This window comes from Actinomadura sp. NBRC 104412, assembly GCF_030269515.1.
Lineage (GTDB): Bacteria > Actinomycetota > Actinomycetes > Streptosporangiales > Streptosporangiaceae > Spirillospora.
Genome location: NZ_BSTM01000009.1, coordinates 113,827 through 228,757, shown reverse-complemented (window position 1 = coordinate 228,757; position 114,931 = coordinate 113,827). Strand labels below are relative to the sequence as shown.

Annotated in this window: 101 protein-coding genes and 2 pseudogenes (2 of these 103 running past the window's edge); 65 read left to right on the top strand and 38 right to left on the bottom strand. The window is 72.3% G+C overall.

The features are described from left to right. Positions 1 to 334: the 3' portion of a nickel-type superoxide dismutase maturation protease gene (sodX, locus tag QSK21_RS14460; RefSeq protein WP_285696212.1), read on the top strand. The gene continues 8 nt to the left of window position 1, outside the view; only the last 334 of its 342 coding nucleotides appear in the window; its start codon lies beyond the left edge, outside the window; its stop codon occupies positions 332 to 334. On the opposite strand, the gene QSK21_RS14455 is transcribed toward sodX, so the two are convergent. Together QSK21_RS14455 and QSK21_RS14450 are read right to left on the bottom strand one after the other, a co-directional pair. Next, the gene (locus tag QSK21_RS14455; protein WP_285696211.1) at positions 274 to 873 is read right to left on the bottom strand and encodes a CGNR zinc finger domain-containing protein; all 600 of its coding nucleotides are present in this window, start codon (positions 871 to 873) and stop codon (positions 274 to 276) included. The genes sodX and QSK21_RS14455 overlap by 61 nt on opposite strands. 296 nt (positions 874 to 1,169) lie before the next feature. After that, positions 1,170 to 2,375: an NAD(P)-dependent malic enzyme gene (locus QSK21_RS14450; protein WP_502871562.1), complete on the bottom strand. Its 1,206-nt coding sequence runs from the start codon at positions 2,373 to 2,375 to the stop codon at positions 1,170 to 1,172. Between the two features lie 363 nt (positions 2,376 to 2,738). Between QSK21_RS14450 and QSK21_RS14445 the strand changes: the two genes are divergently transcribed. The 4 genes from QSK21_RS14445 to QSK21_RS14430 all read left to right on the top strand — a co-directional run bounded on the left by QSK21_RS14445 (position 2,739) and on the right by QSK21_RS14430 (position 6,529). Then, positions 2,739 to 3,644, top strand: a complete 906-nt coding sequence (locus QSK21_RS14445; protein ID WP_285696209.1) for an ABC transporter substrate-binding protein — start codon at positions 2,739 to 2,741, stop codon at positions 3,642 to 3,644. Positions 3,645 to 3,648: 4 nt separating this feature from the next. Continuing rightward, entirely contained in the window at positions 3,649 to 4,647 is a 999-nt protein-coding gene (locus QSK21_RS14440) for an amino acid ABC transporter permease (protein ID WP_285696208.1), read from the top strand. Positions 4,648 to 4,745: 98 nt separating this feature from the next. Then, on the top strand, positions 4,746 to 5,498 hold the full coding sequence (locus QSK21_RS14435) for an amino acid ABC transporter ATP-binding protein (RefSeq protein WP_285696271.1): 753 nt from the start codon (positions 4,746 to 4,748) through the stop codon (positions 5,496 to 5,498). Between the two features lie 62 nt (positions 5,499 to 5,560). Continuing rightward, positions 5,561 to 6,529: a zinc-binding dehydrogenase gene (locus tag QSK21_RS14430; RefSeq protein ID WP_285696207.1), complete on the top strand. Its 969-nt coding sequence runs from the start codon at positions 5,561 to 5,563 to the stop codon at positions 6,527 to 6,529. A 224-nt stretch (positions 6,530 to 6,753) separates the two neighbouring features. Here QSK21_RS14430 and QSK21_RS14425 read toward each other — a convergent pair whose 3' ends face one another. The 6 genes from QSK21_RS14425 to QSK21_RS14400 form a co-directional block, all read right to left on the bottom strand. Then, entirely contained in the window at positions 6,754 to 7,230 is a 477-nt protein-coding gene (locus tag QSK21_RS14425) for a hypothetical protein (protein ID WP_285696206.1), read from the bottom strand. Positions 7,231 to 7,383: 153 nt separating this feature from the next. After that, entirely contained in the window at positions 7,384 to 8,106 is a 723-nt protein-coding gene (locus QSK21_RS14420; protein ID WP_285696205.1) for a PadR family transcriptional regulator, read from the bottom strand. A gap of 1 nt (position 8,107) precedes the next feature. Beyond that, the gene (locus QSK21_RS14415; protein WP_285696204.1) at positions 8,108 to 8,932 is read right to left on the bottom strand and encodes a DUF4097 family beta strand repeat-containing protein; all 825 of its coding nucleotides are present in this window, start codon (positions 8,930 to 8,932) and stop codon (positions 8,108 to 8,110) included. A 70-nt stretch (positions 8,933 to 9,002) separates the two neighbouring features. After that, entirely contained in the window at positions 9,003 to 9,179 is a 177-nt protein-coding gene (locus tag QSK21_RS14410) for a DUF6104 family protein (RefSeq protein ID WP_285696202.1), read from the bottom strand. A 72-nt stretch (positions 9,180 to 9,251) separates the two neighbouring features. Next, a complete protein-coding gene (locus tag QSK21_RS14405) occupies positions 9,252 to 13,004 on the bottom strand; it encodes a multifunctional oxoglutarate decarboxylase/oxoglutarate dehydrogenase thiamine pyrophosphate-binding subunit/dihydrolipoyllysine-residue succinyltransferase subunit (protein WP_502871561.1) in 3,753 nt (1,250 codons plus the stop codon). Positions 13,005 to 13,220: 216 nt separating this feature from the next. Further along, a complete protein-coding gene (locus QSK21_RS14400; RefSeq protein ID WP_285696199.1) occupies positions 13,221 to 13,892 on the bottom strand; it encodes an AIM24 family protein in 672 nt (223 codons plus the stop codon). Between the two features lie 180 nt (positions 13,893 to 14,072). On the opposite strand from QSK21_RS14400, the gene QSK21_RS14395 reads away from it, so the two are divergent. Next, positions 14,073 to 15,302 carry a serine/threonine-protein kinase gene (locus QSK21_RS14395; protein ID WP_285696197.1) on the top strand — a complete coding sequence of 410 codons (1,230 nt, stop codon included), beginning with the start codon at positions 14,073 to 14,075 and terminating at the stop codon, positions 15,300 to 15,302. On the opposite strand, the gene QSK21_RS14390 is transcribed toward QSK21_RS14395, so the two are convergent. Together QSK21_RS14390 and QSK21_RS14385 are read right to left on the bottom strand one after the other, a co-directional pair. Then, positions 15,292 to 16,218 carry a glutathione S-transferase family protein gene (locus QSK21_RS14390; protein WP_285696196.1) on the bottom strand — a complete coding sequence of 309 codons (927 nt, stop codon included), beginning with the start codon at positions 16,216 to 16,218 and terminating at the stop codon, positions 15,292 to 15,294. The genes QSK21_RS14395 and QSK21_RS14390 overlap by 11 nt on opposite strands. A gap of 61 nt (positions 16,219 to 16,279) precedes the next feature. Beyond that, a complete protein-coding gene (locus QSK21_RS14385; protein WP_285696195.1) occupies positions 16,280 to 17,362 on the bottom strand; it encodes an NAD(P)H-dependent amine dehydrogenase family protein in 1,083 nt (360 codons plus the stop codon). 250 nt (positions 17,363 to 17,612) lie between these two features. On the opposite strand from QSK21_RS14385, the gene QSK21_RS14380 reads away from it, so the two are divergent. Continuing rightward, the gene (locus QSK21_RS14380) at positions 17,613 to 18,515 is read left to right on the top strand and encodes an SDR family oxidoreductase (RefSeq protein ID WP_285696194.1); all 903 of its coding nucleotides are present in this window, start codon (positions 17,613 to 17,615) and stop codon (positions 18,513 to 18,515) included. 18 nt (positions 18,516 to 18,533) lie between these two features. Further along, positions 18,534 to 19,328, top strand: a complete 795-nt coding sequence (locus QSK21_RS14375; RefSeq protein WP_285696192.1) for an enoyl-CoA hydratase/isomerase family protein — start codon at positions 18,534 to 18,536, stop codon at positions 19,326 to 19,328. Between the two features lie 224 nt (positions 19,329 to 19,552). On the opposite strand, the gene QSK21_RS14370 is transcribed toward QSK21_RS14375, so the two are convergent. Further along, on the bottom strand, positions 19,553 to 20,395 hold the full coding sequence (locus QSK21_RS14370) for a sirohydrochlorin chelatase (RefSeq protein WP_285696191.1): 843 nt from the start codon (positions 20,393 to 20,395) through the stop codon (positions 19,553 to 19,555). A gap of 219 nt (positions 20,396 to 20,614) precedes the next feature. Here QSK21_RS14370 and QSK21_RS14365 point away from each other — a divergent pair, with 219 nt between their 5' ends. The 15 genes from QSK21_RS14365 to QSK21_RS14295 all read left to right on the top strand — a co-directional run bounded on the left by QSK21_RS14365 (position 20,615) and on the right by QSK21_RS14295 (position 40,352). After that, positions 20,615 to 23,035, top strand: a complete 2,421-nt coding sequence (locus QSK21_RS14365) for a sensor histidine kinase (protein WP_285696189.1) — start codon at positions 20,615 to 20,617, stop codon at positions 23,033 to 23,035. Further along, positions 23,013 to 23,429, top strand: a complete 417-nt coding sequence (locus QSK21_RS14360) for a roadblock/LC7 domain-containing protein (protein ID WP_285696270.1) — start codon at positions 23,013 to 23,015, stop codon at positions 23,427 to 23,429. The genes QSK21_RS14365 and QSK21_RS14360 overlap by 23 nt, the downstream gene beginning before the upstream one ends. 56 nt (positions 23,430 to 23,485) lie before the next feature. Next, the gene (locus QSK21_RS14355) at positions 23,486 to 24,124 is read left to right on the top strand and encodes a GTP-binding protein (protein ID WP_285696188.1); all 639 of its coding nucleotides are present in this window, start codon (positions 23,486 to 23,488) and stop codon (positions 24,122 to 24,124) included. A 154-nt stretch (positions 24,125 to 24,278) separates the two neighbouring features. Then, the gene (locus QSK21_RS14350; protein ID WP_285696187.1) at positions 24,279 to 26,894 is read left to right on the top strand and encodes a sensor histidine kinase; all 2,616 of its coding nucleotides are present in this window, start codon (positions 24,279 to 24,281) and stop codon (positions 26,892 to 26,894) included. Then, positions 26,891 to 27,337: a roadblock/LC7 domain-containing protein gene (locus QSK21_RS14345; RefSeq protein ID WP_285696185.1), complete on the top strand. Its 447-nt coding sequence runs from the start codon at positions 26,891 to 26,893 to the stop codon at positions 27,335 to 27,337. Before QSK21_RS14350 ends, QSK21_RS14345 begins: the two co-directional genes overlap by 4 nt. Position 27,338: 1 nt before the next feature. Next, entirely contained in the window at positions 27,339 to 27,758 is a 420-nt protein-coding gene (locus QSK21_RS14340) for a DUF742 domain-containing protein (protein WP_285696184.1), read from the top strand. Beyond that, positions 27,739 to 28,347: a GTP-binding protein gene (locus QSK21_RS14335; protein ID WP_285696183.1), complete on the top strand. Its 609-nt coding sequence runs from the start codon at positions 27,739 to 27,741 to the stop codon at positions 28,345 to 28,347. The genes QSK21_RS14340 and QSK21_RS14335 overlap by 20 nt, the downstream gene beginning before the upstream one ends. 197 nt (positions 28,348 to 28,544) lie before the next feature. Further along, on the top strand, positions 28,545 to 29,732 hold the full coding sequence (locus QSK21_RS14330; protein ID WP_285696182.1) for an ROK family transcriptional regulator: 1,188 nt from the start codon (positions 28,545 to 28,547) through the stop codon (positions 29,730 to 29,732). A gap of 27 nt (positions 29,733 to 29,759) precedes the next feature. After that, positions 29,760 to 31,301 carry a sugar ABC transporter ATP-binding protein gene (locus QSK21_RS14325; protein WP_285696181.1) on the top strand — a complete coding sequence of 514 codons (1,542 nt, stop codon included), beginning with the start codon at positions 29,760 to 29,762 and terminating at the stop codon, positions 31,299 to 31,301. Then, a complete protein-coding gene (locus tag QSK21_RS14320) occupies positions 31,298 to 32,365 on the top strand; it encodes an ABC transporter permease (RefSeq protein WP_285696180.1) in 1,068 nt (355 codons plus the stop codon). The genes QSK21_RS14325 and QSK21_RS14320 overlap by 4 nt, the downstream gene beginning before the upstream one ends. Positions 32,366 to 32,480: 115 nt before the next feature. Continuing rightward, positions 32,481 to 33,542: an ABC transporter substrate-binding protein gene (locus tag QSK21_RS14315; protein WP_285696178.1), complete on the top strand. Its 1,062-nt coding sequence runs from the start codon at positions 32,481 to 32,483 to the stop codon at positions 33,540 to 33,542. A gap of 102 nt (positions 33,543 to 33,644) precedes the next feature. After that, positions 33,645 to 34,844, top strand: coding sequence for a Gfo/Idh/MocA family protein (locus tag QSK21_RS14310; protein ID WP_285696177.1), 1,200 nt, complete (start codon positions 33,645 to 33,647; stop codon positions 34,842 to 34,844). Beyond that, on the top strand, positions 34,844 to 35,851 hold the full coding sequence (locus QSK21_RS14305; RefSeq protein ID WP_285696176.1) for a sugar phosphate isomerase/epimerase family protein: 1,008 nt from the start codon (positions 34,844 to 34,846) through the stop codon (positions 35,849 to 35,851). Before QSK21_RS14310 ends, QSK21_RS14305 begins: the two co-directional genes overlap by 1 nt. Before the next feature lie 807 nt (positions 35,852 to 36,658). After that, the gene (locus QSK21_RS14300; RefSeq protein ID WP_285696175.1) at positions 36,659 to 37,300 is read left to right on the top strand and encodes a DUF1707 SHOCT-like domain-containing protein; all 642 of its coding nucleotides are present in this window, start codon (positions 36,659 to 36,661) and stop codon (positions 37,298 to 37,300) included. A gap of 130 nt (positions 37,301 to 37,430) precedes the next feature. Beyond that, positions 37,431 to 40,352 carry a hypothetical protein gene (locus QSK21_RS14295; protein ID WP_285696174.1) on the top strand — a complete coding sequence of 974 codons (2,922 nt, stop codon included), beginning with the start codon at positions 37,431 to 37,433 and terminating at the stop codon, positions 40,350 to 40,352. A gap of 220 nt (positions 40,353 to 40,572) precedes the next feature. On the opposite strand, the gene QSK21_RS14290 is transcribed toward QSK21_RS14295, so the two are convergent. From QSK21_RS14290 to QSK21_RS14280, 3 genes are all read right to left on the bottom strand, one after another. Further along, entirely contained in the window at positions 40,573 to 40,758 is a 186-nt protein-coding gene (locus tag QSK21_RS14290) for a hypothetical protein (RefSeq protein WP_285696173.1), read from the bottom strand. 242 nt (positions 40,759 to 41,000) lie between these two features. Beyond that, positions 41,001 to 43,010 (bottom strand): DUF8508 domain-containing protein, encoded by a 2,010-nt coding sequence (locus QSK21_RS14285; protein WP_285696172.1) that lies wholly within the window; start codon positions 43,008 to 43,010, stop codon positions 41,001 to 41,003. Positions 43,011 to 43,171: 161 nt separating this feature from the next. After that, positions 43,172 to 43,363, bottom strand: coding sequence for a ferredoxin (locus QSK21_RS14280; protein ID WP_285696171.1), 192 nt, complete (start codon positions 43,361 to 43,363; stop codon positions 43,172 to 43,174). A 330-nt stretch (positions 43,364 to 43,693) separates the two neighbouring features. Here QSK21_RS14280 and QSK21_RS14275 point away from each other — a divergent pair, with 330 nt between their 5' ends. After that, the gene (locus tag QSK21_RS14275) at positions 43,694 to 44,341 is read left to right on the top strand and encodes a class I SAM-dependent methyltransferase (protein WP_285696269.1); all 648 of its coding nucleotides are present in this window, start codon (positions 43,694 to 43,696) and stop codon (positions 44,339 to 44,341) included. On the opposite strand, the gene QSK21_RS14270 is transcribed toward QSK21_RS14275, so the two are convergent. From QSK21_RS14270 to QSK21_RS14235, 8 genes are all read right to left on the bottom strand, one after another. Next, entirely contained in the window at positions 44,338 to 45,444 is a 1,107-nt protein-coding gene (locus tag QSK21_RS14270; protein WP_285696170.1) for a glycoside hydrolase family protein, read from the bottom strand. The two genes, QSK21_RS14275 and QSK21_RS14270, sit on opposite strands and share 4 nt — an antisense overlap. After that, a complete protein-coding gene (locus QSK21_RS14265) occupies positions 45,434 to 46,198 on the bottom strand; it encodes a class I SAM-dependent methyltransferase (RefSeq protein WP_285696268.1) in 765 nt (254 codons plus the stop codon). The genes QSK21_RS14270 and QSK21_RS14265 overlap by 11 nt, the downstream gene beginning before the upstream one ends. Before the next feature lie 55 nt (positions 46,199 to 46,253). Further along, complete coding sequence (locus tag QSK21_RS14260) at positions 46,254 to 47,525, bottom strand: glycosyltransferase family 4 protein (RefSeq protein WP_285696169.1); 1,272 nt, start codon at positions 47,523 to 47,525, stop codon at positions 46,254 to 46,256. A gap of 76 nt (positions 47,526 to 47,601) precedes the next feature. Beyond that, complete coding sequence (locus QSK21_RS14255; protein ID WP_285696168.1) at positions 47,602 to 48,858, bottom strand: cytochrome P450; 1,257 nt, start codon at positions 48,856 to 48,858, stop codon at positions 47,602 to 47,604. A 44-nt stretch (positions 48,859 to 48,902) separates the two neighbouring features. Further along, complete coding sequence (locus QSK21_RS14250; RefSeq protein ID WP_285696166.1) at positions 48,903 to 50,168, bottom strand: cytochrome P450; 1,266 nt, start codon at positions 50,166 to 50,168, stop codon at positions 48,903 to 48,905. A gap of 160 nt (positions 50,169 to 50,328) precedes the next feature. Continuing rightward, complete coding sequence (locus tag QSK21_RS14245) at positions 50,329 to 51,276, bottom strand: MBL fold metallo-hydrolase (RefSeq protein WP_285696164.1); 948 nt, start codon at positions 51,274 to 51,276, stop codon at positions 50,329 to 50,331. Between the two features lie 139 nt (positions 51,277 to 51,415). Further along, complete coding sequence (locus tag QSK21_RS14240) at positions 51,416 to 52,576, bottom strand: steroid 3-ketoacyl-CoA thiolase (protein ID WP_285696163.1); 1,161 nt, start codon at positions 52,574 to 52,576, stop codon at positions 51,416 to 51,418. A 45-nt stretch (positions 52,577 to 52,621) separates the two neighbouring features. Continuing rightward, entirely contained in the window at positions 52,622 to 53,839 is a 1,218-nt protein-coding gene (locus tag QSK21_RS14235) for a cytochrome P450 (RefSeq protein WP_285696162.1), read from the bottom strand. Positions 53,840 to 54,063: 224 nt separating this feature from the next. Between QSK21_RS14235 and QSK21_RS14230 the strand changes: the two genes are divergently transcribed. From QSK21_RS14230 to QSK21_RS14210, 5 genes are read left to right on the top strand one after another with little or no spacing between them, the layout of a single operon-like run. Then, positions 54,064 to 55,065: a 3-oxoacyl-ACP synthase III family protein gene (locus QSK21_RS14230; RefSeq protein ID WP_285696161.1), complete on the top strand. Its 1,002-nt coding sequence runs from the start codon at positions 54,064 to 54,066 to the stop codon at positions 55,063 to 55,065. After that, positions 55,065 to 55,835, top strand: a complete 771-nt coding sequence (locus QSK21_RS14225) for a glycosyltransferase family 2 protein (protein ID WP_285696160.1) — start codon at positions 55,065 to 55,067, stop codon at positions 55,833 to 55,835. Before QSK21_RS14230 ends, QSK21_RS14225 begins: the two co-directional genes overlap by 1 nt. Beyond that, positions 55,832 to 56,986 carry a cytochrome P450 gene (locus QSK21_RS14220; protein ID WP_285696159.1) on the top strand — a complete coding sequence of 385 codons (1,155 nt, stop codon included), beginning with the start codon at positions 55,832 to 55,834 and terminating at the stop codon, positions 56,984 to 56,986. The genes QSK21_RS14225 and QSK21_RS14220 overlap by 4 nt, the downstream gene beginning before the upstream one ends. Next, entirely contained in the window at positions 56,983 to 58,506 is a 1,524-nt protein-coding gene (locus tag QSK21_RS14215; RefSeq protein WP_285696158.1) for a class I adenylate-forming enzyme family protein, read from the top strand. The genes QSK21_RS14220 and QSK21_RS14215 overlap by 4 nt, the downstream gene beginning before the upstream one ends. Further along, positions 58,503 to 59,474, top strand: coding sequence for an NAD-dependent epimerase/dehydratase family protein (locus QSK21_RS14210; RefSeq protein ID WP_285696157.1), 972 nt, complete (start codon positions 58,503 to 58,505; stop codon positions 59,472 to 59,474). Before QSK21_RS14215 ends, QSK21_RS14210 begins: the two co-directional genes overlap by 4 nt. A gap of 169 nt (positions 59,475 to 59,643) precedes the next feature. On the opposite strand, the gene QSK21_RS14205 is transcribed toward QSK21_RS14210, so the two are convergent. Beyond that, positions 59,644 to 60,873 (bottom strand): lipase family protein, encoded by a 1,230-nt coding sequence (locus QSK21_RS14205; RefSeq protein WP_285696156.1) that lies wholly within the window; start codon positions 60,871 to 60,873, stop codon positions 59,644 to 59,646. A 146-nt stretch (positions 60,874 to 61,019) separates the two neighbouring features. Then, positions 61,020 to 62,516 (bottom strand): PucR family transcriptional regulator, encoded by a 1,497-nt coding sequence (locus QSK21_RS14200; RefSeq protein WP_285696155.1) that lies wholly within the window; start codon positions 62,514 to 62,516, stop codon positions 61,020 to 61,022. A 125-nt stretch (positions 62,517 to 62,641) separates the two neighbouring features. Here QSK21_RS14200 and uraD point away from each other — a divergent pair, with 125 nt between their 5' ends. The 8 genes from uraD to alc are packed head-to-tail and all read left to right on the top strand — an operon-like array spanning position 62,642 to position 71,474. Next, a complete protein-coding gene (uraD, locus tag QSK21_RS14195) occupies positions 62,642 to 63,151 on the top strand; it encodes a 2-oxo-4-hydroxy-4-carboxy-5-ureidoimidazoline decarboxylase (protein WP_285696154.1) in 510 nt (169 codons plus the stop codon). A gap of 5 nt (positions 63,152 to 63,156) precedes the next feature. Next, positions 63,157 to 64,029, top strand: a complete 873-nt coding sequence (gene pucL, locus QSK21_RS14190; protein ID WP_285696152.1) for a factor-independent urate hydroxylase — start codon at positions 63,157 to 63,159, stop codon at positions 64,027 to 64,029. 13 nt (positions 64,030 to 64,042) lie between these two features. Next, a complete protein-coding gene (locus tag QSK21_RS14185; protein WP_285696151.1) occupies positions 64,043 to 64,912 on the top strand; it encodes an FAD binding domain-containing protein in 870 nt (289 codons plus the stop codon). Beyond that, positions 64,912 to 65,391: a (2Fe-2S)-binding protein gene (locus QSK21_RS14180; RefSeq protein ID WP_285696267.1), complete on the top strand. Its 480-nt coding sequence runs from the start codon at positions 64,912 to 64,914 to the stop codon at positions 65,389 to 65,391. The genes QSK21_RS14185 and QSK21_RS14180 overlap by 1 nt, the downstream gene beginning before the upstream one ends. After that, a complete protein-coding gene (locus tag QSK21_RS14175) occupies positions 65,388 to 66,731 on the top strand; it encodes an 8-oxoguanine deaminase (protein ID WP_285696150.1) in 1,344 nt (447 codons plus the stop codon). The genes QSK21_RS14180 and QSK21_RS14175 overlap by 4 nt, the downstream gene beginning before the upstream one ends. After that, positions 66,728 to 69,112, top strand: coding sequence for a xanthine dehydrogenase family protein molybdopterin-binding subunit (locus QSK21_RS14170; protein ID WP_285696149.1), 2,385 nt, complete (start codon positions 66,728 to 66,730; stop codon positions 69,110 to 69,112). The genes QSK21_RS14175 and QSK21_RS14170 overlap by 4 nt, the downstream gene beginning before the upstream one ends. Next, a complete protein-coding gene (gene allB / locus QSK21_RS14165; RefSeq protein ID WP_285696147.1) occupies positions 69,109 to 70,440 on the top strand; it encodes an allantoinase AllB in 1,332 nt (443 codons plus the stop codon). The genes QSK21_RS14170 and allB overlap by 4 nt, the downstream gene beginning before the upstream one ends. Beyond that, on the top strand, positions 70,437 to 71,474 hold the full coding sequence (gene alc, locus QSK21_RS14160; protein WP_285696145.1) for an allantoicase: 1,038 nt from the start codon (positions 70,437 to 70,439) through the stop codon (positions 71,472 to 71,474). Before allB ends, alc begins: the two co-directional genes overlap by 4 nt. Positions 71,475 to 71,531: 57 nt before the next feature. Here the strand turns inward: alc and QSK21_RS14155 are convergent, their stop codons facing one another. Then, positions 71,532 to 71,768: a DUF397 domain-containing protein gene (locus tag QSK21_RS14155; RefSeq protein WP_285696144.1), complete on the bottom strand. Its 237-nt coding sequence runs from the start codon at positions 71,766 to 71,768 to the stop codon at positions 71,532 to 71,534. A 191-nt stretch (positions 71,769 to 71,959) separates the two neighbouring features. Then, the gene (locus QSK21_RS14150) at positions 71,960 to 72,556 is read right to left on the bottom strand and encodes a TetR family transcriptional regulator (RefSeq protein WP_285696143.1); all 597 of its coding nucleotides are present in this window, start codon (positions 72,554 to 72,556) and stop codon (positions 71,960 to 71,962) included. Between the two features lie 252 nt (positions 72,557 to 72,808). Between QSK21_RS14150 and QSK21_RS14145 the strand changes: the two genes are divergently transcribed. The 6 genes from QSK21_RS14145 to QSK21_RS14120 all read left to right on the top strand — a co-directional run bounded on the left by QSK21_RS14145 (position 72,809) and on the right by QSK21_RS14120 (position 79,818). Further along, positions 72,809 to 74,428, top strand: coding sequence for an AMP-binding protein (locus QSK21_RS14145; RefSeq protein ID WP_285696142.1), 1,620 nt, complete (start codon positions 72,809 to 72,811; stop codon positions 74,426 to 74,428). Continuing rightward, a complete protein-coding gene (locus tag QSK21_RS14140) occupies positions 74,429 to 75,526 on the top strand; it encodes an acyl-CoA dehydrogenase family protein (protein WP_285696141.1) in 1,098 nt (365 codons plus the stop codon). A 1-nt stretch (position 75,527) separates the two neighbouring features. After that, positions 75,528 to 76,700: an acyl-CoA dehydrogenase family protein gene (locus QSK21_RS14135; protein ID WP_285696140.1), complete on the top strand. Its 1,173-nt coding sequence runs from the start codon at positions 75,528 to 75,530 to the stop codon at positions 76,698 to 76,700. Next, a complete protein-coding gene (locus QSK21_RS14130) occupies positions 76,697 to 77,998 on the top strand; it encodes an OB-fold domain-containing protein (RefSeq protein ID WP_285696139.1) in 1,302 nt (433 codons plus the stop codon). The genes QSK21_RS14135 and QSK21_RS14130 overlap by 4 nt, the downstream gene beginning before the upstream one ends. Beyond that, a complete protein-coding gene (locus QSK21_RS14125; RefSeq protein ID WP_285696138.1) occupies positions 77,995 to 79,161 on the top strand; it encodes a lipid-transfer protein in 1,167 nt (388 codons plus the stop codon). The genes QSK21_RS14130 and QSK21_RS14125 overlap by 4 nt, the downstream gene beginning before the upstream one ends. Positions 79,162 to 79,233: 72 nt before the next feature. Next, positions 79,234 to 79,818: a Uma2 family endonuclease gene (locus QSK21_RS14120; protein ID WP_285696137.1), complete on the top strand. Its 585-nt coding sequence runs from the start codon at positions 79,234 to 79,236 to the stop codon at positions 79,816 to 79,818. Positions 79,819 to 79,835: 17 nt separating this feature from the next. On the opposite strand, the gene QSK21_RS14115 is transcribed toward QSK21_RS14120, so the two are convergent. Together QSK21_RS14115 and QSK21_RS14110 are read right to left on the bottom strand one after the other, a co-directional pair. Then, positions 79,836 to 80,255, bottom strand: coding sequence for a VOC family protein (locus QSK21_RS14115; RefSeq protein ID WP_502871560.1), 420 nt, complete (start codon positions 80,253 to 80,255; stop codon positions 79,836 to 79,838). Then, complete coding sequence (locus QSK21_RS14110; RefSeq protein ID WP_285696136.1) at positions 80,252 to 80,905, bottom strand: TetR family transcriptional regulator; 654 nt, start codon at positions 80,903 to 80,905, stop codon at positions 80,252 to 80,254. The genes QSK21_RS14115 and QSK21_RS14110 overlap by 4 nt, the downstream gene beginning before the upstream one ends. 156 nt (positions 80,906 to 81,061) lie before the next feature. On the opposite strand from QSK21_RS14110, the gene QSK21_RS14105 reads away from it, so the two are divergent. After that, a complete protein-coding gene (locus tag QSK21_RS14105; protein WP_285696135.1) occupies positions 81,062 to 82,663 on the top strand; it encodes an MFS transporter in 1,602 nt (533 codons plus the stop codon). 222 nt (positions 82,664 to 82,885) lie between these two features. Beyond that, a complete protein-coding gene (locus QSK21_RS14100; protein WP_285696134.1) occupies positions 82,886 to 83,179 on the top strand; it encodes a hypothetical protein in 294 nt (97 codons plus the stop codon). Positions 83,180 to 83,222: 43 nt separating this feature from the next. Here QSK21_RS14100 and QSK21_RS14095 read toward each other — a convergent pair whose 3' ends face one another. Further along, positions 83,223 to 84,449, bottom strand: a complete 1,227-nt coding sequence (locus QSK21_RS14095; RefSeq protein ID WP_285696133.1) for an RNA polymerase sigma factor — start codon at positions 84,447 to 84,449, stop codon at positions 83,223 to 83,225. Between the two features lie 314 nt (positions 84,450 to 84,763). Here QSK21_RS14095 and egtA point away from each other — a divergent pair, with 314 nt between their 5' ends. From egtA to egtD, 4 genes are read left to right on the top strand one after another with little or no spacing between them, the layout of a single operon-like run. After that, a complete protein-coding gene (gene egtA / locus QSK21_RS14090) occupies positions 84,764 to 85,951 on the top strand; it encodes an ergothioneine biosynthesis glutamate--cysteine ligase EgtA (RefSeq protein ID WP_285696132.1) in 1,188 nt (395 codons plus the stop codon). Further along, on the top strand, positions 85,948 to 87,300 hold the full coding sequence (egtB, locus tag QSK21_RS14085; protein ID WP_502871559.1) for an ergothioneine biosynthesis protein EgtB: 1,353 nt from the start codon (positions 85,948 to 85,950) through the stop codon (positions 87,298 to 87,300). The genes egtA and egtB overlap by 4 nt, the downstream gene beginning before the upstream one ends. Next, a complete protein-coding gene (gene egtC / locus QSK21_RS14080) occupies positions 87,300 to 88,100 on the top strand; it encodes an ergothioneine biosynthesis protein EgtC (RefSeq protein WP_285696131.1) in 801 nt (266 codons plus the stop codon). The genes egtB and egtC overlap by 1 nt, the downstream gene beginning before the upstream one ends. Before the next feature lie 23 nt (positions 88,101 to 88,123). After that, positions 88,124 to 89,077 carry an L-histidine N(alpha)-methyltransferase gene (gene egtD, locus QSK21_RS14075; protein ID WP_285696130.1) on the top strand — a complete coding sequence of 318 codons (954 nt, stop codon included), beginning with the start codon at positions 88,124 to 88,126 and terminating at the stop codon, positions 89,075 to 89,077. Positions 89,078 to 89,099: 22 nt separating this feature from the next. Here egtD and QSK21_RS14070 read toward each other — a convergent pair whose 3' ends face one another. Next, positions 89,100 to 89,864, bottom strand: a complete 765-nt coding sequence (locus tag QSK21_RS14070; protein ID WP_285696129.1) for an SGNH/GDSL hydrolase family protein — start codon at positions 89,862 to 89,864, stop codon at positions 89,100 to 89,102. 181 nt (positions 89,865 to 90,045) lie between these two features. Here QSK21_RS14070 and QSK21_RS14065 point away from each other — a divergent pair, with 181 nt between their 5' ends. From QSK21_RS14065 to QSK21_RS14055, 3 genes are all read left to right on the top strand, one after another. After that, positions 90,046 to 91,185, top strand: a complete 1,140-nt coding sequence (locus QSK21_RS14065) for an acyltransferase family protein (protein ID WP_285696128.1) — start codon at positions 90,046 to 90,048, stop codon at positions 91,183 to 91,185. A gap of 123 nt (positions 91,186 to 91,308) precedes the next feature. Beyond that, complete coding sequence (locus tag QSK21_RS14060) at positions 91,309 to 92,283, top strand: tetratricopeptide repeat protein (protein WP_285696126.1); 975 nt, start codon at positions 91,309 to 91,311, stop codon at positions 92,281 to 92,283. A 214-nt stretch (positions 92,284 to 92,497) separates the two neighbouring features. Beyond that, positions 92,498 to 93,508, top strand: a complete 1,011-nt coding sequence (locus QSK21_RS14055) for a LacI family DNA-binding transcriptional regulator (RefSeq protein WP_285696124.1) — start codon at positions 92,498 to 92,500, stop codon at positions 93,506 to 93,508. Here the strand turns inward: QSK21_RS14055 and QSK21_RS14050 are convergent. Further along, complete coding sequence (locus tag QSK21_RS14050; protein WP_285696122.1) at positions 93,505 to 94,965, bottom strand: aromatic amino acid ammonia-lyase; 1,461 nt, start codon at positions 94,963 to 94,965, stop codon at positions 93,505 to 93,507. The two genes, QSK21_RS14055 and QSK21_RS14050, sit on opposite strands and share 4 nt — an antisense overlap. Before the next feature lie 218 nt (positions 94,966 to 95,183). Here QSK21_RS14050 and QSK21_RS14045 point away from each other — a divergent pair. From QSK21_RS14045 to QSK21_RS14030, 4 genes and pseudogenes are all read left to right on the top strand, one after another. Beyond that, positions 95,184 to 96,011: pseudogene (locus tag QSK21_RS14045) on the top strand (ABC transporter ATP-binding protein); the annotation flags it as partial. Between the two features lie 26 nt (positions 96,012 to 96,037). Continuing rightward, positions 96,038 to 96,799, top strand: a complete 762-nt coding sequence (locus tag QSK21_RS14040) for an ABC transporter permease (RefSeq protein WP_285696119.1) — start codon at positions 96,038 to 96,040, stop codon at positions 96,797 to 96,799. Continuing rightward, positions 96,796 to 97,491 carry an ABC transporter permease gene (locus tag QSK21_RS14035; RefSeq protein ID WP_285696118.1) on the top strand — a complete coding sequence of 232 codons (696 nt, stop codon included), beginning with the start codon at positions 96,796 to 96,798 and terminating at the stop codon, positions 97,489 to 97,491. The genes QSK21_RS14040 and QSK21_RS14035 overlap by 4 nt, the downstream gene beginning before the upstream one ends. Before the next feature lie 62 nt (positions 97,492 to 97,553). Beyond that, a complete protein-coding gene (locus QSK21_RS14030; RefSeq protein ID WP_285696117.1) occupies positions 97,554 to 98,468 on the top strand; it encodes an ABC transporter substrate-binding protein in 915 nt (304 codons plus the stop codon). Between the two features lie 71 nt (positions 98,469 to 98,539). Here QSK21_RS14030 and QSK21_RS14025 read toward each other — a convergent pair whose 3' ends face one another. From QSK21_RS14025 to QSK21_RS36115, 3 genes and pseudogenes are all read right to left on the bottom strand, one after another. After that, positions 98,540 to 98,740, bottom strand: a complete 201-nt coding sequence (locus QSK21_RS14025) for a DUF397 domain-containing protein (protein ID WP_285696116.1) — start codon at positions 98,738 to 98,740, stop codon at positions 98,540 to 98,542. Then, positions 98,737 to 99,204 carry a DUF5753 domain-containing protein gene (locus QSK21_RS14020; RefSeq protein ID WP_352231280.1) on the bottom strand — a complete coding sequence of 156 codons (468 nt, stop codon included), beginning with the start codon at positions 99,202 to 99,204 and terminating at the stop codon, positions 98,737 to 98,739. The genes QSK21_RS14025 and QSK21_RS14020 overlap by 4 nt, the downstream gene beginning before the upstream one ends. Beyond that, a pseudogene (locus QSK21_RS36115) lies at positions 99,197 to 99,616 on the bottom strand (helix-turn-helix transcriptional regulator); the annotation flags it as partial. The pseudogene QSK21_RS36115 and the gene QSK21_RS14020, both read right to left, overlap by 8 nt. Positions 99,617 to 99,842: 226 nt before the next feature. On the opposite strand from QSK21_RS36115, the gene QSK21_RS14015 reads away from it, so the two are divergent. From QSK21_RS14015 to QSK21_RS14005, 3 genes are all read left to right on the top strand, one after another. Next, positions 99,843 to 100,955, top strand: a complete 1,113-nt coding sequence (locus QSK21_RS14015) for a hypothetical protein (protein WP_285696113.1) — start codon at positions 99,843 to 99,845, stop codon at positions 100,953 to 100,955. A gap of 949 nt (positions 100,956 to 101,904) precedes the next feature. Then, positions 101,905 to 102,054: a hypothetical protein gene (locus QSK21_RS14010; protein WP_285696111.1), complete on the top strand. Its 150-nt coding sequence runs from the start codon at positions 101,905 to 101,907 to the stop codon at positions 102,052 to 102,054. Between the two features lie 146 nt (positions 102,055 to 102,200). Continuing rightward, positions 102,201 to 103,157 carry a hypothetical protein gene (locus QSK21_RS14005; RefSeq protein ID WP_285696110.1) on the top strand — a complete coding sequence of 319 codons (957 nt, stop codon included), beginning with the start codon at positions 102,201 to 102,203 and terminating at the stop codon, positions 103,155 to 103,157. Here QSK21_RS14005 and QSK21_RS14000 read toward each other — a convergent pair. Continuing rightward, the gene (locus QSK21_RS14000; RefSeq protein WP_285696109.1) at positions 103,151 to 103,915 is read right to left on the bottom strand and encodes an IclR family transcriptional regulator; all 765 of its coding nucleotides are present in this window, start codon (positions 103,913 to 103,915) and stop codon (positions 103,151 to 103,153) included. The two genes, QSK21_RS14005 and QSK21_RS14000, sit on opposite strands and share 7 nt — an antisense overlap. A 91-nt stretch (positions 103,916 to 104,006) precedes the next feature. Here QSK21_RS14000 and hutH point away from each other — a divergent pair, with 91 nt between their 5' ends. Genes hutH through hutI form a run of 5 tightly spaced genes read left to right on the top strand, consistent with a single transcriptional unit; the run spans position 104,007 to position 110,985 of the window. Further along, positions 104,007 to 105,551 carry a histidine ammonia-lyase gene (gene hutH / locus QSK21_RS13995; protein WP_285696107.1) on the top strand — a complete coding sequence of 515 codons (1,545 nt, stop codon included), beginning with the start codon at positions 104,007 to 104,009 and terminating at the stop codon, positions 105,549 to 105,551. 11 nt (positions 105,552 to 105,562) lie between these two features. Beyond that, complete coding sequence (gene hutU, locus QSK21_RS13990; protein ID WP_285696106.1) at positions 105,563 to 107,221, top strand: urocanate hydratase; 1,659 nt, start codon at positions 105,563 to 105,565, stop codon at positions 107,219 to 107,221. Then, entirely contained in the window at positions 107,218 to 108,420 is a 1,203-nt protein-coding gene (locus QSK21_RS13985) for an allantoate amidohydrolase (RefSeq protein WP_285696105.1), read from the top strand. Before hutU ends, QSK21_RS13985 begins: the two co-directional genes overlap by 4 nt. 10 nt (positions 108,421 to 108,430) lie before the next feature. Beyond that, entirely contained in the window at positions 108,431 to 109,822 is a 1,392-nt protein-coding gene (locus QSK21_RS13980; protein WP_285696104.1) for a formimidoylglutamate deiminase, read from the top strand. Then, positions 109,819 to 110,985: an imidazolonepropionase gene (hutI, locus tag QSK21_RS13975; RefSeq protein ID WP_285696103.1), complete on the top strand. Its 1,167-nt coding sequence runs from the start codon at positions 109,819 to 109,821 to the stop codon at positions 110,983 to 110,985. The genes QSK21_RS13980 and hutI overlap by 4 nt, the downstream gene beginning before the upstream one ends. Here hutI and QSK21_RS13970 read toward each other — a convergent pair. After that, a complete protein-coding gene (locus tag QSK21_RS13970; protein WP_285696264.1) occupies positions 110,972 to 111,430 on the bottom strand; it encodes a flavin reductase family protein in 459 nt (152 codons plus the stop codon). The genes hutI and QSK21_RS13970 overlap by 14 nt on opposite strands. 26 nt (positions 111,431 to 111,456) lie before the next feature. After that, on the bottom strand, positions 111,457 to 113,160 hold the full coding sequence (gene sppA, locus QSK21_RS13965) for a signal peptide peptidase SppA (RefSeq protein ID WP_285696102.1): 1,704 nt from the start codon (positions 113,158 to 113,160) through the stop codon (positions 111,457 to 111,459). Positions 113,161 to 113,196: 36 nt separating this feature from the next. On the opposite strand from sppA, the gene QSK21_RS13960 reads away from it, so the two are divergent. Further along, positions 113,197 to 114,057, top strand: a complete 861-nt coding sequence (locus QSK21_RS13960; protein WP_285696101.1) for an NUDIX domain-containing protein — start codon at positions 113,197 to 113,199, stop codon at positions 114,055 to 114,057. A gap of 12 nt (positions 114,058 to 114,069) precedes the next feature. On the opposite strand, the gene glgB is transcribed toward QSK21_RS13960, so the two are convergent. Continuing rightward, a protein-coding gene (glgB, locus tag QSK21_RS13955; RefSeq protein WP_285696100.1) for a 1,4-alpha-glucan branching protein GlgB crosses the window boundary here: on the bottom strand, positions 114,070 to 114,931 show its 3' end. Its footprint extends 1,388 nt past the window's final position; only the last 862 of its 2,250 coding nucleotides appear in the window; its start codon lies off the right edge, out of view; it ends in the stop codon at positions 114,070 to 114,072.

Genomic DNA, 114,931 nt, shown 5'->3' with positions numbered 1-114,931 from the left:
GAGGGCGATGGCCGTGACCGGCGACTCGATGCTGCCGGCGCTGCGTCCCGGCGACCTGCTGCTGGTGCGCACGGGGGCGCGGGTCGGCGCGGGAGACGTGGTGGTGGCCCGCCATCCGGAACGGGACGGGCTGCTGATCGTGAAGCGGGCGGGGCACCGTTCCGGGGACGGGTGGTGGCTGGAGAGCGACAACCAGCGGGCCGCCGGCCGCCAGGACAGCTGGGACTTCGGCGCCGTCCCCGACCGGCTGCTGGTCGGGCGGGTCGTGGCGCGCTACTGGCCGTTGTCGCGGGTCGCGGTCTTCCCTCCGGGACGCCCGTCGCCCACCGCGTGACCGTTGGTGCCGCCGCCGCGGCGTGGGGCCGGCACCGCGAGGCCGTCCTCGGCGCAGCGGTCGGAGCAGTAGCGGCGCGAGCGGCCGGCGGTGCCGTCGAAGAACACCCGCTCGCAACCCTCGGCCCGGCAAACGCCCAGCCGGTCGATGCCGTGCTCGTCCACCTTGACGGCGAGGCCCATCGCGGCGCGCGCCGCGTACCGGTCGGGGACGGATCCGCCCTCGTTCAGGTGCAGATGCCAGTTCCGCGCGTCGTGCCTGGCAAGCTGGGGGTGGATCGGATGCTGGATGAGCAGCGCGTTGAGGCGTGCGACCGCCTCCTCCTCGTCGCCCGCGCCGGCCGCGACGAACACCGCGCGCAGTTCCTCGCGCAGTTGCCGTACGGTGTCGAGGTCGCGGTGCCCGACCCGGCCGCCCAGGTGCGGGCGGTGCGCGAGCAGGGCGCGCAGGTCGTCAAGGTCGCGCAGCGTGTCCCCGCGGCCGGGCTCGTGCGTGTTGACCAGCTCGATCGCCAGGTCGGCGTATGAGGCGAGGTCCACGAGAGCACCCCCCGGGCGGAGTCGACCCGCTGCGGCGAATCGGAGGAAGGTTCATTCCCCGCTGTCGAGTATTACACCCCGTACGCCGAATTGGTCTCGCCCGGGCGGCAGCAGAAGGGATATATCTTCCGGCCACTGCCGGTTATTGGGAGATATTTCCTTGTTTTATGGTCCGGAGGCCGTAGGTTTGTGTCCTCGTGGTGATGATCGCAGGGTTAATGATCACGAGATGCCGATCACGGCCCGTGCTCCCCGGCCGGGGGACACAGGCCGTGACGGCGCGGATCAGGCGCGGGTCAGGCGCGGGCGACGCCCTCGGCGCGCGCCCGCTCGGCGACGGCCGCGGTGACGGCGGGGGCGACCCGGTCGTCGAAGGGGCCGGGGATGACGTAGTCGGCGGCCAGGTCGTCGCCGACGATGGCGGCCAGCGCGTCCGCCGCGGCCAGCTTCATGCCCTCGGTGATCGTGTGCGCGCGCACCTGGAGCGCGCCCTTGAAGATGCCGGGGAAGGCCAGCACGTTGTTGATCTGGTTGGGGTGGTCGCTGCGGCCGGTCGCGACCACGCGCGCGTGCCGCCCGGCCACGTGCGGCTCGACCTCGGGGGTGGGGTTGGACAGCGCGAACACGATCGCCCCGTCCGCCATGGTGGCGATCGAGGACTCCTGGACGGTGCCGCCGGACAGGCCGATGAACACGTCCGCCCCGCGCAGCGCGTCCTCCGTGGAACCTACGAGCCCGGCCTTGTTGGTGTCCTCGGCCAGCGCGGCCTTGATCGGGTTGAGCCCTTCGCGGCCCTTGTAGATCAGGCCCTTGCTGTCGGAGACCACGATGTCGCCGATGCCCGCGTTCAGCAGGATCCTGGTCACCGCCACCCCCGACGCGCCCGCGCCGGCGACCACGGCGCGCAGCTCCGGCAGGGGGCGCCCGGTCAGCCGCGCGGCGTTCTTCAGCGCGGCCAGCACGACGATCGCGGTGCCGTGCTGGTCGTCGTGGAACACCGGGATGTCCAGGGCGGCGCGCAGCCGGTCCTCGATCTCGAAGCAGCGCGGCGCGCTGATGTCCTCCAGGTTGACGCCGCCGAAGCTGGGCGCCAGCCGGATCACGGTGTCGACGATCTCGTCCACGTCGGTGCAGTTCAGCGCGATGGGCACCGAGTCGACCCCGGCGAACTCCTTGAACAGCAGCGACTTGCCCTCCATGACCGGCATGGCGGCGGCGGGCCCGATGTCGCCCAGCCCCAGCACGGCCGTGCCGTCGGTGACCACCGCCACGACCTTGGAGGTCCAGGTGTACTCGTGCGCGAGCTCGGGACGCTCGGCGATCGCGGTGCACACCCGGGCCACGCCGGGCGTGTACGCGAGGGAGAGGTCGTCCTTGTCCCGCACCGGGATGGTGGAGCGGACCTCCAGCTTGCCGCCGCGGTGCAGCGGGAACGCCGGGTCGTCGTCGTAGGACGGATCTGGTTGTCGGGAAGACTCGATGGAATGGGGCTTCACAGCCACAGCGACCCCTGTCAGTGAAATGTGGGATTTCGGACGATGCCGCCGCGGTGGTGTGGTGTGGTGTCCGTCACCGGTGACATCTCGCGACGCACGGGGGTCACCCGTTGGCTGATTCTGTCACAGGCCGCCCGGTGCGCCGGGCATTGGGGGGCTCCGATCCCGGTCAGGTCCGGCCATTCCGGCTTCGGGCTGCGACGATGCCGGTACGCCGCGTGCGGGCGGGGGTGCCGGGCGGGGTTCCCGAACATCCTCGTTGTGGGATTGTTTCGGACCCTTTATCCAGATCACGGCCGGTGTACGCGAAACTATGCTCCGACCGACGGATCCGCCGGGATCCACCGAGACCAGACTGAAGGGGGACCTGTGATCACTGGTTCTCTGCGCCGCAGCGCTGTGGCGGCGGGCGCGCTCATGCTGACGGCCGCCCTCGCCCTGTCGGCTTGTGGCGAGAAGGACGAGGGCCCCGCGGCCGGTCAGCAGATCACCCCGTCCGGGGGCGCCGACGCGCGGCTGGCGGGCATGGTCCCGGCCGGAATCAAGTCGGACGGAAAGATCGTCATCGGCACGGACGCCTCGTACGCGCCCAACGAGTACCTCGACAGCGACGGCAAGACCGTCATCGGCTGGGACAAGGAACTGTTCGACGCGGTCGCCGCCAAGCTCGGGCTCAAGACCGAGTGGGTCAGCTCCAAGTTCGACGACATCATCCCGGGCGTCCAGTCCGGCAAGTACGAGGCCGGCGTGTCCTCGTTCACCATCAACGACGAGCGCAAGCAGCAGGTCGGGATGGTCAGCTACTTCACCGCCGGCACCCAGTGGGCCACCAAGAAGGGCAACCCGGCCGGGATCCAGCCCGACAACGCCTGCGGCAAGAAGGTGGCCGTGCAGAAGGCCACCGTCCAGGTCGAGGACCTGGAGAAGCGGTCGAAGGCGTGCACCGACGCCGGCAAGCCGGAGATCACCATCGACCAGTACCAGGGCCAGGACCAGGCCACCGCGGCCGTCGTGTCCGGCAAGGACGACGCCGGGCTCGCCGACTCCCCGATCATCGCCTACGCGGTCAAGCAGACCAACGGGCAGCTGGAGCTGCTGGGCGACATCTACGAGGCCGCCCCGTACGGGTTCGTGGTGAAGAAGGAGGAGACCCAGTTCGCGCAGGCGATCTCCGAGGCCACCAAGGCGCTCATGCAGGACGGGACGTACAAGAAGATCCTGGAGAAGTGGGGCGTGCAGGCGGGCGCGATCAACACCTCCGCGGTCAACCCCTGATCCCATGACGCAGGTAACCGAGGACACCTCGGCGGATCGGGCGCGGCCTGAGGCGATCCAGGCCGTGCCCGTCCGGCACCCCGGACGCTGGGTGGCGGTCGCGGTCATCGCGGTGCTGGCCGCGATGTTCGTGCACATGCTGGTGACCAACGAACGGTTCCAGTGGTCGTTCATCGTCGACAACGCATTCCGGCCCAACATCGTCCACGGCGTCTACACGACGGTCATGCTGACCGTGCTCGCGATGATCATCGGTGTGGCGATGGGCGTCGTGCTGGCGGTCATGCGGCTGTCGCCCAACCCGATCCTCAGCGGCGTGGCCTGGCTCTACACCTGGTTCTTCCGGGCGGTGCCGCGGCTGGTGCTCGCGATCCTGTTCGGCAATATGGGCATCCTGTACGCCCAGTACGACATCGGCGGCATCCCGTTCGCCGGGCAGCTCGGCGACCTGCTGGGCGTCGACATCGACGGGACGCTGTTCAGCCTGGACGCGCGGACGCTGCTGACCGGCTTCATGGCCGGCCTGCTCGCGCTGGCGCTGTCGGAGGCCGCGTACATGGCCGAGATCGTCCGTGCCGGGATCCTGTCGGTCGACCCGGGACAGAGCGAGGCGGCCGCCGCGCTGGGCATGTCCCGGTTCCAGACGATGCGCCGGATCGTGCTGCCGCAGGCCATGCGGGTCATCGTCCCGCCCACCGGCAACGAGACCATCGCGATGCTGAAGGACACCTCCCTGGTGGCCTTCGTGCCCGTGAGCGACGAGCTGTTCTTCCAGCTCCAGGCCGTCGGCAGCCGCACCTTCCAGGTCTTCCCGATGCTGGTGGCCGCCTGCATCTGGTACCTGATCCTGACCAGCTTCCTGCTGGTGGCGCAGTATTACATCGAGCGGTACTTCGCTCGCGGAACCGCGTCCGGGCGCGCGCGGCGGCGTCCCAAGCTCCCCGCGGCGGGCGTCGACGTCGGCCTCGGCAAGGGCGGCGAAGGAGAGGGAAACGACCGATGAGCGAACCCGGCGACGACGGCGACATGACCGCCGCCGGCACGTCCGACGCCGCGTCCGAGACCGCGTCGGACACCGTGGAGGTCGCCACCGCCGACTACATGGTGCGGGCCGAGAACGTCCACAAGAGCTTCGGCCGGCTCGAAGTCCTCAAAGGCATCGACCTGGAGGTGCGGCCCGGCGAGGTGATGTGCGTCATCGGGCCGTCCGGCTCCGGCAAGTCGACGTTCCTGCGCTGCATCAACCACCTCGAGAAGATCGACGCGGGCCGGCTGTGGGTGGCCGGGCACCTCGTCGGCTACAAGGAGAAGAACGGCAAGCTGCACGAGCTGCGCGACCGCGAGGTGTCGGCGCAGCGCCGCGAGATCGGCATGGTGTTCCAGCGCTTCAACCTGTTCCCGCACATGACGGCGCTGGAGAACGTCATGGAGGCGCCGTGCCGGGTCAAGCGGCAGCCCAAGGCCGTGGTGCGCGAACGCGCCCTCAAACTGCTGGACCGGGTCGGGCTCGCCGACAAGGTCGGCACCTACCCGGCGCAGCTCTCCGGCGGCCAGCAGCAGCGCGTGGCCATCGCCCGCGCGCTCGCCATGGAACCCAAGCTGATGCTGTTCGACGAGCCGACCTCCGCGCTCGACCCCGAACTGGTCGGCGAGGTCCTTGAGGTCATGAAGCAGCTCGCGCTGGACGGCATGACGATGGTCGTGGTCACCCACGAGATCGGGTTCGCCAGGGAGGTCGGCGACTCGCTGGTGTTCATGGACGGCGGCGTCATCGTCGAGAAGGGCCCGCCCCGCGAGGTCCTGGCCAACCCGCGGCACCCGCGCACGCAGGACTTCCTCTCCAAGGTCCTCTAGGACGCCGGACGAGCCCGCCCCGGTGCGGGCCCCGGCACGCCCTTGGGGCTAGGGTGCGGGGCATGTTCGCTGTCACCGCTACGCAGCTCGACCGCCACAACCCCCTCAACGGCCTGACGCTCGGAGACCGCCCCGAACCCGAGGTCCCCGCCGGGTGGACCACCGTCACGGTGAAGGCCACGGCACTCAACCACCACGACCTGTGGTCCCTGCGCGGCGTCGGGCTGCGCGAAGAGAACCTCCCCATGATCCTCGGCTGTGACGCCGCCGGGGTGGACGAGGACGGCAACGAGGTCATCGTCCACTCGGTGATCGGCGATCCGGAACGCGGCGGCGGCGACGAGACCCTCGACCCCAAACGCTCCCTGCTGTCCGAGAAGTACCAGGGCACCTTCGCCGAGAAGGTCGCGGTGCCGCGGCGCAACCTCGTGCCCAAGCCCCCCGAACTGTCCTTCGAGGAAGCCGCCTGCCTCCCCACCGCCTGGCTCACCGCGTACCGGATGCTGTTCGACAAGTCCGGTCTGCAACCGGGCTCGACCGTCCTGGTGCAAGGCGCCGGCGGCGGCGTCGCCACCGCCCTCATCGCGCTCGGCTCCGCCGCGGGCTACCGGGTCTGGGCCACCAGCCGCACCGAAGGCAAGCGCAAGCGCGCACTGGAACTGGGCGCCGACGCCGCCTTCGAGACAGGCGCGCGGCTCCCCGACCGAGTCGACGCCGTCATGGAGACCGTCGGCGAGGCCACCTGGTCGCACTCACTGAAGTCGCTGCGCCCCGGCGGCCGCATCGTGGTCTCCGGCGCCACCAGCGGCCAGGTGCCCCCCGCCGAACTGAACCGCGTCTTCTTCCTGCAACTCTCCGTGGTCGGCTCCACCATGGGCACCCGCGACCAGTTGGAACGCCTGACCCGCTTCCTGACCACCACCGGCACCCGCCCGATCGTCGACCGCGTCCTGCCGCTCACCCAGGCGCGTGACGGCTTCGCAGCCATGCACGAGGGCGAGGTCTTCGGGAAAATCGTGTTCAGCAGGTGAGGTGTCATTGTGGGGGGCGTGTCATTGTGGGGGGGCGACCCCCCACACCCCCCGGTGCGGGGCCAGCGATCCCCGCCGCTCGCCTTGACGGCTCGCGGCGGTGACCGCTGACCCCGGGTAGGGGCTCCGCCCCTACGACCCCGGCAGGGGGCTCCGCCCCCTGCACCCCCGTTGGGGCTTCGCCCCTTGCCCCCCTTGAAGCTTTGGTTCTTGGTTTCTTTGGGTCAGGTTCGGCGGACGGTGAAGGTGGAGCAGCCGTAGCCGTTGACGGTGCCCTGGATCTGGTCGGGGTTCGTGGACGAGAGCTGGGCGCTCAGGGAGACCATCTCGTAGACGCCCGGTCTGACGATCCAGTCGTCACCGCGCAGTTCGAGTGAGCTGCCGTTGAGCGACCCCACGACGGAGAAGGAGCCCGAGGGCACGGTGGGATTGCTCGGATCGGCGGAGAAACGGAGGATGCCGGTGATCCTGCCGCCCGTTCCGTGGGCGAGATCGAGTCGCAGCCTGGTGAGTCCCTGGTTGCAGGTGTAGGTGCCTTCCCAGGTGCCGTTCAGCGAGGTCACGAAGGCGTCCGGAGGACTCGGCGGCGTCGGCAGGCCCCCGCCCGCGCCCTCCTCGGCGGACCTGGGGAACGGGTTCACGTCCTCCAGGGAGCAACCGGAGCCCAACGACGAGACCAGGACGACGGCCGCAAGGGCCATGATGGTTCTCCGGCCTCGGCCCCTGCCGTGTCGACTCTTCATGGCATCGTTCCTCACGCTGACTGATCAGAGCTTTCGCGACATATCGGCATGCATCATGCCAGAGCCGGAGGTGCTCGCTCGGCCGGATCGACGAACGACGCGAGGGGGTTCTCAGTCCTTACGGTGAAGGATCTCCCGGCGGAGGCGGTCGCGCGTCTCGTTCAGAAGGGCCTGGGCGGCCGTCAGGTCGTCGTCGCTCAGGCGGGCGTTGCGGGCGGCCGTGCGGACGTCATCGACGAAGGCGTGCAGCGCGCGCTCCAGGCGGAGGCGGACGACGTCCTCGCGGGAACCGGTGGCGGCCTTCCACGCGTCCTCCCACGTGCGGCGCCACTCCTCCATCCACGCCTGGCTCTGCTCGCGCCAGTGCTCCTTCTGCCGCTGCCACTCCTCCTTCTGCCGGTCCGCGGTCTCCTTCCAGGCGTCCTTGGACGTGGCGCGGCCCTGCTCGCGCATGGTGCGGGCGGCCTGGGTCAGCTCCTCGCGCAGCGTACGGACGGTCTGGCGGACGTCCTGCTGCACCTCGCGGGCGAACTCCTGTGCCGAGGCGGAGATCTCCTCCTCCAGCTCGGCCAGCTCGTCCATCCGGCGCTCCAGCTCCGCGCGGCCCTTGTCGGTCAGCGTGTAGACCTTCTTGCCCTTGATCACCTCATGGCTGACCAGGCCCTCGGCCTCCAGCCGCGCCAGCCGGGGATAGATCGTGCCGGGGGAGGGCGAGTAGACCCCGAGGAAGCGGTCCTGAAGCAGGCGGATCACCTCGTACCCGTGCCGCGGGCTCTCCTCCAGCAGCTTGAGCAGGTACAGCCGCAGGCGGCCGTGGCCGAAGACCGGACTCAACTCACTTCTCCATTCGGGGTGGGGTGCTGCCGTTGTCCCCCGGGCGCCCGAGGAGGGCGACGCCGCCGGACACCGTGTTGACCGTCAGCCGGGCCGCGCCGTTCCCGAGCCTGCCGGTCACGCTGCGGGTCACCGTACGCTCCTCGCGGTCCAGTTCGTCGAAGGACGTCTCGATCCGGCCCGCCGCCGAGTTCAGCGTCACCTTGATGCCCGCCGACTCGGGGATCCGCAGCGCCACCTCGCCCGAGACGGTGTTCACGTCCACCCGGCCGCCGTCCCCGAAGTCGAGGTCCGCGGCGACCTTCCCGCTGACCGTACGGGCCGTCAGGGCGTCCACCGCGCCGCCCGCCAGCGCCAGGTCCCCGGACACGGAGGTGAACGAGACCTTGCCGTCCAGCCCCTGCGCCTCGATCGCCCCGGAGACGGTGTTGGCGTCGATGTCGCCGGTGACGCCGTCCAGCGTCACGTCCCCGGCCGCGCTGCGGATCGAGGTGCGCGCGCTCATCCCGGTGACCACCGCGTCCGCGGACACCAGGTTCAGGGTGAGCGGGCAGTCGTGCGGCACGGTCACCGTGACGGCCGCCCGGCACTTGTGGGTGCGCAGCCAGGTCAGCACGCCCTCCCAGAGCCGTTCGTGCGTGACCGACAGCATGCCCGCCTCGTGCTCCACGACCAGCGGCGGCCCCTCCACGTCCCCGATCATGACCGACGGCCGCTCGTCCGACGCCAGCACCGACACGCTCCCCGCGATCAGCGTCGCCTTCAGCGCCACCACACCGTCGAAGTCCAGCGTGGTCGGCTCCTCGATCGTCCACCGCGCCATCATGTCCCGCCTTTCGACAGCCTGCCTCCAGTAAACACGATATGTCGCGTCTTGTCCTGTCCGGCGGCCCCGATCAGTCGTCCTCGTCGTCGAGGCGGGCCAGCCAGGTGGCCAGGCGGTCGACCGGCGTCTCGAACTCGGGGTTGAGGTCGACGAACTCCCGCAGGCGTTCGGCCAGCCAGCCGAGGGTGACCTCCTCGGTGCCGCGGCGGTCGGCCAGTTCTTCCAGGCCCCGATCGGTGAAGTACATCGTGCTCTCCCTGGACGGAACGCCGAGGGCTCCGGCGCACGGCGGCGCCGGAGCCCTCGGAGTGCGCTCGTGCTACTTGCCGTCGCCGAACAGCCTGGCCAGCAGGGCCTCCTGTTCGGCCTGGTGCAGTTTGGCGGAGCCCACGGCCGGCGACGAGGACGCCGGCCGGGAGACGCGCTTCATGGTCAGGCCCTCGATGTGGTGGGGGAGCTTGAGGGCCATGAAGGGCCACGCGCCCATGTTGGCGGGCTCGTCCTGGACCCAGACGACCTCGGCGTCCGAGGGGTACTTGGCCAGCTCCGCCTTGAGCTCGTCGATGGGCGGCGGGTAGAGGCGCTCGATGCGGACCACGGCCGTGGAGGTGTCCCCGGCGGCCTTCCGCGCGTTCACCACCTCGTAGAAGATCTTGCCGGTGGTGAGCAGGATGCGCCGGACGCCGGACGGGTCGATCGTGGGATCGGAGTCCGGGATGACCGGCTGGAACGCTCCGCCGGTGATCTCGTCCACCCGGGACGTCGCCGCCTTGAGGCGCAGCAGCGACTTCGGCGTGAACACGATCAGCGGCTTGCGCCGGCCGGACAGCACCTGCCAGCGCAGCAGGTGGAAGTAGTTGGCCGGGGTGGTCGGGTAGACCACGGTCATGTTGTCCTGCGCGCACAGCTGGAGGTAGCGCTCGATGCGGGCGGACGAGTGGTCGGGACCCTGACCCTCGTAGCCGTGGGGCAGGAGCAGGACGATGCCGGAGCGCTGCCCCCACTTCTGCTCGCCGGAGGAGATGTACTCGTCCACGATGGACTGGGCGCCGTTGGCGAAGTCGCCGAACTGCGCCTCCCAGCACACCAGCGCGTCGGGGCGGGTCATGGAGTAGCCGTACTCGAAGCCCATCGCCGCGTACTCGCTGAGCAGCGAGTCGTGCACGTAGAACTTCGACACGCCCTGCCCGAACTGCTTGAGCGGGGTGTACTCCTCGCCGGTCTTGCGGTCCACCAGCACCGCGTGCCGCTGGCCGAAGGTGCCCCGGCGGCTGTCCTGCCCGACGAGCCGGACGGGATGGCCGTCGATCAGCAGCGAGCCGAACGCCAGCAGCTCGCCGGTCGCCCAGTCGATCGCGTCGTCCTCGATGGACTGGACGCGGCGCTGGAGGATCGGCTGGAGGCGCGGGTGGACGTTGAAGCCCTCGGGAAGGCTGAGCTGCGACTCGATGATCCGCTTGACCGTCTCCGCGCTGATCGCCGACCCGGCCGAGCCGTGGTCGATCGGGATCCGCTCCTCCACGTCCGGCTTGACCACCGAGCCCGGTTCCAGGGGCCTCTTGACGGCCTCACGGGTCTCGGTGAAGGCGCGCTCCAACTGGAGCTGGTAGTCGCGCAGGGACGCCTCGGCCTCCTCGACGGTGATGTCGCCGCGGCCGATCAGCGCCTCGGTGTAGAGCTTGCGGACCGAGCGCTTGGCGTCGATCAGGTCGTACATCAGCGGCTGGGTGAACGACGGGTTCTCGCCCTCGTTGTGGCCGCGCCGCCGGTAGCAGACCATGTCGATCACGACGTCCTTCTTGAACGCCTGGCGGTACTCGAAGGCCAGCCGCGCCACCCGCGCGCACGCCTCCGGGTCGTCGCCGTTGACATGGAAGATCGGCGCCTGGATCATCCGGGCCACGTCGGTGGAGTAGACGCTGGAACGCGAGTACTCCGGCGCGGTGGTGAACCCGACCTGGTTGTTGATGATCACGTGCACGGTGCCGCCGGTGCGGTAGCCGCGGAGCTGGGACAGGTTCAGCGTCTCGGCCACCACGCCCTGCCCGGCGAACGCGGCGTCGCCGTGGATCAGGATGGGCAGCACGCTGAACCCGGCCTCGCCGACATCCAGGATGTCCTGCTTGGCGCGGACCACGCCCTCCAGCACCGGGTCGACGGTCTCCAGGTGGGACGGGTTCGCCACCAGCTCGCAGTGGATCTTGGAGCCGTCGTCGGCCACGAAGTCGCCCTCGGCGCCCAGGTGGTACTTGACGTCGCCGGAGCCCTGGGCGCTGCGCGGGTCGAGGTTGCCCTCGAACTCGCCGAAGATCTGGCCGTAGGACTTGCCGACGATGTTGGCCAGGACGTTGAGGCGGCCGCGGTGGGCCATCCCGATCACGACCTCGTCCAGGTGCGCCTTGGCCGCCGAGGAGATCACCGAGTCCAGCAGCGGGATGACGGACTCGCCGCCTTCCAGGGAGAACCGCTTCTGGCCGACGAACTTGGTCTGCAGGAAGGTCTCGAACGCCTCGGCGCTGTTGAGGCGGCGCAGCACGTGGAGCTGTTCCTCGCGGGACGGCTTCTCGTGCGGGACCTCGACGCGCTCCTGGATCCAGGCGCGCTCCTCGGGGTCCTGCATGTGCATGTACTCGATGCCGACCGTGCGGCAGTACGCCATGCGCAGCACGCCCAGGATGTCGCGCAGCTTCATGGTGGGCTTGCCGCCGAACCCGCCGGTGGCGAACTCGCGCTCCAGGTCCCACAGCGTCAGCCCGTGCTGGAGGATGTCCAGGTCGGGGTGGCGGCGCTGCTTGTACTCCAGCGGGTCGGTGTCGGCCATCAGGTGGCCGCGGACCCGGTAGGCGTGGATCAGCTCGTGGACGCGCGCGACCTTGGCGACGTCGTCCTCGTGCGTGGCGGAGATGTCCTGCACCCAGCGGACCGGCTCGTACGGGATCCGCAGCGCCTCGAAGATCTCGTCGTAGAAGCCGTCCTCGCCCAGCAGTAGCTGGTGGATCCGGCGCAGGAAGTCGCCGGACTGCGCGCCCTGGATGATCCGGTGGTCGTAGGTGGAGGTCAGCGTCATGACCTTGCTGATCCCCATCCGGGACAGCGTCTCCTCCGACGCCCCGGCGAACTCGGCGGGGTACTCCATGGCCCCGACGCCGATGATCGTGCCCTGGCCGGGCATCAGCCGCGGCACGGAATGGACCGTGCCGATGGTGCCGGGGTTGGTCAGGCTGATCGTGGTGCCCTGGAAGTCCTCAAGGGTGAGCTTGTTGCCGCGCGCCCTGCGGACGATCTCCTCGTAGGCGGCCCAGAACTGGCGGAAGTCGAGGGTGTCGGCGGCCTTGATGCTGGGCACCACGAGCTGCCGGGACCCGTCGGGCTTCCGCAGGTCGACCGCCAGGCCGAAGTTGACGTGCTCGGGCCGCACCAGCACCGGCTTGCCGTCCACCTCGGTGTAGGCGCAGTTCATCTCCGGCATTGAGGCCAGCGCCTTGACGATGGCGTACCCGATCAGATGGGTGAAGGAGACCTTGCCGCCGCGGCCGCGCTTGAGGTGGTTGTTGATGACGATCCGGTTGTCGATCAGCAGCTTGGCCGGGACGGCCCGCACGCTGGTCGCGGTCGGGACGCCGAGGCTGGCCTCCATGTTGGCGGCCGTGCGGGCGGCGACGCCGCGCAGCCGCTCCTGCTCGGCGCCCTCCGGGACGGGCGGCAGGGCCGGCTTGGCGGGCGCCGCCTTGGCCGGCTCGGGCTTGGCGGGCTCGGGCTTGGCGGCCGGGGCCTCGGCCTTGGGCGCGGCCTTGGGCGCGGCGGGGGCCGCGGGGGCCTGCGGCGCCGTGGGAGCCTGCTGTGTCGGCGGGGCCGCCGTGGTGCCGTTGGCGGCCTGGGTCACTGCCGCGCCTTCGGTGCCGGTCTGGGGCCGGGGTGCGTTGGGCGTGGCGGGGGTGGTCGCGGTGGGCCGGGTCTCCGGCCGGTAGTCCGCGAAGAAGTTCCACCACGCCTCGTCCACCGAGTTGGGATCCTCGAGGTACTTCTGGTACAGCTCGTCGACCAGCCACTCGTTGGCACCGAAGTCTGTCATCTTGGGGTCGGCACTTGATTGCGACGACTCTGTCGACACGGCGGAGATCGCCCTCTTCCGCAGCTCGCAGGTGGGTTTCTGAAACCGGTTCGGACTAGTAAAGGCTACTCGCACTTGCGCCTCGCCCATGCACGGCCGCCACGGGAGACGTCCGGGCGAGGGCCGGACCTGCCGGGCGCCCGGGGCCGCGTCCGGCAGGTACGGCGAGGCCCATGATCAATGAGTATGCGGCGGGACCGTGGGACCCTCACTGGCCTGGACCAGGACGAAACCCTGTCCTTGGTAGGCCAGTTGCATGGCCTCGCCGCTGCCCCGCCCGATCAGGGCGCCCGCCTTGAAGGTGCGGTTCACCCCGACGTGCAGGCCCTGGCTCCACGCCACGGCCGACTGGCCGTCGACGAACGTGGGGGCGCGGCCGCAGTCGAGCATGACCGGGGTCCCGTGTGTGGTGAGCGCCACCCAGCCGGTGCCAGCCAGGGTGGTGTTGAACAGCCCGCCCGCGGCGATGCCCGCGCCCTGCACGCGCTGGATGTCGGACTGGAGGTGGGCGTCGTAGGCCAGGATGTTCTTGCCGTTGACCGTGATGCCCTCGTTCTCCAGGTAGAACAGGTGGATGTCGTCGGCGTCGTTGGCCAGGAACAGCAGACCCTGCCCCTTGACGCGCATGGTGGGCACGCCCTCGCCGGTGACGGCCTTCTTGATGAACTTGCCGATGCCGCCGGCGCCCTCGTAGTCGAACTCCATCTGGCCCTGGAACGCGACCATGGAGCCCTGCCGGGCGAGCACGTCGCCGTTGAGATGGACTCTGAGCATCTTGGAGTTCTGGAGCGCGAAGTGGCCGGGGAGCTGTTGGCCCTGCTCCAAGTTGTTGAAGAAGTTGCTGCGCATGGGAGTGCGGCCTCGCCTTTCCTGTCGTGCGGAGGGATGTGCAGAGGGACATGCAGAGGGACATGCGGAGGGACTCGGACTCGGGTCGACGACCCGTCAGCATAACGACAGGTCGTGGCCAGTTTTGAACTAATTGACCGGACGCGCAATCCGAACGCCCGGTTCCACCGAACTACCGGTGTGAGTGATGACCCGGCTCTCGCGGCCGAGCGGGCGGCGCCGACCCAGCGTGTGGTCGCGCGGCGCTACCGCCTGCTCGCGGAGCTGGGGCGCGGCGGCATGGGCATCGTCTGGCGGGCCCGGGACGAGATCCTGGACAGGGAGGTCGCCGTCAAGGAGGTGCTCATGCCGGCCGGCCTCACGGAGGCCGAGCGGGCCGCGATGGCCCAGCGCTCGGTCCGTGAGGCCCGGTCGGCGGCCAGGTTGTCCCACCCAGGGGTTGTCACGGTCTTCGACGTCGTGGTCGAAGAGGCCCGCCCCTGGGTGGTGATGGAGCTGGTCAGGGGAGACTCCCTGAACCAGGTGATCCGGCGGGAGGGGCCGCTCCCGCCGGATCGCGTCGCCAGGATCGGGCTGCAACTACTGGGGGCCCTGGGGGCGGCGCACGCGGCGGGCATCCTGCACAGGGACGTCAAGCCGGGGAACGTGCTGCTGGAAGGCCCCGGGGACCGCGCGGTGCTGACCGACTTCGGCATCGCGGTCATCGAAGGCGAGGCCACCCTGACCCAGGACGGGAGCGTGCTCGGTTCTCCCGCCTACATCGCGCCCGAACGGATGCGCGGTGGGCGTGCGAGCCCCGAGTCCGACCTCTGGGCGCTGGGGGCCACCCTCTATGCGGCGGTCGAGGGCCGCGCCCCGTTCCACCGGGACGACCCGGTGGCGGTGTTCGGCGCGGTCCTGACCGAGGAGCCGGATCCGCCGGTACGCGCCGGGCCGCTGCGCCCGGTGCTCGACGGCCTGCTCCAGAAGGACCCGGCGCGGCGGATGCAGGCCGGTGTCGCGGAGGCGATCCTCATGGTGGTCGGTGGTGACGATCCGGATCCGTCCTGGCCTGTGCCGGGTCGTCCGACCCCCGCTCCGCCCGGTTTCGCCTTTCCGCCCGCGCCCGGCCCCGCCGCGCCGGCCGGGCCGGTGCCGCCGCCGAGCCCGCCCGCGGCGGCCACCGGCCCCCGGCTCGCGGTGCCGCCCCCTGGCCCGCCCCCGGGCCCGCCTCCGGTGGTCACGGCGCAGGTGGCGCGGGACACCGGCAGTACCGAGCAGGTCCCGACCGGGCCGCAGCGGACGGGACGGCTGCCCGCGGCCCCCGCGCGGGACCGCTCCCAGACGCGGTGGCGGATCGGCGGCCTCATGGTCTATCTGGGCATGGCGCTGCTGGTGGCGGGCGTCCTGGTGGTCATGCTCACGATGTGACGAGCCGGTCCCTGGCGTGCGGGGCGTCCCAGTCCATGATCGGGCCCTTGGGGACGACGCCGGACGGGTTCACGTTCCGCTGCGTCATGTAGTAATGGCGCTTGATGTGGTCGAAGTTCGTCGTCTCGCCGAAGGCGGCGATCGAGTACAGGTCCCGGGCGTACGCCCAGAGGTTGGGGTAGTCGACCAGGCGGCGCAGGTTGCACTTGAAGTGCGAGTAGTACACCGCGTCGAACCGGGCCAGCGTCGGGTACAGCCGCACGTCCGCCTCCGTCGGCCGGTCGCCGAACAGGTAGCGGCGGCCGACCAGGCGCTCCTCCAGCATGTCCAGCGTCTCGAACAGGGCGTCGACGGCCTTGTCGTACGGCTCCTGCGCGGTGGCGAAACCGGCCTTGTAGACCCCGTTGTTGACCGTGTGGTAGACGCGCTCGTTCAGCTCGTCGATCTCGGGACGGAGCCGTTCCGGGTACAGGTCGGGGGCGCCCTCGCGATGGTAGGCGGCGAACTCCGTCTCCATCGTGATCGTGATCGCCGGGAAGTCGTTGGTGACCAGGCGCTGGGTCACTCCGTCCCAGACGCACGGCACGGTGTAGCGGCCCTCGTACGAGGGGTCCCTGGCCAGGTACAGCTCGGACAGGAAGGTCGCGCCGGTCACCGGGTCGGGCTCGGGGAACCGCCAGCCGCGCTCGTCCCTGATCGGGTCGACCACCGCGACGGAGATCACCTCCTCGAGCCCGAGCAGCCGCCGGACGATCAGCGTCCGCTGCGCCCACGGGCAGGCGTAGGAGACGATCAGCCGGTACCGGCCGGGCTCGGCCAGGTAGCCGCTGCTCCCGTCCGCGGTGATCCTGTCGGTGAACCGGTTGGGCTGCCGGACGAAGCCGCCTCCGGCGATCTCCCTTGCGACCGTGGTCATGGCGCGGTCCTCCCTCGGGGTTTTCCTCTCAGAACCGGCCTACCCGCCCGCGTCATTCCGCTCAGGTACGGCGAAGCCGGGAGCAGGCACGGCCGGTGATCAGCGGAAGGTCGAGGTGGGTGCGGATGCCGGGCTCGGCGGCGCACACCACGGGGATGGCGTTGAGCGCGTGCGCCGCGGCGGCCGAGGTGCCGTTGGACACCCATTCCGGATCGGTGGTCAGGGTGATCGAGGGGCGGCCCTCCACCCGGACCGCGTACCCCGGTGGTCCCCATTCGGGGATGCGCGTGGCGTCGGCCTTGTAGACCAGCTCGGCGGTGATGGCGGGGCGGCCCCCGGCCATCCCGCTGAACGTCCAGCGCGACGCGGCGATGGTGCCCTTGGCGACGGTCCCGGACGCGATCGTGAAGTCGGCGGGCGCCGGCCGGTAGGCCAGGTCGACGTCGATCTCGTCCAGCGCGAGGTCCAGCCCGGCCGCCACCAGGTGCAGGCTCTCGGCCACCAGCGACTGCATCGCGGCGCGCGTGGTCCGCAGCGCGCGCAGGTACGCCTCCTCGGTCTTGCCGAAGCCCATCATGCTGCGGACCATGCGGCGGGACGGGTGGCCGGAGAAGTCCGAGCACTCCCGCGCGTACACGTGCGTGATGCCGCGCGACAGCCGCGACAGGGTCAGCGGCATGAGGTCGGACATGAACCCGGGGTTGACGCCCGTCCCGTGCACCGAGACCCCGCCGCGCTTGCAGGCGTCCTCCAGGTCGGCGACCAGGCGGGAGCCGTGGACGTAGGGGTAGACGTAACCGTGCGTGGCGATCACGTTCTTCCCGGACGCGAGCAGGGCGCACACCGTGTCCAGCTCGGAGAACGGGTCCTTCGACGGGCTCGGGGCGTACACCACGCAGTCGGCGTCCAGGTCGAGGATGTCCTGCGGGTCGGCGGTGGCGGTGACGCCCACGGGCCCGTGCCCGGCCAGCACGCCCACGTCCTGGCCCGCCTTGGCACGGTCGTACACCAGTGCGCCCGCCAGCTCGAACCCGGGCCGTTCCAGAATGCCGCGGATGACGCTGCGGCCCAGCGCTCCGGTTGCCCACTGGACGACGCGGAACGGCCGGGTGCCGCCGGGTCCGCTCACCAAAGGTCCGCTCATGGACGGTCTCCGTCGTCGGCGCACGGGTGGTCGGGAAAGCTTACGCCCAAGATTCCCGAGAAAGAATGAATTATGGCGACTTTCTCAGAGATTGCCGTTTCGTGGTGGAAATAAGGCAACCCGGGGTTGAGCCCCGTCCTCCGCCGCGCCGGGGGGCCGAAGCCGAGCGCGATTCGGTCAGGTGGTACCCCTTAGGGAGCCCGGGTGCTTTCCTAGGGTCACGCAGCCGCTGCGATGTAGAGGAGACAGGATGTCGGAACTGCGCTACGACGGTCGCGTCGCCATCGTCACCGGAGCCGGTCACGGGCTGGGCCGCCGGCACGCGCTGGAACTGGCCGAGCGCGGCGCCAAGGTGGTCGTCAACGACCTCGGCGGGGACCGGTCCGGCGCGGGTTCCTCGTCGGGTCCCGCCCAGGACGTGGTCGAGGAGATCAAGAAGAGCGGCGGCGAGGCCGTGGCCAACCCCGACAACGTCGCCACCGAGGACGGGGCGCGCGCGATCGTGCAGACCGCGCTGGACACCTTCGGCAAGATCGACATCGTGGTCAACAACGCCGGGATCCTGCGCGACAGGTCGATCAAGAACATGACGCCCGAGGAGTACGACGCGGTGATCGCCGTGCACCTGCGCGGCTCGTTCCTGGTCTCCAGCTTCGCCTGGCCGCACCTGCGCGAGAACAACTACGGCCGCATCGTCAACACCTCGTCGCCGGCCGGCCTCTACGGCAACTTCGGCCAGGCCAACTACGCCACCGCGAAGATGGGCCTGGTGGGCTTCACCAAGACGCTGGCCCATGAGGGCGGCAAGTACAACATCAAGGCCAACGCGATCGCCCCCGTCGCCGCCACCCGCATGACCGAGGACCTGCTGCCCGCCGACTTCCTGGGCAAGCTGGGCGTGGAGAAGGTCACGCCGCTGGTGGCCTTCCTCGTCCACGAGAGCAACGAGGAGACCGGCCAGGTCTACACGGTCGGCGGCGGCCGGATCGCCAAGATCGTCATCGGCGAGGGCCCCGGCCACGCCTGGAAGGACGCCTTCTCGGCGGAGGACGTCCGGGACAACTGGGCCGCCATCAACGCCACCGAGCCCCTCTCCGTCTACCAGAACCCGGGGGAGCAGATGGGCCCGCTCATCCAGCACCTCTCGTCCTGACCGGGGCTGGACGATTCCTTGAACACGATCAAGCTCGACCGGGGGGACGGGGTGGTGACCCTCACCCTGTCCCGCCCGGAGCGGCTGAACGCCGTCACCGGCGAACTCAACGAGGAACTGCTGGACGTCCTCAACGACCTGGCCAAGGACACCGCGACGCACGTCGTGATCCTCACCGGCGAGGGCCGCGGCTTCTGCTCGGGCATGGACCTGATGGGCGGCGACGATGACCACGGCGGCACGGGCCGGGTCCAGCGCATTTACCACAACGTCTCCCGAGGCGCCGAGGTCACCGCCCGGCTCCGGGAGATCCCGCAACCGGTGATCGCCGCACTGCACGGCCCGGTCGCCGGCATGGGCGTCTCCTGGGCCCTGGCCTGCGACCTGCGCGTCGCCGACCCCACCACCCGCTTCGTGGTGCCGTTCACCGACCTGGGCCTCTCGGCGGGCGACTGCGGCCTCTCCTGGCTGCTCCCGCGCCTGATCGGCCCGGCCCGCGCCGCCGAGATCTCCTACCGGGCCGAGCGATTCGACCTGGACCGCGCCCGCGACCTCGGCCTGATCACCGAGGTCGCCGAAGAGGGCAAGGACCTGGAGACCGCCCTGGCCCTGGCCACCGAACTCCTGGCCAAGTCCCCCTACGGCCTGCGCCGCACCAAGGAACTGCTGAACCTCTCCCTGGACGCCCCCGGCCTGCGACGCCACCTGGCCATGGAGACCGGCGTCCAGACCCTGGCCTTCTTCACCGAAGACCTGGCCGAAGGCATGACCGCGACCCTGGAAAAGCGCCCCCCCACCTTCAAAAACCGCTAGTAACAAACCCCCAAGAGCAGCCAAAGCCCCCAAAAGGGGGGCAAGGGGCGAAGCCCCAACGGGGGTGCAGGGAGCGGAGCCCCCTGCCGGGGGTGTCGGGGGCGGAGCCACTGACCGGGGTCAGTGGCCGCCGCCGCGAGCCGTCAAGGCGAGCGGCGGTGGTCGCTGGCCCCGCACCGGGGGGTGTGGGGGGTCGCCCCCCCACAATGACACGCCCCCCACACCTAGCTAGACAGCGCGCTTGCCAAAGTCTCCGTGTACCGGAGTGCGGCGAGCTTGGCCAGTGCCGGGTGTGCGCCCAGTGGCCCCGCGTGCTCGGCGCCCGCCGCCGCTGCCGCTGCGGCGATGTGCCTGGCGTCGGGTTCGTGGCCGATCAGGTGGGGTGCCACCGCGAGGCGCTGTACTCCCGAGGCGCGGAGTTGGGCGGCCGCCGCCTGGACGGCGTGGCCGTCGTCGATCCGCGCGGTGAAGACGGGGGAGGCCAGCCTGGAGGCCAGCAGCACGCCGGTGACCTCGGCCTGCCGGACCGCGAACGCGTCGCCGGGGACGACGACGATGATGCCGCCGGCGGCGGTCACCATGGTCATCATCCGGATCCGGTCGGCGCGGGCCAGTCCCGCGTCGGCCAGCCGGTCGTGGAGCGCTTCCGCGATCAGCGGGTGGGGGCCGAGGGGTTCGGTGGGCAGGGCCGGGACCGGCGCGTCCGCCACGATCTTGCGGATGGCGTTTTCGGCGGCGGGGTCGGGGCCGGTGGCCAGTGGCACGACCACCGCCCCCGGTTCGTCCTCTCGTTGCCGCTGCACTTGGGCGAGGACCGCGCCGAGGTTCCTGTCGTCGCCTTCGAGGTAGCCCACGAGGGTCGGCTGGCCGGTGTGCTCGATTTCGACGAGCCTGGCCAGTTCCTCGGGGACGCCGCCGGCGCTGCGGGACGATCCGGGGACGGCGAGGACGAGCGAGGGGGAGCCGGGGGGCAGCAGGAAGGATTCGTCGCCACGATGTCGGCCGCCGCGGGGTGCGCGGCGGCGCCGTGACGGAAGTGCCTGGGATGCCTGGCTTTCGGGACTCACGGCGGGAATCGTAACGCCGTAACGGGCACATGGGTGATTCCCCGGCTCTTTGTTCCCGTAGTGGGATGTGATGGAGACCCTGGACGGGCGGCGCGGGCACGGTTTCGCACCGATATGTGGAGAACTTGCGGGTGCGGACGCGCGAACCTCTATGATCGGGCGGCATCCGCACGCAGTCCGGGGGAGTCCGCGGGAGCAGAGGCCATCCGCGAGGTGACATTGAGTCCTCGAACGCGTTCGATCCGGTTCCGGGTCGTCGTGCTGTCGGCCGTCCCTTCGCTGACGCTGGCCTTGCTGTGGGGTCTCGGTACCGTCGTCATCTCGGGAGATGCTCTGGAGCACCGCCGGGCGGAGCGGTCGGAGTCCCGGATGAGCGGTGCCGTGCACGACACGGTCGCGGCTCTGACCGCCGAACGTCACGCGTCCGCGGTGTTCCTCGCGGCTCCTGCGCCCGCGTCCCGTCAGGCGATGGCGGCGGCGCGTGCCCGTACCGATGATGCGGTGGCCACGTTCCGGCGCCGCGCGGCCGGTGACGTGGAGGGTGCGGACGGCGAGGGCCGGGCCGCCGGGTTGCTGCGGGCGGCGCTGCGCGAGCTCGACCGCCTGTCCGCCACCCGTTACACGATCGACGCCCGCGGGCTGGAGGCCACCGGCGCGGTCGATGCTTACGGCGTGCCGGTGGAGGCGTTGTACGCCGCGTCCGGTGCCTGGGTGCCCGAGGGCGACGGCGAGCTCGCGCGCTGGTCGGCGGGCCTGGTCGCCGGATACCGGGCGATGGACCTGATCGGACGGGAGGGCGCGCTGGTGGCCGCCGCGGGCGGCGACGGCGTGCTGAGCGCCGCGGAGCGGCGGGCGTTCGCAGGGCTGGCGGACGCGCAGCGGCGCCTGTGGGACGAGGAACGGGCGCAGGTGCCCGCCGCGGTCCACGGGCGTCTGATCGCGCCGCTGTTGTCGGCGCCCGCGTTCGCCGAGTTCCGCGACGTGGAGGAAGGGATCGCCGCCGCGACGGAGGACGAGGCGCGCGTCGACGCGCAGCGTTGGACCGCTACAGCGCAGCCGCTGCTGCTCTCCCTCATGTCCAGGCACCGGCAGGCGTCGCGGGAGCTCGCCGAAGAACGGGCCGCTCGCGGCGACGCGCTCTGGATCCGTCTCGGGCTCGTGGGCGGTCTCGGCCTGCTCGCCGTCGGCGCCTCGGTCGTGCTCGCGATTCACACCGGGCGCACTCTGCACCGCGAGCTGGCCGCGTTGCGCGGCTCCGCGCGCGACCTGGCCCGGCGCAGGCTGCCCGCCGTGCTGGACCGGCTGGTGAGCGGCGAGCCAGCGGGCTCCGAGACCGGCCTTGGCTCCGGGGTGGACGTGCCGCCGCCTCCGGCTTGTACCAGAGAGGTCCAGGAGGTCGCGGAAGAGCTGGACGCCGTGTGGCGGGGCGCGCTGGCCGCGTCGGACGGGCAGGTGTCCTCCCGCGCGGGCGTCCGCCGGATCATGCTGGACGTCGCCCGCCGCAACCAGTCGCTGTTGCACCGCCAGCTCGCCATGCTGCGCGACCTGGAGGGACGCGCCGAGCCCGGGGAACGGGACGAGCTGCGCAGGCTGGACCACCTGACCGCGCGGATGCGGCGGCACGCGGAAAGCCTGATCATCCTGTCCGGTTCCGTGCCGCCGCGGCCGCGCCGCGACCCCGCCCCGGTGGCGGAGGTGCTGCGCGGCGCCGTCGCGGGCATCGAGGACTACGAACGGGTGTCGGTGCTGACGCCGTCGCGTGACGGCGTCGTGGGCGCCGCCGTGGCGGACCTGACCCATCTGCTGGCCGAGCTGCTGGAGAACGCGGCGGTGTTCTCGCCGCCGAACACCGGGATCCGGGTGATGGCCGACCGGGTCGGCGGCGGCTTCGCGATCGAGATCGAGGACCGCGGGCTCGGCATGCCCGCGGCCGAGCTGGAGGCGATCAACGCCCGGCTGGCCGCGCCGCCGGAGCCGGATCTGGCCGACACCGACCGGCTCGGCCTGGCCGTGGTGGCCCGCCTGGCCCACCGGCACGGCGTCCGTGTCTCGCTGCGCCCCTCCCCGTACGGCGGCACCACCGCGATCGTGCTGCTGCCACACGAGCTGATGGTCCCGGCCGGGCTGATGGACGGCGACGGGTCCTGGGCGCTGGACGGCGCCGGGCCGGCCGGTCCCGCGCCCGCACGCGCGCTCGGGCCGGCCCCCGCGACCGCTCCCGAACCGGCGGGAAAACTACGCCGATTTGGTTGGAACGCACAGGAAAGCGGCGTTCCGCCTGCGAGCCCCGCGCCGGCGGGCAATCCTTGGTCGGATGACGACACCGGATCGGGGACGGACCCGCCTCCCCCGAGGGAGGACCGGGTGAACGGGCCCGCGGCCGAGCCGGAGGAGACCTATGCCGGGCTGCCCCGGCGGCGGCGCCGGCAGAGCCTGGCCCCGCAACTGAGAGGAAAGGACCGGACGCCGCCACCGCCGGCGGGCGGACCCGGACCGGCCGGACGGATGGTCCGGTCGCCCGAGGAGGCCCGTTCGATGATGGCGTCGATACAGCAAGGATGGCGGCGCGGACGAGCGTCGGATCCGGGGGAGTCGGGGGAAGAGGAGAGACCTGATGATGCACAACACCGCGACCGGTGAACTGAACTGGCTGCTCAACGACTTCGCCGGGCGCGTACCGACGGTCCGGCAGGCGGTGATCCTCTCGCGTGACGGGCTGGCCGTCGCCGCCTCGCAGGAGCTGGGCCGCGAGGACGCCGAGCACCTGTCCGCGCTGGCGGCCGGCGTGCAGAGCCTGGCCCGCGGCGCCGGGCGGCACTTCGGCGGCGGCAACGTGCGGCAGACCATCATCGAGATGGACACCATGCTGCTGTTCGTCACCGCCGCGGGGAACGGCACCTGCCTGGCGGTGCTGGCCGGCGCGGACGCCGACGCGGGCCTGATCGCCTACGAGATGGCCGTCCTGGTGAAGCGGGTGGGACAGCACCTACAGGCCAGCCCCCGGTTCGCCGGCACCGGCTTCGACGGCGGCTGAGATGTCCTGCCTCGGCGTGTCAAGCCCCCGCGTGGGGCGGCCCGCGGCGGTGCGCCATGGTGTCCGCCGGCGCTGACCAGTGGGCCCGGCGGGGCACCGACCCCTCGGGCCCCTTGGTCACCACCAAGATCCTGGTCGCCGGCGGGTTCGGGGCCGGCAAGACCACCATGGTCGGGTCGATCAGCGAGATCCGGCCGCTGGTCACCGAGGAGGAGCTGACCGACCGCGGCGTCGGCGTGGACGACGTCGCGGGCGTGGACCGCAAGTCCACCACCACCGTGGCGATGGACTTCGGCCGCATCACCCTCACCGAGCGGCTGGTGCTCTACCTCTTCGGCACCCCGGGCCAGGAGCGCTTCTGGTTCATGTGGGACGAGCTCGCCTATGGCGCGCTGGGCGCGGTGGTGCTGGCGGACACCCGGCGGCTGCGTGACAGCTTCCCGTCCATCGACTACTTCGAGCAGCGCGGGACGCCGTTCGTGGTGGCGGTGAACTGTTTCGACGGCGTCCGCACGCATCGCGCGCAGGACATCGCGATCGCGCTGGACCTCGATCCGGGGATCCCGGTGGTGCTCTGCGACGTCCGCAGCAAGGAGTCGGCCAAGCAGGTGCTGATCCGGCTCGTCGAACACGTGCTGGCCTGGGCGGATCCGGGACATCCCGGGGCCGGCGGCGCCGTGGGCGAGGCGCGTTGAGCGGCGCGTTCCGCCCGTTGACATAGGCCGGGAAGCCGCTCCGTAGTAGGCTCCGGCAGTCCCCCTTTACACCTACATATCGAGAGGTTTCCCCCGGCATGTCGTGCCTCCGGCAGCTCAAGGCCCCAGGCGGACGCAGGGTTTGTCGGCCGTGATGAACCGGCGCTCCGCCTCGATCCGTACCTGGATCGTCGTGCTGATCCTGGTGCCGCTGCTCTCCCTCGCGGTGCTGTGGGCGTTCGCCACCCACCTGACCTACGGCGACGCGCGGCAGCTCCAGCAGAGCAACCAGTTCCAGGAGAAGTCGCTGCTGCCCACCCAACGGCTGATCGACGGGCTGCAGAAGGAGCGCAGGCTGTCGCTCGGCAGGCTTGGCGGCGGCGGACCCGCGGACGTCGCGGCGCTGGCCACCCAGCGGCGCGCCACCGACCGGGCGCGCGCGGACGTCGAGCGGCACAGCCGGGACCGCAGGCTGCGCGGCGCGATCGAGCGGCCCGTGGTGGAGCGCATCGACGCGTTCGTCGCCCGGCTCAAGAGCCTGGAGCAGATCCGCAGGGACGTGGACGCGCGCAGCTCGGACCGCCTTCGGGTGCTCGGGGACTACTCGGGACTGATCGACTCGGCGTTCGCCATCTACGGCACGGTCGCGCCCGCCGACCGGGCGATCGCGCGGCAGGGCGCCACCCTGGTCGCGCTGGCCCGCGCCCGCGAGTTCCTGGCCCGCGAGGACGCGCTGTTCTCCGGGGCGGCACCGGGCGGACGGTTCACTGCCGCGGAGCGCGCGCAGTTCGCGCAGCTCGTGGGCGCGCAGCGGATGCTGTTCGCCGACAACGCGGCCGGCCTGCCGGCGTCCGAGCGGGAACGGCTGCAACGGCTGTTCGCGTCCCCCGAGGCGGTCGTCCTGCGCCGCCTGGAGGACCTGGTGGTCCGCGGCGCCGACCCCGCCGAGCCGCGCCGCGACCGTGACGTCCGTGCTCCCGGCCAGGTGAGGGGCGGGGCGGGCGCGCATTCCGCGCCGCAGGTGGACGCCGCCGCTTGGCGCGCCTCGATCAACATCGTGACCGAGCGCCTGTTCCAGTTCGAGAACGACGCCCTGGACGCGCTCACCGAGGAGGCCGAGGGCATCGCCTTCACCGTGGTGCAGCGGCTGGCCCTGTCCGGCGGCCTCGGACTCGTCGCGGTCGTCGTCTCGTCCGTCATCGCGGTGCGGGTGTCACGGCGGCTGCTGCGCGAGTCCCGGACGCTGGCGGACGGCGTCGGCGCCTTCACCACCAAGACGCTCCCCGCGGTCGCCGAGCGGGCCCGCACGGGCGGCACGCTCGATCCGGAGATGCTGGAGGGCGGCGACGTCCCCGATCACGACTACCGGATCCGGGAGATCCGGCGGATCTCCGAGTCGTTCGCCAAGGCCCGCGACGCCGTGCTGGTCGCCGCCGCGCGCGAGCTGGAGACGCGCAACGGCATCAGCGAGGTCTTCGTCAACCTGGCCCGCCGCAACCAGGCACTGCTGCACCGCCAGCTCAGCCTGCTGGACGCCATGGAGCGCCGCACCGAGGACCCGGCCGAGCTGTCGGACCTGTTCCGGCTCGACCACCTGGCCACCCGCATGCGGCGGCACGCCGAGGGCCTGGTCATCCTGGCGGGCAAGTCCGCCGGGCGCGGCTGGCGGCATCCGGTCCCGGTGGTGGACGTGGTACGCGGCGCGGTGGCCGAGGTCGAGGACTACGCGCGCGTCCGCGTCCAGCCGCTGCCGAGGAAGGCGCTGGTGGGCTCGGCGGTGGCCGACGTCATTCACCTGCTCGCCGAGATCGTGGAGAACGCCACGACGTTCTCGCCGCCCCGGTCGCCGGTGCGGGTCAGCGGGCACGCGGTGGCCAGCGGGCTGGTCATCGAGGTGGAGGACCGCGGCCTCGGGATGCCCGAGACGGACCTGGCCGCCGCCAACGAGCGCCTGGCCGATCCGCCCGAGTTCGACCCGGCCGACAGCGCGCGGCTCGGCCTGTTCGTGGTCGCGCGGCTCGCCCGCCGCCACGGCATCACCGTCACGCTGCGGCAGTCGCCGTACGGGGGGACGACCGCGATCGCGCTGATCCCCGCGTCGCTGCTCACCGACGTACCGGAGCAGGAGAGCCCGGCGCGGCGGACGACCGGGCAGATGGCCGCCGTCCCCGAGCGCGCGGGTGCGCGCGGACTCGCCAGCGGCTCGCCGAACCAGACGGGGCCGGTACGGCTGGTGGCCCAACCGCCCAGTCCCGAGCCGTCCAGTCCCGAGCCGTCCGCTCCCAAGCTCGCTTCCCAGCCGTCCGCTCCCGAGCCGTCCGAAAGCCGCCCAGGGGACGCGGGAGACCGCGACGTCCCCGAGCCCGCCCGCGCCGAGCGTGAGCAGGCCCCGCCCCCGCCCCCGCCTCCCCTGACCACGGGAGAGCTGCCGCGCCGCCGCAAGCAGACCCATCTGGCGCCGCAGTTGCGGGAGAAGGTGGACGCGGATCTCGCGGCGGCGGGACGCGCGGCGCCCGCGCCCGCCGAGCACCCCGTGCCGGACCCGCGGGCCGAGGGGCGCGACACCGGTGGCACCGCCGGTACCGGTGGCACCGGCGGAACGGGCCACGCCGACGACGCGAGCGCGGGACCGCCCGGCAGCGGCCCGCGCAGCCCGGAGGAGATGAAGGCGATCATGTCCTCCATGCAGCGCGGCTGGAAACGCGGACGTAGTGAATCAGGACAGGCGGACGCCGGACCGTCCCTAGCCGAGGAGGACGACAACCCATGACGGAAGCGCAGCAGGCGGAGGCTGAAGCGATCATGGCGGCGACCGGCGAGCTGAACTGGCTGCTGGACACCATGGTCGAGCGGGTCGCGCAGGTGCAGAACGCCGCGGTGCTGTCCAGCGACGGGCTGCGCATCGCCGCGTCCCGCGGCCTGGAGCGCGAGCAGTCCGACCACCTGTCGGCGGTGGCCGCCAGCTTCCAGAGCCTGGCGCGCGGTGCCGGCGAGTCGTTCGGCGGCGGCCCGGTGCGGCAGGTGATCGTGGAGATGGAGTCGGCGTTCCTGTTCGTCACCGCGGCCGGGGAGGGCGCCTGCCTGGCCGTGCTCGCCGACGCCGACGCCGACCTCGGGGTGATCGCCTACGAGATGGCGATGCTGGTGACCAGGGTCGGCAAGCACCTTTCGGCGCACCCGCGGATGGCCGCGGCCGAGCGGGGCGGCGCCTGAGGTGCCCGCGACACCGCCCCGAGGGCACGGCGACTCCGCGTGGTACGACGACGCGGCCGGTCCGGTCGTGCGTCCCTACGCCCTCACCGGCGGGCGCACCGACTACGACGCCGAGGTGCTGGACCTGGTGGCGCTGATCACCACGGAGGAGGAGCCGCCGGACGATCCGGACGGCGTGGGGCCCGCGGCACGCGGCTGGGTCCCGGCGCCCGAACATGAGATGATCTTGGAGCTTTGCCGCACCCCCCTGTCGGTTGTCGAGATAGCGTCGGAACTGGAACTCGCCCTGGGCGTCGTCCGGGTGCTGCTCGGCGATCTGCTCGACCGTGAGCTGGTCCGCGTCCGCCGCCCCGCGCCGGTCGCGCAGTTCCCCAGCGAGCGCGTACTCAAGGAAGTGATCGATGGAATCCGTGCGCTCTGACCCGGCCGCGACGGCCGGCGAATCCGCGCTGACCGTCAAGATCCTGGTCGCCGGTGGCTTCGGCGTCGGCAAGTCCACGCTGGTGAGCGCGGTGAGCGAGATCCGCCCCCTGCGCACCGAGGAGGCGCTCACCGAACGGAGCATCGGCGTCGACGACACCTCCGCCGTCGCCGGCAAGACGACCACCACCGTGGCGATGGACTTCGGCCGCATCACACTGCCCAACGGCCTGGTGCTGTTCGTCTTCGGCACGCCGGGGCAGGACCGGTTCTGGTTCATGTGGGACGAGCTGGCCAAGGGGGCGCTGGGCGCGGTCGTCCTCGTCGACACCCGCCGCCTGGCCGACTGCTTCGCCTCGGTCGACTACTTCGAACGCCGCGGCGTCCCGTTCATCATCGGCGTCAACCAGTTCCCGGGCTCCGGCATGCACACCGCCGACCAGGTCAGGGACGCCCTGGACCTGACCCCCGACATCCCGGTCATCAACTGTGACGTCCGTGAGAGGGAGTCCGCCAAGCAGGTCCTCATCACGCTCGTCGAGCACATCATGAGGACCATGAGCACCGGACGTGGAGCCCTCACGTACTAGGCGCGTACCGGCGCGCTCAGCGGGCGCGGCGGCCGCACGGGCGAGACCCCCGGACCTGTCCGGGGGTTTTTCCTTGCGCCACTTTGTCTTGGCTCAGGAAAAAGTTGTCACGATCTGATGGAAAGGTCTTCTCAGGACGGCGAAAGCCGGGGTACCTTCTGCGCACGGTGACCCGCTCGACGGGAAGGGACGGCGTGATGCGCATGACGGCTCGGCCGGAGAACGTGCATCAGGCACGCCTGCTGCGGCTGTTGCGCGACGAAGGCCCGAGATCGCGTGCCGAGCTCGGGGACGTGGTGCGGCTCTCCCGCTCCAAGCTCGCCGTCGAGCTGGACCGGCTGGTGGCGCTCGGCCTCGTGGAGACCGCCGGGCTGGCGGCGTCCAGGGGAGGGCGGCGGTCGGGGATCGTGCGGCTCTCGCCCGGACTGCGGTTCGTCGCCTTCGACATCGGGGCCACCTCGATCGACGTGGCGGTGACCAACGGCGAGCTGGAGGTCCTCGGCCATGTCAGTGAGGAGTGCGCGGTCCGTGAAGGCGCGACCGTCGTGCTGGACCGGGCCCTCGACCTCCTCGGCAAGCTGCGGGACGAGGGACTGATCCCGCAGGTGCACGGCGCCGGGATCGGCGTTCCGGGACCGGTGAGCTTCCGGGACGGGATGCCGGTCGCGCCGCCGATCATGCCGGGCTGGGACCGCTTCCCCGTGCGGGAGGCGATCAGCCAGGAGCTGGGCTGTCCCGTGCTGGTGGACAACGACGTCAACATCATGGCGCTCGGCGAGCTGCACGCTGGGCTCGCCCGGTCGGTGGACGACTTCCTGCTGGTCAAGATCGGCACGGGCATCGGCTGCGGCATCGTCGTCGACGGGGCCATCTACAGGGGCGTCTCCGGCAGCGCCGGGGACATCGGCCACATCCGCATCGACGACGACGGCCCGGTGTGCGCCTGCGGCAACGCGGGCTGCCTGGAGGCGTACTTCGGCGGCGCCGCGCTGGCCAGGGACGCCACCGCCGAGGCGCGCGCGGGCCGGTCCGAGCGGCTGGCCGCGGTCCTGGAGGCGAGCGGCGAGATCACCGCCCGGGACGTGGCGGACGCGGCCGCCGCGGGCGACCCGGTCGCCGTCCGGCTGATCCGCGAGGGCGGCCGGCACGTGGGCCAGGTGCTCGCCGGGCTGGTCAGCTTCTTCAACCCCGGGCTCGTCATCATCGCGGGCGGCGTGGCGGGGCTCGGGCACACCCTGCTCGCCGAGATCCGCGGTGTCGTCTACCGCCGCTCGCTGCCGCTGGCGACCGGCAACCTTCCCATCGTGCTGTCCGAACTGCCCGGCACCGCCGGAGTGATCGGCGGTGCCCGACTCATCAGCGACCACGTCTTCGCCGCCTCCTGATCCCACCCCCCTCTCTAGGAGACCCACGTGGGCCCTGCGAAGGACACCGACCAAGAGCCGCTGCTGCGGATGCGCGGCATCACCAAACGGTTCCCCGGCGTGCGCGCCCTCGACGGCGTCGACCTGGAGGTCCGGGCCGGCGAGGTGCACTGCCTGCTCGGCCAGAACGGCGCCGGCAAATCGACCCTGATCAAGGTGCTGGCCGGGGCGCACCGGCCGGACTCCGGCGAGATCACCCTGGGCGGCGAGCCGTTCGCGCCGTCCGACCCCACCGCCGCCATGCGCGCCGGCATCGCCACCATCTACCAGGAGCTCGACCTGGTGGACGGCCTGTCGGTGGCCGACAACATCTTCCTCGGGCACGAGCGCGCCTGGTTCGGCTTCACCCGCCGCGCCGAGGCCGAGCGCGCCGCCCGTGACCTGCTCGCCCGGCTCGGCCACGGCGAGATCCCGCCGCGCCGCGAGGTGGGCCGGCTGCCCGCGGCGGGTCGCCAGGTGGTGAGCATGGCGCGGGCGCTCTCCCACGACGCGCGGCTGATCATCATGGACGAGCCGTCGGCGGCGCTGGCGCACGACGAGGTCGCCAACCTGTTCCGGATCATCCGCGAGCTGACCTCGGCCGGGGTCGCGGTCGTCTACATCTCGCACCGGCTGGAGGAGATCCGCGAGATCGGCGACCGGGTCACCGTGCTCAAGGACGGCCGCGCGGTGGCGCACGGCCTGCCCGCCCGCACCACCTCCACCGGCCGGATCGTCTCGCTGATGACCGGGCGAGACGTCGAGTACGCCTTCCCGCCGCGCTCCGACACCCCGGAGGACGGCGAGCGTCCCGAGGTGCTGCGGGTCGAGGGGCTGACGCTGGCGGGCTCGTTCGAGGACGTGTCGTTCTCCGTCCGCGCGGGCGAGATCGTCGGGCTCGCGGGGCTGGTCGGGTCGGGCCGCTCGGAGATCCTGGAGACCATCTACGGCACCCGTAGGGCCACCAGCGGCAGGGTGCTGCTGGACGGCCGCCCGATGCGGCCCGGCGACACCGGCGCGGCCGTCCGGCGCGGCATGGGCATGGCGCCCGAGGAACGCAAGAGCCAGGCGCTGCTGATGTACGAGTCGGTCGCGGGCAACATCACGCTGGCCGGGCTGCCCGGCTACGCGAAGCTCGGCTGGCTGGACCGGCGGCGCGAGCTGGCCGACGTCCGCCAGCAGATCGAGGCGCTGGACATCCGGCCGCCCGACCCCAGGCGCCCGGTCGCGACGCTGTCGGGCGGCAACCAGCAGAAGGTGGTGCTGGCCCGGTGGCTGGCGGGCGCCGGCGGGCTGCGGCTGCTCGTCCTGGACGAGCCCACACGCGGTGTGGACGTGGGCGCCAGGGCGGAGCTGTACGCGGTGATCCGCGGGCTGGCCGACCGGGGCGTGGCGGTGCTGCTGGTCTCCAGCGAGGTGCCCGAGGTCCTGGGGCTCGCCGACCGGGTCCTGGTGATACGGGAGGGCCATGTCATCCACAGCGACGACGCCGTCGAGCTCGACGAGCACCGCGTGCTCAACATGATCATGGAAGGGAGGGCGGCCCTATGACCGAGGCCGGTGTGGGACCCAAGGAGGACGTGCCGAGCGGCCCCTCCTTGGAGAAGGGCGGCGGGCCGCTGGGGCGGCTGCCGTGGAGGTCGCCGAAGGCCGGCAACGGCACCGGCGCACCCGCCGGGCCCGGCGAGTTCCGGCATGTGGGGCTGGTCGCGGCGCTGGCGCTGCTGGCGGTGGTCGGCCTGATCACCAAGCCCGACAACTTCGCCACCTCGGACAACGTCGTCGGCATCCTGGCGCTGGCCTCCACCATCGGCGTCATCACGGTCGGCATGACCTTCGTGATCATCGGTGGCGGGATCGACCTGTCGGTGGGCGCGCTGATGGCCCTGGCGTCGGTGTGGGCGACCACGCTGGCGACCCAGTCCTACGGGCCCGCCGTGATGGTGATGTGCGCGATCCTGGTCGGCACCGGCGCCGGGCTGGTCAACGGGATTCTGATCGCCTACGGACGGCTGGTGCCGTTCATCGCGACCCTGGCGATGCTGGTGGCCGCGCGGGGCCTCGCGCAGCGCATGTCGGACCGCAAGACCCAGTTGATCCAGCCGGAGAACAACGCCATCGAGTCGCTGTCGACGACCCGGGCGCGGGGGATCCCGCTGGTGGTGTTCATCTTCGTGGCGGTGGCGGTGGCGGGCTGGCTGCTGCTCAACCGCACCACCTTCGGCCGCCGCACGTTCGCGGTCGGCGGCAACCCCGAGGCGGCCCGGCTCGCCGGCATCAACGTCCGCCGCCAGACGCTCGCCCTGTACGCGCTGTCCGGGCTGTGCTGCGGCATCGCCGCGATCATCATCATGGCCCGCACCACCACCGGCTCCAGCACCCACGGCGACCTGTACGAGCTGGACGCGATCGCCGCGGTGATCATCGGCGGCACGCTGCTAACCGGCGGGCGCGGCACGCTGGTCGGCTCGATCCTGGGCGTGCTGGTGTTCACCCTCATCACCAACCTGTTCATCCTCAACGGGCTGGACACCAGCGACCAGCTGATCGCCAAGGGCCTGATCATCGTGGTCGCCGTCCTGCTACAGCGCCGCGGCCTGCGAAGCCCGACCTGACCGCGCGCGGTCCTCTGGGAAGCCGTCCTCCACCAAGCCCACCGTCGACAGCCCCCCGCCCGTTCGTCCCGCTCCCGACATCCCATCTCACCCCCCACCCCGATCAGGAGCAGCCATGAGCGACACCACCAGGCCGAGCCGCCGCAACCTGCTGTTCGGCGGCGCCGTCGTCGCGGCCGGCGGCCTCGCCGCCGCCTGCACCAGCAACGAGCCCGAGGAGTCGACCGCCCCGGCCGCGCAGGTCGGCAACAACGCCGGCGACAACGACAAGCCCGGCAAGAAGGTCACCATCGGGTTCTCCGCGCCCGCCGCCGACCACGGCTGGATCGCGGCCATCACCAAGAACGCCGAGGCCACCGCCAAGCGGTACTCGGACGTGACGTTCCGCCCCGTCGAGCCCACCAACGACATCAACCAGCAGATCTCCGCCGTGGAGTCGCTGATCTCCGCCAAGGTGAACGTGCTGGTGCTGCTGCCCAACGACGGCGAGCAGCTCAACCAGGTGGCGCGCAAGGCCACCGACGCCGGGATCCCGGTGGTCAACCTGGACCGGATCCTCCCCGACAAGCTCTCCTACCGGACCTGGATCGGCGGCGACAACTACGGCATGGGCGTCGCGGCCGGCCACTACATCGGCGGCAAGCTCAAGCAGAAGGGCGTCACCAACCCGGTGATCGTGGAGATCCAGGGCATCGCCACGCTGCCGCTCACCCAGGACCGCAGCCGCGGTTTCGCCGACGCGCTGAAGACCTACGGCTTCAGCGTCACCGCCAAGCAGGACGCCAAGTTCACGGTGGAGTCCGGCAACCAGGTCGCCACCAACCTGCTCCAGGCGCACAAGAAGATCGACGCGCTGTGGAACCAGGACGACGACCAGGGCGTGGGCGTGCTCGCCGCCATCAAGCAGGCGGGCCGCAACGAGTTCTTCATGGTCGGCGGCGCCGGCTCGGCCAACGCGATGCGGGAGATCAAGGGCGGCAACAGCGTGCTGGAGGCCACCGTCACCTACAGCCCGTCCATGGCCTCCTCCGCGATCCGGATCGCCCGGCTGATCGCGCAGGGAAAGGGCATGGCCGACCTCGTGGAGCAGCAGGTGCCGCAGTCGATCACGCTCGCCTCGGAGACGATCACCAAGCAGAACGTCGACCGGTACCTGCCGCTCGGCTTCGAGTCGTGAGCCGGGCCGTGCGGCGCGCCGTGACCCGGCCGCCGACCGGCCGTGAGCCTGTGGGGCTCCTTCCGACCACCGGAGGGGTCCCGTGACCGAGAGGGGACGCACATGACGAGCATCGGCGTCGGGATGGTGGGGTACGCGTTCATGGGACGCGCCCACTCCCAGGGATGGCGGAGCGTGGGGCCGTTCTTCCGACCGCCGCTGACCCCCGTGCTGGCCGCGCTGGCCGGACGCTCCGCGGAGCGGACCGCCGCGGCGGCGCGGGACCTGGGCTGGGCCGCGGTGGAGACCGACTGGAAGGAGCTGATCCACCGCGACGACGTCCAGCTCGTCGACATCTGCACGCCGGGCGACAGCCACGCCGAGATCGCGGTGGCGGCGCTGGAGGCCGGCAAGCACGTCCTGTGCGAGAAGCCGCTGGCCAACTCCGTCGCCGAGGCCGAGGCGATGGTGGCGGCGGCCGAGCGGGCGCGGGCCCGCGGGGTGCGGTCGATGGTCGGCTTCAACTACCGGCGGGTTCCGGCGCTCACGCTGGCCCGCCGGCTGGTCGAGGAGGGACGGCTCGGCACGATCCGGCACGTCCGCGCCCAGTACCTGCAGGACTGGCTGAGCGACCCCACGGCCCCGATGGTGTGGCGGCTGGAACGGGATCGGGCGGGCTCGGGCTCGCTCGGCGACCTCGGCGCGCACATCATCGACGCCGCCCAGTTCGTCACCGGGCAGACCATCACCGGCGTGTCGGCGCTGACCGAGACGTTCGTCCGGGAGCGTCCCCTCGCGGACGGCACCGGCACCGGCGAGGTCACGGTGGACGACGCCGCGCTGTTCCTCGCCCGCACCTCCGGCGGCGCGCTGGCCTCGTTCGAGGCGACCCGGTTCGCCGCCGGCCGCAAGAACGCGCTGCGGCTGGAGGTCAACGGCTCGGACGGCAGCCTGGCCTTCGACCTGGAGGCGCTGAACGAGCTGTGGTTCCACGACCACACCGAGCCGTCCGCGACGTCCGGGTTCCGCCGGATCCTGGTCACCGAGCCCGAGCATCCGTACGCGGGCGCGTGGTGGCCGCCCGGCCACCTGCTCGGGTACGAGCACACCTTCACCCACCAGCTCGCCGACCTGCTCACGGCCATCGCCGAGGGCACCGACCCGAGCCCGTCGTTCGCCGACGGGCTGCGCGTCCAGCGGGTACTGGACGCGGTGGAGGCGAGCGCGGGGAACGAAGGCCACTGGACCGCCGTTCCCGACGACGGGAGCGGCGCCGGGGACCAGGGGGTCCGTCCCCGGAACGACACCGAAGGGAGCGCGTGATGGCCCGACCTGTCACCCTGTTCACCGGCCAGTGGGCCGACCTGCCGTTCGAGGAGGTGTGCCGGCTCGCGGCAGGCTGGGGCTACGACGGGCTGGAGATCGCCTGCTGGGGCGACCACTTCGAGGTCGGCAAGGCGCTGGCCGACGACTCCTACGTCCCGCGGAAGCTGGAGACGCTGGCCGAGCACGGCCTGAAGGTGTGGGCGATCTCCAACCACCTGGTCGGGCAGGCCGTCTGCGACCATCCGATCGACGAGCGGCACGAGGCGATCCTCCCCCCGCACATCTGGGGCGACGGGGACCCCGAGGGCGTGCGCCGCCGTGCCGCCGAGGAGATGAAGGACACCGCCCGCGCCGCGGCCAAGCTCGGCGTGACGACGGTCGTCGGGTTCACCGGCTCGTCCATCTGGCACACCGTCGCGATGTTCCCGCCGGTGCCGCCCGCGATGATCGAGCGCGGCTACGCCGACTTCGCCGACCGCTGGAACCCGATCCTGGACGTGTTCGACGAGGTCGGCGTCCGCTTCGCGCACGAGGTGCACCCCAGCGAGATCGCCTACGACTACTGGACGACGGTGCGCACCCTGGAGGCCATCGGGCACCGGCCCGCGTTCGGCCTCAACTGGGACCCGTCGCACTTCGTCTGGCAGCAACTGGACCCGGTCAACTTCCTTCTCGACTTCAAGGACCGGATCTACCACGTCGACTGCAAGGACACCAAGGTCCGCACCGGCGACGGCCGCCGCGGCCGGCTGTCGTCCCACCTGCCTTGGGGTGACATGCGGCGCGGCTGGGACTTCATCTCCACCGGCCGCGGGGACGTGCCGTGGGAGGACTGCTTCCGTGCCCTGAACGCGATCGGCTATGACGGCCCGATCTCCGTCGAGTGGGAGGACGCCGGCATGGACCGCCTGCAGGGCGCGCCCCAGTCCCTGGAGTACGTCCGCGCCCTGGCCGCGATCGAGCTCCCGGAGACGTCCTTCGACGCCGCGTTCGCGAAGGACTGACCGGCCGCCGGAGCGGAGCGCCACCGCCGGAGCCGCCCCCGCCGGCGGGACCGGTGGTGGCGCGGGAGTGTGACACGGCGTACAGTGACCGGGTGGTCGTCTGACCGCCCCAGAAACCCGTTGATCCGGCGTTGATCCGCTGTTGATCGGGGCGGTGCATGCTGTGTTGCGCACGGTCCGAGGGATGCGGTGTCCGTGGCCGCGGGGTTCGCGGGGTTCTCCGCGGTACGCCGACGCCCATCCCGGGCCGTGCCGTCTTGTGCGGCGGGCCGGCCGGATTGGGGGATGCGGCGGCCCGCCCGCCTTGGCGCTCCGCGCGCCGGCACGCGACAGCACGCGGCGCGGGGGCCTGCGATGCGGCCCATGGCCGCAGGCCAGGGTCTGCGGGCACGGCAAGAGGCGCGGACCCCACACCGCGGCACCGACGGGGGTCACGAGGTTCCACGGTCCGTGGGCTCCGCACCCGCAGGAGCGGTGCGCCAGGCAGCACGGACGCCGGGGGGCGAGACCACGGGAAGGCGGCGGGCGACCCGCCGCCTTCCCGGTCTCGCGGCCCCCACCCGCCGAACCGGCCCTCCACGCCTCCAGCCCGAGCCCCCACCCCTCGCGGGGGCTCGGGCTGGGAGATTCTGTTGGACTTGGTGGAGTTTCGGGGGATGTGGTGGGGATGCAGGGAGGTGTCTCGAAATGAGAAGGTGGGCGGGTTAAGATACATCGCGAGTCTTCGATACGATCTCCGGCTTGACCCTCCACCGGCGGGAGGCATCAGGCTCGGGGGCGACCCGCCTTCCAGAGGAGGGAGCCCGCATGACACCCCTCACCGGCGAACGGAACGACCCCGTGGACGCGGAACCCGCCGAAGAGCCCGTCACAGTGTCCGCCGAACCGTCCGGCCGGGCCTCCGACCGGGCCTCCGACCGGGACCGGGACGAGGTGCTCGTCCGCCTGCACACGGCCTACGCCGAGGGACGCCTGGACGACGGGGAACTGGACGAGCGCATCGACCTGGTGCTCGCCGCCCGTACCTACGCCGAGCTCGACCGGCTGTCGGCCGACCTGCCCACCTCCCGTCCGATGTCGCCGGCGCGGCCGGAGACGGCCACGCGCGCACGCCCGGCCGGGCGGTTCCAGCCGGTGTGGAAGAGCGTGCTGCGGCGGTCCGGGCGCTGGCGGGTGCCCGAGCGGTACACCGTCGCCGCGTACAAGAGCGACTGCCTGCTCGACCTGCGCTCGGCCGAGCCGGCCGGGCCGGTGATCTCGCTGCGGGTGCTGTCCTACAAGTCGGACGCGCGGATCGTCGTGCCGCCCGGGACCCGGGTGGAGGTCGGCGGCCTCGGCGTCTCCAGCGAGATCCACAGCCCCCCGTCGCCGGGCGCGCCGCTGGTCCAGGTCCAGGGGTTCGCCTACAAAGGGGTGATTGAGGTAATAGATCATCTCCGGACGCCCTGAGGCGATATAAACGCTCCCGCAACCCTTTCACCGCTGATCGCGCGGTTGTCCGCACACGTGTGGTTCCGGCGCGGTTGGATGGTGGGCGCCATCGCGCGATGGCGTTGGTCCGACGGTCGAAGGAGCGGGCGTGACGGCAAGGATCCCGGAGCAGGACGACGGCCGGCTCGTGGCTGGCACGGAACCTCCCTCCTGGGACGACCTCTCCGGTCCCCGCGCCTCCCGGCTGATCCGGAAGCGCCTGGCGTTCCGGGCGGACGAGGCCCTCGCGGAGCGCACCGGCGAGAGGAAACGTGCCGCGAAGGCGGCGCCGTCTCCCTGGCAGCGCTCCGCCGAGGCTTGGCGGCAGGCGGGCGTCCCGTGGGTCGACGGGAACGTGCCCGAGGACCGGGACGACACCGAGCCATTGCCGCGTGCGGTGGTCGACGCGGCGGCCGAACGCAAGACCGCGGCGGCCCCCGAGAAGGAGGACGCGGCGGCGCCGGAGAAGAAGGACGCGGCGGCGCCCGAAGGGAAGGCAGCGGCCGTCGAGGCGCCCGCGCGGGAGAGCGCGCCGGCGAAGAGGCATGAGACGGGGCTGCGGCGGCCCAGCCACACGGTGGTCGCGGTCATGGCCGTGCTCGTGGTGGCCGCCGGGGCAGGCGCGTACGCGCTGTCGGACCGGGGGGAGGAGGCTGGTCCGCGGTCGGCGGTGGCGGCCGCGGTCTCCGCGGAGGGCCGGTTCACGACCGATCCGGCCGCGGCGGACGGGCTCGTCCAGAGGCTCGCGTACGTGACCGCGCACGGGTCCACCGTCGTCGCCACCGGCACGGAGACGGCCGGGGACGGGGCGGCGGAGCGTGAGCGCGCCCAGTTCCTGGTGTCCGGTGACGGGGGCCGCGGCTGGCGGCTGGCGACCGTGCGGACGCCGGACGGGGACGCGCCTCCGCCGGGTGACCGTCCGCGCCTGGTGGCGGGCGGCGACGGGGCGTGGGCGGCGATCGGCGACACCGCGCAGCCCGGCAAGGTCGCCCTCTGGACGGCCGTGGACGTCCGCTCGTGGACGAGGGAGACGGAGGCGGTGCCGTTCGGCCCGAACGACCGCGTGAACGGGCTCGCCCGTACCGCGAGCGGCTTCGTGGCGGTCGGCGTGCACTCGCCGGGCGGGACGTTCGGCACCGACACCAGGGGCGTGGTGTGGACCTCGCCCGACGGGCGCGCGTGGCAGCGCAACGACCGGCTGAACGTTCCCGGTGTGAGCGCGCTCGGCGCGGTGGCCGCTTCCGGGAACACGCTCGTCGCGCACGGGACGGTCACCCGCACCGTGACCAGGACGGTGAAGGCCAAGGGCAAGCGCAAGGCGCGCAAGATCACCACCGCCGTGCGCGGGGAGGGCCTGTGGCGGTCGGCGGACGGCGGCCGTACCTGGGCGCCGGTGACCGTGCCGCACGCTCAGGGTTCGTACGGGCCCATGCGCGGACTGGTCGCCGGGCCGGGCGGCTTCTACCTCAGGCGTGAGGGCAGGAGCACGACCGGTTCCAAGAAGAACAAGAAGAAGCGGAAGACGACCCTCTACGGCGTGCTGTTCGGGTCGCGGGACGGGGCGTCCTGGGCGCCGGTCGCGAAACTCAGCGTTCCCGGGTACCGGGGTGTGGAGCGGCTGTCCGGGGCGCTCGGCGGGCTGGCGGCGCTGGTGCGCGGCCCCGGAGGCAAGGGCACGATCCTGCTGAGCGCGGACGGGCGTACGTGGCGTCCCGGCTCGGAGGTGGGACCGCCCGGCTCCTCCAGTCCCGGCGTGGAGGTGACCGGGCTCGCGGTGCTCCAGGGAGGCGGCGCGGTGCTCAGCGGCGCCCGCGACGCCAACGGCTTCCTGGCGCTCGCGGCGGCCACGCCCGGTCCCGTGACGCCCGTGGACCTCACCAGGGTGCCCGGCGCCGTACGTCCGGAACGCACGCTGAACGCGATCGTCCAAGGGCCGGGCGGACGGCTCGTGGTCGCGGGCAGCAGCGGCGGCGACGCGGCCCTGTGGAGCACCGGCGGCGGGTCCGCCTGGAGCCGCGTCCAGGTCACCGATCCCAAGGCGGCGCGCGCGGGCGGGCCGGGGCAGATCCGGCGCCGCCTCACCGACGTCGCGGCGGGACCGGGCGGCTGGCTGGCGGTCGGCCGCGTGGACGCGCCGGTCACCCGGACGTCGGCGCCGTTCGTCACGACCTCGCGGGACGGCACGGATTGGTCCGTCGTGACCCTGCCCGGGGCCGCGGCGACCTCGGGCGTGGTCTCGGGACGCGGTGGCCATGTCGTGGTGGGCGTGGCGGGGACGTCGCCGGCGGCCTGGCATTCCACCGACCTCCGGCGGTGGACGCGCGGCGCCGGCGCGAACAAGGACGCTCTCGCCGGCTCCGGCTCGATGCGGGACGTGACGGTCGCGTCCACCGGGTACGTCGCGGTCGGTGGGCGGCTCACCCCGGCCCCGGCGCGTGGCCGCGCGGGCGCTCAGCCGCCCACCGAACGTCCCGCCGTCTGGACCTCGGCGGACGGCCGCACGTGGAGCGCCGTCGCGCCTCCCGCGCTTCCGCCGGGCCTCGTGTCGGGCTCCTTCTTCCAGGTCGCCGCGCGCGGCGGATCACTGGTGGCGCTCGGCTCGGGCAGGATGGCGGCGTCGCCGGGCGCCGCGGCGCGCGACACCGGGTTCGTCGCGCGGTCGGCCGACGGCGGGCGCACGTGGGTCACCGGCTTCCCGCCGGGCATGGACGCGACGACCACGCCGACGGCCGTGACGTCCACCGCGAAGGGCTTCCTGCTGGCCGCCACGTCCGGCACGCCAGGCCGGCAGGACGTCGTCCTGTGGACGTGGACGGGCACCCTGCCCGCCGCTCTGCCCGCCGGTGCTTCGCAGGCCACCGCCGACGCAGCGGACTGGCGGCGCGTCCCGTCGCACGGCGCCGGGCTCGACGGCCCCGGTCACCAGCGGCTGACCGCCCTCACCCAGGTGGGCGGCGAGGTCGTCGGGACGGGCGTCAGCGGCGACCATCGCGGCGAGACGCCGATGCTGTGGCGCACGCCCGTCCCCTAGGCCCTAGCCGTTGCAGCCGCAGGCGCAACCCTTGGGGCACGAGCAGCTTCCGCCATGACCGCAACTGCAATCCTTCTTCGCCATGCCCGGAAAGTAGCCGTATGGGCGAATCCGGTCCACGTCCGCCGCGCATTCTGTGGCCCGGACGAGACGTACCCCTCACGCGGGGGTAGGGCAGGGGAGCGTGAGGGGTACGCCGCTGGGAGCGCGTTCGCGCCGGTCAGGTGTTGATGGTCAGGTCCACGCCGAGCAGGACGAGGAACCACAGGAAGATGGCGAGCAGCGCGCCGGCCACGCGGCGCAGCAGGTCCGCGCCGAGGTAGCCGCGGTCCCAGGCGACGAAGACGCCGATGATGACGTAGACAACCCCAACGATGCCGATTCCAGGCCGGTATCTGGCCGCCATATGGGTTCACTCCTCGCAAGGGGGGTCATGACGGACGCACGGTGCCCCGAGGTGGAGCGCTGAAACGTGGGGCCCGTTCGGTGCGGTCCGATGCCCCGGCTTGGGCCTGTCCCGAATACCGTCCGCGGAGGTGCCCATAAGCGGCCATCGGCATGTAGCGGATCCGGTACATCGGGCGATAATGCTGGTGTCGCTCGGGTGGCCGGCGGCTCTTGGGCAGCGCTCGCCGGTCACCCCAGCCTCTACCGGGCGGGCGACGCCCCGATGCGGACCACGGACGGGTCGCGCTCGCCGGCGCGGTCGGCGAACTCGCTGTTGCGGTGCACGATGTCGAGCTCGTGGCGGCGGGCGGCCAGGGACGGGCTCAGCAGGATGTGGTCGAGGGCCTGGGCGTTGCCGCCGGAGATCGCGGTGTAGCGGTCCGTCTCCGGCAGCCCCGCGGTCAGGTCGCGCAGGCCGGTGCCCTTCAGCAGTTCCCTGACGGGCGGCGCCGACTCCGGCTCGTTGAGGTCACCGGCCACGATGATGCCCGCGTCCGGGTCCACGGCGCGTACCGAGCGGACGAACCCGGCGACCACCCGTGCCTGTGCCGCGCGCCGCCAGCCGGTGGGACGGCTCGGCGGCTGGTAGCGGCCGAACAGGGGCTGGTCGTCGGCGGTGACGGGGTACCACCGGCCGGCGATGACGATGAGCGGCGTTCCCCGCCAGGTCAGTTCGGCGGCCACCGGTTTGGGCGCGCGGCTCCAGACCGCGTCCCGGGGGGCGATCCGCCCCGGCGACAGGTTCAGCCGGACGCCGCCCAGGCCGTCCGCCAGCGCCCGTACCGGCGCGGCGGGCCGGCCGGGCTGCTCCTCGCCCAGATCCGCGGTGGCGGGCCGGTCGACGAAGGCCAGCCCGCGGTCCCTGCGGAACAGGAAGCCGACATGGTCGTTGGCGCCGCGCTCGCCGCCGTCGGCGTTGTCGCGCGGCGGGATGGAGCGCCAGTCGTACGGCGCGCCGCCCGCCGCGCTGATCGCCGTGATCAGCTCCGCCACGGTCTGGTCGGCGGCCACGGTGCCGTCGTCCTCGGCGCCGCTGTTGTCGCGCAGCCCGGTGACCGTCACCAGGTCGGGGGATTTGAGCCCGTCCACCAGGTCGGCGGCCAGCGCCTCGTACCGGGCGCGGGGCGATTCCGGGCTGAGCCCGCGCAGGTCGACGGTGGCGACGGCCAGCTCGTCCGGACCCGCCGGACGGGTGGTCTCGCGCACCTGCCCGCCGTCGGCGCGCCTGGGAACGGCGGTGGGCAGCAGCCTGAACGCGCCGTCGGCGTAGTCGAGCACGCCCTCGGCGGAGCCGGGCAGCCGGTCGCCGACGTTCACCGAGGGCAGCGCCGCGAGCGCGTCGTCGAGCAGGATCCGCTCGGGGTTGGCGTCGCCGTCGCGTTCGAGGAGCCCGCCGCGCGCGGTGCGCGTGCCCGCGCCCGCGCCGCCGGCCGCGAGCACGGGGATCTCCCCGTCCTTGGACGGGCCGACCGCGACGGCGTCCCGGACCGCGACGCGCATGCCTTCGAGGGACTCGTAGAAGTCGATCGCGTCCCGCCCGGGCGCGAACCGGCCGCCGGACTCGACGTTCCCGGCCGGGCCGCCGGGCGGATGGTCGCCGTCCACGGCGGACGCGGGCGGCCTGCGCCCTCCGGGGCCGAGCACGACCGGCGCGGGGAGTGGCACGCCCCGTGCCTCCACCACGGTACGGGTGGCGTCGATCTCCGTGCGCCCGAGCCCGGGGGAGCGGGCGCCGCCGGTGCGGAACTCGCTGACGCGCCCGTCCACGCGTACCGCGTGCCCCGGGGCCACGCCGGGACGGGTACGGGTGAAGACGAACACGCCTTCCGAGGTGGCGGCGTCGCGGTCGGGCCGCGGGTCCTGCATCCAGAAGCCGTTGTCGGTCACCGCCGTCACGACGCCGGGGACCCGGGCGACGGCCTTGCCCCTCAGCGGCGAGACGTGCCCGGCGCCCTGCACGTCCCTGATGCGGCGCTCGACCCCGCCGGGGAGGGCCGTGGCGGTCGTGGACGGCGCCGCCCCGCCCGGGGACGGCGCGGGCGCGGACGCCCCGGCCGGACGTGGATCATGGCCCACCGGCCCCCACAGCAGTGGCACGGCGACGGCGGGCACGGCGACCAGCACCCCGGCGGCCAGGGCCCGTGACCTCCGCGTGGACGGAACGACGCGGAGCCGGCGCCGGCCGGCGCCCGGCTCACCTCGGTACGCCACCCCTGCTCCATGAACGACTGCGATTGCGGTCCAGCGGACAGGAGAAGGATGGCATACCGGCCGGGTTACGTCGTCCCGCGACGGCACCGCTGTGAGCGAACGCATGCGAGGACGCACGCGTGATCGCTCGGGGGTGCGGCCGCGCCGGGGGCCGCGCTCGTCTACTCGTCCAGGCTCAGCGCGGCCTTGGGGCAGGACCGCACCGCGTGCCGCACCAGGTCGGCCTGGTCGTCCGGGACCTCCGGCCGCACGATGGTGAGCTCGTCCTCGTCGTTGAGATCGAAGATCTCGGGGGCGATCCCGACGCAGACCCCGTTGGCCTCGCAGACCATCGGGTCGACGCTTACCTTCATCGGCTCCGTCTCCGTTCCGCCGCGGGTGAGGTTACGGAATAGAACGTGTTCCATTATGGCGCGGCCGTGCCGGGCGGTCGCGGCCGGGTGTACCCGGCGGCAAGGCCGGGCTCGCAGGAAGGCCAGCCGGGTCTCACCGAAATGATCGCGACGGACCGGCCCGGCGGCGACTCGACCGGCCCCGGTCCGGGGACATTCGGATCAAAGGGATAAAGTGCCCGGCTATCACGTGTCCCTCGGAGGAGACCGATGACCGACAGCACGGCGTCCGGCCGGACGGGGACGGCGGCCCCGCCCGTCCCGGCACCAGCCCGGCCGGACGTGCCCCCCATGCCGAGCGACCTGCTGCGCGCCGCCCGCGCCGCCAAGGGGTTCATGCCCGACGCCGAGGGCATGGCCCTGTACCGGACCGCGTTCGCGTACGCCTCGCGGCCGGGCACGGCGGGACCCCTGCTGGAGATCGGCAGCTACTGCGGCAAGTCCGCGATCTACCTGGGCGCCGCCGCGATGGCGACCGGGACGACCGTCGTCACCGTCGACCACCACCACGGCTCGGAGGAGAACCAGGCCGGCTGGGAGCACCACGACCCGTCCCTGGTGGACCCGCTCACCGGCCGCATGGACACGCTCCCCACCTTCCGCAAGACCATCACGGGCGCGGGCGTGGAGGACCACGTCGTCGCGATCGTGGGCACCTCGCGCACGGTCGCGGCGTTCTGGCGGACCCCGCTGACGCTGCTGTTCATCGACGGCGGCCACGCCGAGGACCTGGCGCAGGCGGACTACGAGCAGTGGGCGCCCTGGGTCACGGTCGGCGGCGCCCTGGTCATCCACGACGTGTTCCCGGACCCGGCGGACGGCGGCCAGGCCCCGTACCACGTCTATCAGCGCGCCCTGGCCGGCGGTGCCTTCGCGGACCGCCATGTGCAAGGTTCCCTGCGCGTTCTGGAACGTGTCAGCGACGCGCCCGTCGGCTAGGGGACCTGGACGAGGGCGCAGCCGCACGCCGTGGGGTCGGCGGCGGCGGAGGGGCCCAGCGGACGACCCGCGATCTCCTTGAAGATGCGCGAGCCGGGCGAGGCCCCCGCGAGCGTGTCGGCGGCCAGCACGACCGCGGCGGCCGTGTAGGTGGACCGGTCGCCGGGGAAGTGCCTGCGGTTCTCGAACTGCCAGCCCGTCCAGTACGAGCCGTCCTCGTGCCGCAGATGCTGCATCGTGCGGAACAGCTCCACGGCCCGGTCGCGCAGCCCGGCCGCGTCCAGCGCCATGACCAGCTCGCAGCTCTCCGCCGCGGTGACCCACGGCTGGTCGTGGACGCAGCGGCAGCCCAGGCCGGGGACGACGAAGGTGTCCCAGCCCTCGGCGATGCGGCGCCGGGCCGCCTCGCCGCGCACCGGCCCGGACAGGATCGGGTAGTACCAGTCCATCGACCAGCGGCTCTTGTCGGCGAACGCCTCCGGGTGGGCGGCGACCACATGGCCGAGCTGGTCGGCGGCCAGCTCCCAGTCGGGCTCCGGCTCGCCCAGCTCCTCGGCCAGCGCGACCGCGCAGCGCAGCGACTGGTAGATCGACGAGCAGCCGGTCAGCAGCGCGTGGTCGCCCGCGGTGCCGTCCTCGTGCCGGATCCACAGGATCTCGCCGCGCCCGGTCTGGAGGCCGAGCACGAAGTCGATGGCGCGCCTGACCGTGGGCCACATCCGCCGTACGAACGCCGCGTCCCCGGTCATCAGCCATTCGTGCCAGACCCCGACGGCCACGTAGGCGGCGTGGTTGGACTCGCCGCCCGGTTCGGTGACCTCGCCCAGCACCCACTTGGCGGGCCACGACCCGTCCGGCCGCTGGACGGAGCGCAGCCACTCGTAGGCGCGGCGGGCGGGCTCGCTGAGGCCCGCCACGGTGAGCGCCATCGCGGCCTCGACATGGTTCCAGGCGTCCACATGGCCCGGGACGCCCGCGGTCGGGCTGAACCACGGGATCGCCCCCGACTCCTCCTGCTGCGCGGCGATGCTGCGCGCGGTCGCGAGGACGTCGCCGGGGCCGACCACGCCGGGCACCGCCGGGAGGGCGGTCTCAGACCGCATCCGCGGGCTCCTTGCCCCCGCGGGCGCGGGAGTCCTCCACGGCCTCCGGCTTGGTGAGGTACACCACGACGCTCTTGCCGATCAGCGGGTTGAGCGCGCGCTCGGCCAGCCGGGTGGCCAGCGGCCGCTTCATGATGTCCCACACCAGCAGCCTGTGGTACGCCTTCGCGGCCGGATGGTCGTCGTTGTTCACCCCCACCGCGCACTTGATCCACCAGTACGGGGCGTGCAGCCCGTGGGCGTGGTGGTGGCCGTTCACCCGGAAGCCGGTGGCCTTGAGCTTGGCCTCCAGCTCCGCGCGGGTGTAGATGCGGACATGCCCGCCGGGCGCGGTGTGGTAGTCCTCCGACAGCGCCCAGCACACCCGCTCGGGCAGCCAGCTCGGCACGGTGACCGCCAGCCGGCCGCCGGGGCGCAGCACCCGCATCAGCTCCCGCATGGCGCGCATGTCGTCCGGGATGTGCTCCAGCACCTCGGACGCGATGATCTTGTCGAAGTGGCCGTCGGGGAACGGCAGGTCCAGGGCGTCGCCCCGCACGGTCTCGGCGGTGGCCCCCTCGGGCGCCTCGCCCTCGGCGCGCATGGCGGCGAACATCTTCTCCACCCCGGCCAGCTCGTCGGCGTCCAGGTCGAAGGCGACCACGTGCGCGCCCCTGCGGTACAGCTCGAAGGCGTGGCGTCCCGCACCGCATCCCATGTCCAGGACGCGCTCGCCGGGGGTCACGCCGAACCGCTGGAAGTCCACGGTCAGCAGGGTGCTCTCCTTCCGTACGGGGACGCCGCCGGGCGCCGCCGGCCTCCGCGGGGAGTCAGCTCCCACCGGCGGCGAGCCGCCGGTAGCGCTGCTGTTCAATCGCGGCGCGGTAGTGCTCGACGGTGGCCCGCGCCACGGCGGGCCACGCGAACCGCTGCTGGACGCGCGCCAGCCCCGCCTCGCTCAGCCGGGCCCGCTCGGCCGGGTCGTCGTGCAGGCGCCGCAGGGTCGCGGCCAGCTCCTCCACGTCTCCGGGCCGGACCAGGGCGCCCGCCTCGCCGACGACCTCGGGCAGCGCCCCGGCGCGGCTGGCGACCAGCGGGGTGCCGGACGCCATGTGCTCGACGGCGGGCAGCGAGAACCCCTCGTACCGGGACGGGACGACGGCGATCTCCGCGGTGGCCAGCAGCTCGCCCAGCTCCTCGTCGCCGATGCCGCTGACGAACCTCACCCGGTCGCCGAGCGCCAGCTCCCGCACCAGCTGCTCGGTCGGCCCGTCCTTGCGCGGCCGGCTCACCACGATCACGTGCACGTCCCGCTCGGTGGCGACCTTGGCGACCGCGCGCAGCAGCACGTCCACCCCCTTGATGGGGGCGTCCGCGCTGGCCATGGCCACGATCCGGCCGGGCGTGCGGTCACCGCGCGGATGGAAGATCCGGGTGTCCACGCCCAGCGGCAGGATCTCGATGTCGCGCGGGTCGACCTTGAAGTCCTTGACGATGTCGACCTTGGAGGACTCCGACACCGTGAGCACCGGCCCGATCCGCCGCGCCACCTGGGACTGCATGGACACGAACCCGTACCAGCGGACCTTGCCCAGCTTCTGCCGGAACCCGCGGGCGGCCTCGATGTCGATGCGCCGGTCCACGCTGATCGGGTGGTGGATGCTGGTGACCAGCGGCAGGCCCAGCCGGCGGATGCCGAGGTTGCCCAGGCCCAGCACCTGGTTGTCGTGCGCCACGTCGAACTCGCCCCGGCGGCGGCGCAGCTCGCGCAGGACCCGCAGGCTGAAGGTCAGCGGCTCGGGGAAGCCGCCGGTGCGCATGTGCGCGTACTCCAGGACGTCGATCCAGTCGCGGAACTCGTGCAGCGCCGGGTTGCGGAAGGGGTCCTCGTCCCGGTACAGGTCCAGGCTCGGGACCTTCGTCAGCGTGATCTCTTCGCGGTCCAGCTCCGGGTAGGGCTGCCCGGACAGCACCTCGACGGTGTGCCCGAGGTCGACCAGCTCGCGGCTCAGATGGCGCAGGTAGACACCCTGGCCGCCGCAGTGCGGCTTGCTCCGGTACGAGAGCAGGGCGACGCGCAGTGGTCGTCCCGCCTCAGCCACGCCAGTCCCTGCTCACGCACCACTCCTGTCCGTCAAGGTCGGCCGGTCAGCCGGGCCGGCCGGCAGGGGAGTCCGGTCAGAGCCGCACCGGCATCCCCTTGATGCCGTTGATGAAACTAGACCTTAGCCTCCGGACGTTACCGGAGAGTTGGATATTGGGCATGGTGTCCAAAAGTGTTTCGAAGAGCACACTGAGCTCCAGCCGGGCAAGGTGCGCACCCAGGCAGAAATGCGGCCCCCCGCCGCCGAACCCGAGGTGCGGGTTGGGGTCGCGGCCCACGTCGAAGGTGAACGGGTCCTCGAAGACCCGCTCATCCCGGTTGGCCGAGGCGTAGAACACCACCACCTTGTCGCCCGCGGCGATCCTCTGCCCGCCCAGCTCGACGTCCTGGGTGGCGGTGCGGCGGAACAGGTTGACCGGCGTCACCCACCGGACGATCTCGTCCGCGGCGGTGCGGACCAGGGACGGGTCGGCGCGCAGCCGCTCCCACTGGTCCGGGTGCTCGAACAGGGCGAGCATCCCGCCGGACGCGGCGTTGCGGGTGGTCTCGTTGCCCGCCACCGACAGCAGCATCACGAACAGCTCGAACTCGTTGCCGGTCAGCTCGCCGCCCTCGGCGTCCGGCTGAAGCAGCCTGGTCACGATGTCGTCGCGGGGCTCGGCGCGCCGCTCGGCCGCCAGCCCCTCGGCGTAGGCGTACAGCTCGGAGGCCGCCCGCTCGCCCTCCTCGACGGACGTCTGGAACTCGGGGTCCTCGCGGCCGATCAGCGTGTTGGACCAGTGGAAGATCTTCTCCCGGTCCTCGGGCGGCGCGCCCAGCAGCTCGCAGATCACGTACAGCGGGAGCGGGGCGGCGATGTCGGTGACGAAGTCCGCCTCACCGCCCGCCCTCAGCCGCGCCGCGACCTCGCCCACCAGCTCGCGGCAGATGTCGCGGATGTGCTCCTCCAGCGCCCCGATGGCGCGCGGGGTGAAGCCGCGGTTGACGATGCTCCGCTTCTTGGAGTGCTCGGGCGGATCCTGGTTGAGCATCATCAGCCGTTGCAGTTCCAGGTTCTCGGGCTCGGGCTCGTCGAACAGCGCCAGCCGCTCGTAGGACGAGAACAGCTCGGGGTGCCGGGAGACGTGCACGATGTCCTCGTGCCGGGTCACGGCCCAGAACGGGGGGTTGCCCCGGGACGGGTCGCCGTGGTGCCGGTACACGGGCGCCCGCTCGCGCAGGAGGGCGAGCTGCTCGTGGGGGATGCCGCCGCGCTCGTAGACGCCGGGATCGACCAGTTCGATGCCGGGGATCGTGGGGTGGGGGACGCCGGTCCGGTGGATGTTCGTCATCGCCGCGGACTCCTCATCGGGGGTGGAGCGGGCAAGAACCTGTTTCAGTCTCCCTTGCGGAGGCGAGGAGTGGGAGTGAACTCGACACGCATCTCCTTGAAGCCGTTGACGAAGTTGGAGCGCAGCCGGCGGGGCTCGCCGACCGGCCGGATGTCGGGCATCCGGTCCAGGATGGTCTCGAAGACGATGCGCAGGTTCATCCGCGCCAGATGCGTCCCCAGGCAGAAGTGCGGCCCTCCGCCGCCGAACCCGAGGTGCGGGTTGGGGTCGCGGCCCACGTCGAAGGTGAAGGGGTCGCCGAACACGCTCTCGTCGTGGTTGGCCGAGGCGTAGAACAGCACGACCTTGTCGCCCGCCCTGATCCGCTTGCCGTTCAGCTCGGTGTCCCGCATGGCGGTGCGGCGGAACTGGTTGATCGGGCTGACCCACCGGACGATCTCCTCCACCGCCGTGGGCAGCAGGCTCCGGTCGGCCTTCAGCCGCTCCCACTGGTCGGGATGCTCGAAGAAGGCCCGCATCCCTCCGGCGGTGGCCGTCCTGGTGGTCTCGTTCCCGGCGATGGCCAGCATGAGGACGAAGAGCTGGAACTCCTCCTCGCTGAGCCGGGTGCCGTCCGGTCCCGGCTGCAGCAGCCTGGTCACGATGTCGTCGCGCGGGGTGGCGGCGCGCTCGCGGGCCAGCTCGCCCGCCCAGGCGAAGAACTCGGCGGCGCACGCCGCCGACTCCGACCGGTCGCCGATGAACTCGGGGTCGTTGAACGCCACCAGCGTGTTCGACCAGCGGAAGATCTTCTCCCGTTCCTCCAGCGGCGCGCCCAGCAGCTCGCAGATCGTGTAGAGGGGGAGCGGCGCCGCGAAGTGCTCCACGAAGTCGCAGGATCCCAGGGGCGCGGCGGCGTCGATCAGCTCGTGGCAGATCTCCCGGATGTGATCTTCGAGCCGCCCGATCATGCGCGGGGTGAAGCCCTTGTTGACCATGGCCCGCAGCCGGGTGTGGTCCGGCGGGTCCTGGAAGAGCATCATCATCCCGTACAGGGCGAGGTCCTCGTCGGTGAACTCCTCGAACATCGCGGTCCTGGCGTGCGAGGAGAACAGCTCCGGGTGGCGGGACACGTGGATGACGTCCTCGTGCCTGGTCACCGCCCAGAAGCCGGGGACGCCCTCGTTGGGGTCGGGATGCCAGTGGACGGGGTCGTGCTCGCGAAGCCAGGCGAACGCCTCGTGCGGGACGCCGCCGCGCTCGTAGACGCCGGGGTCGATGACGTCGATGCCGGGGACGGTGCCGAGCTCGGTGCCGGTCTGCGAGGCCATGGAGCTCCTTCGTGCCGGGGTGGCCGCGGGGCGGCGGGGTGGTCGTCGAGGGGATCGCGCCGGAGCGGGACTGAGCGCTTGCTTGGTCATGACCTAGAACAGGTTCTAACATGAGACGCGAGTCTCATCAAGACCCCGGGACGGAGGCTGCGGGCGCCCGTCAGCGCGCGCGGACGAAGCGCAGCGGGTCGGCGTCGCCCTCGCGGCGTGCGACGCCGCGCCGCTCCAGGGTGCGGAGGTGGGCCGCGGCCTCGCCCGCGGCCATGCGGCGCGATGTGATGGACATCTCGTCCCAGCCGCCGCGCCACGTCATCCCGGCGGCCAGCTCCCAGAGCGTGCGGGGCTCGGCGGAGAGCAGGGCGGCGACCTCGTCCAGGCGTTCCTCGTGGTGGCGGATGATGTCCCGGGCGCGGTCCGCGAGACCGTTGAAGCGGTACTGGTGGGCGGGCAGCACCTCGCCGACGTCCAGCGCCGCGACGCGCCGCAGCGAGTCCATGAAGACGCCGAGCGGGTCCACGTCCGGGGTGTCGTACGGATAGAGCCCGATGTGCGGGGTGATGCGCGGCAGGACGTGGTCGCCGGTGAAGATCCGGTCGGCGTCCTCCAGGTTCAGGCAGATGTGCCCGGGACTGTGACCGGGTGTCCAGATCGCTCGCAGCCGCCGGCCCGGGAGGTCCACCAGCTCCCGGTCGGTGAGCTCGCGGTCGGGGAGCGCGGGCGGGTCGACCCCGTCCCGGCCGCTGTGCTCGGCCAGCTCGCGCTCGTCCGCGCCGGCCCTGCGCAGGTTCTCCCTCTCCCAGGAGCGGCCGGTGTCCTTGCCGAGCACCTCGCGGAACGTCCGGATGATCGCGGCGTCGTCGGCGTGCATCGCCACCCAGGCGCCGGACGCCTCGCGGACCCGTCCGGCCAGGCCCGCGTGGTCGGGGTGGAAATGGGTGACCACGACGCCGTAGACGTCGGCGATGTCGATGCCGAACGAGCCGAGACCGTTCTTGAGGGCCGACCATGCGTCCTCGTGCTCCCAGCCCGCGTCGACCAGCACCGGCCCGCGCGGGCTCTCCAGCGCGTACACGAGCGTGTAGGCGAGCGGGTTGCCCGGGATCGGCACGGGAACGCTCCACACACCCCCGCCCAGATCCTCCGGCCCCGCCGGGCCCGGTCTTTCCTGCGCGGGGGGACGACCCTCCGCGCCGCCCGGAAAAGAAGGGTTGGCTTCGGGCGGCTCCGCCGGTAGTGATGGCACGCGATCAGATCCGTTCGAGGATGGTGGCGGTGGACAGCGCGCCGCCGCAGCACATCGTGACCAGTGCGGTGGCGGCGTCGCGGCGTTCCAGCTCGTGCAGGGCGGTGGTGACCAGCCGGGCGCCGGTCGCCCCGACCGGATGCCCCAGGGCGATCGCGCCGCCGTTGACGTTCACCCGGTCCAGGTCGGGCTTGTGGACGGACGCCCACGACAGCACCACGGAGGCGAACGCCTCGTTGATCTCGGTGATGTCGATGTCCGCCATCGCCATGCCCGCACGGCTCAGCACGCGTTCGGTCGACTGCACCGGCCCGTCCAGGTGGTAGTACGGTTCCGCCCCGACCAGCGCCTGCGCCCTGATCCTGGCGCGCGGGCGCAGGCCGAGCGCACGCGCCTTGTCCTTGTCCATGACCAGGACGGCGGACGCGCCGTCGGAGATCTGCGAGGACGTGCCCGCCGTGTGCAGGCCGCCCTCGCCCAGCACCGGCTTGAGCTTGGCCAGGCCCTCCACGGTGGTGTCGCGCAGACCCTGGTCGCGGGTGACGGTGCGGGTCTCACCGGTCGGATCGCCCTCGCCGTCCAGCACCGGGGCCTCGATGGGCGCGACCTCCCGGTCGAACCGCCCGTCCGCCCACGCCTTGGCGGCCAGCCGTTGCGAGCGCGCCCCGAACGCGTCCAGGTCGGCGCGCGTGATGCCGCGCCGGGCGGCGATCCGCTCCGCGGCCTCGAACTGGTTGGGCATGTCGAGCGACCAGTCGTCGGGACGCGGGTTGGCGGGCAGCACGTTGCTGCCGAGCGGCGACCGGCTCATCACCTCGACGCCCGCGCCGATCGCCACGTCCAGGGCTCCGGCCGCGACCTGCGACGCGGCCAGATGCACGGCCTGCTGCGCCGACCCGCACTGCGCGTCGATCGTCGTGACGCCGGTCTGCCAGGGCAGCCCCGCGTACAGCCACGCGTACCGTCCCACGTGCCCGCCCTGCTCGCCCGCCTGCGTGACGCAGCCGGCGAAGACCTGCTCGACCTCGCCGCCGTCCAGGCCGGCGCGGTCCAGCAGCGCCGTGTACGCGTGCGCCAGGACGGCCTGCGCCTTGAGGCCGGCGAGCCAGCCGTTGCGCTTGCCGATCGGCGTGCGTACCGCCTCCACGATCACGGGCCTGCCCATGGGCTCTCCTTGTAGAACGAGATTCGCCCACGACTGTAACTTGTTCTATTTTGGCGCGGAAGGGCGGCCCCCTCCGTGCGGCGCCAGCGCGACGCGCAGGCTCGCGTAGGCCGGGACCAGGACCCGCGTGGCGGCGCGGCGCGACACGATCCGGTACGGGCGTCCCTGCGAGAGCAGCGTCTCCAGCATCCGGGTGACCTGCGTCCGGGCCACCGCGGCGCCGAGGCACAGGTGACGCCCGCCGCCGAACCACAACTGCCGGGTCTCGGGTACGTAGTCCCGCCTGATGTCGAACGCGCCGACGCTCGTGGTGGCGAGATAGGTGAGCAGCAGGACCCGGTCGCCCGCCCGTAGCCGCCGCCCTCCGACCGTGGCATCGCGTGAGACATGGCGCCCGATGACAGGGGCGGGTGTGGAGACGCGCAAGCCTTCCCGCACCGCGTTCTCCATCAGGCTTGGGTCGGCCAGAAGCGCCCCTTGCTGCCCTGTGTCATGCAGGAGCGCCACCGTACGGGATGTGCCGGACGACCCGGTTTCCGTTCCCGCGATGGCCAGCAGCGTGGCCAGCCCGCGCGCCAGGGGCAGCCCGAGATTCATTTCCCTGCAACGACCGAGGATGGTGTCAGAACCGGCCGTGCGGTAGGCGTCGTCCACCCCGGCGGTGATCTCGTCCACAATGGCCCTTGCTCGGGCCAGGGTTTCCGGGGCGAGTTCCGTGGACGCGGTGGTGCCCATCGCGAGCGCGGCAAGGCGTTCCCCTGAGGCGAAGACCTTCCGGTACGTGTCGTCCGGCTCATCGGCGGGCAGCCCCAGGAGATCGCAGACCAGGCGTCCTGCCAGCACACGGGTGGCGTCGGCCACGTCCACCGTCTCGCCTGCCGCCAGCCGCCTCGCCAGGGCGGTGTAGTACGAACCCTGGGAGCGCTGTACCAGGCGGCGGGCGCTGTCCTCGGTGAAGAGGTCGCGGGCCTTGGTGCGCACCTCCGTATGGCGGGCGCCCCCGAAGAAGCCCGCCATCTCGTCCCCGAAAAGCTGACCCCACATGTGGCCGACCCCGCCCTCGCCCACCATGCTGAACCGCGCATGGTCGTTGAGGACCTGCCGTGCCAGCAGCGGGTCGGTCACCACCCATCCCAGCTTCGGCACGCGCGTTATGGGCCCGGTGTGCCTGGCCGCCTCCAGCAGGGCGAAGAGCCCCTTGTTCCCGCTCCACAGCAGCCTGGCCTCATGCCGGGCCGCGGCGGCACCGGTCCCCGTTCTCATCACAGTCCTCGTTCTCATCACAGTCCCCGTTCCGATCACAGGGAGAGTCTTCCGCCCGGATCGTTCGGGCTCGATGGGGCATACCGCTCAGAGTGGTGAGTGTCGGTACTCATCCGGGTCCGAGGTGAAGTGCCTATCCCGGGTTCCGTAGGGTCTCCCTGGTCGGCGGCGGCGGTGACCGCTGAGGCTGGTGCCATGCCATCGAGGAACGGGGGCCCCGACCAGTGAGAGCACGCATCGCGGGAGTCGCCTCCCACCTGCCCGAGCGCACCCTCACCAGCGCCGAGGTGGAGGCCAGGATCGCGGCCGAGAGCGACGGCTACCGGCCCTACCCGACCATCGTCCAGCGGATGACCGGCATCGCGGCCCGGCATGTCATGGCCGACGACGAGCAGGCGTCCGACCTGGCCGTCGCCGCCGCCCGCCGGGTGCTGGCCGACCGCGGCCACGGCCCGGACCGGCTCGACCTGCTGATCTTCGCGTCGGCCTCGCAGGACCTGGTCGAACCGGCCACCGCCCACATCGTCGCGGCCAAGCTCGGCGCGTCCTGCCCGGTCTTCGACGTCAAGAACGCCTGCAACGGCTTCCTGAACGGCCTGCAACTGGCCGACGCGCTCATCCGCACCGGGCAGCACGAGCGGGTGCTGGTGTGCACGGGGGAGAGCCCGTCCCGCGCCATCCGCTGGAAGGTCGCCGGCCGCGCCCAGTTCGTGGACGCCTTCGCCGGCTACACGCTCTCCGACGGCGGCGCCGCGATGCTGGTCGAGGCCGCGCCGGACGGCGGCATCTTCTACCGGGACTTCACCGCCGTCTCCACCGCCTGGGACGCCGGCACGCTGCCGGGCGGAGGATCGATGCACCCGCGCGACCCGGAGTTCGGCTACTTCAGCGGCGACGGGCGGAGGCTCAAGGACGTCCTTCTCGCGACCGGCCCGGAGCTGTTCCTGACCGCGCTGGCGAAGACCGGGCTGGCATGGGACGACTTCGCGTTCATCGGCGTCCACCAGGTGACGATGCCGTACCTGGAGGTGCTGCGGTCGGTCCTCGGCATCCCCGCGGACCGGCTCGTCATCACGCTGCCCGAGCACGGCAACCTGGCGTCGGCGTCCCTGCCGCTGCAACTCGACATCGCGCTCCGGACCGGACGCTGCGGGCCGGGCGACCTGGTGGCGTTCATCGGGCTGGCGGGCGGTGTCAGCCTCGGCGTCCTGCTGGCGGAGCTCTGATGAAGGCCGTGATGAGGCTGTGGGTCGTGATCCCCGCGTACGACGAGGAACGGTCGATCGGCGCCACGCTGCGGCGCCTCGCCGAGCAGACCGACACGGACTTCACCCTGGTCGTGGTCGACAACGGCAGCGCCGACCGCACCGCCGAGGTGGTGCGCTCCTTCGCCGCCCCCTTTCCCGTACGGATCATCACGGAGCCGCGGAAGGGGACGGGCGCCGCCGCCGACACCGGCTTCCGGCACGCCATCTCCGCCGGGGCCACGCACATCGCCCGCACCGACGCCGACTGCCTCCCGGACCCCGGCTGGATCGCCGCCGTGAAGCGGGCCTTCGGCGACGGGCTCGAGATGGTCAGCGGGCCGCTGCGCCCCCGCACCGACGAGTTCCGGCTCAAGCTGTGGGAACGGCGCCTGCTGCCCGCCGTGATCGGGATCGCCGCGCTGTTCGGCCGGTTCCGCCCCGGCAACCGGGACCCGCTCTCGCTCGGCCCGTACGTGATGATGCCGGGCTGCAACGTGGCCATCACCGCTTCGCTGTACGAGCGCGCGGGCGGCTTCCCGCGTACCCGCATCGAGGAGGTGCATGAGGACCGCGCGCTGGTCAATCAGGTGCGCCGCCTGACACGCGCGTACGGGCTCCGCAAGGACATGGTGGTCTACGGGTCCGTGCGGCGGCTGCGCGCCTACGGCCTCATCGGGACGCTCGGCTGGTACGCCGACCACCGCTACACACCCGAGGTCGTGGACATCCGCATCGGGGACGTGCGGTGAGCACCGACTGGGAGCGGCGGCTCTACCTGTCCGCGCATCCGTTCGCGTACCCCCTGATGCGAGGGCTGGCCCGCTTAGGCCCGGTCGTACGGGTGCGCGGTGTCGGGGTCGTGGTGAACGAGGCCGCGCTCGCGCGCGAGGTCCTTATGGACGGCGAGACGTTCCGTAAGGACGGACCCGGCTCCCCAGGCGACCTCTGGACGCCCGTACTCGGGCCGTCCGTGCTCCTGAACATGGAGGGGGAGGCGCACCGCGCGCTCCGTCGCCGCCTCTCGGAGCTGTTCACGCCCTCCTACACCGAGGCGCTGTGCGCTCGCGTGCTGGACGAACCCTTGGCGCGCCTGGCCGACCGGCTGGCGCGCGGTGCCGTCGCCGACCTGGTGGACGCCGTACGGGTCATGGCCGGCGCCGTGATCTGCGAGGTCATCGGGCTGGAGACGCGGTCCGAGGACGACTGGCGGCGGCTGTTCGAGCAGGGCGAGCGGATCGTGTCCATGGTGACCCTGCGCACCCGCCGGCTGTCGGACTCCCAGGTGGAGAGGGCCCGCTCCGTCCTCGGCCCGCTGGGCGACATCGCCGCCAAGGCGTACGCGTCCGGCGACGAGACCACGGTGATGGGGCGGATGCGCGCCCTCGGCCTGTCGGAGGCCGAGGCGCGCGGGGCCGCCAGCGCGTTCTTCCTCACCGGCACCGAGACCGTCGCCACGTTCGTCCCCCGCCTGATCGCGCTCCTGCACGATGCGGGACGGCTGGACGCCGCGGTCCTGGCCCCGGGCGTCCTGGACCGTGTGATCGACGAGGCCATGCGGGTGACCACGCCCACGCCGGTCATGCTGCGGAGCGTGCACCGCCGCGCCGCGATCGGCGGTGTGCGGGTCGGACCCGGCGACCGCGTCGTGATCGCCACGCACAACTGCTGCCGCGCGTACGGCCCGTTCGACGCCGACGCGCCGCCGCACCCGCCCGAGCTGCGCCGGTTGTGGTTCGGCGCGGGGCCGCACTTCTGCATCGGCTACCCGCTGGCCATGGCCGAGGCCCGTGCGATGGCCCGTACCGTCGTCGCCGCCGCGCCGCTGACGGTGGTGCGCCGTTCCGCGTCCCGCCGCGTCCTGATCCCGGGCTATGCGCGGCTGGTGGTGAGAAAGGCATGACACTGGTCGGAAGGTTGCTCGACCAGGCCGCCGCCACGCCCGAGGCCGTCGCGCTGGTGGCCGGGGACGGGACGGAGCTGACCTACGGCGAGCTACAGCGCCAGGTGCTTGCTGTACGCCATGCCCTGGTCGAGGCCGGGCTGAGGTCGGGAGACCGGGTGCTGTTCTCCGTGCGTCCATCACCTGAGGCGGTCGTGCTTGCCTTGGGTGTGGTGGCCGCGGGTGGGGCCGTGGTGTTCGCCGACCCCGGCGCAGGGCCGGAGATGTTCACGGCGCGGCTTCGCTTGGCGCGTCCTCGGTGGTCTGCGGCCGAAGCCGTTCTTTATGCGGGAAGCCGCCTGAGGCCGGTGCGCGCATACGCGCGGCGTCGCGGTCTTCTGCTGCCCGAGCTCGGTTCGCTGGAAGTCTCGGGGCAAGGCAAGCTGCGCCATATCTACGTCGGACGGTGGTTGCCCGGGGTGCCGCGCGGCGCGCTGCCGTTCACGACGCTGGTGAGCGGGCGGGCCGAAGCCGCCGGGTCCGGCACCGGTGACCCCGATGCCGAGGCCGCCGTCATCTTCACGTCCGGCACCACCGAGCACCCGCGTGCGGTGGTGCATACCCAGGCGTCCTTGGCCGCCGCGTTGGACCTGTTCCGTGAACGGCTTCCGCTGGGGCCGGGGGACGTCGTCCACACCGACCAGCTCATGCTCGGGCTGCCCACCCTCATCTCGGGCGCGCGCTGGTCGATGCCTCCTCTTTCCTGCTCTCCGGCGAAGTTCGCTCGGCTGCTAGAGGAACGAGGCGCCACCCATACCTTCTGCGTTCCGGTCCACCTGGCCGAGATCCTGGAGGTCCGTCCCACGCTGCCCGCGGCCCTGCGCTACGTTCTTCTGGGCGCGGCCCCGGCCCCTCCGGCGATCCTGCGCCGTGCCCTGTCCGCAGCCGTCCCCTCAGCCAAGGTTCTCTCCGTCTACGCGATGACCGAAATCCTCCCCGTGGCGATCGCCTCCGCCCAAGAGAAGCTGGCCCACACCGAGTCCTGGGGCGGTGGCGACCTCCTCGGCACACCTCTGGTAAAGGCGCGCATCGCGCCTGACGACGGTGAGCTGCACTTGTCCGGGCCGAATCTGTGCCGCGGATACCTGGGCGACACCCCCATGACCGAGTTGCCCACAGGCGACCTCGCCCGCTTCGACGCCGATGGCCGCCTCGTCCTGACCGGACGCAAGAAGGACATGCTGATCCGGGGCAAGTTCAACCTGTACCCAGGGCTGTACGAGCCCGCCATCGCGGCGATCGACGGTGTCACGGAGGCCGCCATCGTCGGCGTGCCCGATTCGGAGACCGGCGACGAAGAGGTGGTGCTGGCCATCGTCGGCGACGCCGACCCCGAACGGCTCCGGCGGCGCCTCCCGGACCTCATCGACCACGACGCGCTACCGGACCGCATCGTCGTCCTCACCGAGCTGCCCCGTTCCGGGCGTTCCCGCAAGCTCGACCGCGACCGGCTGCGTGACCTGGTACGTGGTACGCCATGAGGATCGCCGTGACGGGCGCCTCGGGGTTCGTGGGCGGCGCCGTATGCCGGGCCCTCGTCGGCCAAGGGATCGAGCCGTTCGCCTATGGCCGCCGCCCCCAGGTCGAACCGGAACACGTCGCCGGTGCGCCCTACCGCTCGTGGGACCTGACCCAAGGCCCACTGCGGGACGCTCCAGTGGTCGACGCCGTCATCCATTGCGCGGGCAGCGTCACCGACTGGGGCGCGGCCTCCACCCTTTTCGCCACCAACCTCGCCGGTACGAAGCACGTCCTCGCGTCCTTCCCCAAGGGCCGGTTCGTGCATGTGAGCACGGCCAGCGTGTACGACCCGTACAGCCCGACGGTCATGGCCAGGGAGGACCAGGCGCCCGCGCCTCGCTACCTCAATGCCTATGGGGCGTCCAAGGCGGCGGCCGAGCGCGCCGTGCTGTCGGTCATGCGCGGGTACGGACGGGCGCTCTGGCGCGGCCCGGCGAAGCGTGAGGCGGTGATCCTCCGCCCGCACGCGGTGTACGGTCCAGGGGACACCACACTGCTGCCCCGCGTCCTGTCGTCCGTACGCGGGCCGATCCTGCCCGCCGTGGGGAACGGGCGTCAGCGGGTGAGCCTGACCTCCATCGGCAACCTCGTCCAGGCATGCCTGCGCGCGGCCATGGGTCCGGTGGGGACGGGCATCTTCAACATCGCCGACGCCGAGCCGGTGACCATACACGCCGCATTACGGGCGCTCCTCGCCGAACGCGGCGTCAAGGCGCGCCCGCTTTACCTGCCCGCGTCCGCCGTACGTCCGCTCGCCGCCGCCGTGGAGGGCGCCTACCTGCTGGCACGCCGCCCTGAACCGCCCCGTCTCACCCGCTACGCCATCAGCCACCTGGCGGTCGAACGGACCCTCGACCTCACCGCCGCCCGGACCGTCCTCGGCTACACCCCGGCGGAGACCACCTTCAAGGGCGCCTTCACCTGGTGACGGGCGGCACCGCGCGCCCTGGTGGCGATCACGTGGTTCGTTCGTCAGCGGATCGACCCAGGGGATCGGACGCGCCATCGCGGCCGGGTGCCGAGATCGACGGCGTCGCCGCCGATCTCGGCACCGCCGCGGGCGCGCAGACCGTGCTCGAGATCGGCGATCGGCCCGATCAGCAGTTGCCGGCCTCGGGCCTGCCGGCGAAGCGGTCGGCGAGCCAGCTCTGGACATCGCCGGCCGCTCCCAAGGCCGCGAGGGCGTGCTCAGGCAGCAGGTATTCGTGCCAGCGCAGCGTCGTGCCCGCACCGCACCACTCCCTGCGCAGCGTCCTCGCCTGGGAGGCGTCCACCATCTCGTCGTAGATCGCGTGGTACTGGAACACCGGCATGGACGGTGACGCGCCACCGCCCAGGCGGTTGGCGCGGAGCTTCTCCTGCCACTCCGGGGTGTTCAGCAAATCCACGTCGAGATAGTCGGACATCCGCTTGAAGTGCGCCTTGGTGAGGGCGTCCACGATGCAGTCGTCCTGGGCGTCCTCCATCAGCGCCCTGCCCGCGGCGTTGAGATGCTCGGTGAACGGCAGCTCCTGGTAGGCCGCGTCGAAGCCCACCGCCGCCGCGCCCAGCAGGATGAAGAACAGGCTGCCGTCCAGGTGCTCGGCGACCTCCGAGAGGTCCGCGGCCACACCACCCGCCGCCACGCCCTTGATGGGCAGCTCGGGCGCGTACTCGTCCTTGAGTTGCGCGGCCCATCCCGCCGACGTGCCGCCCTGGGAGTAGCCGGCCACGCCCATCGGCGAGTCACCCGGCAGCCCGGCGGCGTCCAGGCGCGTCGCCGCACGGAGCGAGTCGAGGACGGCGTGCCCTTGCGAGCGGCCCACCATGTACGTGTGGACGCCGGGTGTGCCGAGCTGCTCGTAGTCCGTCACCACCACGGCCCAGCCCCTGGCCAGGAGGGCACTGATGAACACCGACTCATAGTCCAGCCCGATGCGCAGCCCGTACGAAGGGGCGCAATGGTCGCCGAGCCCGTGCGTCCCGATCGCGTAGCCGACCAGTGGCCGTTTCCCTGGGCCGTTCCATGCCTTCCGTGGGACGAGCACCGTCCCCGTGACCGCGTTCGGCCGTCCCTTGGCGTCGCTCGACAGGTACATGACACGCCACGCGCGGGCGTTCATCGGAACCAGCGGCAGGACCCACGCGGTCACCGCCTCGCTCCGGATCACATCGCCCGGCCTGCCCGCCGGAAGCGGGGACGGCGGTCGGTAGAACGGATCGCTCTGCGGCCGGGGAGGAGCCGCCGCCTCCGCAGAGGCGGGCAGGAATACCATCATCAACACCGTCACCAGCAGTGTGCTCAGCGACGCGGCGAGCAGCCGCCCGCCCTTTCGCCCTGGTCTCATGGGAGCCTCACTTCACGGGGAGGGTCGCCCCGAACGGGGCGCGTGGTGCCGTGATCGTCCGCCCGCCCTCGGCCCCCGCCTATGACCTCGCCGATAGTTTCAGCGCTCCGGATGCCCGTCCGCGCTCAGGGGAACACGCTTGGTGATCAGCGGAGGCGGAGGGCCAGGAAGAAGTCGACGCGGTCTTCCAGGCGGGACAGGTCGTGGCCGGTCAGGGCCTCGATGCGCTGGATCCGGTAGCGGACCGAGTTGACGTGCAGGTGGAGATGCTCCGCGCAGCGCGTCCACGAGCCGTCATGCTGGAGGAACGCCTCCAGGGTCCGGATCAGGTCGGCCTTGTGGACCTCGTCGTAGGCGCGGAGCGGGTCGAGCAGGCGTTCGGTGAACATGTGCCGCACGTCGTCCGGGACGCTTGCGAGCAGGATGAGGTGCGTGCCCAGTTCGTCGTGCCCGACGACGCACACGGGGTCGGTACGGGAGGCGGCCAGGCGGCGGGCGTAGCGGGCCTCGTCCACGGCGCCGCGTAGCTCGCCCGCGCGGACGCGGTCGCTCACCCCGACGGCCAGCTCCGTGAGGCCGGGGGCCAGCGCCGACAGCGACGCGCGGAGCGACCCGGCCAGGTCGGTCCCGGCCTGGACGAGCGCGATCGCCTCGTCACCGAGCAGCCCCAGCAGGGGACGGCCGGGAAGGATCTCCGCGAGCACGGTGCGCAGCTCGCCGGGGCGCAGCCCGCCCCCGGCCGTCGCCACGACCGCGGTGAACGGCGCGGCGAGGTCGGCGCCGGTGAGCCTGAGATGGGACTGGACCTCCTCGGTCCCGGAGGCCACGAGGCGGATCAGCTCCTGGGCGAGGCGGCCCTCGGTGCTGAGGCGGTCGTCCAGCCGGGCCCGTTCCAGCGCGGCGATCGCGGCCAGCTCGTCGGTGAGGGCGCGGCGCTCGGCGGGCCATTCGGTCCAGTCGCCCTCGCAGGCGATGAACCAGTCGGCGACCCGCGACGTGGTCTCCGGGGCGACCGGGAGGAGGGTGAGGGGCGGCGAGCCCAGCACGTGGGGGAGCCGGGGCGCGGTGAGGAAGGCGCGGGCGAGACCGGGCGGATCGGCGTCGAGGCGTTCCGGCCCCGCGACCAGGCGGCCGGACGGCGTCAGCACCCAGCACCGCATGCCCAGGTCACGGCCCAGCAGTTCGAGCACCGGGTCGAGCCCGGCGCCCTCGGTGAGACCGGCGACCAGACGGCGGTGCCGGTCCAGGACGGCGCCGAGGTCGGCGGCCCGCGCCGTGGACAGCCGCCGCACCACCTGCTCGGTGACCGTGGCGAACGCGACGTGCTCGGGGACCTGGAACAGCGGGATCCGGTGCCGCCGGCAGGCGTCCACCAGGTCGGGCGGGATGCGGCCGCGCTCGACGTCCCAGGCGGCCAGGCCGGACACGCCCGACGCGGCCAGCGCCCGCACGAACACCTCCGAGTCGGCGGGCTCCTTCCACCACACCAGCCCGGTCAGCACCAGCTCGCGCCCGCTGAGGTAGCGGCTGGGGTCGCGCAGGTCGGTGGTGACGACCCACCGGATCTCGCGGTCCAGCGCGTCCTCACCCGTGATCGCCCGCAGCCCCAGTTCGGGCATGCCGAGCAGCGCACGCAGCTTCATGGTCCTCCTATTGGACCAAGCTACGAAAACCGGCCGGTCCGGGGGTGCGCGGTTCGGAGGTCTTGTGGCTTCACCGGCGCGCGGTGGCCTGTGTGTACTGCTGGCACGAGGCGGAGGAGGGTTCGGTGACCCTGGACGAGCTCAACGCGTTGCCGGCGGCGGCGGCCGAGGACTCGCTGCTGGCCTGCTGCGCGTCGCGGCGCTGGGCGGCGGTGGTCGCGGGCGGAAGGCCGTACGGGGGCCTTCCCGCGCTGCGCGACGCCGCCGCCGTGGCGTTGGACGGGCTGGACTGGGCGGACGTCGAGGCGGCCCTGCGCGCGCATCCGCGGATCGGCGAGCGGCCGGAGGGCAGGGGACGCGAGGCGTCCTGGTCCAGGCGCGAGCAGTCCGGGATGGACGCGGCGGAGGAGCGGGTCAGGACGGCGCTCGCCGAGGGCAACCGGCGGTACGAGGAGCGCTTCGGCCACGTGTTCCTGATCTGCGCCACGGGGCTCGGCGCCGCCGACATGCTCGCCGCGCTGGAGCGGCGGCTCGGCAATCCGCCCGAGGTGGAACGAGGGGTCGTACGCGGAGAACTGGGGAAGATCGTGCAGTTGCGGCTGGCCAAGCTGCTCGGACGGGAAACGGAGGGCTGAGCCGTATGGCGATCGTGCTCGGGCCCAACCGGTACGGGAAGGCGGAGACCAGGGTCGTCCGCGTGACCAGGGACGGCGCCACCCATCACCTCAAGGATCTGAACGTGGGGGTGTCGCTCTCCGGGGACATGCACGCGGTCCATCTGACGGGCGACAACGCGGCGGTGCTGCCGACCGACTCGCAGAAGAACACCGTGTACGCGTTCGCCGCGAAGCACGGCATCGGGGAGATCGAGGAGTTCGCCCTCCTCCTGGCGCGCCATTTCGTGGACGCCCATCCGACGATCTCCCATGCCCGGGTGGAGGTGGAGGAGTACGGCTGGTCGCGGATCCCGGGCGAGAGCGGGCACTCGTTCGTCCGGTCCGGGACGGAGGTCCGCACGGCGCTGGTCCACAGCGACGGGACGGGCGGGTCCGAGTCGGTGGTGTCGGGGCTGAAGGACCTGGTCGTGCTCAACTCGACGGGCAGCGAGTTCCACGGGTTCCTTCAGGACGAGTTCACCACGCTCCAGCCGACCCGTGACCGCGTCCTGGCGACGGCGGTCACCGCGCGGTGGCGGCACCGGGAGACGCGGGCCGACTTCGCGGCCTCCTTCCAAGAAGCGCGGGCATCCCTGCTGGAGACCTTCGCCGAGACGCACAGCCTCTCCCTCCAGCAGACCCTCTACCAGATGGGACGGCGCGTGCTCGAAACCCAGCCCGGGATCTGCGAGATCCGGCTGGCGATGCCCAACAAGCACCATTTCCTGGTCGATCTGAGCCCGTTCGGGATGGACAACGACAACGAGGTGTACTTCGCGGCCGACCGCCCGTACGGGCTGATCGAGGGCACGGTCCTGGACGACGGCGCGCCGCCCGCCCCGGCGGCCTGGGCGTAGGGAGGATGACGAGATGGACTTCCTGCGCCCTCTGACCTGGGAGGACGCGCTGGCCGCCAAGGCCGCCCGGCCGGACGCGCTGCCCATCCAGGGCGGCACCGACGTGATGGTGGAGCTCAACTTCGACCAGCGCCGCCCCGGCGCGCTCCTCGACCTGACGGGGATCCGGGAGCTGGCCGAGCACGGCACCGCGGACGGCCGTCTGCGGATCGGCGCGGGCGTCACCTACGCCCGCCTGGTCGCGGAGCTGGGCGACCGGCTGCCGGGGCTGGCGCAGGCGTCCCGCACGGTCGGTTCCCCGCAGATCCGCAACCGTGGCACGGTCGGCGGCAACCTGGGCGCGGCCTCGCCCGCGGGCGACGCCCACCCGCCGCTGCTGGCCGGGGACGCGGAGATCGAGGTGGAGTCGGCCGGGCGCGGCGTCCGGATGATCCCCGCGTCCGCGTTCTTCACCGGGGTGAAGCGGAACGCGCTGGAGCCGGACGAGCTGATCCGCGCGTTCTGGACGGTCCCCGCCACCGGCCCGCAGTACTTCTCCAAGGTCGGCACCAGGAACGCGATGGTGATCGCGGTGTGCTCGTTCGCGATCGCGCTGCGTCCGGGCGAGCGCCGGGCCGGGACGGGCGTCGGCTCGGCCGCCCCGACCCCGCGCCGCGCCGTCGCCGCCGAGGAGTTCCTGTCCGCCGAACTGGACTGGGACGGCGGCGCCCCGATCCCGCCCTCGACCGCCGAACGCTTCGGCGAGCTGGTGAAGGAGGCCGCCGACCCCATCGACGACGTCCGGGGGACCGCCGGCTACCGCGAGCACGCCCTGGCCGTGATGGCGCGCCGCACCCTCGCCTGGGCATGGGACGAGTACACGACCGGGAGGAAGGCCTCGTGATGCGCGTCACGTTCACCGTCAACGGCTCGAAGGAGACCGTCGACGATGTTTGGGAGGGGGAGAGCCTGCTGTACGTGCTGCGCGAGCGGATGGGGCTGCCGGGTTCCAAGAACGCCTGCGAGCAGGGTGAATGCGGGTCCTGCACGGTCTATCTCGACGGCGTCACCGTGTGCGCGTGCCTGGTGGCCGCCGGACAGGCCGAGGGCCGCGACGTCCGCACCGTCGAGGGGCTCGCGGACGGCGACCGGCTCGACCCCGTCCAGCGGGCGTTCGTGGAGGCGGGCGCGGTGCAGTGCGGGTTCTGCACTCCGGGCCTGGTCGTCCAGTCGCACGCGCTGCTCGACCGCGTCCCGGACCCGGCGGACGCGGAGATCCGCGAGGCCCTCGCCGGGAACCTGTGCCGCTGCACCGGCTACGAGAAGATCCTGGACGCGGTGCGCCTGGCCGCCGCCCGGCGCCGGAACGGGGGCGGAGCATGAGGACGATCATCGAGAACGCCCATGTGGTGACCGTCTCGGGGGAGGAGCACCCGGGCGGGCACATCGTCGTCCAAGACGACCGGATCACCGCGGTCGGCCCCGGCCCGGCCCCGGTGCGGGACGGGGAACGGATCGACGCCTCCGGTTGCCTGGCCACGCCCGGCCTCGTCAACACCCACCACCACCTGTACCAGTGGGCGAGCCAGGGCCTGGCCACCGGCAGCACCCTGTTCGACTGGCTCACCACGCTGTACGAGCCCTGGTCGAAGATGGACGCCGAGGTCGTGCGGGGCGCGGCGAGCGCGGGACTCGGCTGGCTGGCCAAGTCGGGCTGCACCACCTCCACCGACCACCACTACGTGTTCCCGAAGGGACGTGGCGACCTGTTCGCGGCCGAGATCGAGGCGGCGGCCGAGCTGGGCATCCGCTTCCACCCCTGCCGGGGCTCGATGGACCGGGGCCGCAGCGAGGGCGGGCTGCCGCCCGACGAGGTCGTCGAGGACCTGGACACGATCCTGGCCGAGACCGAGGACGCCATCGCCCGCCACCACGACCCCGCGCCCGGCTCGATGGTGCGCGTCGCGGTCGCGCCGTGCTCGCCGTTCTCGGTCAGCCGCGACCTGCTCACCGAGTCGGCGCGGCTGGCGCGTGAGAAGGGCGTCCGCCTGCACACCCACCTCGCCGAGACCCTGGACGAGGAGGAGCACACCCGCGAGCAGTTCGACATGACCCCCGTCGAGTACCTGGACGCACTCGGGTGGCTCGGTGAGGACGTGTGGCTCGCGCACTGCGTCCACCTGCACGACGCCGACGTCAAGCGGCTCGCCGAGACCCGTACCGGCGTCGCGCACTGCCCCAGCTCCAACGCGCGGCTGGGCGCGGGCATCGCGCGCATCGCGCACCTGCTGGAGGCGGGCGCGCCGGTCGGGCTGGGCGTGGACGGGTCGGCGTCCGCCGAGATGGTGCCGCTGGCGGGCGAGATCCGGCAGGCCATGTACCTGCAACGGGCCCGGTACGGGCCGGCCGCGCTGACCGCCCGCGAGGCGCTGGAGATCGCGACCCTCGGCGGTGCCCGCTGCCTGGGACGCGACGACGAGATCGGCTCGCTGGAGCCCGGCAAGCTGGCCGACATCGCGCTGTGGCGGCTCGGCGGCTTCTACGACGCGATCGACGATCCCGTGGTCGCGTTCGCGTTCGGCAAGACGCCCCCGCTCGAACGGCTCCTGGTCGGTGGCCGGACCGTGGTGGAGGACGACACGCTGGTCACCGTCCCCCAGGACGAGGCGGGACGCCGCGGCGCCGCCGCCCACCGCCGTCTCATGGAGCTGGCGGCGCGATGAGCACCCAGAGCGATGTGATGCCCCGCACCCGCGGTGGAGTGGGGGAGAGCCCGCAGCGTCCCGACGGCACCCTGAAGGTCTCCGGTGAGTTCGCCTACGCCTCGGACCTGTGGATGGACGGGATGTTGTGGGGCGCCACGCTGCGCAGCCCGCACCCGCGCGCCGCGATCCGGTCCATCGACATCGGCCCGGCGCTGGCCACGCCCGGGGTGTACGCCGTCCTGACCCACGAGGACGTGCCCGGCCACCCGCTGTACGGGCTCGGCGCCGAACCCGACCAGCCCGTCCTGGCCGCCGGTGAGGTGAGGTACCAGGGCGAGCCGATCGCGCTCGTCGCCGCCGACCACCCCGAGATCGCGCGCCGCGCCGCGGGCCGTATCGCCATCGACTGGGACGTGCGGACCCCGATCGTCGATCCGCGGGCGGTCCTCGCCGACCCGGAGGGCCACAAGGTGCAGCCGCTCGGGGGCATCGCGCGGCACCAGCCCGTCCGCGTCGGCGACGTGGACGCCGCCAGGGCGGGCGCCCCCGTCGTCGTGCGCGGCGAGTACGAGGTCGGCATCCAGGACCAGGCGTTCCTCGGCCCCGAGTCGGGCCTGGCCGTCCCGGCGGAAGACGGCGGGGTCGACCTGTTCGTCTCGACCCAGTGGCTGCACGGCGACCTGGAGCAGATCGCCCCGTGCCTGGGCCTGCCCGAGGACAGGGTCAGGATGACGCTGGCCGGGGTCGGCGGCGCGTTCGGCGGGCGCGAGGACCTGTCGATGCAGATCCACGCCGCCATGCTGGCGTTGCGCACCGGCAGGCCGGTCAAGATGTCCTACGACCGGCGCGAGTCGTTCCACGGGCACGTCCACCGCCATCCCGCGCTGCTGCGGTACGAGTACGGCGCCACCGGGGACGGGCGGCTGCTGTACGCCGACGTGGAGATCATCCTGGACGGCGGCGCGTACACGTCCTCGACCGCGGCCGTCGTCGGCAACGCGGCCTCGCTCGGCGTCGGCCCGTACGAGATCCCCAACCTCCGGATCGACGCGTACGGGGTCTACACCAACAACCCGCCGTGCGGGGCGATGCGCGGGTTCGGCGCCGTCCAGGCGTGCTTCGCCTACGAGTCGATGATGGACAAGGTGGCGGCGGCCTGCGGGATCGGCCCGCTGGAGGTGCGCCGCCGCAACGCCGTCTCGCAGGGCTCGGCGCTGGCCAACGGCCAGGTCATCGACTCCCCGGCGCCCATGGCCGCGATGCTCGACCGGGTGGAGCGCGTCCCGATGCCGCCGCCGCTGGACACCTCCGACCGCCCTTCGGGCGAAGCCCCGGGGGTCTGGGGGTCCGCCCCCAGAAGCGATGTCGACCTGCGGGACCTGCCGGGCGGCGCGTCCCAGACCACGCACGGCGAGGGCGTGCGGCGCGGCGTCGGCTACGGCATCGGCATCAAGAACATCTGCTTCTCGGAGGGCTTCGACGACCTCTCCACCGCCAGGGTCAGGCTCGAGGTGATCGGCGGCGAGCCGGCCGTGCTGGTGCACACCGCGGCGGCGGAGGTCGGTCAGGGCCTGGTCACGATCCAGGAGCAGATCGCCCGTACCGAACTGGGCGTGGAGAAGGTCATCGTGCAGCCGGCCGATCTCCGGGTGGGGGACGCGGGGTCCAGCTCGGCCTCGCGCCAGTCCTACATGACCGGTGGCGCGGTGAAGGCGGCGTGCGAGGCGGTGCGGGCGCGGCTGCTCGACCTGGCCGGGCGGCACCTCGGGCACCGCGATCTCGAACTCGCCGGCGGCAAGATCGTGTCACGGAGCGCGGGCGTCGTCGCGTCCATCGAGGAGATCCTCGGCGCCGGCACCATCGACGGGGCCATCGACGGGGTCATCGAGGAGACCCGCGAGTTCCACCACAAGCCGACCGCGGCGATGGACGAGGCCACCGGGCAGGGCGCCAGCCATGTCCAGCTCGCGCTGTGCGTGCACCGCGCCGTCGTGGACGTGGACGTGGACCTCGGCCTGGTCAAGGTGGTGGAGCTGGCCGCCGTCCAGGACGTGGGCAGGATCATGAACCGGCAGGCCCTGGAGGGGCAGATCCACGGCGGTTCGGCCCAGGGGCTCGGGCTGGCGCTGATGGAGGAGATCGTGGTGTCGGGCGGGAAGATCCAGAACCCGTCGTTCACCGACTATCTGATCCCCACGATCCTCGACATGCCTCCGATGCGGCTCGACATCCTGGAATATCCGGACCCGAACGCCCCCTACGGGCTGCGCGGCGCCGGTGAGCCGCCGACGATCTCGTCCGCCCCGGCGATCGTGGCGGCCATCCGGGACGCCACGGGCAGGCCCCTCACGCGCATCCCGGTGCGGCCCGAGCACATCGTGTTCGGCGGCGCGCCATGAGCGAGCGCGTGAACGTCCACGACCTGGTGATCCGCTCGTCGCGGGCGGTGCTGCCCGAGGGTGTGCGGCCCGCCGCCGTGGCAATCCGGGACGGGCGGATCGCGGCCGTCGCGGACCACGGCGCCCGGCTCGCCGCCGACACCGAGATCGACCTGGGGGCGACGGCGCTGCTGCCCGGCCTGGTCGACACGCACGTCCACATCAACGAGCCCGGCCGTACCGAATGGGAGGGCTTCGCCACCGCGACCGGGGCCGCCGCCGCGGGGGGCGTGACTACGGTGGTCGACATGCCGCTCAACTCCACGCCGCCGACGACCACGCCGGAGGCGCTGTGGGCGAAGCGGGACGCGGCACGCGACCAGATCCGGGTGGACGTGGCGTTCTGGGGCGGCGCGATCCCGGGGAACGCGCCGTCGCTGTGCGCCCTCCACGAGGCCGGGGTCGCCGGGTTCAAGTGCTTCATGTCGGATTCGGGGGTCCCGGAGTTCCCGCCGCTGGACGAGGCGGGCCTGCGGGAGGCGTTCGCGGCGGTCGCCGTGTTCGGCGGCCTCGTCGTGGTCCACGCCGAGGACCCGGCCGCACTGGCCGATCCGCGCGACGGCGGCTATGCCGCGTTTCTGGCCTCCCGGCCGCCGGACGCCGAGCGCCGCGCGGTCGAGCGGGTGATCCGGCTGGTGGAGGAGACCGGCGTGCGCGCGCACATCCTCCACCTGTCGGCCGCCGACTGCCTGGAACCGCTGGCCGAGGCGCGGGCGCGCGGATTGCAGATCAGCGCCGAGACCTGCCCGCACTACCTGGCCCTGTCGGCGGACGACGTGCCCGGCCCGTCCGCGACCGCGTTCAAGTGCTGCCCTCCCATCCGGGACGCGCGCAATCGCGACAGGCTTTGGCGCGGCCTCGCCGACGGCGTCATCTCGTGCGTCGTCAGCGACCATTCGCCCTGCACACCCGAACTCAAGCACGGCGACTTCGCGACCGCCTGGGGCGGCGTCTCGTCCCTCCAGATCGGGCTGCCCGCCGTGTGGACGGCTGCGCGGGAGCGCGGGTTCGGGCTGGGCGACGTCGTGCGCTGGATGGCGGAGAGCCCCGCCGCCCTGGCCGGGCTGTCCGCCCGCAAGGGACGCATCGCGGTCGGCGTGGACGCCGACCTGGTGGCCTTCGACGACGGCGCGTCCTTCACGGTGGACCCGTCGCGGCTGCGGCATCGCAACCCCGTGACCCCGTACGAGGGACGCACGCTCAGCGGCTCGGTCCAGGCGACCTGGCTGCGAGGCCAGGTCGTGGACCTGGACGGCGCGCCGCGCGGTGTGCTGCTGGAGGCCGGGTGACCGGCTTCGCCTCGCTGCCCGATCTGGCCCTGCGGACGCTCGGCGGGTCGGTGATCTCCGCGAGCGACGAGTCGTTCGCGGCGAAGGAGAACCTGCTCAACCCGTGGGCGCCGCGGTTCAGCCCGGGGACGTTCGGAGCCAAGGGTCAGGAGTACGACGGCTGGGAGACCGCCCGGCGCCGTCCCGGCGAGGACGGCGAACTGGGGCACGACTGGGCGATCGTCCGGCTCGGGCTGCCCGGCGTGATCCGCGGAGTGGTCGTCGACACGGCCTGGTTCAAGGGCAACTACCCGCCGCACGCCTCGGTGGAGGCGTGCGCGGTCCCCGGTCACCCCTCGGCGGCGGAGGTCGCCGACGCCGACTGGACGGAGATCGTCCCGAGAAGCCCGCTGAAGGGGGACACGGCGCACTCCTTCCCGGTCGACATGGCGCGCCGCTTCACCCACGTGCGGCTGAACATCTTCCCCGACGGGGGCGTCGCCCGCCTGCGCGTCCACGGCGAGGCCGTCCCGGACCCGAGGCTGCTGACCGGCCTGACCGTCGACCTGGCGGCCCTGGAGAACGGGGCGCGGGTCCTGAGCTGCTCGGACGAGTTCTACTCGTCCCCGGCCAACATGCTGTTCCCCGGGACGGCCCGCGACCAGTCGGAGGGCTGGGAGACGGCGCGGCGGCGCGGGCCGGGCAACGACTGGGCGATCGTGCGGCTGGCGGCGCCCGGACTCGTCCGGCTCGCCGAGATCGACACCGGCAATCTGAGGTTCAACGCGCCCGCCCAGGTGTCGCTGTCCGGGATCGACGCGCGCTCCGGCGACCTGGAGGACCCGGGGGCCTGGCACGAGCTGCTGGGCCGCACCCGCGTCCAGCCGGACGGGCGGCACCGCTTCCGGCTCGACACCGCCGGTGTCCCGCCGGAGGTCACGCATGTGCGGGTCGACATCCACCCGGACGGGGGCCTGGCCAGGCTGCGGCTGTTCGGCGACCTGTCCGCCGGGGGTGAGCGCCTGCTGGCCGCCCGCTGGGACGAGCTGACCTGACCGGACGGGCCGGGCTCCCGGCCCGTCCGCACCCTCTGTCAGGAGGAGCCGCCGGTGTCAGGAGTCTCCGGCCGGCTCGTCCTCCAGCAGGTCGTCGAACTCGCCGTCCTTGACCCCGGCGACGAAGGCGTCCCACTCGGCCTCGGTGAAGTACAGGATCGGCCCGTCCGGGTTCTTGGCGTCGCGCATCACGACCGCCCGCTCACCGAAGTCCTTGTGCCGCACGGGCACGTCCTTGCCAGCGATGAACTCGATGATCACACCGTCGCTGAGCACGGGCTGCTGTTCGCTCACTGCGCACCCTTGTTCTCTCGTCTGTGGATGGTCCGGCGCCAGGCTAGCGGGACGGGCGAACGCCGGACGCCGCTGCGGTGAAGTAGGGGTACCGTCCACGCGCGAAAGGCACACGATGCGGACGAGACCCCCATGGCCACGGTAACCCGGCCCCCCGACCAGAAGCCGGTCAGAAGCCGACCAGAAGCCGGTCAGAAGCCGGTCAGCAGGCGGTCGGCGATGGTCTCCAGCCGGGCCTGGGTCTCCTCCATGGTGGTGTGGCCGCGCAGCATCTCGATCATCTCCATGGTCCAGACGCTGGACAGCGCGCGGGCCGTCACCCGCCGCGGGTCGCCCTCGGGCACGGCCGCGTCCGTCCCGGTGGCGGCCCGCAGCAGCATGCCGGTCATCCGGTCGCCGAAGCCGGTCTTGACGTCCGACAGCAGCAGCGAGCGGATCAGCGCCTCGGCCAGCTCGGGCTCGCGCATCAGCCCGCGGCTGGCCCGCATCAGCACCTCCACGGCCCGCCGCGGCGGGCCCTCGGCGCGCGGCGGCCGCCGCTCGATGCTGCCCTCCAGCAGGTCGAGCTCCTCGCTCACCACGGCCACGACCAGGTCCATCTTGGACGGGAAGTAGCGGTACAGCGTGCCCAGCGCGACCCCCGCGCGTTCGGCCACGGTGCGCATCTGCATCGCCTCGACCCCGCCCCGGGAGGCCAGCGCCGCGGCGGCCTGCACGATGCGCTTGCGGCGCTGGTGCTGGCTGCGCGAGCGCACTCCCTGCTCGGTCGCCGTGGGGTCTGCGGTCACTGTCGTATGTCCCTTCCGTGCGGGCACGCGCACGCGCGCCGGCGATCCAGCCTAGCGCGCGGAAGAGAACGTGTTATCTGATCGGCCGGTCACGACGCCGGGCGAGACCGACCTCACGCGGTCGGTCAACCCTGACATGCCCGGCGAACCGGTGCGAGTCCGCCGCCGGTCGCGGCTCTGGACAGAGACTAGAATCTGTTCTAGTTTTGCGCCGTCCGGTGGTACCCGTGCGGCACTGCGGAGGTGGACGCGATGACGGTGGCGGCGATGCTCCGCGCCCGCGCGGACGACGACCGTCCCGGGCTCCGCGACGCCTCCGGCGGCAGGTCGTGGACATGGCGCGAGACGGTCGCCGAGTGCGAGGACCGGGCACGGCGGCTCGGAGCCCTGCGCGCGCCGGGCCGTCCCCCGCATGTGGGGGTCCTCCTCGACAACGTCCCTGAAATGGTGTTCTTGCTGGGCGGCGCCGCGCTGTCCGGCGCGGTGCTGGTGGCGCTCAACCCCACGCGCGGCCCCGCCGGCCTGGCCGAGGACGCGGCCCTCGCGGATTGTGACCTGATCGTCACACAGGGGCGGTACGCGGAGCACGCCGCCGCGTGCGCGCCCCTCCCCGTCCTGGACATCGGATCCGAGACCTACCGCAAGGAACTGCCGCCCGCCGCCGTCCTGGACGCGCCGGAGCCCGACGGCACCACCACCCTCATGCTGATCTTCACCTCGGGCACGTCCGGACGCCCGCGGGCCGTACGGGTCACGCACCGCAAGGTCACCGTCCCGGGCGAGCACCTGTCCGCCCTCCTGACCCCGGACGACGCGGTCTACTGCCCGATGCCGCTGTTCCACTCCGGCGCCATCATGGCCGCGTTCGCGCCCGCGCTCGCCGCCGGCGCCGAACTGGTGCTGCGTGAGCGCTTCTCCGCGTCCGGGCTGCTCCAGGACGTGCGCGCGCACGGCTGCACCTACCTGCACTATGTGGGCAAGGCCCTGTCGTACGTCCTGGCCACGCCGGAGGCGGCCGACGACGCGGACAACCCGCTCAGGATCGCGTTCGGGAACGAGGCGGCGCCGTCCGAGCAGGAGGCGTTCGGCCGGCGGTTCGGCTGCCACGTCATCGACGGCTACGGCTCGTCCGAGACGGCGATCTCGCTGACCCCCGACCCGGCGGGCCCGCCCGGCGCGCTCGGCCGGCTCGGCGGCGGGATCAAGGTGCTGGACCCGGCGACCGGTCGCGAGTGCCCGCCCGCCCGCCTCGACGAGGCCGGACGGCTGCTCAACGGGGACGAGGCCATCGGGGAACTGGTCAACACCGAGGGCATGGGCCTGTTCGATGGCTACTACAAGGACGAGGCCCCCGACCGGGTCCGCGACGGCATGTTCTGGAGCGGCGACCTGGCCTACGCCGACGAGAACGGCTACGTGTTCTTCGCCGGCCGCACCTCCGACCGGCTCAGGGTGGACGGCGAGAACTTCGGCGCCGCGCAGGTCGAGAGGGCGTTGGCGGACCTGCCCGGCGTCCGGCGGCTCGCGGTCTACGGCGTCCCGGACGCGGCCTCCGGCGACCAGGTCATGCTGGCCCTGGTCACCGACTCCTTCGACCCCGGCGACTTCGCCGCCCACCTGCGGGGATGCTCCCGGCTGAGCCCCAAGTGGACGCCCCGTTACGTGCGGGTCGCGGCCGAGCTGCCCGCCACCGCGTCCAACAAGATCCTCAAACGCGCCCTGGCCGCGGACGGCTGGCGCACGGACGATCCCGTGTGGTGGCGCCCGGGCCGCGACCTGGCCTACCGCCGGATGACGGACGACGACCGCGACCTGATCCGCGCCGAGTTCGAACGCCGAGGCCGGCTGCACCTCCTGGAAGGAAGTGGATGAGTGGACTTCAACCTCGACGAGACCCAGCAGGAGCTGCGCGGGCTCGCCGCCGACGTGCTGGGACGTGAGGCGTCCAGGGAACGGCTGGAGGCGTACGAGAAGACGGGCGCCCCGTACGACGCGGCGACCTGGAAGGCGCTGGCCCAGGCCGGGCTGCTCGGCGCGGTCCTGCCGGAGGAGGCGGGCGGCGCGGGCCTGGGCGCGGTGGAGCTGACCGTGGTGCTGCGCGAGATCGGTGCGCATGTCGCGCCCGTCCCCGCGTACGCGTCGCTCGCGCTGGCCGCCGTGCCCATCGCGGCGCACGGCACCAAGGAGCAGCGGGCGCTGCTGGCGCCGCTGAACGAGGGCGAGGCCGTGCTGACCGGCGCCTACCGCGAGGCCGGCCCGAAGGCCACGACCGCCAGGCGCGACGGTGACGGTTTCCTGCTGGACGGGGTCAAGGCGTTCGTCCCGTACGCGGCGGAGGCGTCGTGGATCCTCGTCCCGGCCCGCGTCGAAGGCGCGGACATCGGGATCTTCCTGGTCGAGCCGTCCCAGGCGATCCTGGCGCCGCAGCCCTCGTCCACCACCGAGCCGCTGTCGCGGATCGAGCTGTCCGGCGTGCGCGCCGGACCGGACGCGCTGCTCGGCGGGGCCGCGGACGGCGCCGCCTGGCGCACCTTCCGCCGCTCGGCGGTCGCGGGAGCGGTCGCGCTGGCGTCCGGGGTGATCGAGGGCGCGCTGAACCTCACGACCGAGCACGTCAAGGCCCGCGAGCAGTTCGGGCGGGCGCTGGCCCAGTTCCAGGCCGTGACCATGCAGGTCGGCGACGTCTACATCGCCAAGCGCGCCTTGGACGTGGCCGTCTGGGCGGGCGCCTGGCGGCTGGCCACGCAGGCCCCCGACACCGACGAGGTGCTGGCGGTCGCCGCGTACAACGCGTGCGAACCGGTGGTGGAGGCCCTTTACACCTGCCAGCACCTGCACGGAGGGATCGGGCTCGACGTCACCTACCCGCTGCACCGCTACTTCGCCTGGGGCAAGCAGGTCGGGTACCTCCTCGGCGGCGCCGAGGAACAGCTCGACACCCTGGGCACGCTCATCGCGCAGGAGGCGTGAGGTGTTCATCGATCTGACCGACGAGCAGAAGAGGCTGCGCGCCGAGCTGCGCGAGTACTTCCGCGGCTGCCTCGACGACGAGCAGCGCGCCGCGATCGCCGACGACCCGTTCGGCACCGCGTACATGGAGCACTGCAAACGGCTGGGCGCCGACGGGATGCTCGGCGTCGCCCTGCCCAAGGAGTACGGCGGGCGCGGCTACGGCCCGGTCGAGCAGCAGATCTTCGCCAACGAGATCGCGCGGGCGGAGGTGCCGTACCCGATCATCACGCTGAACTCGGTGGCGCCGACGATCCTGCAGTACGGCTCCGACGCGCACAAGGAGTTCTTCCTGCCGCGGATCCTGGCGGGGGAGTGCCATTTCGCGATCGGCTACAGCGAGCCCGGCGCCGGAACCGACCTGGCCTCGCTGCGCACCACCGCCGTCCGGGACGGCGACCACTACGTCGTCAACGGCCAGAAGATCTTCACCTCGGGGGCCCACTACGCGAACTACATCTGGCTGGCCGCCCGTACCGATCCCGGCGCCAAGAAGCACAAGGGCATCTCGATGCTCATCGTCGACTGCCGCGACCCGGGCTTCTCCTGGACGCCGATCCACACCATGGACGGCCGCCACCACACCAACGCCACCTACTTCCAGGACGTGCGGGTGCCCGCCGACATGCTGATCGGCGAGGAGAACAAGGGCTGGGACCTGATCGTCAACCAGCTCAACCACGAGCGGGTCACGCTGGGTCCCGCCGGGAACATCGGCCACACCTACGACCGGTTCGAGCGCTGGGCCCGTACCGCCAGGGGCCGCGACGGCGAGCCGCTGATCAACGAGCCCGCGGTCCGCCGCGCGCTCGCCCGGGTCCGCGCCTACCTGCGCGTCAACGAGCTGCTCAACTGGCAGGTCGCCGCCAACCAGGACCTGGGCTGGCTGGGCGCGCCGGACGCCTCCGCCACCAAGATCTACGGCTCGGAGCGGATGCAGGAGGTCGGCCGGATCGTCGGCGACGTGCTGGCCCGCTACGGCGATCCCGGCGACCCCGCCACCGCCGACCTCATGGAGCGCAACGACCGCGGCGCCAAGGGCGCGGTGGTCCTCACCTTCGGCGGCGGCGTCAACGAGATCCAGCGCGAGCTGATCGCCATGATCGGCCTGGGCCTGCCGAGGGCGCCGCGGTGACGGAGGACGTCCACGAGCGGCTGATCGCCCTGGCCGCCGAGCTGGCCGCGGCCGGGGAACGCCCCGCGCCGCCCTGCCCCGACCCGGTCAACGAGCCGATGATCCGCAACTGGACGCAGGCGCTCGGCGACGCCTCCCCCGCCTGGCACTCCGGCGGCCTGGCGCCACCGGCGATGATCCAGGTGTGGTCCATGCACGGCCTGAACGCGCCCAAGTCCAGCTCCATCGGCGACGGGATCCTGCGCCTGCTGGACGAGTCCGGCTACTCGGGGGTCGTCGCCACCAACTGCGAGCAGACCTACGACCGCTACCTGCGGCACGGCGAGCGCCTGCGCTCCACCATGCGCTTCGACGGCATCACCGGCCCGAAGAAGACCGCGATGGGCGAGGGCTACTTCGTCACCTGGTTCCAGACCTGGTACGACGAGCGGGACGAACGGGTCGCCGAGATGCTGTTCCGCGTCCTGAAGTTCCGTCCTGGTTCCCGCAAGGGCGGCGCGCCCAAGGGCGGCAAGTACCCCCTCCAGCCCGTCATCGGCCCCGACTCGGCCTTCTTCTGGGACGGCGTCGCCTCCGGTGAGCTGCGCATCCAGCGCTGCGGCGACTGCGGGCGGCTGCGTCACCCGCCCGGCCCGATGTGCCCGTCCTGCCACTCGCCCAACCGGGAGTACACCGTCGCCTCCGGGCGCGGCGAGGTGCACAGCTACGTCGTCCACCACCATCCGCCCGTTCCCGGCCGCACGTCCCCGTACGTCGTGGCCGTGGTCGAGCTCGACGAGGGCGTCCGCGTTGTGGGCAACATCAACCGTTGCCCGCCCGAGAACGTGAAGATCGGCATGCCTGTCGAGCTCACTTTCGAGCGGATGGACGACACCCTCACCCTGCCCCAATGGGTCCCGGCGGGAACGCCCCCTGAACCGCCCCCCGAACCGGCCCCCGACCCGGAAACCCCCGTTCTGGAGATCGAGCTGACCCCCACCTTCGTCATCTCGACGGCCCTGGCGACCCGTGACTTCACGCCCGTCCACCACGACACCGCGAAGGCCCGCGCCCAGGGCACCAAGGACATCTTCGTCAACATCCTCACCACCATGGGCCTGGTGCAGCGGGCGGCACTGGCGACCGTTCCGGACGCCACGCTGGAACGCATCGACGTCCGCTTGGGCGCCCCCGCCTACGCGGGCGACACCCTCCGCCTCTACACCGAACGCACGGACCCGACGACCCTCCGCGTGCGCGGCACGGTGTCCATCGGCGACCACGTGACCGCCACCGTCAAGCTCAGGGAGCAGGCGTGACCCTCTCCGGCAAGGCGGCGATCGCCGGAATCGGCGCCACCGAGTTCTCCAAGGACTCGGGCCGCTCCGAACTGCGGCTGGCCACCGAGGCGTGCCTGTCCGCCCTCCACGACGCCGGTCTCGGCCCCGCCGACGTGGACGGCCTGGTCACCTTCACCGGTGACACCAACGCCGAGATCGCCGTCCAGCGGGAGCTGGGGATCCCCGCGCTCCGCTTCTTCTCCCGGGTCGACTACGGCGGCGGCGCCGCGTGCGGCACCGTCGCCCACGCCGCGATGGCCGTGGCCACCGGGCAGGCCGACGTGGTCGTCTGCTACCGGGCGTTCAACGAGCGCAGCGGGCATCGCTTCGGCCAGGCCACGGCCTCCGGTCGCGCCGACTCGACGGGCCTGGAGTTCTCCTGGCACCTGCCGTTCGGCTTCGCGACGCCCGCTGCCTGGGTCGCCATGCAGGCCCGCCGCTACATGCACGAGTACGGCGCCACCAGCGAGGACTTCGGCCGTGTCGCCGTGGCCATGCGCCGCCACGCCGCCACCAACCCCAAGGCGTGGTTCCACGGGCGCCCGATCACCCTGGAGGAGCACCAGGCGTCCCGCTGGATCGTGGACCCCCTTCACCTGCTCGACTGCTGCCAGGAGTCGGACGGCGGCGTGGCGCTGGTCGTCACCTCCACCGACCGCGCCCGCGACCTGCGCAACCCGCCGACCGTCATCGCCGCCGCCGCCCAGGGCACCGGCCCGGACCAGATGATGATGTTCGGCTACTACAACGGCGACCTGGCCACGCTCCCCGCGATGGGCACCGTCGGGGCCGCCCTCTGGGCCCGCTCGGGGCTCAGCCCCGCCGACGTCCAGACCGCCATCCTCTACGACCACTTCACCCCGTTCGTCCTGATCCAGCTCGAAGAACTGGGCTTCTGCGGGCGCGGCGAGGCCCCCGACTTCATCAAGGACGGCGGCATCGAACTCGGCGGGCGCCTCCCCGTCAACCCCAACGGCGGCCAGCTCGGCGAGGCGTACATCCACGGCATGAACGGCATAGCCGAGGCCGTCCGCCAGATCCGCGGCACCTCCGCCAACCAGGTCCCGTCCGTGAAGAACGTCCTCGTCACGGCGGGCACCGGCGTCCCCACCAGCGGCCTCATCCTCACCACCGCCGACTAGACGGACAGGAGCGGCGTCGCAGGTACCCTGGCCGAGTACACGCACAGTTCTCGGCCGGGGGCGCCACGAGCCATGCCTGCGCTGACCCTTCCATTGCCGTCCGGCGACACCTGGACTCGGGCAGACTACGAGGCGCTGCCCGAAAACCTCCCAGTGCGCGTCGGCCTTGTCCACGGGGCACTCGTCGTGTCCCCACGGCCCCGCCCGATCCACCAGCGCGTCGCGCGGCGTCTGGCGACCCGTATCGAGGACGCGGCCCCGGTCGACTGGCAGGCCGATACCGACGTGGACGTTCTCCTCGACGATGACGAGACAGAACCGGTCGAGATCGCCCCCGACATCGTCGTGTACTCCGCCCAGCACGATCCCTATGACCGTCCCATCCCCGCCGACCTGGTCGCCCTCGCCGCCGAGGTGGTGTCACCGTCCACCAAGCGCAAGGACCGGCGGGTGCACCCACGGCTGTACGCGGAGGCGGGTATCCGGCATTACTGGCGGGTGGAGAACGACCAGACGGCACCGGCGTTCGCGATCTATACCCACGAGCTCGACGACGCCACGGGGCACTACATCGCGACCGGCGTGCACCATGACCGGATCGTCGTCACATCGCCGTTCGGCATGGACTTCGGGCTCAAGGGCGTCCACGAGCGTTGACCCGGCCTGGGCCGGGGTCAGGTGGCGAAGACCTGGGAGTCGTCGGCGAACGCCTTGAACTCCAGCGCGTTGCCCGCGGGGTCGTGGAGGAACATGGTCCACTGTTCACCCGGCAGGCCCTCGAACCGTACGTAGGGTTCGATGACGAAGGTGACGCCGGCGGCACGGAGGCGGTCGGCGAGGGCGTGGAACTCGGGGATCGTCAGGATCAGGCCGAAGTGCGGCACCGGGACGTCGTGGCCGTCGACCGGGTTGCGGACGCCGCCGGGACGGGATGGCGCCAGGTGGGTGACGAACTGGTGGCCGTGCAGGTTCCAGTCGACCCAGGTGTCCGCGCTGCGGCCCTGTGCCAGCCCGAGCACCGTGCCGTAGAAGTGGCGGGCGGCGTCCAGGTCGTCGACGGGCATGGCGAGGTGGAAGCGGGGGAGCGCGGTCACGGCCGGTCCTCCGCGCCCTCGGACGGGAAGTTCAGGCCCTCTTCGAGGATGGCGAACGCGGCGTCCACGGCCTCCGACAGCGTGGTGTACGGCATCCGGCCGTTGCTGAGGGCGTCGGCGGCGGCGCGGAAGGCCGCGATGACCGTCGCGGCCACCACGTGGGGACGCAGGTCGGTCTCCGGGTCGGTGCCCATCCGCTCGGCCACGGCCTGGGTGAGGATCCACTGCTTCTTCTGCGCGTGCTCCAGGCTGCCGGCGAGCAGCGCGGGGCTCTCGGAGGTCAGCGTCATCATGCACTGGAAGCGGTCGGGGTCGAAGCCCAGCTCGCCGCGCTCGCACGCGCGGGCGATGCCGACGACGCTGCGCCGCACGGCCGTCATGAGCGGCTCGTCGGCGGGGCGGTCGGTGAACACCTTCAGCAGGGCCTCGTGCTGCTCCTCCTGGAAGGTGAGGGCGACGTCCTCCTTGGAGGCGAAGTAGCGGAAGAAGGTGCGTGACGACACGTCCACCGCGTCGGCGATCTCCTCGACGGTGGTGGCGTCGAAGCCCTTCTCGGAGAACAGCCGGAAGGCGGCGTCGACCAGGGCCTCCCTGGTCCGCTGCTTCTTGCGCTCGCGCCGTCCCGCGGGGTGGGTCTCGGTCGCGCTCATGGGCGAAGTGTAACGCCCGCGGCCCGCCCGTGTTCCAAATTCTGTCGTGAGATGAATCATGTCTATCCATGACTATAGTCGTTTGACGACATCTGTCATCTCATGACACTTTGTGCAGCACGACCTTCCCTGAACTCGTCCACTGGAGGACGTTCAATGTCGCAAACATCGACTGCCGCACCCCCCGGCAAGGCCGGGGCGGAGCGGGGAGGCCGTCCGGTCCGATCCGGCCACGGCCATCCCTGGCTGACCCTGGTCGCGGTCGCGCTGGGCGTGATGATGGTCGGGCTGGACGCCACCGTCGTGGCCATCGCCAACCCGGCCCTCGCCCGCGATCTCGGCGCCGACCTGTCCGGGCTGCAGTGGGTGACCAACGCCTACCTGCTGACCATCGCGGTCACCCTGATCCCCGCCGGCAAGCTCGCCGACCGGTTCGGGCGGCGCCGCACCTTCCTGGCCGGAGTGGTCGGGTTCGCCGTCGCCTCGGTGGCCATCGGGCTGTCCGGCGGGCTCGGCCTGGTGATCTTCTGGCGGGCGGTGCAGGGCTTCGCCGGGGCCCTCCTGCAGCCGGCCAGCCTGGCGATCCTGCGCAACACCTTCCCCGCGGAACGGCTCAACACCGCCATCGGCGTCTGGGGCGCCACCGCGGGCGTCTCCATCGCGGGCGGCCCGATCGTGGCCGGGCTCCTCGTGGAGAACGTCACCTGGGAGTCGGTGTTCTATCTCAACGCCCCGCTCGGCCTGGTGGCGCTGCTCGTCGGCCTGTGGGTGATCCGCGAGTCCAGGGACCAGGACGCGGCCGGCTCGTTCGACCTGCCCGGTGTCGCGCTGCTGAGCGGCGCCCTGTTCGCGCTGGTCTGGGGGCTGATCCGGGCCGGGGCGGACGGCTTCGGCGAGGCCGTGCCGCTGGTGTCGTTCGGCGTGGCCGCCGTGCTGATGACGCTGTTCGTCCTGAACGAGCGGCGCGCCGCCCACCCGCTGCTGCCCCTGGGCCTGTTCCGGTCGGTGTCGCTGTCGGCCGCCACCGGACTGATCATGCTCGGCTTCTTCGCGATGTTCGGGACGATCTTCTTCATCACCCTCTACCTGCAGCAGGTCCACGGGATGAGCCCGGTGGACGCGGGGGTCCGCCTGCTGCCGATGACCGCCGTGTTCATCGTGGCCTCCCCGCTGGCCGGCGTCCTCGTCGGACGCCTCGGCCCGCGCGTCCCGCTGGCCCTGGGCATGGCGTTCACGGCCGGCGCCATGTTCGGCCTGTCGCGAATCGGGGTGGACGCCCCCTACGTCCAGCTCTGGCCGTGGTTCGTGTTGGTCGGCCTCGCGTTCGGGTTCGTCATGGTCGCCGGGACCGAGGCGATCGTCGGCAACGCCCCGCAGCGACTGGCCGGTGTCGCCGGCGGGCTCCAGCAGACCGCCGCGCAGGTCGGCGGGGTGCTGGGCACGTCCGTCCTCGGCACGATCCTGTCCACCCGCGTCGGCGACGTCCTGTACGGGCGGCTGACCGAGGCCGGGGTGCCGGGACCCGCCGCCGGGCGGCTCCAGGGCGCCGAAGGGCTGGTCTCGCAGGGCGTCGCCCCCGTACCGCCGGGGACGCCCGCGCCCGCCGCCGAGGCCATCACCACCGGAAGCCACCTGGCCTTCATGGACGGCTTCCAGTCGTCGCTGATGGTCGCGGGCGTCGTGGCGGTGGTCGCGATCCTGGCCGCGCTGCTCGTCCGGCGGGGCGGCACCCCGGTGGAGGGCGCGGCCGCGATCTGATCCCGTCCCCGGCCTTCCGGCGGGGTCGCCCAGTGGCGGATGTGCCTGCGGGTGATATGTGGGGCGTCCTAGACTGCCGCGCGAGCGGGGCACGCACCGCGTAGGAAGGCGATGGATGGGCAAGCACAGCAAGCCGCCCACACGGACATGCCCGGGATGCAACGGGTCTGGCGTCCACCGAGGCCAGACATGCGGCGTCTGCCGCGGCGAAGGAATGATCTGATGACGACCTACCCTCCGGACGACTGCACGTTCGAGGTCACCTACACCCTCGGACGGCGGGGCAAGGGGCTGGAGACGTTCCCCGACGTCTACGCCCTCGGCCGGTGGTTCAAGGAGATGGAACGGCGCGGAGCGCTGGACCCCGAGGACTTCCGCACCCCGGACGAGGACGGCCGCAACGGCTATCGCATCGTCTGCGTCACCGCGAGCGAACGCGTCGCCATCAGCTACTTCCATCCGCGGCTGGTCATGGGCCGCATCGAGGGCGCCCACGCCGCCACGGCGAGCGACTAGCGCTCCCGGCCGCCGTCGAACCGGGGGCCGGGAGCGCCGGAACTCAGGAGCCGCCCGCCAGCGGGTCGGTGACCGCCCCGACGATTCCGGAGATCAGGTCGTCCAGACCTGTACGGGGCCGGCGGTCGTCCCTGTCCCGGTCCCTGTCCCTGCCGCCGTCTCCGTCCCTGTCGTCATCCTGATCGCCGGGCGAGGCGTCCCCGGGTGTGGACGAAGGCGCCGGCGACGTGACGCTGCCGGACGGGGCACCGCTCTCGCCTCCGGCGGGGGAGGACTGCGGCGCCCGGGGCGCCGGGACGGTGGCGGACTGCTCCGGGGCCGTCGGGCTCGGCTCGGACGTGCCGGGTGTGCGCGCGTCGGTGCCCGTGCCGTCCGTGGCGCCGCGCTCCACGGCGGTCGTGTCCGGCCGCGTGCCAGGCGTCGTGCCCGGCTCGGTGCCGGGTGTGCCGGACGGCGTGCCCGGTACCGGCGCCGGCCGCCTGTCGTCCTGTGTCGGCGCGAGCGCGTTCACGCCGTCGCCCTCGGGGGACGGCCAGGTCATCATCAGCCCGGCGGCGACGGACGCGGCCACGCCCGCCACCGCGCCCGCGCCCCTGACGGCGGCCCAGCGGCGGCGGCGCGCCTCGTCGCGTCCCTCGCGCCCGTCATCGAAGGGCACGTCCGGTGTGTTCGGGTCGATGACGACCAGCGGGCTCTGGGTGACCTTCGTCGAGTCGCCGAGGATCACCTCCCGCAGGCCGCGCGGGGCCAGGCCGGGCGCGCGGCGGGCCAGCAGGTGCGGCAGGCGTCCCTTCTCGAACGCCTCGATGACGTCGAGGTAAGGGGAGGCGGTGCCGCCGCCGCGCATGAGCGCTTCCAGCACGCCGCGCTCCAGCCCGGTGCGCGCCGCGTGCAGCAGCTCGCGCACACGGCCGGGCGAGATGCGGAAGACGCGGGCGATGTCACGCACGTCCAGCCACTCGCCTGCGGCCAGCAGCAGCGCCTCGCGGTGGTCGGCGGGCAGGGCGGCCGCGGCGCGCATCAGCGGGTCGTCGCCCGCGCGGGTGAAGAGCGGACGCCTCTGCCGCTCGAACGCGCCCCTCTTGGCGCAGACCGAGCGCGACACCCCGTGCAGCCACAGCACCGTCTCGCCCTGGGGACGGTGGCGGACCGCCTCGGCGAAGGCGTCCCTGACGGCGTCGGCCGCGCCCTCGTCACCAAGAAGGGACCAGCAGTGGGCGTACAGGCGATGGGCATGCGCGTCGTAGAGGGCTTCCAGGTCCCCGCGCATGTGACCTCCTCCGGGGTGGCCTTGGAGCCGGTCGGGAGCTCTGCGGTCGGACGGCCCGGCGGTTGGACGGACCGTCCGGTCATTGTTGAGAACGGGACTGTAGTGCACCCGCTCGACTACTGAGAAGTCGGTGATCGCTGTGTATCACCATGCTCACGAAGGGTCATGATGCGATCGAGTTCTGTCATGTTCGCAGGGGTTTTAGAAGATTTACGGCGATTGTCTGATTGCTGATCCGGTTCACCAGGGAAGGTCTCGAAGCCGTTGTTCGAGTCTCGTCATCGGGCCTGAGGTCACGAGACAGGGGGACGGTCATGACCCGACTGACGGTGGACGATGTCTACCGGTACATCCGCGGCGTCTGCTTCAAGAACGGCCCTCCGGGCCGGGTCGGCGCCGAGACCGAGTGGTTCGTGCTCGACGCGGCCGATCCCGCCGCGCTCGTCGCGCCGTCCCGGACCCGCGCCCTCCTGGACGCGGCCGGGCCCCTTCCCAACGGCGCGAAGGTCACCTACGAGCCGGGCGGTCAGCTGGAGCTCAGCTCCGCCCCCTACCCCGGCCTCGTCCCGCTGCACGAGGCCCTTTCGGCCGACCTCGACCACGCCCGCCGCGCACTGGCCGAAGGCGGGCTCGTCCTCGCCGGGCACGGCGTGGACCCGGTACGGCCCCCCGTCTTCCAGGCCGAGCATCCCCGGTACGCGTGCATGCGCGGCTACTTCGACTCCAGCGGGTTCGCCGACGCGGGCATCGCGATGATGTGCTCGACGGCGTCCGTCCAGGTGTGCCTGGACATCGGCGCCGACCCGGCGGGCGCGGCCCGCCGCTGGCGGCTGGCGCATGCGCTCGGCCCCGTGCTCGTCGCCGCGTTCGCCAACTCGCCGCTGCGCGCCGGCCGCCGCACCGGGCTGCGCTCGACCCGGCAGGCCGTCTGGGCGGAGCTCGACCCGCGCCGGACGCTGCCCGTCCACGAACCGGGAAACGGCGGTGGCGACCCGGCCGAAGCGTGGACGCGCTACGCCCTGGACGCCCGCGTGATGATGCTGCGCGCCGAGTCCGGCGAGGACTGGGTGGCCGACCCCGGGATGACGTTCGGGGAATGGGTGGGCAAGGGCGAGCCGGGACTGGCCGACCTCGAATACCACCTGTCCACCCTGTTCCCGCCGGTGCGCCCGCGCGGCTGGCTGGAGCTGCGCATGATCGACGCGCTGCCGGATCCGTACTGGCCCGTCCCGGTCGCGGTCGCCACCGCCCTGCTGGACGACCCGCGCGCCGCCGCCGCGGCCGAGGAGGCGGCCGAGCCGGTGGCGGGCCGCTGGGCCGAGGCGGCGCGCTGCGGCCTCACCGACCCGCCCCTTGCCGCGGCCGCCCGCGCCTGCTTCACCGCCGCGCTGGAGGCGCTGCCCAGGCTGGGCGCCGACGCGCTCGTCCCGCTGGTGGGCGAGTACGCGCGCCGCTATGTGGAACGGGGCCGCTGCCCCGCCGACGAGGAGATGCACCGATGACCGCGATGAGCGCGCCGGGCTCGCTGGACGAGCACGCGCTGAAGGAACTGATAGCCGAGGAACTGGGCGCGGTGCGCGACCGCAGCCTGGGCCTCACCACCCGTGTCCTGGACGAGGGCGAGCTGACCGCTCAGGTCTCCCCGCTCATGTCCCCTCTGGTCTGGGACCTGGCGCACGTGGGGAACTACGAGGAGTTGTGGCTGCTGCGTGCCGCCGCGGGCATCGAGCCCATGCGTCCAGAGATCGACAACCTGTACGACGCGTTCGAGCACCCCCGCGCCGAACGGCCCAGCCTTCCCCTGCTGCCGCCCAAAGAGGCACGCGACTACATCTCCACTGTGCGGTCGAAGGTGCTGGACTCGCTCGGCTCCGTCCGGTTCGACCAGGGGAACGCCCTCACCTCGGGCGGGTTCGTGTACGGAATGGTCGTCCAGCACGAGCATCAGCACGACGAAACGATGCTGGCCACGCATCAACTGCGCAAAGGTGCCCCTGCCCTGCTCGACCCACCTGTTGCGACGCTCGGCACGAACGCGCCCCGGAACGCGGGCGAGGTGCTGATCGAAGCGGGACCGTTCGAGATGGGCACCTCCGACGACCCCTGGGCCTATGACAACGAACGCCCCGCCCACCTCGTTGACCTGCCCGCGTACTACATCGATGTCGAGCCCGTCACCAACCGCGAGTACCTCGCGTTCATGGAGGCCGGGGGCTACGACGAGCCGCGATACTGGACGTCCAAGGGCTGGCAGTGGAGGAACGAGGGCGGCAAGCGCTCGCCCGCTTTCTGGACGCGCGACGGCGGGACGTGGGTGCGGCGCCGCTTCGGCCGTATCGAGCCCGTCCCCCTGGACGAACCCGTGCAGCATGTGTGCTGGTACGAGGCCGACGCCTACGCACGCTGGGCGGGCAAGCGGCTGCCCACCGAGGCCGAATGGGAGAAGGCCGCGCGCTGGGACCCGTACGCGGGCCGTTCGCGCCGCTACCCCTGGGGTGATGTGTACGAGGAAGGCCGCGCCAACCTGGGGCAGCGCATGCTCAAGCCGGCCGAGGCGGGGGCCTACGAATCCGGCGCGTCCGCATACGGAGTGCGCCGCCTGATCGGGGACGTCTGGGAGTGGACGTCATCCGACTTCCACGGCTACCCCGGATTCCGCTCGTTCCCGTACAAGGAGTACTCCGAGGTGTTCTTCGGCCCCGAGTACAAGGTGCTGCGCGGCGGCTCATGGGCGACGCACCCGCTGGCCGTACGGGGGACCTTCCGTAACTGGGACTACCCGATCCGGCGCCAGATCTTCGCCGGTTTCCGCTGCGCGCGCACGGCGGCCCCTGAGGAAGGTGGCGCCTGATGTGCCGCCATCTCGGCTACCTCGGGCCGCCCCGCACGCTCGGCTCGCTCATCTTCGAGGGCGAGTACTCGCTGGAGCACCAGTCGTACGCCCCGCGCATGACGCAGGGCAACCTGCTCAACGCCGACGGCTTCGGCGCCGGCTGGTATCACCGCGACCGCCCGGTGCGGTTCCGGCGGGCCCGGCCGATCTGGGCGGACCCGTCATTCCGCGAGATCGCCGACGTGATGGAGACCACCTGCGCGGTCGCCGCGATCCGCTCCGCCACCGTCGGCTTCCCCGTGGACGAATCGTGCGCACAGCCGTTCCGTACCGGCGCGGGGTCCGATGGCGCCCAGGGCGACGACCCCGGACCGGGCCGCCTCTTCAGCCACAACGGCAAGGTCGAGGGGTTCGCCGGGATCGAGGGCAAGCTGCGCGAACTGGCCGGGGACCTCGCCCGGATCCCCGACGCCAGGGCGCCCGTCGACTCGGCGCTGCTGTTCGCGCTGGCCGCGCGGCTGTGGCGGGAGGGCGGGACGCTCGGCGGCGCCCTGGCCGAGGTCGTCCGCACCGTCACCGCGCTGGCGCCGGGCCGGTACAACCTGCTCGCCGCCGACGGTGCGGCGCTGGCCGCCACCACCTGGGGCGACTGCCTGTTCGTCCGGCAGCGCCCGCGGACCGGCCGGGGGGAACGACGGTTCGAGGAGGTGTGGATCTCCTCCGAGCCGCTCGACGAGGACCCGGACTGGCGGCCCGTCCCGGACCGTTCGCTGGTGACCGCCGACCTGATGTCCGGTGTGCGGATCACCCCGCTGTGACCGACCGAAGCCGAGGAGTCCCCGTGGACCGGTTCCTGACGTCCGACGACCTGGCCAAGGCGCTGCGCGCGGACGTGCGCGACGGCCTGACCTCCACCCCGAAGGCGCTGCCGCCCAAGTGGTTCTACGACGAGCGCGGCAGCGGGCTCTTCGAGGAGATCACGCGGCTGGACGAGTACTACCCGACCCGCAAAGAGCGCAAAATCCTCAGCGCCCGCGCACCCGAGATCGCCGCGGCCACCGGCGCCCGCACCCTGCTGGAACTCGGCGCCGGATCGGGCGAGAAGACCAGGCTGCTGCTCGACGCGCTGAGCGGCACGCTGCGCACGTACGTCCCGGTCGACGTCAGCGGCGACTTCCTGGAGGAGGCCGCCGCCGGGATCGCCGCCGACCACCCCGGTCTCACCGTGCGGGCCGTCGTCGCCGACTACGAGCAGCACCTGCACCTCCTGCCGGGCGGCGAGCGGCGCCTGGTGGCCTTCCTCGGCGGGACGATCGGCAACATGCCGCCCGCCAAGCGCGTCGGCTTCCTGGCCGCGCTGCGCGCCACCATGTCCGGCCAGGACGCGCTGCTGCTGGGCGCCGACCTGGTGAAGGACGAGAAACGGCTGGTCGCCGCCTACGACGACGCGGCCGGGGTCACCGCCGAGTTCAACCGGAACGTCCTGCACGTGATCAACCGCGAGCTGGACGCCGACTTCGTGCCCGCCGCCTTCGAGCACGTGGCGCTCTGGGACGCGGAGGAGGAATGGATCGAGATGCGGCTGCGGTCCACCCGTGACCAGACCGTCCACGTCCGCGGGCTCGACCTGGAGGTGCGCTTCGCGGCGGGGGAGGAGATGCGCACCGAGATCTCCGCCAAGTTCCGCAGAGAACGGCTGGAATCGGAGCTGGCCGCCGCAGGTCTGGAACTGTTCCGGTTCTGGACGGACAGGGCGGGCGACTTCTCGCTCTCCCTGGCCCGGCCCGTGGCGTGACCTCCAAGGGGCCGGGCGCCGGTCAGTTCTTCACCGTGGGACGGGCCAGGCCCAGCCGCTCCAGGTCGGCGGCGAGCCGGGCCGCGATGTAGCGGTGGCCCTGGTCGGTGGGGTGGGTCCCGTCCGGGCGGATGTAGCGGACGGCGTTGCCGGTGTTCTGGCGGCGGTCGCCGGTGATCCAGCGCTCCGCGATCGGGTCGATGAACGGCACCCCATGCCGCTGCGCCACCTTCCGCAGCGCGTCCCGGATGGCGAGCGCGGCGCGCGGGGGCGACTGGCTGCCCCACAGCGGGCCGACGAAGGCGATGCGGGTGGTGGGCCACCGCTTGCGCGCCCGGTCGAGCACGTCGTCCGCCGCCGCGGCGACCTGCCGGGGCGGGTACGGCCAGTCGTTGTGGCCGCCCGACACGATCAGCAGGTCGGGCGCGGGCCGCCAGCCGAGCTGGCTCTCGAACAGCATCCCGAACGACTGCCGGATCCGCGTCCCGGCGACGAACCCGGTGCCTCCCCGCCCGCCCAGCACCGGCTGCCAGCCCAGCAGCCGTGCCGTGGCGGCGGCGTAGGTGTCCTCCGGCCGCCGGCCCCGCTCGCCCACCGTGTAGCTGTCCCCGAGGAACATCACGACGGGGGCGGAGGACGCGACGACCGGCTGGGTGGCCACCACCGCCGGGCTGGGCCCCTGCCGGGCCGCGGAACCGTCGCCGAACGCCCCGCAGCCCGTGGCGAGGGCGGAGGCGAGGCACAGCGCGAGAATCGCCGCGCCGCGGCGGGCGCGGCGAGAGGTCATGGGGGGTCCACCGTCTTTCCGGGGAAGTGGTGACCCAGAGATTTTAGAAGAAATCCGTGGCCGCGTGCGCACCGTCCGCGAACTCGCGCCCCTCCCCTCCCGGGTTTCCGACACCTCGCGTTCACCGTTCGCTCGCGCCCTCGACCACCTGGGGCAACCCGGTGGCGCCAGGGTTCCGCGAGTGACACGCCACGACCGCCTCCGTGAGATCGACCTGCTGCGCTTCCTGGCCGCGATGGGGGTCGTGGCCTACCACTTCGCCGGGTTCAAGGGCCGCGGGCCGTGGCCGGAGCCGTCGCTGGAGATGTTCCCCGCCCTGGGCGAGGTCACCCGGTACGGCTACCTGGGCGTCGATCTGTTCTTCATGATCAGCGGGTTCGTGATCCTCATGAGCGTGTGGGGCCGCGGTCCGGGCGAGTTCGGCATCTCCCGGGTGACCCGGCTGATGCCCGCCTACTGGGCCGCGGTGCTGCTCGGCCTGGCGATCTGGGCGGTGTTCCGGCTCGGCAAAGGCGACCCCGACCTCGTCCTGCCCAACCTGAGCATGCTCCAGGGCGGCCTGGGACTCGACAACGTCGACGCGGTGTTCTGGACGCTGTGGATCGAGCTGCACTTCTACGTGCTGATCGGCGTGCTGGCCGCGATCGGCATCACCTACCGCAACTGCCTGGTGTTCATGGCCTGCTGGACGCTCGGGTCGGTGTTCGCCGACGAGGCCGGGTCCCGGTTCCTCCAGACCATGCTGATGCCCACCTGGAGCTGCTACTTCGTCGCGGGCATGGCGCTCTACCTGATGTACAGGTTCGGCCCGAACCTCCTGCTGTGGGGGTTCGTCGGCGTCTCCTGGATCCTCGCCGTCCACTGGGGCGTGTGGCGCACCGGCCGCGCGTTCACCACCGCCAACGGCAAGGTCGTCGCGGTCGCCGTCACCCTCCTCTTCGTGGTGATGATCCTGGTGGCCACCGGACGGCTGCGGTGGCTGAACTGGCGCGGGCTGACCGTGCTGGGAGCGCTGACCTACCCGCTGTACCTGACTCACTCCCAGGTCGCACTGCCCGTGCTGAAGCACGCCTACCCGGCGCTGAACAAGTGGGCGGCGCTGGCGCTGACCATCGCGGTCTCGCTGGCGGTGGCGTACGCGATGTACCGGCTGATCGAGCGTCCGGGACAGTCCTGGATGCGCGCCAAGCTGCGCGCGTCCCTGGCCGCCGTACGGGAGGTGGACGCGGTCGGCACCGTACGGGACAGGGCCGCGAAGGCCGCTTCCGTCCCCTCGCCCCGTTCCGCGGAGCCCACCGAGGGTGAGCTCGTACGCCCTTAGCGTGGCGCGACGACTACCCCTCGTGTGGAAAATGGCCTACCTTGTCGGGCCATGGTGAACCCACCGGGAGCGGCGCGCTGAGCGAGCCGCGGGCAGGGGACGGGCAGGGAAGGAGCCGGATCGATGGGGCTCTTCGGCCGGCGCAGGACGGACCCCGCGGCGGGGGCGGCACCGACGATCGACCCGTGCGTCCATGATCCGGCGGCCGCCGACCTGTACGAGGCGCTGCGGCTGCGGGACCGCTGGTGGGCCGATGACTTCCTCCAGGCGGTGACCGATCCCGACGAGCGCGCCTTCTACCTGTCGGTCTGCGCGAGCGTCCCGGGGCTCCAAGACTGGATCGGCACCTGGACCAGGGCCGAGCCGCGATCCACCCTGCCGCTGCTGGTACGCGGAGCGCATGCGCTCAACTGGGCCTGGGAGGCGCGGTCCGAGGCGTACGCGGCCCATGGGGAGGAGCATCGCTTCCCTGGTTTCAGTGAACGGCTGGAACTGGCCGAGGCGTGCCTGGGTGAGGTCGCGGCACGCGACCCGGGGGAGACGGCCGCGTGGACGTTCCTGCTGGCGTGTGCGCGCGGCGGACGGGTGAAGCCGGACGAGGCACGCCGCCGGTTCGAGCGTGTCGTGGAACTGCACCCGGGGCATCTGCGCGCGCACACCGAGATGCAGACCTATCTCTGCGAGCGGTGGTACGGCAGCCACGAGGAGATGTTCGCCTTCGCGCGTGCCTCGGTGTCCAAGGCCGCGCCGGGCAGCCCGCTGGGACGCCTGGTCGCGGACGCCCATGTGGAGGTGTGGCGGTCCCTTCCAGCGGCACAGGCGCAGGCGTACATCACCCAGGAGGAGGTGCGCGCCGACCTGCGCGCCGCCGCGGACCATTCCATCCGGCACCCCGCGTACCGTCCCCAGGTCGGCTGGCCGGAAGTGCACAACGCGTTCGCGTTCGCCTTCGCCCTGGCAGGGGACCTGCCCGCGGCCAAGGAGGAGTTCCAGCTCATCGGGGACTGCGCCACACGATTCCCATGGGAGTACCTAGGCCAAGACCCGGCCGCCGCCTTCATGGCGACGCGCGACCGGGTCCTGAGCGAAGGCATGTGATCCAGGACATTTCCAGGATCGTTCCAAAAAAGTACGTGAGGGTGTGACATCCACGGCGGGGTGAGCGCTGTCATCACTACAGGGCGCGCCGCCTGCATCAGAGCGGGGATCGGGCGGCGCGCCCTCCCACCTCTCTCCTCTCTCTCCTCTCTCCTGGACCCCACCTCCCACCTGGGATCTCCTGGCTGTCGTACCCGGCATCTAGGGTGAGAGGGTGCCGGAACGGCGGCGCAAGCGCGCGACCATTCGTGAAGTGGCGGCGGCGACAGGGCTGTCGCCCGCGGCCGTGTCGTACGCGCTTCGCGGCATCCACACCTCCGAGGGCACCCAGGCGCGGGTGCGCGCCGCCGCCGAGGAACTGGGCTACGAGGCCCATCCGATCGCCCGCGCGCTGGCCAGCGGCCGCACCGGCATGGTCGGCCTGCTGTGCGGCTCGCTGGAGGACTACTGGCAGCAGTCGCTGGCCGTCGGCATCAGCCGCTCCCTGCTGGCCCGCGACCGCTACGCCCTGATCGTGGACGCCTTCAACGATCCCGCCCGCGAGCTCGCCCTCGCCCGCCAGCTCCGTGACCAGCGGGTGGACGGGCTGATCGTGCAGCCCCTCGACCCGTCCGCCGAGCTGTGGGCCGAGCTGCCGGAGACCCTGCCGGTCGTCTCGATCGGCGACGCGCTGAACGGCGGCCGGTCGCAGGGCGAGGTCGTGTTCGACAACCGGCGCGGCGTCACCCTCGCCCTGGAGCACCTGCGCGCCCTCGGGCACCGGCACATCACGGTGCTGACCCCGACCCTGGCCGGCACCCCCGACCGTCCCGTCGACGTCCACGTGAACGCCGAGGCGAAACGGCTCGACCTGGTGGTGGACGTCGTCGTGGCCCCCCAATCGCTCGGGGAGGCCACCGAGACCGCCACGCGCATCCTGGGCGCCCCCGGGCGTCCCTCGGCCGTCTTCTGCTTCTCCGACTCCATCGCCTACGGCGTGTACGCGGCCACCCGCGCCCTGGGCTTGGAGGTCCCCGGCGACGTCGCGGTGTGCGGCTACGACAACCACCCGATGTCGGCGCTGCTGACCCCGCCGCTCACCACCGTCGACTGGGACATCGACGGCATCGTCGACTCCGCCGTCCGCATGGTCGTCGACGTCATCGAGGACAGGCCCCATGAGCGCCGCGTCGTCCGCGAGCCGTCCCTGAGGGTCAGGCAGTCGAGCGTCGGCGTCCCCCGTTAGAGCAGCCGGGCGAGGGCGGGCAGATGGTCGGCCGCGATGGCGATGTCGGAGTCGAGGGGACGGTCGTCCACCCGCTCGTCCAGCGACGCCGCGGCCAGATCGTAGGCGGCCTTGAGCGGCCCGCCCGCGGGGGCGCGGCCCTGCATGCGCAGCGCGCGGACGGCCGCGACCAGCTCGCAGCCCAGGCCGATGCGGTACGCGCCAAGCGCCTCCGTGGTGGCCCGCGCCGATTGGGTGGAGAAACCAGCGTGCTCCTCCACTCCCCGGGACAGGACCGCGCTGCCCAGCGCGGCCGGGGTCGCCAGGCGGCGGACGTCGGCCAGCGCGGAATGCGCCACGTACTCCAGGATCATGATCCCGGAGGACGCCTCCGTCGCCGCCTGGAACGGGTAGAGGCCCGTGAACGACGGCTCGGCCAGCGTGCCCAGCCGCGCCGCCGACAGCGCCATCGTCTGGAACAGCGCCGCCCGGGACGCGTCCAGGGCCAGCCCCACGTACGCGGTGTGGAAGTTGCCGTTGTGCCAGACCGCGCGGCCCGCCACGTCCACCAGCGGGTTCTCGGCCGCCGCGTTGATCTCCCGGGCCACCACCGCCTCCGCGTACCGCGCCGACTCCAGCGCCGGGCCGTGGACCTGCGGGAACGCGCGGTAGCCGTACGGGTCCTGGATGCGCATCGGGGCGGGCTGGTCGAAGGCGAGCAGCGTCCGCATCGCGGCGGCCACCTCCCGCTGGCCCGGATGCGGGCAGGCGTCGTGGACCGCCGGGACGTACGGCTCCTCCGACCCGCGCACGGCCAGCAGCGACAGGGCCGCCACGACCGTCGACGCGTCCAGCAGCGTCAGCAGGTCGGTCACGGCCAGCGCCGCCTCCCCGAGGGTGGCGGCGTTGGAGCTGATGAAGGCCAGCGCGTCCGCCGACCGCAGGGTGAAGCCGGGGCCGCGCGGCCGCGCGCCGTCCGGGGCGGGCAGCCAGTCCCGCTCGCCGAGCAGGCACAGCGCGGTGGAGGCCAGGGCGGTCAGGTCGCCGGTGCCGATCGCCCCGTACACCGGGACGGGCGGCAGCAGGTTCAGGTTGAGCACGTCGGTCAGGGCCCGCAGCACCTCGGGGTCCACCCCGGAGCCGCCCGCCGCGATCTGGTTCAGCCTGACCGTGAGCATCGCCCGGACGATCTCCGGCGCCACCAGCGGTCCCGCGCCCGCCGCGTGGCTGCGCAGGAGCCGCAGCCCGTGCGCGTCGGAGTCCTCCCACTCGACGCCGACCTCGCGGTTGGCGCCGACCCCCGTGGTGCGGCCGTACACCGGCCGTTCGGCGGCCACCTCGCGGACGGTCTTCCAGGCGGAGCGGGCCCGTTCCACCCCCTCCGGGGACATGACGATCGTCACGTCCTCGCGTGCCGCGCGGGCCACCTGGTAACAGGTGAGGCCCGTCCCATCGATAACGATTCGGCTGTTATGCACGACTTCACGCTACTTTTCGGATTATTCAGGTAGATAGGCTGGGCATGGTGTCCCTCCAGGCCGGTGACCTGGCGGTGCGTACGGATTGTCGGCCGCAGGGGCTACTGTGTGTCCGAGTGGCGGAGTTCGATCTCCGCCCAGTAGGCAGTGCCAGGGGAAGAGCCATCTGGCAGTAGAGGAACGGCGTTGCACCGGCGCCCAACGAGGACGTGAACCCCTTGATCACCTTTGCGGGCGTGACCAAGCGTTACCCCGACGGGACCGTGGCGGTGGACGGGCTCGACCTGGAGATCCCCTCGCGCCGGATCACCGTCCTCGTGGGACCGTCCGGCTGCGGCAAGACCACCACCCTGCGCATGATCAACCGGATGGTGGAGGCCAGCGAGGGCACCGTCGCCATCGACGGCCGCGACGTGCGCGACAGCGACCCCCCGACGCTGCGGCGCGGCATCGGCTACGTGATCCAGCAGGCCGGGCTGTTCCCGCACCGCACCATCCTCGACAACATCGCCACCGTCCCCTACCTGCTGGGCTGGGACAAGAAGAAGGCCAGGGCGCGCTCGCGCGAGCTGATGGAGCGGGTCGGCCTCGACCCCGCCCTGGCCGGGCGCTACCCCGCGCAACTGTCGGGCGGCCAGCAGCAGCGCGTCGGCGTGGCCAGGGCGCTGGCCGCCGACCCGCCGATCATGCTGATGGACGAGCCGTTCAGCGCCGTCGACCCGATCGTGCGCGGCGGCCTCCAGGAGGAGCTGCTGCGCCTGCAGAGCGAGCTGGAGAAGACGATCGTCTTCGTCACCCACGACATCGACGAGGCGGTCAGGCTCGGCCACCGCATCGCCGTGTTCGGCGCCGGTGGCCGGCTCGCGCAGTACGCCACCCCCGACGAGCTGCTCGCCGAACCCGCCGACGACTTCGTCCGCGACTTCCTCGGCGGCGAGCGCGGCATCAAGCGCCTGCGCTTCTTCCGCGACCTGGAGGCGTCCGAGCAGGTCACGGAAGGCCCGGCGGAGACCACGGAGGGCTCCGCCGAGGGCGCGGCGCGGCCGGCCGCGGCGGCGGATCGGTGATCCCGATGCCGCTCGGGCGGGCCGTGGCGGCGGCCCCCGACGACGAGCCCCTGATCCGGTGGGACTGGATCTCCCGCAACCTGGACGGGCAGATCGCCGAGGCGCTGCGCGAGCATCTGATCCTGTCGTTCACCCCGGTGCTGCTGGGCCTGGCGATCGCGCTGCCCGTCGGCCTGGCCTGCGCGCGCTACCGGCGGCTCTACCCGCCGGTGCTGGCGGCCACCAGCGTGCTGTACGCCATCCCGGCGATCGGCCTTTTCGTGATCTTCGTGGCGTTCACCGGGATCACCTATCCCGCGGTGATCGTCCCGCTGTCCCTCTACACGCTGTCGGTGCTGGTCCCCAGCGTGGTGGACGGCCTGCGCTCGGTCCCCGAGCATGTGCGGCGGTCCGCGGAGGCGATGGGCTTCGGCCCGCTGCGGCGGCTGGTGCGGGTCGAGCTGCCCATCGCCGTCCCGGTCGTGATGGCCGGGCTGCGGGTGGCCACCGTCGCCAACATCAGCCTGGTCAGCGTGGGCGCCCTGATCGGCATCGGCGGGCTCGGCCAGCTCATGGTCACCGGGATGAAGTGGCCCGGCGGCGGCTTCACCACCCCGATCATCGTGGCCATCGCGCTGATCATCGCGCTGGCGCTGGCGGCCGACCTGCTCCTGCTGCTCGTCCAGCGCCTGCTGACCCCGTGGCAGCGCGCCGGACGTGCCGATCGCACCGGCCGCCGCGGTCGCTCGGCCCGGCGGGCCGCCGAGCGGGAGGTGGCCAGGACATGAACGCGATCTGGGAGGCCCTGGGCTGGTTCGGCCGGTCCGGGCAGTGGACGGGCGCCGACGGCATCCCCGCGCGGATCCTGGAGCACCTGTGGTACTCGCTGCTCGCGTTCGCGATCACCGTGCTGATCGCGCTGCCGCTGGGCTTGATGCTCGGCCACCTGCGCCGCGGCCGGCCCGCCGCGGTGGCCGGCTTCCTGGTGATGTCCTCGGCGAACGCGGCCCGCGCGCTGCCGACCCTGGGCCTGCTGATCCTCGCGGTGATCGTCACCAGCGCCGGCGACCTGGTCCCGATCCTCATCCCGCTGATCGCGCTGGCCGTCCCGCCGGTGCTGGTCAACACCTACGCGGGCGTCCAGCAGGTGGAGCCGGGCCTGCGGGACGCGGCGGAGGGCATGGGCATGACCGGCCGCCAGGTGCTGCTGCGCGTCGAGCTGCCCGTCGCGCTGCCGCTGGTGCTGCTCGGCCTGCGCACCGCCCTGATCCAGATCATCTCCACCGCCACGATCGCGGCCTACGTCGGGCTGGGCGGGCTCGGCCGCTACATCGTCGACGGCTACGCCCGGCAGGACTACGACAGCATGGCGGGCGGCGCGATCCTCGTGATCGCGCTGGCCGTCCTCACGCAGGCCGCGTTCGCCCTCCTGTACCGCTACGCGGTGTCGGCGGGAGTACGGCAGCGGGCCGCGTCCTGAACCTGCACCATCCCGGCCGGGCGCCCGAAGCGTCCGGTACCCCGGAGGAAGGAACACCACAGATGTCCCGGATGATTCGCGGCGCCGCCGTGCTGGTCGCGGCCGTGCTGGCGGTGAGCGCGTGCGGAGGCGGCGGCGACGACCCCCTCGCCGGGGGTGACGGCGGCGGCTCGGCCATCACCATCGGCGGCGCCGACTTCCCCGAGAGCGGGCTGCTCGGCGAGATCTACGCCCAGGCGCTGGAGGCCAAGGACGTCAAGGTCACCCGCAAGTTCGGCATCGGGTCCCGCGAGGTCTACTACAACCAGGTCAAGAGCGGCGCCATCCAGGTGTTCCCCGAGTACAACGGGGCGCTGCTGGCCCACATCGACCAGGAGAACCCGGCCAGCACCACCCAGGAGGTGGACGCCGCCCTCAGGCAGAAGCTGCCGCCCGAGCTGGAGGTGCTCACCCCGTCCCAGGCCGAGGACAAGGACTCGCTGGTCGTCACCAAGGCGACCGCCGACAAGTACAGGCTCACCAAGATCGACGACCTGAAATCCGTCGCCGGTGAGCTGATCGTCGGCGGCCCGCCGGAGTTCAAGACCCGCCAGCAGGGCCTGGTCGGCCTGGAGAAGGTGTACGGGCTGAAGTTCAAGCAGTTCAAGTCCCTGGACACCGCGGGCCCGATCACCGTGTCCAACCTGCAGAAGGGCCAGGTGCAGGCCGCCGACCTGTTCTCCACCGACCCGGCCATCCAGAAGAACGGCTTCGTCGCCCTACAGGACACCAAGAACGTCTTCGGCGCCCAGAACGTCCTGCCGCTGGTCTACAAGTCCAAGGTGAACGACACCGTCCGCGCCACGCTGAACGCGGTGTCGGCCAAGCTCACCACGGCCGGGCTCCTCGAAATGAACGCGGAGATGTCCGAGAAGAAGACCGACCCGGAGACCGTCGCCAAGAACTGGCTCACCAAGAACGGCCTCATCTCCGGCTGACCCGCGGCGCCCTCACCCGCCCCCTCCCGGAGGCGGGTGGGGGCGCGCGTGCCTTGAGACGATCCGGTCCTTCACGCGTGCCCGTCGTGCTCCTTGCAGCCGCGCAGGAACGCCGCCCACTCGGTCCGGCCGAATTCGAGGACGGGGCCGGTGCCGAATTGTTTGGTGTCGCGGACGGCGATGCGGCCGAGGGGCGCGCGCCCGGCCTCGATACAATCGGCGTCGGGATTGCTGTGGCTGGACTTCCGCCAATCGCTGTACTGCTGTTTCACGTCTCCGACTCCATCTGCCCGGTCAGGCGGCCAGCAGTTCTCTCCAAGAGGGAGAGGCTCTCCAGCGAGGGGAGGGCGACACTGCTAAGCCGATCGTAGGTTCGCTCATACCCTGCCACCTCGGAGGGTTTGGTATGGATGAGATCTGCGTTGATGCCCTCGGCCAGCACCAGCGGCGGATCGGCGGGATCCGGGAACGTGTAGATCACGAATGAGGTGTGCAGGCGACTCGGGGAGGGGCGCGAGTCCAGCGGGAGCACTCGCACCGTGAGGCGCGGCTGGTCGGTGACCAGCTCGATCATGTGCTGGAGTTGCACGGCCATGACATCTGGAGGTGTCACGAGCCGCCTCAAAGCGAACTCGTCGATGATCACCTCGTAGGTGGGGCCGTCGGGCCGGAAGACCCGCCTCCTGCCGCTTGCGGCGTGCTTCCAGGCTCTTCGCTGGGACGTAGGACAGTTCACCGTCGCGCTCGTCCAACTCGATGAGCGCACGTGTGAAGTCCGGGCTCTGCAGAAGCCCGGGGATTGAAATCTGGGTGTAGCTCCGCATGCTGTGAGACCCCGACTCCACGTCCGCGTACAGGCGCTGGCGAGCCCCCATCGCATCGCCGATGTCGTCCCACCAACCGCGGTCGGTGGCGTCGCGGGCGATGCGAAGTATGTGGTCGTACCTCTCCTTGGGAACCTCCAAGAGGTCCATGATCCTCATGACGTCCCCGATTTCGGGGCGCATCCTGGCGGTCTCCATGCGGGAGATCCGAGGGCGCGAGCGGTGGATGAGCCGGGCCAGTTCGTCGGCGGTCAGGCCGCGCTCCTCTCGGAGGGCGCGCAGCTCGGTGCCGAGGCGGCGACGGCGGACGAAGGGACTGGTCACCGTTGACCTCCCTGGTCATTGGGGGCGTGGAGGTGTCAACCCTGTGCTACCAGGCGCGTTCGGAGTGTGTCCGTCTATTAGCTCAGGTGTTCGAAATTCGAGTCAAGTGGCACGTTCAGATCGATGACTTGCCGTGACTGCACGTTCACCTACCGCACGTTCTTACTGATCAGAAGATTCGCCGAAAGCGCGCCAGAGTGTGACGACACCCTTACACTCGGTCGGCATGGGTCATCGAGTGCAGTATCTGATCAAGAGCGGTGGTTCCCGGACGGGCTACTACTCGCAGTGGGGCGGTCTCACCCTCGAGCTCGACCTGCTGGCGGGGCCGGAGACCGCGCTGAGGTTCGTCCGCGGGCAACGGGCCGTCGGCGGGTGGCTGAACGAGATGCAGTGCGACGGAGCGGCCATCATCGACCCGGACGAGCGTCGGCTGCTGTGGTTCTCCCACTATCTTCGTGATGCCGCGTACCGTGCGGCCGTCCTGGAGGTCATGACCCTCACGTGGCAGGGCTGGCGGCTCGACTGGGCGTACGACGGGCTGCGCGAGATCGTCGACGCGCTCGGCGAGGACGGACGCAAGGTCCAGCGCTTGCGCACCATCCCGGTGCCGGACGACCTCCGTACGCCCGAGGAGTTCATGTCCGCGATGCCGCAGTTCCACCTGAGCCCCGAGGCATTCCCTCCCGGCTCGGAAATGCCCCGCGAACTGCCACTGGGAACACCCGTCCCGGCGCCGGCGCCGGACGACGACGAACCAGAACTGGCCTGCCTGGTGACCGTCGTCAAGAATGGCCTGACCAGGGCGTACATGGCCGATATGGACGCGTCCTGGGTCATCGAAAGCGGCGTCGATTCCCTTACGGACCTCTACGAGAAGTGGGAGCCGGTCACCCGTTGGCCGTCCTTCCCATCCTCCGGCGTTCATCTGAACGCGGACAGCCGCACCGGCGGCGCATGGACGTTCAGCGCGCTCAACCAGGTCCTCAATGACGCGGAAACTTTTTGGCCCGGCTGGCGCTGGGAATTCTGGCGGGACCGCTACCGCGAGCACCTCAACCGCATCGGCACCGCCATTGACTTGCCCGGCATCGATTTCAAAGCCGGGCTGCAAGAACTTCGCAGCAAGTTCGACGCCCATCAGGTAATGGACAAGGGCACCCGGGCGGCGTCCATGCTGCTCGGACTCATCGGCGCCTTGAGGAGCGCCGCCGAATCTAACGAGCTGACCGTCCAGACCGAGAGCGCCAACGCCATGGTGCACCGTCCCATGGACCTCACCCCCGAGGAAAAAGGCCGCGTCCACGCCGCCCTAACCGCCCTCCGCTACAGATCCTGATGGCCCCGCTCCCGTAGGTGGCGGTGTTGCCTGGTCAGGCCCAGCCGATGCGGGTGGGCGGTCACCTTCGGCTTTCTGCCCGGTTGGCCTCACGTTGGTTGTCCCAGGGCGGGGTTGCGGGTCGCCTGCGGTTGAGTGCGGGGGTTAGCGTCGGCGGCTGGCGGCCTGTGGCCGCAGCGTGCGGTAGGGGCGGGCCGACTTGTACCGGCTCTGGCCGCAACCCGGTAGCCGCTGCTCTCCGTCCGCTGTGCACCTCAGCCAGCGTGAGGCCAGCCCGGTAGTGAGCGCAGCAGGGCGCGCTGGGCTGCACCGGCTGGGCCCGGCCGGGCAGTCACCGCAACTTGCGTTTTGGAGTCGTTGGGCAGCCGTCCCGGCCGCTGTGGTTGGTGCGTTACTGGCGTTGGGGGAGGGATGTGCCAGGTGCCGGAGGGGGTGATCCAAATAAGGAGTCCTGGCCAGGGTTGGTAGAGGTGCCAGCCGGGGGTTTGTTCGGTGCGGTGGTGGCGGCGGCAGAGGGGGGCCAGGTTGCAGGGGCAGGTGGGGCCGCGTCCCCAGGGGATGGTGTGGTCGAGGTCGCAGCCCTGGGAGCGGCGGTTGCAGGTGAGGAAGGCGCAGGTGGTGTGGTGTTGATGTACGGCCCGGCGCATGGCTGTGGTGGGCCGGTAGCCGGTGTGCCCGGGCTGGTGTTCGGGGTTGGTGGTTTGGCGCCAGTGGTGGCGGAGGTCGGTGAGTTGGTCGTGGAAATTTGGACGGCGTGAGTGATGCGGAAGGGCAGGGCGCGTGTTCGGCCGGTCGCGGTCAGGTGGTCGCGGATGGCGGTCAGTTCCCGGTCGGCCATGTGGGCGAGTACCGCCGCGATCGTGTCGGAGGCGGCCGACGAGGCGGGCGGCTCGCACGGCTCGGGCGGCTCGGAAGTGGTCTGTTGGTCGGCCGCCGGTGGTGTGGGGGGTTGGGTGAGGAGGGTGTGCAGTGCGGTGGGGAGATCGGTACCGTGCAGGAGGTGCTGGGCGAGGTCGGCGCGGAGATGTCCGAGAAGAAGACCGACCCGGAGACCGTCGCCAAGAACTGGCTCACCAAGAACGGCCTCATCTCCGGCTGACCCGCCCTCGCTCGCGCCCTCACCCGCCCTGTCACGGGGCCGGGTGAGGGCGCGTCCTCATCCCCGGTATCGCGTGACCGAGGGCCGGCCGACGAGATTCCCAGAAAGCATGCCTGAGTGTGATCAGGTCGTTACACTCGGTCGGTATGGGGCATCGGGCGCATTACGTGATCAAGAGCGGTGGGTTCTGGGGACGGTACTACTCGCAGTGGGGTGGCTACACGCTTGAGCTCGACCTGTTGACGGGGCCAACTGCGGCGACGCGGTTCGCCAGGGGGCAGCGGCCGTTCGGGACGTGGATGTACAACGGCGAGTGCGATGGCGCCGCCCTCATCGATCACGATGAACGCCGGCTGCTGTGGTTCTCCAGGTTCCTCGGGGCCGTGGCGTACCGGCAGGCCGTCCTGGACGTGATCGAGCGCACGTGGGCGGGCTGGCGGATCGACTGGGCGTACGGCGGGCTGCCCGAGATCCGGCGGGCGCTGGGCGATGACGACGGGATGCGGCCGTGGGCGTTCCGTGACCTGACCCCGGCCTCGGAGGACCGGCCGCCGTGCCTGCTCACGGTGGTGAAGGACGCGACCGTGCGGGCTTACATGGTGGCCGAGGGGGCGCATGCGGTCCTCGGGCACGATCTCGACTCGCTGATGCGCTACTGCGAGCGGTGGAGGCCGGTCCGCGTGTGGCCGTGCCTGCCGTCCAGCGGGGTGCATCTGGACGTGGATCGCCGCGCCGGAGGCGCCTGGACGCTCGGTCTCGTGGACGCGCGCGGCCCCGGCTGGCCCGGGTGGTCGTGGGAGCACTGGGGGGATCGCCATTCCGAGCACCTGAGCAGGGCCAAGGGGGCGATCGACCTGCCGGCGGTCGACCTGTCGGCGGGGCTGCGGATGCTGGCCGAGGAGTTCGACAGGCACCGTGGGCTGGACGCGGGCACGCCGGTGACGGCGCAGTTGCTGGAGTTCGCCGGGGCGCTGAGAGGCGCGGCGGAGTCCGTGGGGATGTCGGTGGCCGCCGCCGGTGACGCGCCGGGGCACGGTCCCCTGGACCCGACCGAGGAGGAGCGGGACCGGGTGCGCGCGGTGCTGGCGGCGCTGCGTCAGTGAGCCGGGGCCCGGCCGGTCAGGCGGGCGGTGAGGGCGGCGGCCGTGGCCTGGACGGGGGCGGCCAGGTCGGGCCAGGTCTCCTCGGGGTGGTCGGCGCGCCGGAAGGTGAGGGTGATGGCGGCGGTCGGGTGGGCGTTGTGGTCGAAGGCGCAGGCGGCGATGCTGGCCAAACCCTCGGTGATGTGGCCGTCCTCCATGGACCAGCCGCGCCGGGCGTCCTCTCGCAGGCCGCGGCGTAGTTCGCGCAGGGACGTGGGGCCGTGGCCCGTCCGGGTGACGAGCGGGCCGGGGAACAGGGCGCGGAGCTGGGCCGGTGGCAGGTGCGCCAGCATCGAGCGGCCGCTGGCGGTGAGGTGGGCGGGCATCCGGACGCCGACGTCGGTGACGAGGGTGACGTGCCGGGGCGGTTGCTCCTTGAGCAGGTAGAGGGTCTCCGCGCCGTGCAGGACGCCGAGCTGGACGATCTCGCCGGCCCGGTCGACCAGGCGGCGCAGCAGGGGCCGCGCCAGGCGCTCCAGAGGGCCGTGCCGCAGGTACGCCGAGCCGATCTCGAACGCGGCGACGCCCAGGCCCCAGCGGCGTTCCTCCGGGACGTGGGCCACGAAGCCGTCCTCGGCCATGGCGGCGAGCAGGTGGTAGGTGGTGGAGCGCGGCAGGCCGAGGTCGCGGGCTATCGCGGAGGCGGGGAGGGGGCCCGCCGAGGCCGCGAGCAGGCGCAGGACGGCGAGCGCCCGGCGGGCGGCGGGGGCTTGGCTCATGCCACCAGTGTCCCCCACATGTCTCGTATCCGAGACGGTATGCGGTCGGGGCCGGTGCCGCGCGCCCACGTCCGGCCTGTGCAATGGGGGTATGGAAGACGGCATGGTCGAGGTGGGGCCGGAGCCGCTCGCCTTCGCGCAGGTCGAGGCGGTGGCCAGGGACGGTGCGAAGGTCGTGCTGACCGATCGGGCGTTGAGGCTGATCGGGGAGGCGCGGGCGCACATCGAGGAGCTGTCGTCCCGCCCGCTGCCGGTGTACGGGGTGTCGACCGGGTTCGGTGCTCTGGCGACCCGGCATATCGCTCCCGAGCTGAGGGCGCGGCTCCAGCTCAACATCGTCCGGTCGCACGCGGCCGGGTCGGGGCCGGAGGTGGAGCGGGAGGTCGTGCGGGCGCTGATGCTGCTGCGGCTGCGGACCCTGGCCACGGGACGGACGGGCGTCCAGCCGGTGACGGCGCGGACGCTCGCGTCCCTGCTCAACGCGGGCATCACCCCGGTCGTGCACGAGCACGGCAGCCTGGGGTGCTCGGGGGACCTCGCCCCGCTCGCCCATGTCGCGCTCGCGCTGATCGGCGAGGGCGAGGTGCGGGACGCGGCGGGCGGGCTGAGGCCGGCCGCGAGCGCGCTGGCCGAGGCCGGGATCGAGCCGGTCACGCTGGGCGCCAAGGAGGGGCTCGCCCTGCTGAACGGGACGGACGGGATGCTCGGCATGCTCGTCCTGGCGATACGCGACCTGTCCCGGCTGCTCACCGCCGCCGACCTGGCCGCCGCGATGTCCGTCGAGGCGCTGCTGGGGACCGATCGCGTCTTCGCGGAGGACCTGCACGCGCTGCGGCCGCATCCGGGTCAGGGCCTGTCGGCCGCGAACCTGCGGGCGCTGCTGGCCGACTCGGAGATCATGGAGTCGCATCGCGGGCCCGACTGCACGCGGGTGCAGGACGCCTACTCGCTGCGCTGCTCGCCCCAGGTGAACGGCGCGGCCCGCGACACGCTGGCCCATGCCGAGCTGGTGGCGTCCCGGGAGCTGGCGAGCGCCGTCGACAACCCGGTGGTGCTTCCGGACGGGCGGGTGGAGTCCAACGGCAACTTCCACGGCGCGCCCCTCGCCTACGTGCTGGACTTCCTGGCCATCCCGGTCGCGGACGTGGCGTCGATGTCGGAGCGGCGCACCGACCGGATGCTCGACCGGGCGCGCTCGGGCGGCCTGCCCGCGTTCCTCGCCGACGACCCGGGGGTCGACTCCGGGCACATGATCGCCCAGTACACCCAGGCGGCGCTGGTCTCCGAGCTGAAACGGCTGGCGGTGCCCGCGTCCACCGACTCGATCCCCAGCTCGGCGATGCAGGAGGACCACGTCTCGATGGGCTGGAACGCCGCCCGCAAGCTGCGCCGTGCGGTGGACGGGCTCGCCCAGGTGGTCGGGATCGAGATCCTCACCGCCGCCCGCGCCCTCGACCTGCGCCGCCCGCTGCGTCCCGGACCCGCCACCGCCGCCGTGGTCGCCGCTCTGCGCGAGCGGGTGCCCGGCCCCGGGCCCGACCGGCACCTGGCTCCCGAGATCGCCGCCGCGACCGGGCTGGTGCGGGACGGGACGCTGGTGGCCGCAGCCGAATCCGTCACCGGCCGACTCGCCTGAGGAGATGTCACATGTCCGGTCCCCGTCCCGTGCGCGCGCCGCGCGGCACCTCGCTGACGCATGCCAAGGGCTGGCCGCAGGAGGCGGCCCTGCGCATGCTGATGAACAACCTCGACCCCGAGGTGGCCGAGCATCCCGACGAGCTGATCGTGTACGGGGGCTCGGGGAAGGCGGCCCGCGACTGGGCCTCGTTCGACGCGATCGTCCGGTCGCTGACCGGCCTGGAGGGGGACGAGACGCTGCTCGTCCAGTCCGGTAGGCCGGTCGGGGTCTTCAGGACGCACGAGTGGGCGCCGCGGGTGCTGCTGGCCAACTCCAACCTGGTGCCGCAGTGGGCGACGTGGGAGGAGTTCCGCAGGCTGGAGGCCCTCGGGCTGACCATGTTCGGGCAGATGACCGCAGGTTCGTGGATTTACATCGGCACGCAGGGCATCCTCCAGGGGACCTACGAGACGTTCGCCGCCGTCGCGGGGAAGAGGTTCGGCGGGTCCCTCGCCGGGACGATCACGCTGACCGCGGGGCTCGGCGGGATGGGCGGGGCGCAGCCGCTGGCCGTGACGATGAACGGTGGCGTCGCGATCTGCGTGGAGTGCGACCCGTCCCGGATCGAGCGGCGCGTCGAGCACCGCTATTGCGATGTGCGGGCCGGCTCGCTGGACGAGGCCCTGCGGATGGCGGAGGAGGCGAAGGCGCGGCGGCGCGCGCTGTCGATCGCCGTGCTGGGCAACGCCGCCGACGTCGTGCCGGAGGTGCTGCGCCGGGGCGCGCCGATCGACATCGTCACCGACCAGACCAGCGCGCACGACCCGCTGCGGTACCTGCCGAGCGGCGTGGCGTTCGAGGACTGGGCCGACGAGCGCGACAAGGACCGGGAGGGCTTCGTCGCCAGGGCCCGCGCGTCCATGGCCGTCCACGTCGAGGCGATGGTCGGGTTCCTGGACGGGGGCGCGGAGGTCTTCGACTACGGCAACTCGATCCGCGGTGAGGCGCGGCTGGCGGGCTACGACCGGGCGTTCGCGTTCCCGGGGTTCGTGCCCGCGTACATCCGGCCGCTGTTCTGCGAGGGCAAGGGCCCGTTCCGGTGGGCGGCGCTGTCCGGCGACCCCGCCGACATCGCCCGCACCGACCGGGCGATCCTCGACCTGTTCCCGGAGAACGAGGCGCTGGCGCGGTGGATCAGGATGGCGGGGGAGCGGGTGCGTTTCCAGGGCCTGCCGTCGCGGATCTGCTGGCTCGGGTACGGGGAGCGCGACAAGGCCGGGGCCGTGTTCAACGACCTGGTGGCGCGGGGCGAGATCAGCGCGCCGCTGGCGCTGGGCCGCGACCATCTCGACGCCGGCTCGGTGGCGTCCCCGTACCGGGAGACCGAGGGGATGGCGGACGGCTCGGACGCGATCGCCGACTGGCCGCTGCTGAACGCCCTGCTCAACACCTCGTCCGGCGCGACGTGGGTGTCGATCCACCACGGCGGCGGCGTCGGCATCGGGCGGTCCGTCCACGCCGGTCAGGTGTGCGTCGCGGACGGCACCGAGCTGGCCGCGCGCAAGCTCGAACGCGTCCTGACCAACGACCCCGGCACCGGCGTGATGCGGCACGCCGACGCGGGCTACGAGCGCGCCCGGGAGGTCGCCGCCGAACGCGGCGTGCGGATCCCCATGCAGGAGTCATGAGCTTCACGGAGATGTGGGAGGCGTTGCTGCCCATTGGGCGGGACGCGGAGAGCGGAGGCTATCACCGGTTCGCCTGGACCCCTGCCGAGCTGGAGTGCCGGGACTGGTTCAGGGACGAGGCGCGCCGCCGCGGCCTGGCCGTGGAGGGCGACGCGAACGGCAACCTGTTCGCCTGGTGGCACCCGGAGGGCGCGCACGGCCCGGCGGTCCTGACCGGAAGCCATCTGGACTCGGTGCCGGGCGGCGGCGCCTACGACGGGCCGCTCGGCGTCGTGTCGGCGTTCGCCGCGATCGACCTGCTGCGCGAGCGCGGCGTGCGCCCGGGTCGCCCCATCGGGGTCGCGGCGTTCGCCGAGGAGGAGGGGGCCAGGTTCGGCGTGGCGTGCCTGGGGTCGCGCCTGCTCACCGGTGCGATCGGTCCCGAACGCGCCCGTGGCCTGCGCGACCGCGACGGGCGCTCGCTCGCGAGCGTGCTCGCCGCGAACGGCCTCGACCCGGAACGCATCGGCGAGGACCCCGGCCTGCTGTCCCGGATCGGGTGCTTCATCGAACTGCACGTCGAGCAGGGCCGCGCCCTGCGCGAGGACGAACCCGTAGGGGTGGCGAGCGCGATCGTCCCGCACGGCCGGTGGCGGTTCGGGTTCGCGGGGGAGGGGAACCACGCGGGCACGACCCCTCTGACCGACCGCCGCGACCCCATGCTCCCCTTCGCGGCGATGGTGCTGGCCGCGCGCCGGGCCGCCGTCCGCCACGGGACGCTGGCGACGGTCGGCAGGGTCGAGGTGATGCCGAACGGGGTGAACGCCATCCCGTCCGCCGTCACCGCCTGGCTGGACGCCCGCGGCCCCGCCGACGCGTCCGTGCGGGCGACCGTGGCGGAGGTCCGGGAGGAGGCCCGCCGCGCCGCCCGCGAGCACGGCGTCGCCGTGGACCTCGCCGAGGAGTCCTACACCCCCGTCGTCGGGTTCGACACCGCTCTCCGTGACCGGCTCGCCGGGGTCCTTGGCGGCGTGCCCGTCCTGCCCACGGGCGCGGGCCACGACGCGGGGATCCTGGCGGCGCGGATGCCCACCGCGATGCTGTTCGTCCGGAACCCGACCGGGGTGTCGCACGCGCCCGCCGAGCACGCCGAGCCGGACGACTGCCTGGCCGGTGTGGAGGCCCTTGCCGCCGTGCTCGACAACGCCGCCGCCGGGTAGGACATTCGCTATGCAGTGGTTCGCCGAGTTCGCCTGGCTTGGGGACGAGGTGGCCGCCGACGTGCTCATCGAGGCCGACGGCGAGCGCTTCACCAGCGTCACCCGCGGCGTGCCGGCCCCTCCGGGAACCTCCGTCCTGCGCGGTCTGACCCTCCCCGGCCTGGCCGACGCCCACTCCCACGCCTTCCACCGCGCGCTCCGAGGCTGGGTCCAGGCCGAGCCGGCCCGGCCGGCCGGATCCGGCCCGCCGCGCATGCCCGGCACCTTCTGGACGTGGCGCGACCAGATGTACAAGGTCGCCGACCGGATCGGGCCCGACGCCTATCGCGCGCTCGCCACGGCCGTCTACGCCGAGATGGCCCTCGCCGGGATCAGCTGCGTGGGCGAGTTCCACTACCTGCACCACAAGCCGGGCGGCGACCCGTACGACAACCCCAACGCCATGGGGGAGGTGCTGATCGCCGCGGCCGCGGACGCCGGCATCCGGATCACCCTGCTGGACACCTGCTATCTCAGGGGCGGCATCGACCGGCCCCTCATGGGCCCGCAACTGCGGTTCGGCGACGGCAGCGTGGGCAACTGGGCGCGCCGCGTGGACAGCCTGTACGAGCACACCGACAAGGGCGGGCGGCCGCACGCCCGCGTCGGCGCCGCGATCCATTCCGTGCGGGCCGTCCCGCCCGAGCAGATCCGCTCCGTCGCCGGGTGGGCCAGGGAGCGCCAAGCGCCGCTGCACGTCCACCTGTCCGAGCAACCGGCGGAGAACGAGGCCTGCCGGCACGCGTACGGCGTCACCCCCACCCGCCTCCTGGCCGAGTGCGGAGCGCTGGGCGCCCGTACCGTGGCCGTCCACGCCACCCACCTCACCCCCGACGACATCGACCTGCTGGGCACCACCATGACCGGTGTGTGCATGTGCCCCACCACCGAGCGGGACCTCGCCGACGGCATCGGCCCCGCTCGCGCGCTGTCCCGCGCCGGGTCCCCCATCTGCCTCGGCTCGGACCAGCACGCGATGATCGACCTGTTCGAGGAGGCCCGCGCGGTCGAGCTGAACGAGCGGCTGCGGACCCGGGAGCGCGGCCACTGGACGGCCGGGGAACTGCTCGCCGCCGCGACCTGGAACGGTCACTACGCCCTCGGCTGGCCCGAGGCGGGACGGCTGGAACCCGGCGCCTACGCCGATCTGGTCACGGTCGCGCTCGACTCCGTCCGTACCGTCGGCCCGGGGCCTGCTCTCGCCGCTGAAACGGTGGTGTTCGCCGCGACAGCCGCCGATGTGCGTTCAGTCGTCGTGTCGGGACGTGAGATCGTCCGGGACGGGCGGCACCTGCTGGTGGACGACGTCCCCGGATCCCTGCGCGAGGCCATCGCGGCGCTCCATGCGACCCTGAACGGGTGAGCATCGCGATCATCAACATCGGGGAGCTGGTCACCAACCGTCCCGGCCTGGGCGAGGGCCCGCTGGGGCTGCTCGCGGACGCGGCACTGGTGATCGACGGCGGCGTGATCGCCTGGGTCGGGCCCTCCTCCGCCGTGCCCGCCGCCGACGAGTCGTACGACGCCGGGGGCCGGGCCGTCCTGCCCGGGTTCGTGGACTCGCACGCCCACCTGGTGTTCGCGGGCGAGCGCGCCGCGGAGTTCGCCGCCCGGATGAGCGGCCGCCCGTACGCGGCGGGAGGCATCCGCACCACCGTCGCCAGGACCCGCGCCGCCACCGACGACGACCTGCGGGCCAACCTGCGCCGCCTCGTCGCCGAGATGGCCCGGCAGGGGACGACCACCGTGGAATGCAAGTCCGGCTACGGCCTGTCGGTCGCGGAGGAGGAGCGCGCCGTGCGCATCGCGGCCGAGGTCGCCGACGAGGTGACGTTCCTGGGCGCGCACGTCGTCCCGTCCGAGTACGGCGACGACCCGCAGGGCTACACGCGGCTGGTCTCGACCGAGATGCTGGCCGCCTGCGCCCCGCACGCCCGCTGGATCGACGTCTTCTGCGAGAAGGGCGCGTTCGACGCCGACCAGGCCCGCGAGATCCTGCGCGCGGGCGTCGACGCGGGCCTGCTGCCGCGCCTCCACGCCAACCAGCTCCACGCCGGACCGGGTGTCCGGCTCGCCGTCGAGATGGACGCGGCGTCCGCCGACCACTGCACGTTCCTCACCGACGACGACGTCGACGCCCTCGCGGGCTCGCGAACCGTCGCGACCCTCCTGCCCGGGGTCGAGTTCTCCACCCGCCAGCCCTACCCCGACGCCCGCCGCCTCCTGGACGCGGGCGCGACCGTCGCCCTCGCCACCGACTGCAACCCCGGCTCCTGCTACAGCTCCAGCATGGCGTTCTGCATCGCGGTCGCCGTGCGGGACATGCGCATGACCCCGGCGGAGGCAGTCTGGTCCGCCACGGCCGGGGGCGCGGCGGCCCTGCGCCGCACCGACGTGGGGTACCTGGACGTGGGCGCACGCGCGGACGTGCACGTGCTGGACGCCCCATCCCACATCCACCTCGCCTACCGTCCCGGCGTCCCGCAAACGGCCGCCGTCTGGAAGGCGGGGGCTAGGACGGTGTGAGGTAGCGGCGGTTGACGCGGATGAGAGGCGTCGCGTCGCGGGTCACGTAGTCGGCCGACAGCACTTCCGCCAGGAACAGCGTGTGGTCGCCGGCCTCGGCATGGTCGCGGGTCTCGCACTCCAGGGCGGTGAGGCCGTGGTCGGGAATGAGCGCGTCCGACTCCGGGCCGCGGTGATGCGGTTCGGCGGCCAGGAGGATGCGGGCGCCGGGACGGCCCTCGGCCGCGAACCGCCCGGCCAGGGCGCGCTGCCCGGCGCTCAGCACGGTGACGGCCCAGCGGTCCTGGACGGTCAGCACCTCGGTCAGGTACGAACCCGAGGCGACCCCGACCGCGATCATGGGCGGGTCCAGGGAGACCGACATGAGGGAGGTGACGGTCGTGCCGATGTCGTCACGCCCGTCCCGGACGGTGAGGACGGCCACACCGGTGGCGAAGCAGGAGATCGCGTCGGTGTAGCCGGTGAGGGCCGTCAGCGGATCTCCCAGGCGCCCGGCAGGGTCAGCGGGCCGGTGGCGGGCAGCCCCAGCCGCGCCGCAAGGCCGCCCAGCGACCCCCAGGCGTCGAAGCGGGCGCGGGCGGCGGTGCGGTCCTCGCTGGACTCCGGCTGGCGCAGCCGCTCCAGCGGCGACACCTGCGGGTACGTGCGGATCGGTGCGTCCTCGGGCAGCCTGGCGCGCTCGCGTGCCAGGTCGAACGCCAGGTCGAGGCCGCCCAGCTCGTCCACGAGGCCGTTGGCCTTGGCGTCGGCGCCGGTCCAGACGCGGCCGCGGGCCAGCTCGTCCATCCGTTCCCTCGGCAGGCCGCGGCCCTCGGCGGCCTTGGCGGTGAAGTCGTCGTAGATCCGGTCGAGCAGCGCGTCGACGCGCTCCCACTCCGACGAGCTGAAGTCCTTGGTGACGCTGAGCAGCCGGGAGTGCTCGCCCTCGGCGACGCTGCCCATCCCGATCCCGGCCCGGTCGAGCAGCCCGTTGATCACGGGCTTGCCGAACACCACCCCGATCGATCCGGTGAGGGTGCCGGGCTGGGCGACGATGGTGTCGGCGGCCATCGCCACGTAGTAGCCGCCGGACGCGGCCACGTTGCCCATCGAGACGATCACGGGCTTGCCCGCCTTGCGCGCCAGCACCACCTCCCGCCAGATCGCGTCGGAGGCCACCGCGGAGCCGCCGGGGCTGTTCACCCGGAACACGATCGCCTTGACCCGGTCGTCGCGGACGGCGGCGCGCAGGGCGGCGCCGATGGTGTCCGAGCCCATCGCCGTGCCCTGGCCGGGCAGGGGGCCGCCACGGCCGCTGCGGCCGAGCCGGATCGGGCCCTGCCCGTTGATCAGGGCGATGGCGTCGTTCCTGCCCGGCCGCGGCAGCCGCTTGGCCAGGCCGTGGGCGCGGTTGTAGCGGGCGAGGTAGCGAAGCTGGGCGTCGTCGCCGACCTGGGCGCGCACGTCGGCGTAGACCTCGTCGCGGTAGCCGAGCCTGTCGACCAGCCCGGACTCCAGGGCCTCGTCGGCCAGCAGGGGGCCGCGGTCCATCAGCTCGCGCACCCGCTCCCGGCTCAGCCCGCGCCCGGTGGCGATCCCGTCGATGACCTGTTCGGTGACGGAGGTGACCACGCGCTGGGACGACTCGCGGTGCGCGGGCGTGTAGCCCTTCTCGACGAAGGTGTTGGCCGCGGTCTTGTACTCGTGCCGCTGCGCGAACCTGGGCTGGACGCCCGCCTTCTCCAGCGCCCCGGCGAAGAACGGCTCCTCCAGCGCCAGGCCCATCAGGCCCACGTCACCGGACGGCTGGACGTACACCCGTTCGAACACCGACGCCAGGTAGTAGGGGACGGTGCCGCGCCCGGCCTCGCCGAAGCTCTCCGCCCAGGCGACGGTGAGCTTGCCCGCGTCCCGTACCGCCTGGACGGCCTGGCGCAGCTCCTGCACCACCGCCAGGCCGATCCCGCCGGTGATCTTGACCACCAGGGCCTTCACCCGGTCGTCGCCGCGTGCCCGGCGCAGCCCGTCCAGGACGTCCCGTAGCTGGTTGCGGCGCATCGACATCAGCGCGGACAGCGGGTCGGCGGGTGCCGCCTCCACCATCCCGTCGGTCAGGTCGAGCTCCAGGATCAGGGGCGCGGTGCGCCGCTCGCGTGCCTGCTGGATGATGCTGACGACTGTGCCGGGATCGACCATGGACCCACCTTATGCGCTGGCCGCTAGGGTCTCCTCATGGGAGGCGACGGTGACGGCTGGGCGCAATGCGAGCAGGGGCACTCGCATTGGGGCCGGTTCGGCGCGGCTGGGCTGATGGCCTACCACCGTGACCCGGACGGCCAGGTGTGGGTGCTGCTCCAGCAACGGGCCTGGTGGGGCATCGGCGGCGGGACGTGGGGCATGTTCGGCGGCGCCATTCACAGCAACGAGGATCCGGTGTCGGGTGCGCTGCGCGAGACCGCCGAGGAATGCACGCTGGACACGCGACGGGTCGAGGTGCACGGCATCCTGGTGGAGGACCACGGCGGCTGGCAGTACGCCTCCGTGGTCGGCCGCGTCCCCGAACTGGAGCATGTGCGTCCCGCGTCCATGGAGACGCGGAAGGCGGCGTGGGTGGCGGAGGACAAGGTCACCGACAAGCGCCTGTTCCCGCCCTTCGAGCGGACCTGGCCGCGGTTGCGCACGTCGCTCAGGCGGCTGGTGCTGGTGGTGGACGCGGCGAACGTGGTCGGTGCCAGGGCGGACGGCTGGTGGAAGGACAGGCCCGCCGCCAACGCGCGGCTGCGCGACGACCTGGCCGCCCTGAAGGAGGGCGTGTCGGGCCTGCCCGCGGGCGTCGTCCCGTACGACAGCTGCTTCCCCGAGATCGTGCTGGTGGTGGAGGGCGAGGCGCGGAGCATCGCGGGTGAGCCCTCGGACGGGGTACGGGTCGTGGCCGCCCGGGGCAGCGGCGACGACCAGATCGTCGACCTGGTCGGTCGGCAGGATCCGGACGCCGTCTACCTGGTCGTCACCGCGGACCGCGAGCTCCGCGCGCGCAGCGAGGCCGCCGGGGCGTCGGTCGTGGGACCGCGCTGGCTGCTGAGCTGTCTCTAGCCCGCCTCGCCTCTAGCCCGCCTCTGGGGCCTCCGGGGCCAGGAAGATGGCTCCTAGGGGCGGCACGCGGATGAGAGCGGACGCGGGCATCGCGTGCTGCGGCTCGTCGGTCGCCTGGACCCGTCCCAGGTTCCCTACGCCGCTGCCGCCGTATTCGTAGGCGTCGGTGTTGAGGAGTTCCCGCCAGGGACCGGCGTGGGGGAGACCCACCCGGTAGTTCTCGTGCGGCACGCCGGAGAAGTTCACCACGCACGCCACGACCGGCTGCCGCCTCACCTCCGGCTCGGTGCTGCCGTAACGCAGGTAGGTCAGGGTGTTGCCGGCGGCGTCGTTGGCGTCGATCCAGCGGAAGCCCTCCGGGACGGTGTCCATGCTGTACAGCGCGGGCTGGGACGTGTAGAGGTGGTTGAGGTCGCGGACGAGCCTCTGGACGCCGAGATGGTCGGCGCCCTCGGAGGCGTCGTCCAGCAGCCACCAGTCCAGCGACCGTTCCTCGGCCCACTCGGCGCCCTGCCCGAACTCCGACCCCATGAACAGCAGTTGCTTGCCCGGGTGCGACCACATGTACGCGAGCAGGACGCGCAGGCCCGCGAACTTTCGCCAGGTGTCGCCGGGCATCTTGCCCAGCAGCGACCCCTTGAGATGCACCACCTCGTCATGCGACAGCGGCAGCACGTAGTTCTCGGAGAACGCGTAGACCAGCGAGAACGTGATCTCGCCGTGGTGGTAGCCGCGGAAGACGGGGTCGTGCCGCAGATACTCCAGCGTGTCGTGCATCCACCCCATGTTCCATTTGAAGCCGAAGCCGAGCCCGCCCAGGTGGGTGGGACGGGACACGCCGGGCCAGGCCGTGGACTCCTCGGCGATCGTCATG

Bases quoted from the DNA above. Each gene is read 5' to 3' on its own strand.
- QSK21_RS14170 (WP_285696149.1), top strand. From the start codon at position 66,728: ATGAGCACCCAGAGCGATGTGATGCCCCGCACCCGCGGTGGAGTGGGG.
- QSK21_RS14180 (WP_285696267.1), top strand. From the start codon at position 64,912: ATGCGCGTCACGTTCACCGTCAACGGCTCGAAGGAGACCGTCGACGAT.
- egtC (WP_285696131.1), top strand. From the start codon at position 87,300: ATGTGCCGCCATCTCGGCTACCTCGGGCCGCCCCGCACGCTCGGCTCG.
- hutH (WP_285696107.1), top strand. From the start codon at position 104,007: ATGGAAGACGGCATGGTCGAGGTGGGGCCGGAGCCGCTCGCCTTCGCG.
- QSK21_RS14095 (WP_285696133.1), bottom strand. From the start codon at position 84,449: ATGCGCGGGGACCTGGAAGCCCTCTACGACGCGCATGCCCATCGCCTG.
- QSK21_RS14435 (WP_285696271.1), top strand. From the start codon at position 4,746: ATGGTGCGGGCCGAGAACGTCCACAAGAGCTTCGGCCGGCTCGAAGTC.
- QSK21_RS13980 (WP_285696104.1), top strand. From the start codon at position 108,431: ATGCAGTGGTTCGCCGAGTTCGCCTGGCTTGGGGACGAGGTGGCCGCC.
- QSK21_RS14035 (WP_285696118.1), top strand. From the start codon at position 96,796: ATGAACGCGATCTGGGAGGCCCTGGGCTGGTTCGGCCGGTCCGGGCAG.
- QSK21_RS13985 (WP_285696105.1), top strand. From the start codon at position 107,218: ATGAGCTTCACGGAGATGTGGGAGGCGTTGCTGCCCATTGGGCGGGAC.
- QSK21_RS14005 (WP_285696110.1), top strand. From the start codon at position 102,201: ATGGGGCATCGGGCGCATTACGTGATCAAGAGCGGTGGGTTCTGGGGA.
- QSK21_RS14110 (WP_285696136.1), bottom strand. From the start codon at position 80,905: ATGAGCGCGACCGAGACCCACCCCGCGGGACGGCGCGAGCGCAAGAAG.
- QSK21_RS14210 (WP_285696157.1), top strand. From the start codon at position 58,503: ATGAGGATCGCCGTGACGGGCGCCTCGGGGTTCGTGGGCGGCGCCGTA.
- QSK21_RS14315 (WP_285696178.1), top strand. From the start codon at position 32,481: ATGAGCGACACCACCAGGCCGAGCCGCCGCAACCTGCTGTTCGGCGGC.
- allB (WP_285696147.1), top strand. From the start codon at position 69,109: ATGAGCGAGCGCGTGAACGTCCACGACCTGGTGATCCGCTCGTCGCGG.
- QSK21_RS14200 (WP_285696155.1), bottom strand. From the start codon at position 62,516: ATGAAGCTGCGTGCGCTGCTCGGCATGCCCGAACTGGGGCTGCGGGCG.
- QSK21_RS14215 (WP_285696158.1), top strand. From the start codon at position 56,983: ATGACACTGGTCGGAAGGTTGCTCGACCAGGCCGCCGCCACGCCCGAG.
- QSK21_RS14270 (WP_285696170.1), bottom strand. From the start codon at position 45,444: ATGCGGTCTGAGACCGCCCTCCCGGCGGTGCCCGGCGTGGTCGGCCCC.
- QSK21_RS14290 (WP_285696173.1), bottom strand. From the start codon at position 40,758: ATGGCGGCCAGATACCGGCCTGGAATCGGCATCGTTGGGGTTGTCTAC.
- QSK21_RS14250 (WP_285696166.1), bottom strand. From the start codon at position 50,168: ATGGCCTCGCAGACCGGCACCGAGCTCGGCACCGTCCCCGGCATCGAC.
- QSK21_RS14275 (WP_285696269.1), top strand. From the start codon at position 43,694: ATGCCGAGCGACCTGCTGCGCGCCGCCCGCGCCGCCAAGGGGTTCATG.
- QSK21_RS14320 (WP_285696180.1), top strand. From the start codon at position 31,298: ATGACCGAGGCCGGTGTGGGACCCAAGGAGGACGTGCCGAGCGGCCCC.
- QSK21_RS14300 (WP_285696175.1), top strand. From the start codon at position 36,659: ATGACACCCCTCACCGGCGAACGGAACGACCCCGTGGACGCGGAACCC.
- egtB (WP_502871559.1), top strand. From the start codon at position 85,948: ATGACCGCGATGAGCGCGCCGGGCTCGCTGGACGAGCACGCGCTGAAG.
- QSK21_RS14330 (WP_285696182.1), top strand. From the start codon at position 28,545: ATGCGCATGACGGCTCGGCCGGAGAACGTGCATCAGGCACGCCTGCTG.
- QSK21_RS14235 (WP_285696162.1), bottom strand. From the start codon at position 53,839: ATGAGAACGGGGACCGGTGCCGCCGCGGCCCGGCATGAGGCCAGGCTG.
- QSK21_RS14385 (WP_285696195.1), bottom strand. From the start codon at position 17,362: ATGAGCGGACCTTTGGTGAGCGGACCCGGCGGCACCCGGCCGTTCCGC.
- QSK21_RS14255 (WP_285696168.1), bottom strand. From the start codon at position 48,858: ATGACGAACATCCACCGGACCGGCGTCCCCCACCCCACGATCCCCGGC.
- QSK21_RS14415 (WP_285696204.1), bottom strand. From the start codon at position 8,932: ATGATGGCGCGGTGGACGATCGAGGAGCCGACCACGCTGGACTTCGAC.
- QSK21_RS14185 (WP_285696151.1), top strand. From the start codon at position 64,043: ATGGACTTCCTGCGCCCTCTGACCTGGGAGGACGCGCTGGCCGCCAAG.
- QSK21_RS14305 (WP_285696176.1), top strand. From the start codon at position 34,844: ATGGCCCGACCTGTCACCCTGTTCACCGGCCAGTGGGCCGACCTGCCG.
- QSK21_RS14120 (WP_285696137.1), top strand. From the start codon at position 79,234: ATGCCTGCGCTGACCCTTCCATTGCCGTCCGGCGACACCTGGACTCGG.
- QSK21_RS14030 (WP_285696117.1), top strand. From the start codon at position 97,554: ATGTCCCGGATGATTCGCGGCGCCGCCGTGCTGGTCGCGGCCGTGCTG.
- QSK21_RS14100 (WP_285696134.1), top strand. From the start codon at position 82,886: ATGACGACCTACCCTCCGGACGACTGCACGTTCGAGGTCACCTACACC.
- QSK21_RS14360 (WP_285696270.1), top strand. From the start codon at position 23,013: ATGCACAACACCGCGACCGGTGAACTGAACTGGCTGCTCAACGACTTC.
- QSK21_RS14335 (WP_285696183.1), top strand. From the start codon at position 27,739: ATGGAATCCGTGCGCTCTGACCCGGCCGCGACGGCCGGCGAATCCGCG.
- QSK21_RS14410 (WP_285696202.1), bottom strand. From the start codon at position 9,179: ATGTACTTCACCGATCGGGGCCTGGAAGAACTGGCCGACCGCCGCGGC.
- QSK21_RS14425 (WP_285696206.1), bottom strand. From the start codon at position 7,230: ATGGCCCTTGCGGCCGTCGTCCTGGTCTCGTCGTTGGGCTCCGGTTGC.
- egtA (WP_285696132.1), top strand. From the start codon at position 84,764: ATGACCCGACTGACGGTGGACGATGTCTACCGGTACATCCGCGGCGTC.
- QSK21_RS14040 (WP_285696119.1), top strand. From the start codon at position 96,038: ATGCCGCTCGGGCGGGCCGTGGCGGCGGCCCCCGACGACGAGCCCCTG.
- QSK21_RS14225 (WP_285696160.1), top strand. From the start codon at position 55,065: ATGAAGGCCGTGATGAGGCTGTGGGTCGTGATCCCCGCGTACGACGAG.
- pucL (WP_285696152.1), top strand. From the start codon at position 63,157: ATGGCGATCGTGCTCGGGCCCAACCGGTACGGGAAGGCGGAGACCAGG.
- QSK21_RS14440 (WP_285696208.1), top strand. From the start codon at position 3,649: ATGACGCAGGTAACCGAGGACACCTCGGCGGATCGGGCGCGGCCTGAG.
- QSK21_RS14015 (WP_285696113.1), top strand. From the start codon at position 99,843: ATGGGTCATCGAGTGCAGTATCTGATCAAGAGCGGTGGTTCCCGGACG.
- QSK21_RS14070 (WP_285696129.1), bottom strand. From the start codon at position 89,864: ATGACCTCTCGCCGCGCCCGCCGCGGCGCGGCGATTCTCGCGCTGTGC.
- QSK21_RS13960 (WP_285696101.1), top strand. From the start codon at position 113,197: ATGGGAGGCGACGGTGACGGCTGGGCGCAATGCGAGCAGGGGCACTCG.
- QSK21_RS14310 (WP_285696177.1), top strand. From the start codon at position 33,645: ATGACGAGCATCGGCGTCGGGATGGTGGGGTACGCGTTCATGGGACGC.
- QSK21_RS14390 (WP_285696196.1), bottom strand. From the start codon at position 16,218: ATGACCACGGTCGCAAGGGAGATCGCCGGAGGCGGCTTCGTCCGGCAG.
- QSK21_RS14380 (WP_285696194.1), top strand. From the start codon at position 17,613: ATGTCGGAACTGCGCTACGACGGTCGCGTCGCCATCGTCACCGGAGCC.
- QSK21_RS14105 (WP_285696135.1), top strand. From the start codon at position 81,062: ATGTCGCAAACATCGACTGCCGCACCCCCCGGCAAGGCCGGGGCGGAG.
- sppA (WP_285696102.1), bottom strand. From the start codon at position 113,160: ATGGTCGATCCCGGCACAGTCGTCAGCATCATCCAGCAGGCACGCGAG.
- QSK21_RS14400 (WP_285696199.1), bottom strand. From the start codon at position 13,892: ATGCGCAGCAACTTCTTCAACAACTTGGAGCAGGGCCAACAGCTCCCC.
- QSK21_RS14145 (WP_285696142.1), top strand. From the start codon at position 72,809: ATGACGGTGGCGGCGATGCTCCGCGCCCGCGCGGACGACGACCGTCCC.
- QSK21_RS14240 (WP_285696163.1), bottom strand. From the start codon at position 52,576: ATGGGCAGGCCCGTGATCGTGGAGGCGGTACGCACGCCGATCGGCAAG.
- QSK21_RS14345 (WP_285696185.1), top strand. From the start codon at position 26,891: ATGACGGAAGCGCAGCAGGCGGAGGCTGAAGCGATCATGGCGGCGACC.
- QSK21_RS14430 (WP_285696207.1), top strand. From the start codon at position 5,561: ATGTTCGCTGTCACCGCTACGCAGCTCGACCGCCACAACCCCCTCAAC.
- QSK21_RS14205 (WP_285696156.1), bottom strand. From the start codon at position 60,873: ATGAGACCAGGGCGAAAGGGCGGGCGGCTGCTCGCCGCGTCGCTGAGC.
- QSK21_RS14000 (WP_285696109.1), bottom strand. From the start codon at position 103,915: ATGAGCCAAGCCCCCGCCGCCCGCCGGGCGCTCGCCGTCCTGCGCCTG.
- QSK21_RS14280 (WP_285696171.1), bottom strand. From the start codon at position 43,363: ATGAAGGTAAGCGTCGACCCGATGGTCTGCGAGGCCAACGGGGTCTGC.
- QSK21_RS14175 (WP_285696150.1), top strand. From the start codon at position 65,388: ATGAGGACGATCATCGAGAACGCCCATGTGGTGACCGTCTCGGGGGAG.
- hutU (WP_285696106.1), top strand. From the start codon at position 105,563: ATGTCCGGTCCCCGTCCCGTGCGCGCGCCGCGCGGCACCTCGCTGACG.
- QSK21_RS14350 (WP_285696187.1), top strand. From the start codon at position 24,279: ATGAACCGGCGCTCCGCCTCGATCCGTACCTGGATCGTCGTGCTGATC.
- QSK21_RS14355 (WP_285696188.1), top strand. From the start codon at position 23,486: ATGGTGTCCGCCGGCGCTGACCAGTGGGCCCGGCGGGGCACCGACCCC.
- QSK21_RS14060 (WP_285696126.1), top strand. From the start codon at position 91,309: ATGGGGCTCTTCGGCCGGCGCAGGACGGACCCCGCGGCGGGGGCGGCA.
- QSK21_RS14405 (WP_502871561.1), bottom strand. From the start codon at position 13,004: ATGACAGACTTCGGTGCCAACGAGTGGCTGGTCGACGAGCTGTACCAG.